The 97,596-nt window shown below is 61.6% G+C and carries 87 protein-coding genes and 3 pseudogenes; 45 read left to right on the forward strand and 45 right to left on the reverse strand.

Going from position 1 to position 97,596, the window contains the following annotated elements; genetic code table 11:
* The 3 genes and pseudogenes from sucA to xseA all read right to left on the reverse strand — a co-directional run.
* Nucleotides 1-320, reverse strand: a pseudogene (gene sucA, locus Q7V20_RS10640) (2-oxoglutarate dehydrogenase E1 component); the annotation flags it as partial.
* 302 nt (nucleotides 321-622) lie between these two features.
* Complete coding sequence (gene sodB / locus Q7V20_RS10645; RefSeq protein ID WP_304790390.1) at nucleotides 623-1,204, reverse strand: superoxide dismutase [Fe]; 582 nt, start codon at nucleotides 1,202-1,204, stop codon at nucleotides 623-625.
* A gap of 89 nt (nucleotides 1,205-1,293) precedes the next feature.
* Nucleotides 1,294-2,610, reverse strand: a complete 1,317-nt coding sequence (xseA, locus tag Q7V20_RS10650) for an exodeoxyribonuclease VII large subunit (protein ID WP_304790393.1) — start codon at nucleotides 2,608-2,610, stop codon at nucleotides 1,294-1,296.
* A 365-nt stretch (nucleotides 2,611-2,975) separates the two neighbouring features.
* Here xseA and Q7V20_RS10655 point away from each other — a divergent pair, with 365 nt between their 5' ends.
* The 12 genes from Q7V20_RS10655 to hemH all read left to right on the forward strand — a co-directional run bounded on the left by Q7V20_RS10655 (nucleotide 2,976) and on the right by hemH (nucleotide 18,202).
* Nucleotides 2,976-3,614: a MotA/TolQ/ExbB proton channel family protein gene (locus Q7V20_RS10655; RefSeq protein WP_304790396.1), complete on the forward strand. Its 639-nt coding sequence runs from the start codon at nucleotides 2,976-2,978 to the stop codon at nucleotides 3,612-3,614.
* Nucleotides 3,615-3,629: 15 nt separating this feature from the next.
* On the forward strand, nucleotides 3,630-4,064 hold the full coding sequence (locus Q7V20_RS10660) for a biopolymer transporter ExbD (RefSeq protein ID WP_304790626.1): 435 nt from the start codon (nucleotides 3,630-3,632) through the stop codon (nucleotides 4,062-4,064).
* Nucleotides 4,065-4,092: 28 nt separating this feature from the next.
* Nucleotides 4,093-5,157 (forward strand): tetraacyldisaccharide 4'-kinase, encoded by a 1,065-nt coding sequence (gene lpxK, locus Q7V20_RS10665; protein ID WP_304790399.1) that lies wholly within the window; start codon nucleotides 4,093-4,095, stop codon nucleotides 5,155-5,157.
* Nucleotides 5,158-5,182: 25 nt separating this feature from the next.
* Complete coding sequence (locus Q7V20_RS10670; RefSeq protein WP_304790402.1) at nucleotides 5,183-5,422, forward strand: Trm112 family protein; 240 nt, start codon at nucleotides 5,183-5,185, stop codon at nucleotides 5,420-5,422.
* Between the two features lies 1 nt (nucleotide 5,423).
* Nucleotides 5,424-6,185 (forward strand): 3-deoxy-manno-octulosonate cytidylyltransferase, encoded by a 762-nt coding sequence (gene kdsB / locus Q7V20_RS10675; protein ID WP_304790405.1) that lies wholly within the window; start codon nucleotides 5,424-5,426, stop codon nucleotides 6,183-6,185.
* A 93-nt stretch (nucleotides 6,186-6,278) separates the two neighbouring features.
* Nucleotides 6,279-6,935, forward strand: coding sequence for an adenylate kinase (adk, locus tag Q7V20_RS10680; RefSeq protein ID WP_304790408.1), 657 nt, complete (start codon nucleotides 6,279-6,281; stop codon nucleotides 6,933-6,935).
* A gap of 117 nt (nucleotides 6,936-7,052) precedes the next feature.
* Nucleotides 7,053-9,140 carry a DNA primase gene (gene dnaG / locus Q7V20_RS10685; protein WP_304790412.1) on the forward strand — a complete coding sequence of 696 codons (2,088 nt, stop codon included), beginning with the start codon at nucleotides 7,053-7,055 and terminating at the stop codon, nucleotides 9,138-9,140.
* Nucleotides 9,141-9,225: 85 nt separating this feature from the next.
* The gene (rpoD, locus tag Q7V20_RS10690) at nucleotides 9,226-11,481 is read left to right on the forward strand and encodes an RNA polymerase sigma factor RpoD (protein WP_304790415.1); all 2,256 of its coding nucleotides are present in this window, start codon (nucleotides 9,226-9,228) and stop codon (nucleotides 11,479-11,481) included.
* 96 nt (nucleotides 11,482-11,577) lie between these two features.
* Nucleotides 11,578-12,402 carry a lipase family protein gene (locus tag Q7V20_RS10695; RefSeq protein ID WP_304790418.1) on the forward strand — a complete coding sequence of 275 codons (825 nt, stop codon included), beginning with the start codon at nucleotides 11,578-11,580 and terminating at the stop codon, nucleotides 12,400-12,402.
* 62 nt (nucleotides 12,403-12,464) lie between these two features.
* Complete coding sequence (locus Q7V20_RS10700) at nucleotides 12,465-13,403, forward strand: adenylate/guanylate cyclase domain-containing protein (protein WP_256450048.1); 939 nt, start codon at nucleotides 12,465-12,467, stop codon at nucleotides 13,401-13,403.
* Nucleotides 13,404-13,469: 66 nt separating this feature from the next.
* Nucleotides 13,470-17,108 carry a PAS domain S-box protein gene (locus tag Q7V20_RS10705; RefSeq protein ID WP_304790424.1) on the forward strand — a complete coding sequence of 1,213 codons (3,639 nt, stop codon included), beginning with the start codon at nucleotides 13,470-13,472 and terminating at the stop codon, nucleotides 17,106-17,108.
* Nucleotides 17,105-18,202, forward strand: a complete 1,098-nt coding sequence (gene hemH / locus Q7V20_RS10710) for a ferrochelatase (RefSeq protein WP_304790426.1) — start codon at nucleotides 17,105-17,107, stop codon at nucleotides 18,200-18,202. Before Q7V20_RS10705 ends, hemH begins: the two co-directional genes overlap by 4 nt.
* Here hemH and Q7V20_RS10715 read toward each other — a convergent pair.
* Nucleotides 18,185-18,883: a methyltransferase gene (locus tag Q7V20_RS10715; RefSeq protein ID WP_304790429.1), complete on the reverse strand. Its 699-nt coding sequence runs from the start codon at nucleotides 18,881-18,883 to the stop codon at nucleotides 18,185-18,187. The genes hemH and Q7V20_RS10715 overlap by 18 nt on opposite strands.
* A gap of 127 nt (nucleotides 18,884-19,010) precedes the next feature.
* Complete coding sequence (locus tag Q7V20_RS10720; protein ID WP_304790432.1) at nucleotides 19,011-19,973, reverse strand: GlxA family transcriptional regulator; 963 nt, start codon at nucleotides 19,971-19,973, stop codon at nucleotides 19,011-19,013.
* A 92-nt stretch (nucleotides 19,974-20,065) separates the two neighbouring features.
* Here Q7V20_RS10720 and Q7V20_RS10725 point away from each other — a divergent pair, with 92 nt between their 5' ends.
* Together Q7V20_RS10725 and Q7V20_RS10730 are read left to right on the forward strand one after the other, a co-directional pair.
* Nucleotides 20,066-20,980 (forward strand): glutathione S-transferase family protein, encoded by a 915-nt coding sequence (locus tag Q7V20_RS10725; protein WP_304790435.1) that lies wholly within the window; start codon nucleotides 20,066-20,068, stop codon nucleotides 20,978-20,980.
* Entirely contained in the window at nucleotides 20,977-21,753 is a 777-nt protein-coding gene (locus Q7V20_RS10730) for a glutathione S-transferase family protein (protein ID WP_304790438.1), read from the forward strand. Before Q7V20_RS10725 ends, Q7V20_RS10730 begins: the two co-directional genes overlap by 4 nt.
* On the opposite strand, the gene Q7V20_RS10735 is transcribed toward Q7V20_RS10730, so the two are convergent.
* The 6 genes from Q7V20_RS10735 to Q7V20_RS10760 form a co-directional block, all read right to left on the reverse strand.
* On the reverse strand, nucleotides 21,720-24,281 hold the full coding sequence (locus Q7V20_RS10735; protein WP_304790441.1) for an EAL domain-containing protein: 2,562 nt from the start codon (nucleotides 24,279-24,281) through the stop codon (nucleotides 21,720-21,722). The two genes, Q7V20_RS10730 and Q7V20_RS10735, sit on opposite strands and share 34 nt — an antisense overlap.
* A 76-nt stretch (nucleotides 24,282-24,357) precedes the next feature.
* Nucleotides 24,358-25,824, reverse strand: a complete 1,467-nt coding sequence (gene rmuC, locus Q7V20_RS10740; RefSeq protein ID WP_304790444.1) for a DNA recombination protein RmuC — start codon at nucleotides 25,822-25,824, stop codon at nucleotides 24,358-24,360.
* A 101-nt stretch (nucleotides 25,825-25,925) separates the two neighbouring features.
* Entirely contained in the window at nucleotides 25,926-26,570 is a 645-nt protein-coding gene (locus Q7V20_RS10745) for a CoA transferase subunit B (RefSeq protein WP_304790447.1), read from the reverse strand.
* 2 nt (nucleotides 26,571-26,572) lie between these two features.
* A complete protein-coding gene (locus Q7V20_RS10750; protein WP_304790450.1) occupies nucleotides 26,573-27,280 on the reverse strand; it encodes a CoA transferase subunit A in 708 nt (235 codons plus the stop codon).
* 136 nt (nucleotides 27,281-27,416) lie between these two features.
* Complete coding sequence (locus tag Q7V20_RS10755; RefSeq protein WP_304790453.1) at nucleotides 27,417-27,884, reverse strand: thioesterase family protein; 468 nt, start codon at nucleotides 27,882-27,884, stop codon at nucleotides 27,417-27,419.
* Between the two features lie 31 nt (nucleotides 27,885-27,915).
* The gene (locus Q7V20_RS10760; RefSeq protein ID WP_304790456.1) at nucleotides 27,916-28,701 is read right to left on the reverse strand and encodes an SDR family oxidoreductase; all 786 of its coding nucleotides are present in this window, start codon (nucleotides 28,699-28,701) and stop codon (nucleotides 27,916-27,918) included.
* A 213-nt stretch (nucleotides 28,702-28,914) separates the two neighbouring features.
* On the opposite strand from Q7V20_RS10760, the gene Q7V20_RS10765 reads away from it, so the two are divergent.
* Nucleotides 28,915-30,603: an electron transfer flavoprotein-ubiquinone oxidoreductase gene (locus Q7V20_RS10765; RefSeq protein WP_304790459.1), complete on the forward strand. Its 1,689-nt coding sequence runs from the start codon at nucleotides 28,915-28,917 to the stop codon at nucleotides 30,601-30,603.
* A 24-nt stretch (nucleotides 30,604-30,627) separates the two neighbouring features.
* On the forward strand, nucleotides 30,628-31,752 hold the full coding sequence (locus Q7V20_RS10770; RefSeq protein WP_304790462.1) for a beta-ketoacyl-ACP synthase III: 1,125 nt from the start codon (nucleotides 30,628-30,630) through the stop codon (nucleotides 31,750-31,752).
* A gap of 28 nt (nucleotides 31,753-31,780) precedes the next feature.
* On the opposite strand, the gene tadA is transcribed toward Q7V20_RS10770, so the two are convergent.
* The 6 genes from tadA to paoA all read right to left on the reverse strand — a co-directional run bounded on the left by tadA (nucleotide 31,781) and on the right by paoA (nucleotide 37,131).
* The gene (tadA, locus tag Q7V20_RS10775) at nucleotides 31,781-32,359 is read right to left on the reverse strand and encodes a tRNA adenosine(34) deaminase TadA (protein ID WP_304790465.1); all 579 of its coding nucleotides are present in this window, start codon (nucleotides 32,357-32,359) and stop codon (nucleotides 31,781-31,783) included.
* Nucleotides 32,356-32,622, reverse strand: coding sequence for a hypothetical protein (locus Q7V20_RS10780; protein ID WP_304790467.1), 267 nt, complete (start codon nucleotides 32,620-32,622; stop codon nucleotides 32,356-32,358). Before Q7V20_RS10780 ends, tadA begins: the two co-directional genes overlap by 4 nt.
* 75 nt (nucleotides 32,623-32,697) lie before the next feature.
* The gene (locus Q7V20_RS10785) at nucleotides 32,698-33,297 is read right to left on the reverse strand and encodes a 2'-5' RNA ligase family protein (protein WP_304790470.1); all 600 of its coding nucleotides are present in this window, start codon (nucleotides 33,295-33,297) and stop codon (nucleotides 32,698-32,700) included.
* Nucleotides 33,298-33,320: 23 nt separating this feature from the next.
* A complete protein-coding gene (gene paoC, locus Q7V20_RS10790; RefSeq protein WP_304790473.1) occupies nucleotides 33,321-35,531 on the reverse strand; it encodes an aldehyde oxidoreductase molybdenum-binding subunit PaoC in 2,211 nt (736 codons plus the stop codon).
* A 2-nt stretch (nucleotides 35,532-35,533) separates the two neighbouring features.
* The gene (locus tag Q7V20_RS10795) at nucleotides 35,534-36,484 is read right to left on the reverse strand and encodes a xanthine dehydrogenase family protein subunit M (RefSeq protein WP_304790476.1); all 951 of its coding nucleotides are present in this window, start codon (nucleotides 36,482-36,484) and stop codon (nucleotides 35,534-35,536) included.
* On the reverse strand, nucleotides 36,481-37,131 hold the full coding sequence (gene paoA, locus Q7V20_RS10800) for an aldehyde dehydrogenase iron-sulfur subunit PaoA (protein WP_304790478.1): 651 nt from the start codon (nucleotides 37,129-37,131) through the stop codon (nucleotides 36,481-36,483). Before paoA ends, Q7V20_RS10795 begins: the two co-directional genes overlap by 4 nt.
* A gap of 134 nt (nucleotides 37,132-37,265) precedes the next feature.
* On the opposite strand from paoA, the gene Q7V20_RS10805 reads away from it, so the two are divergent.
* From Q7V20_RS10805 to Q7V20_RS10830, 6 genes are read left to right on the forward strand one after another with little or no spacing between them, the layout of a single operon-like run.
* Complete coding sequence (locus Q7V20_RS10805; protein WP_304790481.1) at nucleotides 37,266-38,135, forward strand: 1-acyl-sn-glycerol-3-phosphate acyltransferase; 870 nt, start codon at nucleotides 37,266-37,268, stop codon at nucleotides 38,133-38,135.
* A complete protein-coding gene (locus Q7V20_RS10810) occupies nucleotides 38,136-39,119 on the forward strand; it encodes a zinc-binding alcohol dehydrogenase (RefSeq protein ID WP_304790484.1) in 984 nt (327 codons plus the stop codon). It abuts the gene before it with no gap.
* An 8-nt stretch (nucleotides 39,120-39,127) separates the two neighbouring features.
* The gene (locus Q7V20_RS10815; protein ID WP_304790486.1) at nucleotides 39,128-39,913 is read left to right on the forward strand and encodes a RibD family protein; all 786 of its coding nucleotides are present in this window, start codon (nucleotides 39,128-39,130) and stop codon (nucleotides 39,911-39,913) included.
* A gap of 12 nt (nucleotides 39,914-39,925) precedes the next feature.
* Nucleotides 39,926-40,330: a 6-carboxytetrahydropterin synthase gene (locus Q7V20_RS10820; protein ID WP_304790488.1), complete on the forward strand. Its 405-nt coding sequence runs from the start codon at nucleotides 39,926-39,928 to the stop codon at nucleotides 40,328-40,330.
* On the forward strand, nucleotides 40,330-41,379 hold the full coding sequence (locus tag Q7V20_RS10825; protein WP_304790491.1) for a glycosyltransferase family 4 protein: 1,050 nt from the start codon (nucleotides 40,330-40,332) through the stop codon (nucleotides 41,377-41,379). Before Q7V20_RS10820 ends, Q7V20_RS10825 begins: the two co-directional genes overlap by 1 nt.
* On the forward strand, nucleotides 41,376-42,260 hold the full coding sequence (locus Q7V20_RS10830; protein WP_304790494.1) for a hypothetical protein: 885 nt from the start codon (nucleotides 41,376-41,378) through the stop codon (nucleotides 42,258-42,260). Before Q7V20_RS10825 ends, Q7V20_RS10830 begins: the two co-directional genes overlap by 4 nt.
* A gap of 257 nt (nucleotides 42,261-42,517) precedes the next feature.
* On the opposite strand, the gene Q7V20_RS10835 is transcribed toward Q7V20_RS10830, so the two are convergent.
* Nucleotides 42,518-43,315: a dioxygenase gene (locus Q7V20_RS10835; RefSeq protein ID WP_304790496.1), complete on the reverse strand. Its 798-nt coding sequence runs from the start codon at nucleotides 43,313-43,315 to the stop codon at nucleotides 42,518-42,520.
* A 244-nt stretch (nucleotides 43,316-43,559) separates the two neighbouring features.
* Here Q7V20_RS10835 and Q7V20_RS10840 point away from each other — a divergent pair, with 244 nt between their 5' ends.
* Together Q7V20_RS10840 and Q7V20_RS10845 are read left to right on the forward strand one after the other, a co-directional pair.
* The gene (locus Q7V20_RS10840; protein ID WP_304790499.1) at nucleotides 43,560-45,578 is read left to right on the forward strand and encodes an ATP-binding protein; all 2,019 of its coding nucleotides are present in this window, start codon (nucleotides 43,560-43,562) and stop codon (nucleotides 45,576-45,578) included.
* 119 nt (nucleotides 45,579-45,697) lie between these two features.
* On the forward strand, nucleotides 45,698-46,618 hold the full coding sequence (locus tag Q7V20_RS10845; RefSeq protein WP_304790501.1) for an alpha/beta fold hydrolase: 921 nt from the start codon (nucleotides 45,698-45,700) through the stop codon (nucleotides 46,616-46,618).
* 2 nt (nucleotides 46,619-46,620) lie between these two features.
* Here Q7V20_RS10845 and Q7V20_RS10850 read toward each other — a convergent pair whose 3' ends face one another.
* Genes Q7V20_RS10850 through Q7V20_RS10870 form a run of 5 tightly spaced genes read right to left on the reverse strand, consistent with a single transcriptional unit; the run spans nucleotide 46,621 to nucleotide 52,034 of the window.
* Complete coding sequence (locus Q7V20_RS10850) at nucleotides 46,621-47,748, reverse strand: SMP-30/gluconolactonase/LRE family protein (protein ID WP_304790504.1); 1,128 nt, start codon at nucleotides 47,746-47,748, stop codon at nucleotides 46,621-46,623.
* Nucleotides 47,749-47,775: 27 nt separating this feature from the next.
* Nucleotides 47,776-48,591: an SDR family oxidoreductase gene (locus tag Q7V20_RS10855; protein ID WP_304790506.1), complete on the reverse strand. Its 816-nt coding sequence runs from the start codon at nucleotides 48,589-48,591 to the stop codon at nucleotides 47,776-47,778.
* 1 nt (nucleotide 48,592) lies between these two features.
* On the reverse strand, nucleotides 48,593-49,483 hold the full coding sequence (locus tag Q7V20_RS10860; protein ID WP_304790508.1) for an SDR family oxidoreductase: 891 nt from the start codon (nucleotides 49,481-49,483) through the stop codon (nucleotides 48,593-48,595).
* A gap of 2 nt (nucleotides 49,484-49,485) precedes the next feature.
* Nucleotides 49,486-50,511, reverse strand: coding sequence for an alpha/beta hydrolase (locus Q7V20_RS10865; protein ID WP_304790511.1), 1,026 nt, complete (start codon nucleotides 50,509-50,511; stop codon nucleotides 49,486-49,488).
* Nucleotides 50,508-52,034 carry an NAD(P)/FAD-dependent oxidoreductase gene (locus tag Q7V20_RS10870; RefSeq protein ID WP_304790514.1) on the reverse strand — a complete coding sequence of 509 codons (1,527 nt, stop codon included), beginning with the start codon at nucleotides 52,032-52,034 and terminating at the stop codon, nucleotides 50,508-50,510. The genes Q7V20_RS10865 and Q7V20_RS10870 overlap by 4 nt, the downstream gene beginning before the upstream one ends.
* Nucleotides 52,035-52,119: 85 nt before the next feature.
* Between Q7V20_RS10870 and Q7V20_RS10875 the strand changes: the two genes are divergently transcribed.
* Nucleotides 52,120-52,722: a TetR/AcrR family transcriptional regulator gene (locus Q7V20_RS10875; protein ID WP_304790517.1), complete on the forward strand. Its 603-nt coding sequence runs from the start codon at nucleotides 52,120-52,122 to the stop codon at nucleotides 52,720-52,722.
* Between the two features lie 292 nt (nucleotides 52,723-53,014).
* Here Q7V20_RS10875 and Q7V20_RS10880 read toward each other — a convergent pair whose 3' ends face one another.
* Complete coding sequence (locus Q7V20_RS10880; protein WP_304790520.1) at nucleotides 53,015-53,479, reverse strand: helix-turn-helix domain-containing protein; 465 nt, start codon at nucleotides 53,477-53,479, stop codon at nucleotides 53,015-53,017.
* 200 nt (nucleotides 53,480-53,679) lie between these two features.
* Between Q7V20_RS10880 and Q7V20_RS10885 the strand changes: the two genes are divergently transcribed.
* Together Q7V20_RS10885 and Q7V20_RS10890 are read left to right on the forward strand one after the other, a co-directional pair.
* Nucleotides 53,680-55,269, forward strand: coding sequence for a DUF2306 domain-containing protein (locus Q7V20_RS10885; RefSeq protein WP_304790523.1), 1,590 nt, complete (start codon nucleotides 53,680-53,682; stop codon nucleotides 55,267-55,269).
* A 45-nt stretch (nucleotides 55,270-55,314) separates the two neighbouring features.
* Nucleotides 55,315-55,608, forward strand: a complete 294-nt coding sequence (locus Q7V20_RS10890; protein ID WP_304790525.1) for a hypothetical protein — start codon at nucleotides 55,315-55,317, stop codon at nucleotides 55,606-55,608.
* A gap of 42 nt (nucleotides 55,609-55,650) precedes the next feature.
* On the opposite strand, the gene Q7V20_RS10895 is transcribed toward Q7V20_RS10890, so the two are convergent.
* On the reverse strand, nucleotides 55,651-57,384 hold the full coding sequence (locus Q7V20_RS10895) for an acyl-CoA dehydrogenase C-terminal domain-containing protein (protein ID WP_304790528.1): 1,734 nt from the start codon (nucleotides 57,382-57,384) through the stop codon (nucleotides 55,651-55,653).
* 156 nt (nucleotides 57,385-57,540) lie between these two features.
* On the opposite strand from Q7V20_RS10895, the gene Q7V20_RS10900 reads away from it, so the two are divergent.
* A complete protein-coding gene (locus Q7V20_RS10900; RefSeq protein WP_304790531.1) occupies nucleotides 57,541-57,975 on the forward strand; it encodes a hypothetical protein in 435 nt (144 codons plus the stop codon).
* On the opposite strand, the gene Q7V20_RS10905 is transcribed toward Q7V20_RS10900, so the two are convergent.
* The 6 genes and pseudogenes from Q7V20_RS10905 to Q7V20_RS10925 all read right to left on the reverse strand — a co-directional run bounded on the left by Q7V20_RS10905 (nucleotide 57,945) and on the right by Q7V20_RS10925 (nucleotide 63,246).
* Nucleotides 57,945-58,589, reverse strand: a complete 645-nt coding sequence (locus Q7V20_RS10905) for a Crp/Fnr family transcriptional regulator (RefSeq protein WP_304790534.1) — start codon at nucleotides 58,587-58,589, stop codon at nucleotides 57,945-57,947. The genes Q7V20_RS10900 and Q7V20_RS10905 overlap by 31 nt on opposite strands.
* A 17-nt stretch (nucleotides 58,590-58,606) precedes the next feature.
* Complete coding sequence (locus tag Q7V20_RS10910) at nucleotides 58,607-58,912, reverse strand: molybdopterin dinucleotide binding domain-containing protein (protein ID WP_370652454.1); 306 nt, start codon at nucleotides 58,910-58,912, stop codon at nucleotides 58,607-58,609.
* 3 nt (nucleotides 58,913-58,915) lie between these two features.
* A pseudogene (locus Q7V20_RS24355) lies at nucleotides 58,916-59,071 on the reverse strand (hypothetical protein); the annotation flags it as partial.
* A 240-nt stretch (nucleotides 59,072-59,311) separates the two neighbouring features.
* Nucleotides 59,312-61,783, reverse strand: a complete 2,472-nt coding sequence (locus Q7V20_RS10915; RefSeq protein ID WP_304790540.1) for a CoA transferase — start codon at nucleotides 61,781-61,783, stop codon at nucleotides 59,312-59,314.
* 49 nt (nucleotides 61,784-61,832) lie between these two features.
* Complete coding sequence (locus Q7V20_RS10920; RefSeq protein ID WP_304790543.1) at nucleotides 61,833-62,636, reverse strand: acyl-CoA thioesterase II; 804 nt, start codon at nucleotides 62,634-62,636, stop codon at nucleotides 61,833-61,835.
* 37 nt (nucleotides 62,637-62,673) lie between these two features.
* Nucleotides 62,674-63,246 (reverse strand): TetR/AcrR family transcriptional regulator, encoded by a 573-nt coding sequence (locus tag Q7V20_RS10925; protein WP_304790545.1) that lies wholly within the window; start codon nucleotides 63,244-63,246, stop codon nucleotides 62,674-62,676.
* Nucleotides 63,247-63,361: 115 nt separating this feature from the next.
* Between Q7V20_RS10925 and fdxA the strand changes: the two genes are divergently transcribed.
* From fdxA to Q7V20_RS10965, 8 genes are all read left to right on the forward strand, one after another.
* Nucleotides 63,362-63,700 carry a ferredoxin FdxA gene (gene fdxA, locus Q7V20_RS10930; protein WP_304790548.1) on the forward strand — a complete coding sequence of 113 codons (339 nt, stop codon included), beginning with the start codon at nucleotides 63,362-63,364 and terminating at the stop codon, nucleotides 63,698-63,700.
* Entirely contained in the window at nucleotides 63,690-64,706 is a 1,017-nt protein-coding gene (gene moaA, locus Q7V20_RS10935; protein WP_304790551.1) for a GTP 3',8-cyclase MoaA, read from the forward strand. Before fdxA ends, moaA begins: the two co-directional genes overlap by 11 nt.
* Before the next feature lie 139 nt (nucleotides 64,707-64,845).
* Complete coding sequence (locus tag Q7V20_RS10940) at nucleotides 64,846-65,724, forward strand: metal-dependent hydrolase (protein ID WP_304790554.1); 879 nt, start codon at nucleotides 64,846-64,848, stop codon at nucleotides 65,722-65,724.
* 37 nt (nucleotides 65,725-65,761) lie between these two features.
* Nucleotides 65,762-66,832: an AraC family transcriptional regulator gene (locus tag Q7V20_RS10945; RefSeq protein WP_304790557.1), complete on the forward strand. Its 1,071-nt coding sequence runs from the start codon at nucleotides 65,762-65,764 to the stop codon at nucleotides 66,830-66,832.
* A gap of 74 nt (nucleotides 66,833-66,906) precedes the next feature.
* The gene (locus Q7V20_RS10950; RefSeq protein WP_304790559.1) at nucleotides 66,907-69,267 is read left to right on the forward strand and encodes a molybdopterin-dependent oxidoreductase; all 2,361 of its coding nucleotides are present in this window, start codon (nucleotides 66,907-66,909) and stop codon (nucleotides 69,265-69,267) included.
* Between the two features lie 558 nt (nucleotides 69,268-69,825).
* Complete coding sequence (locus tag Q7V20_RS10955; protein WP_304790561.1) at nucleotides 69,826-70,071, forward strand: type II toxin-antitoxin system ParD family antitoxin; 246 nt, start codon at nucleotides 69,826-69,828, stop codon at nucleotides 70,069-70,071.
* Between the two features lie 2 nt (nucleotides 70,072-70,073).
* The gene (locus tag Q7V20_RS10960; protein ID WP_304790564.1) at nucleotides 70,074-70,391 is read left to right on the forward strand and encodes a type II toxin-antitoxin system RelE/ParE family toxin; all 318 of its coding nucleotides are present in this window, start codon (nucleotides 70,074-70,076) and stop codon (nucleotides 70,389-70,391) included.
* A 182-nt stretch (nucleotides 70,392-70,573) separates the two neighbouring features.
* Nucleotides 70,574-70,813 (forward strand): hypothetical protein, encoded by a 240-nt coding sequence (locus tag Q7V20_RS10965; RefSeq protein ID WP_304790566.1) that lies wholly within the window; start codon nucleotides 70,574-70,576, stop codon nucleotides 70,811-70,813.
* A 1,073-nt stretch (nucleotides 70,814-71,886) separates the two neighbouring features.
* On the opposite strand, the gene Q7V20_RS10970 is transcribed toward Q7V20_RS10965, so the two are convergent.
* Entirely contained in the window at nucleotides 71,887-73,053 is a 1,167-nt protein-coding gene (locus tag Q7V20_RS10970; protein ID WP_304790569.1) for a mandelate racemase/muconate lactonizing enzyme family protein, read from the reverse strand.
* Nucleotides 73,054-73,172: 119 nt separating this feature from the next.
* The gene (locus Q7V20_RS10975; RefSeq protein WP_370652453.1) at nucleotides 73,173-74,087 is read right to left on the reverse strand and encodes a LysR family transcriptional regulator; all 915 of its coding nucleotides are present in this window, start codon (nucleotides 74,085-74,087) and stop codon (nucleotides 73,173-73,175) included.
* A gap of 252 nt (nucleotides 74,088-74,339) precedes the next feature.
* Between Q7V20_RS10975 and Q7V20_RS10980 the strand changes: the two genes are divergently transcribed.
* The 5 genes from Q7V20_RS10980 to Q7V20_RS11000 are packed head-to-tail and all read left to right on the forward strand — an operon-like array spanning nucleotide 74,340 to nucleotide 79,825.
* On the forward strand, nucleotides 74,340-75,506 hold the full coding sequence (locus Q7V20_RS10980; protein ID WP_304790571.1) for an acyl-CoA dehydrogenase family protein: 1,167 nt from the start codon (nucleotides 74,340-74,342) through the stop codon (nucleotides 75,504-75,506).
* Entirely contained in the window at nucleotides 75,503-77,026 is a 1,524-nt protein-coding gene (locus tag Q7V20_RS10985) for a CoA-acylating methylmalonate-semialdehyde dehydrogenase (RefSeq protein ID WP_304790574.1), read from the forward strand. Before Q7V20_RS10980 ends, Q7V20_RS10985 begins: the two co-directional genes overlap by 4 nt.
* Before the next feature lie 14 nt (nucleotides 77,027-77,040).
* Nucleotides 77,041-77,976 (forward strand): 3-hydroxyisobutyrate dehydrogenase, encoded by a 936-nt coding sequence (mmsB, locus tag Q7V20_RS10990; RefSeq protein ID WP_304790632.1) that lies wholly within the window; start codon nucleotides 77,041-77,043, stop codon nucleotides 77,974-77,976.
* A complete protein-coding gene (locus Q7V20_RS10995; protein ID WP_304790577.1) occupies nucleotides 77,973-78,737 on the forward strand; it encodes an enoyl-CoA hydratase in 765 nt (254 codons plus the stop codon). Before mmsB ends, Q7V20_RS10995 begins: the two co-directional genes overlap by 4 nt.
* Nucleotides 78,734-79,825 carry an enoyl-CoA hydratase/isomerase family protein gene (locus Q7V20_RS11000; protein ID WP_304790580.1) on the forward strand — a complete coding sequence of 364 codons (1,092 nt, stop codon included), beginning with the start codon at nucleotides 78,734-78,736 and terminating at the stop codon, nucleotides 79,823-79,825. Before Q7V20_RS10995 ends, Q7V20_RS11000 begins: the two co-directional genes overlap by 4 nt.
* On the opposite strand, the gene Q7V20_RS11005 is transcribed toward Q7V20_RS11000, so the two are convergent.
* From Q7V20_RS11005 to Q7V20_RS11025, 5 genes are read right to left on the reverse strand one after another with little or no spacing between them, the layout of a single operon-like run.
* A complete protein-coding gene (locus Q7V20_RS11005; RefSeq protein ID WP_304790583.1) occupies nucleotides 79,819-80,853 on the reverse strand; it encodes an AraC family transcriptional regulator in 1,035 nt (344 codons plus the stop codon). The two genes, Q7V20_RS11000 and Q7V20_RS11005, sit on opposite strands and share 7 nt — an antisense overlap.
* Before the next feature lie 10 nt (nucleotides 80,854-80,863).
* On the reverse strand, nucleotides 80,864-81,640 hold the full coding sequence (locus Q7V20_RS11010) for an SDR family NAD(P)-dependent oxidoreductase (protein ID WP_304790586.1): 777 nt from the start codon (nucleotides 81,638-81,640) through the stop codon (nucleotides 80,864-80,866).
* A gap of 25 nt (nucleotides 81,641-81,665) precedes the next feature.
* A complete protein-coding gene (locus Q7V20_RS11015) occupies nucleotides 81,666-82,874 on the reverse strand; it encodes an acetyl-CoA C-acyltransferase (protein WP_304790588.1) in 1,209 nt (402 codons plus the stop codon).
* Between the two features lie 7 nt (nucleotides 82,875-82,881).
* On the reverse strand, nucleotides 82,882-84,072 hold the full coding sequence (locus Q7V20_RS11020; RefSeq protein ID WP_304790591.1) for a thiolase family protein: 1,191 nt from the start codon (nucleotides 84,070-84,072) through the stop codon (nucleotides 82,882-82,884).
* The gene (locus Q7V20_RS11025; RefSeq protein ID WP_304790594.1) at nucleotides 84,069-85,202 is read right to left on the reverse strand and encodes an acyl-CoA dehydrogenase family protein; all 1,134 of its coding nucleotides are present in this window, start codon (nucleotides 85,200-85,202) and stop codon (nucleotides 84,069-84,071) included. Before Q7V20_RS11025 ends, Q7V20_RS11020 begins: the two co-directional genes overlap by 4 nt.
* Nucleotides 85,203-85,421: 219 nt before the next feature.
* Here Q7V20_RS11025 and Q7V20_RS11030 point away from each other — a divergent pair, with 219 nt between their 5' ends.
* A complete protein-coding gene (locus Q7V20_RS11030) occupies nucleotides 85,422-86,435 on the forward strand; it encodes an AraC family transcriptional regulator (protein WP_304790597.1) in 1,014 nt (337 codons plus the stop codon).
* Nucleotides 86,436-86,568: 133 nt separating this feature from the next.
* Here the strand turns inward: Q7V20_RS11030 and Q7V20_RS11035 are convergent, their stop codons facing one another.
* Nucleotides 86,569-87,240 (reverse strand): TetR/AcrR family transcriptional regulator, encoded by a 672-nt coding sequence (locus tag Q7V20_RS11035; RefSeq protein WP_304790599.1) that lies wholly within the window; start codon nucleotides 87,238-87,240, stop codon nucleotides 86,569-86,571.
* A 267-nt stretch (nucleotides 87,241-87,507) separates the two neighbouring features.
* Here Q7V20_RS11035 and Q7V20_RS11040 point away from each other — a divergent pair, with 267 nt between their 5' ends.
* Genes Q7V20_RS11040 through Q7V20_RS11050 form a run of 3 tightly spaced genes read left to right on the forward strand, consistent with a single transcriptional unit; the run spans nucleotide 87,508 to nucleotide 90,844 of the window.
* Complete coding sequence (locus Q7V20_RS11040) at nucleotides 87,508-88,215, forward strand: fumarylacetoacetate hydrolase family protein (protein ID WP_304790602.1); 708 nt, start codon at nucleotides 87,508-87,510, stop codon at nucleotides 88,213-88,215.
* Nucleotides 88,212-89,315, forward strand: coding sequence for an MBL fold metallo-hydrolase (locus Q7V20_RS11045; protein ID WP_304790605.1), 1,104 nt, complete (start codon nucleotides 88,212-88,214; stop codon nucleotides 89,313-89,315). The genes Q7V20_RS11040 and Q7V20_RS11045 overlap by 4 nt, the downstream gene beginning before the upstream one ends.
* Complete coding sequence (locus Q7V20_RS11050) at nucleotides 89,312-90,844, forward strand: amidohydrolase family protein (RefSeq protein WP_304790608.1); 1,533 nt, start codon at nucleotides 89,312-89,314, stop codon at nucleotides 90,842-90,844. The genes Q7V20_RS11045 and Q7V20_RS11050 overlap by 4 nt, the downstream gene beginning before the upstream one ends.
* A gap of 225 nt (nucleotides 90,845-91,069) precedes the next feature.
* On the opposite strand, the gene Q7V20_RS11060 is transcribed toward Q7V20_RS11050, so the two are convergent.
* The 6 genes and pseudogenes from Q7V20_RS11060 to Q7V20_RS11085 all read right to left on the reverse strand — a co-directional run.
* Nucleotides 91,070-92,629, reverse strand: a complete 1,560-nt coding sequence (locus tag Q7V20_RS11060; RefSeq protein WP_304790610.1) for a Fic family protein — start codon at nucleotides 92,627-92,629, stop codon at nucleotides 91,070-91,072.
* Between the two features lie 606 nt (nucleotides 92,630-93,235).
* Entirely contained in the window at nucleotides 93,236-95,182 is a 1,947-nt protein-coding gene (locus Q7V20_RS11065) for a DUF3732 domain-containing protein (RefSeq protein WP_304790613.1), read from the reverse strand.
* Nucleotides 95,179-95,667, reverse strand: coding sequence for a three component ABC system middle component (locus Q7V20_RS11070; RefSeq protein ID WP_125242223.1), 489 nt, complete (start codon nucleotides 95,665-95,667; stop codon nucleotides 95,179-95,181). The genes Q7V20_RS11065 and Q7V20_RS11070 overlap by 4 nt, the downstream gene beginning before the upstream one ends.
* Nucleotides 95,664-96,884 (reverse strand): ABC-three component system protein, encoded by a 1,221-nt coding sequence (locus Q7V20_RS11075; RefSeq protein ID WP_304790618.1) that lies wholly within the window; start codon nucleotides 96,882-96,884, stop codon nucleotides 95,664-95,666. Before Q7V20_RS11075 ends, Q7V20_RS11070 begins: the two co-directional genes overlap by 4 nt.
* 202 nt (nucleotides 96,885-97,086) lie before the next feature.
* The gene (locus Q7V20_RS11080) at nucleotides 97,087-97,353 is read right to left on the reverse strand and encodes a hypothetical protein (protein ID WP_304790621.1); all 267 of its coding nucleotides are present in this window, start codon (nucleotides 97,351-97,353) and stop codon (nucleotides 97,087-97,089) included.
* A pseudogene (locus Q7V20_RS11085) lies at nucleotides 97,350-97,596 on the reverse strand (plasmid segregation protein ParM domain-containing protein); the annotation flags it as partial. The gene Q7V20_RS11080 and the pseudogene Q7V20_RS11085, both read right to left, overlap by 4 nt.

Here is a 97,596-nt window from a genome sequence, read left to right on the forward strand (position 1 = left end):
CGGGAGCCGAGGAAACGATAGGCAGCAATCAACGATTGCACATGGACTTGCTTGCGGGCGACGGCCAGATCAGCACTGCTGGTCTTGACCATGAAGGCGTTGGCCTTGGCGCGCTGGGCAAACGATTCGACGACAGGCGCGTGGGCCACATCTCGGTGATCGGTGCCGTCCGTGGCGGGGACGTTGGACAAGGCGTCGAAGTACGACCGCCAGTTGTCGGGCACGGAGCCCGGGTTGTCGAGATAGGCCTCGTACAACTCTTCCACGTACGGGGCGTTTCCCCCGAACAGGTACGAGTTCGACCTGAACTGCTGCATCATTTCGCTGACCTCACTCCCAGGTTTGCTGGGTTATGGCTGGTTGAAAACCTTCCGCGACACGGCTTGACCGGTTGGCGGATTGCGACCCGCCTTGCTGACTTCTGAATCCAGAAAGGCGACGGGAAGGGCCTGATAAAAACCGAGGACGAATGTACCACTGCTCAAGCCGCTCAGCAGCGATTGGTACAAAAGCTTCAAATACCAAAGACGACAAAAGGGTATTGAAATCGTTTCATCAAAAACAGCTCAATAAAAAAGCCGGGCAATGCCCGGCTTGATGAGACTCACACCGCCGAAGCGATTCAAGCAAAGTTCTGCGCCGCGAAATCCCAGTTGACCAACGAGGTCAGGAAGGTTTCAACGAACTTGGGGCGCGCATTGCGGTAGTCGATGTAGTAAGCATGCTCCCACACGTCGATGGTCAGCAGGGCCTTGTCGGCGGTCGTCAGCGGGGTGCCGGCAGCGCCCGTGTTGACGATGTCGACCGTGCCATCAGCCTTCTTGACCAGCCAGGTCCAGCCCGAACCGAAGTTGCCCACGGCCGACTTGGTGAAAGCTTCTTTGAAAGCGGCGTAGCTGCCGAACTTGGCGTTGATGGCATCAGCCAGGGCGCCTGTGGGCTCGCCACCACCGGCGGGCTTCATGCAGCTCCAGAAGAAGGTGTGGTTCCAGATCTGGGCCGAGTTGTTGTAGACGCCGCCACTGGACTTCTTGACGATCTCTTCCAGCGACAGGTTCTCGAACTCGGTGCCGGGGATCAGGTTGTTCAGGTTGGTGACGTAAGCCTGGTGGTGCTTGCCGTAGTGGTACTCAAAAGTTTCCTTCGACAAATGAGGGGCCAATGCGTCTTGGGCGTAAGGCAGGGGGGGAAGCGTGTGAGCCATGGTGCTTGATCCTCTTCGAGTTGAAACGTGAACGATTTCCGGTGATTGTAGGCAAGTGCTCCGTGCAATCGCGCTGAGGCCTGCAAAACTCAGTCGGCAGCTGTGGCTTCTCCGCCAGCCGAAAGTTGCATGCCGATCGCGCGCTCGGACACCTCGACCTGCAAGCGCCCATCGGCCAGAACCACGTCCAAGGTGGATCCTATCGCGGCCTGCGACGCCTTGGTGACGGTGTGTCCCTGCGCATCGCTGAGCCAGGCGTAACCACGCTCCAGCACACGCTGGGGATCAAGGGCATGCAATCGGTTCTGCAGCGCATCGGCGCGCTGATGCGCCAGTGATTTTTGCTGAGCCACCGCCCGAACCAGGCGCGACTGCCAGATCGGCAAAGCCTGCGCGGCCAGCCCCACGCGACGCTGGCTGGCGCCGAGCATTCGGTGCTCCAGCAAGGCCAGGTCGTGCCGCTGACGGCTCAAGGCTTGGGCTGGACGAGCCAATCGCATCGCCGCCTGATCCAGGCGTTGCGACAGGTTGTCCACGCGCTGCCACACGCGCTGTCCCATGGCGCCAGCGATGGCGGCCAACTCACCCAAGGCCTGCACCTGCGCTTTCGCCACCAGCTCGGCGGCGGCCGTGGGGGTGGGCGCCCGCAAGTCGGCAGCAAAGTCAGACAGTGTCACATCGGTCTCGTGCCCCACGCCGCTGATGACGGGGATGGGACATTGCGCGATGGCCCGCACCACCCGCTCGTCGTTAAAAGCCCACAAATCTTCCAGGGAACCACCGCCTCGACACACGATGACGGTGTCGAAGAGGGTGCCGGCATGGTGGCTCAGCACCACCTGGGCCAAGGCCGAGACGATCTGCGCCGGGGCTTCAGCACCTTGCACGGAGCACGGGGCGACCACGATCTCGACATGGGGCGAGCGCCGCTGCAAGGTCGTCAGCACGTCTCGCAATGCCGCCGCTGCCAGGGAGGTGACCACCGCCACCCGGCGCGGAAAATGCCCGATGTCGCGCTTGCGGGCTGGGTCGAACAGGCCCTCGGCCTCCAGCTTGGCTTTCAGGCGCAGGAACTTTTCGTACAGCGCCCCGGCGCCAGCGCGCTGCATGCCCTCCACCACCATCTGCAGCTCGCCACGCGCTTCGTACACCGACAGGTTGCCGCGCACCTCCACCAGCATGCCCTCGCCGGGCGTGAAATCGACTTGCGACAAGGCCCGGCGGAAGATGGCGCAGCGCAAGCTGGCCCCACCGTTTTCATCTTTCAGCGTGAAGTAGCCGTGCCCGCTGGCCGCCCTGGTGAAGCCACTGATCTCGCCCCGCACCACACACTGGGCGAAGCGCGCGGCCAGGCTGTCGCTGATGGCATTGATGAGGGCCGACACGCCCCAGACGCGGGCCGTCATGGATAACCCCAGGAGGACGCGGCGGATTCAAACGCTTCAGGTGCGCCGCATCGCCAGCAGGCAAGGGCATCGGGAAGTCCACAACCGCGCAGATCAAGGCCGGGAAGGCCTAAACCACTGTCACAGAGCCTTAACAATGTCATAAGCTTATGATTCACAAAGACTTTTACCTGCTTAAAAATGTAGCAATCTGTAGAGGGCCGTGAATTTTCGCGGTTTGGCGGGCCGACAAGGTGGCTTACCCACAAAGTTATCCACAGCTTTGGTGGATGACTGCCTGGTCGGAAACGAGATGCAAGCGCTTGCCGGAAAGCGCAAATTTCAGCGCCATAATCTGCGGCTTAGCGTGACCTTTGGAGTCTTCGTTGCTGTCGATCTTACAAGCTGCTGGCTGGCCAATCTGGCCCCTCGTGCTGTGCTCTATCGTGGCCCTGGCCCTGATCATTGAACGGTTTTTGAGCCTGCGCGCCTCTCGTGTGGCACCCGCGCGGTTGGTCGATGAGGTCATGGCCGTGACGCGCGCCAGCCTGCCCACCGTGGACACGGTCAACAAACTGGCCGAAAACTCCTCGCTGGGGCTGGTGCTGGCCCAAGGGCTGCGCACGGCCATGGCCGAACCCCGCATCACCGACGCCAATTTGCGGGCCTCGTTCGAGACCGCTGGTCGCCAGGCCGTGCACGACATGGAGCGCAACCTCAGCGCCCTGGGCACCATCGCCAGTGCCGCCCCTTTGCTGGGATTGCTGGGCACCGTGGTGGGCATGATCGAGATCTTCGGGGTGTCAGGCGCGTCATCGGGCACGGCGGGCGCCAACCCCCTGGAGCTGGCGCATGGCATCTCGGTGGCCCTGTACAACACGGCTTTTGGCCTGATCGTGGCCATCCCTTCACTGGCGTTTTACCGACACTTCCGGGCCCGGGTCGATTCCTACACCCTGGATCTGGAACAAGCCGCCGAACGCATGGTGCCGCACATCCTGCGCCTGACCTCGGGCCGCCGCTGAGCACGCGCCATGGCGATGAACTTCCGCACGCGGCACCGCGAAGACCCCGAGATCAACCTCATCCCGTTCATTGACGTGCTGCTGGTGGTCCTGATCTTCGTGATGCTGACCACCACGTACGCCAAGTTCACCGAACTCAAGATCAACCTGCCCGTGGCCAACGCGCAGTCCACCAAGCCCAGGCCCAAGGAGTTGGTCGTGGTCGTCACCGCCGATGGCCGCTACTCGGTGGACAACCGCCAGGTGGAAGGTCGCAGCGTGGAGTTGCTGGCGGCCGCACTGACCGCCGGTACCGGCGCCAACCGGGACACGGTGATCGTGCTGACCGCCGATGCCTCGGCCACGCACCAAAGCGTGATCAACGTGATGGACGCCGCGCGCCGCGCTGGCTTGTCGCAGTTGACCTTCGCCACCCAAGGGCAAATGGGCGCGGCTGCGGCCCAGCCCTGATCCGCACTCACACGACCACATCCTGTTGATGGCTTCCATCACGCAGCGAGTCGTTCGCAGTTGGTCGTCGCGCGGCGCCTTGCCGGTCTTGCTGTGGCCGGTGTCTGCGCTGATGTGGCTGCTGGTCACCTTGCGAAGACAAGCCTATCGACTGGGCGTGATGAAGTCCGAATCCCCAGGCCTGCCGGTGCTCGTCGTGGGCAACCGGATCGTCGGTGGTGCGGGCAAAACCCCGGCCACGATCGCCATCGTCCAACACCTGCAGCGGCAAGGCTGGCATCCGGGCGTGCTGACGCGGGGCTACAAGCAGGCGGCAGACGCCCAACCCTTCACACTCATTGGCCAATCATCGGCCAACCAGTTGAGCGCAACGGATGTGGGTGACGAACCGCTGCTGATCTGGCGGCGCACCCAGGTGCCGGTGATGGTCGGGCGCGACCGCGTCGCTGGTGGCCAGGCCTTGCGTCAAGCCTGCCCTGAGCTCGACATCCTGGTCTGCGATGACGGCCTGCAGCATTTGCGCCTGGCCCGCCAGATCGAGGTGGTGGTGTTTGACGAACGTGGCGCAGGCAATGGCTGGCTGCTGCCCGCGGGCCCCTTGCGCGAGCCCATCGCCCCAATGGCCCCCGCCTCACTCGTGGCCCCGCCCATTGTTTTGTACAACGCTGAAAAACCCACCACCCCCTTGAAGGGCCACCTGGCGCAGCGCGCCATGGCACCCATGCAGCTGCTTAGCCAGTGGTGGTCAGGCCAGGCCGGCGATGCCAGCCAGCAGCCGCCCCGTGACGGCGCCTGGGCCGTGGCCGGCATTGCCCACCCACCCAAGTTCTTCGACCAACTGGCCGCCTTGGGCTTCAACACGCACCCCGTGGCCTGCGACGACCACGATCCCTATACCACCCTGCCCTGGCCTGATGGCATTGCCCATGTCATCGTGACCGAGAAAGACGCCGTCAAAATCAGGCCTGAACGGGTGCGCCAGGAGCGCCCAGCCACGCAAGTGTGGGTGGCCGCACTAGACTTCAGGCCTGAGCCCAGCTTCTGGCAAGCGATCGATTCGGCGCTGGCACGGCTGCCCCGCCATCACCTTTAACCGCTTTAACGGAAAACTCAACCCGATGGACACTCGACTCATCGAACTGCTGGTCTGCCCCCTGTGCAAAGGCCCGCTGCACCGCAAGCCACAAGGCCAAGCCTTGATCTGCGCGGCCGACCGCTTGGCCTACCCCATCCGCGACGGCATCCCCGTCATGCTGGAAAGCGAAGCGCAAACGGTGGAAGACAACGACGACCCCATCCCCAATGCCGCCTTGCTGACTGGCAAGCCCGGCGCTGCGCACGACGCTGGAGCCGCCTGACATGGGCTTTTCGGTGTTGATCCCGGCACGCCTGGCGTCCAGCCGCCTGCCCAACAAACCGCTGGCCGACATCGCGGGCCTGCCGATGATTGTCCGCGTGGCGCAACGTGCCGCCCAGAGCAGTGCCAGCCAGGTTGTGGTGGCCACGGATTCGCCCGAAGTGGCCGCAGCATGCGAGGCCCATGGCGTGCGCGTGGTGCTCACCCGGGCCGACCATCCCACTGGCAGCGACCGCCTGGCCGAAGCCTGCGTCCTGCTGGGGCTGGACGGCGACGATGCCGTCGTCAATGTGCAGGGTGATGAGCCTTTGATCGACCCGGCGCTGATCAACGCCTGCGCGGACCAGTTGGACCAGCGCCCCGATTGCGTGGTGAGCACCGCCGCCCACGCCATCGACGATGCCAGCCAATTTGGCAACCCCAATGTGGTCAAGGTGGTCACCGACGCCTTGGGACGGGCCCTGTATTTTTCGCGCGCGCCAATCCCCTGGTGGCGAGATGCGCCCACCCCCGGCCACCCCGCGAACGGCGTCGGCGCCCCATTGCGACACATCGGCATCTATGGTTACCGCGCCGGCTTTTTGCGCCGCTATCCGCAATTGCCACCCAGCCCGCTGGAGGCGGTCGAATCGCTGGAACAATTGCGCGTGCTTTGGCATGGCGAACGCATCGCAGTCCATGTCGCTCTGCAGCCCCCCGGTCCTGGGGTCGACACGCCGGAAGACCTGGCCCGTGTTCGCGCCCTCTTCGAGGGTAGAACTTGAGGGTTGAATGAACGCCGCGTGCTATCCTGCGCGGCTTGCAAGAGCTGTTTGGCGCCAGCCGTCAAACAGCGTCATCGGATACCGAGGAGAACCATGAGACTCATCCTGTTGGGTGCGCCTGGCGCCGGCAAAGGCACTCAGGCCACGTTCTTGTGCCAAAAGTACGGCATCCCGCAAATTTCGACGGGCGACATGTTGCGCGCCGCCGTCAAGGCGGGCACCGACATGGGCCTGGCCGCCAAGAAGGTCATGGATGCTGGCGGCCTGGTGGGTGATGACATCATCATCGGCTTGGTCAAGGAACGCATCGCCCAGCCAGATTGCGCCAAGGGTTTCCTGTTCGACGGCTTCCCGCGCACCATCCCGCAAGCCGACGCCATGAAGGCGGCCGCCGTGAACCTGGACATCGTCCTGGAAATCGACGTGCCCGACTCGTCCATCATCGACCGCATGAGCGGCCGCCGTGTGCACCCTGCGTCGGGCCGCACCTACCACGTCAAGTTCAACCCGCCCAAGGTCGAAGGCAAGGACGACGCCACCGGCGAAGACCTGATCCAGCGTGACGACGACAAGGAAGAAACCGTGCGCAAGCGCCTGGAGGTCTACCACCAGCAAACGCGTCCGCTGGTGGACTACTATTCACAGTGGGCCGCCACGGGTGACCAGTCGGCACCGCGCTACGCCAAGATCAGCGGCGTGGGCACGGTCGATGAAATCACCGCCCGCGCACTGCAAGCCCTGGGGGCCTGAGCCAGAACCCGTCACAGCCCTTACCGGCTTGGCCCACGGCCCCCTCGCTGTCACAGCGTCGGGGCCGTTGTGTTTTTCGATGCCTTTCTTGACCCTTGAGACCGAAGTTTTCAGCTTGTGATCCCACCGTCATTCATCCAAGACCTGCTGGCGCGCACCGACATCGTCGAGGTGGTGGGCCGCTATGTCACCTTGAAAAAGGCCGGGATCAACTTCAAGGGCTTGTGCCCTTTCCATGGCGAGAAATCGCCCAGCTTCATCGTCAGCCCCAGCCGCCAGACTTACCACTGCTTTGGCTGCGGCGTGCATGGCAATGCCGTCGGTTTCCTGATGGAGAACACTGGCCTGGGCTTTGTCGAAGCCGTGAAGGACCTGGCCCAGATCCAGGGCATGCCCGTGCCCGATGACGACAGCAAGCCCGAAGACCGTGAAAAGGCCAAGGCCCAGAAGGAAAAGCAGACCTCGCTGACCGACGTGATGGCCAAGGCCACCCAGCACTGGCGCCAGCAACTGAAAAGCACGCCCAGGGCCGTGGCCTACCTCAAGGCACGCGGCCTGACCGGCGAGATCGCCGCCCGCTTCGGCATGGGCTACGCGCCCGACAACTGGCGCGGCCTGGCCAGCGTCTACCCCAAGTACGACGACCCTTTGCTGGTCGAAGCCGGCCTGGTCATCACGCCCGATGACGGCGAAACGCGGGCCGATGGCGAGGCCAAACGCTATGACCGTTTTCGCGACCGGATCATGTTTCCGATCCGCAACCCACAAGGCGAGGTCATCGGCTTTGGCGGCCGCGTGCTGGACAAGGGCGAGCCCAAGTACCTGAACTCGCCCGAGACCCCAGTCTTCATCAAGGGCCGTGAGCTCTATGGCTTGTACGAGGGCCGCAGCGCCTTGCGCACCAAGGGCTACGCCCTGGTCACCGAGGGCTACATGGACGTGGTAGCCCTGGCGCAATGGGGCTTTGGCAACGCCGTGGCCACGCTGGGCACCGCCTGCTCAGCCGAGCACGTGCAAAAGCTGTTCCGCTTCACCGAACAAGTCGTGTTCAGCTTTGACGGCGATGGCGCCGGACGCCGCGCTGCTGGCCGTGCGCTGGAAGCTGCCCTGCCCTTTGCCAGCGACACCCGCCGCATCAGCTTCCTGTTCCTGCCCGCCGAGCACGACCCCGACTCCTACATCCGCGAGTTTGGCCCGGAGGCTTTTGAGGCCTGCGTGCAGCAGGCCGTGCCCTTGTCGCGCCAATTGCTGGAACACGCCAAGGGCGACTGCAACCTGGACACCGCCGAAGGCCGCGCCCGTTTGCTGGCCCAGGCCCTGCCCCTGATCGGCCAGTTGCCCGACGGCGCCCTGCGCGGACAGATCGCCGACGAACTGGCGGCCATGGCCCGCACCGCCCCCGAGGAAGTGCGCCGCCGCCTCACGACCCAGGCCGAGCCCAAATCAAAAGGCGCCCCAGGCGGCCAGCGCGCCCGCGGCGACGACCAGGGCCAGCCTTGGGACGACGGTGGCTACGCCTCGGTCTCTCATGGTGACGAAAGCAGCTATGGCAGTGGCCAGGACGAGCAATTTGGCGGTTACGGGAACCATGGCGATGGTGGGCAGCAGCCCCGACGCGGTGGCGGCAAGCGCGAGTGGAAAAAACCGTGGGATGGCAACAGCCGCTGGCAGCGCAAAGGCAGCCCGGTGTTCGACCGCCGCCCTTTGCCGCAGGCCGCCCGCCCGCTGGACCGCATCGTCTGGCTGATGGTTGCCCGCAGTGATTTCTGGGAGCAGGTGCCCGCCACCGCACACGACATCCTGTGCGAACAGCCTGCTGTGTATGGCCATTTCTTCCGTTGGTTGGACCGGCTGGTGCACGACCAGGGCGCCCTGGCCTCCCAGGAGTTGATCGACCGCATGCGCCACGCCACCCTTGGCGACGACGACACCCACCGTGAATCGGCCGAGTCCGACCCCGGTTTTTCGGCCCTGGCCGAACGCATCACCAATTTCCATGATGTTCTGACCGGTCAGGAGTCTCTGAACGACCTGCTGGGCCTGATCAAGCCCCTGGAGCTTCAGGCCCTGAACGATGAGTTGGAATTGCTCACCCAATCCGGTGAACTCTCCGACGCAGCGGAGGCTCGAAAAATGGAGTTGATCCGCCAATCCCTGGCGCTCAAGCTTGAAATCAGCCGAATGCGCCCCACTTCTGCGCCCTAGCCGCGTGACTATTTTTGACGCAACCCTCTCCATGAAGGATAATGGAGGGTTCGACAAGCCCCCAGCCCATCTTTCGAGGATCCGCATGACCGCGAAGAAGACCGCGAAAACAGAGACGACAGCAGAAACCGCGAAAGCTGCTCCTGCGTCGCAGGCCTTAGAGACGACCGACAAGAAGGTCGCCAAGACACGCGTGCCCAAAACCGAAGCAGCCGAGGGTGTCGCCGCGAGCGAGCCCAAGAAGCGCGGCCGCAAGCCCAAAGCCGCCGCTGAAGCCGCGCCCGCAGCCGCCAAGAAGGATCCCAAGAAGGCGGCCTTTGAAGAAGAAGACATCGGTGACATCGAAGCCGAACTCGAAGGTGAGCCTGAGGCCGTAGAAGCTGAAGTCGCTGACGGCGTCTCCGACGACAAGCCCAAGGCCAAGCCCTTGCGCATGAAGGTTTCGCGCGCCAAAGAGCGCGCATTGATGCGCGAATTCGGCATCGACGAAACCGCCTTGTCCGAAGAAGAAGTCGCCAAGCGCCGCCAGGAACTCAAGACCCTGATCAAGATGGGCAAGACCCGTGGTTTCCTGACCCATCAGGAAATCAACGACCACTTGCCCGAAAAGCTGATCGAGGCCGAAATCCTCGAGGCCATCATTTCCATGTTGAACGACATGGGCGTGGCGGTCTACGAGCAGGCGCCTGACGCCGCCACGCTGTTGCTGGCCAGCGCCACCACCAGCACCGCGACCGAAGAAGAAGCCGAGGAAGAAGCCGAAGCCGCTTTGTCCACGGTCGATTCCGAATTCGGCCGCACGACCGACCCCGTCCGCATGTACATGCGCGAAATGGGCACGGTCGAGCTGCTGACGCGCGAAGGCGAAATCGAAATCGCCAAGCGCATCGAAGGCGGTCTGCAAGCCATGATGCTGGCCATCTCGGCCTCGCCCACCACCATCGCCGAGATCCTGTCGTTGTCCGACAAGATCCGCAGCGGCGAGATGAAAATCTCCGAAGTGGTCGATGGTTTCGTGTCCGTGGGCGAAGCCGATGACTACGTCGCCGAAGAAGACTTTGACGAGTTCGACGAAGAAGACGACGACGATGGCAACGGCGGCTCCAAGGCCCTGACCAAGAAGCTCGAAGAGCTGAAGAACCAGGCCCTGGAACGCTTCGACACACTGCGCAGCAACTTCGAGAAGATGGCCAAGGCCTTCGAGAAGGATGGCTACAAGTCTTCGCCTTACAACAAGGCGCAAGACGGCATCAGCCAGGGCTTGATGACCATCCGCTTCACGGTCAAGACCATTGAGCGCCTGTGCGACGTGCTGCGCTCGCAGGTCGATGACGTGCGCCGCTACGAGCGCGAACTGCGCAAGATCGTGGTGGACAAGTGCGGCCTGCCGCAAGAGCACTTCATCAAGTCCTTCCCGCCCAACATCCTGAACCTGAAGTGGGCTGAAAAGGAAATCGCGACCGGCAAGCCTTACGCCGCGATCATGCAGCGCAACCTGCCTGCCATCCAGGAGTTGCAGCAAAAGCTGATCGACCTGCAAGGCAAAGCCGTGGTGCCGATTGATGATCTGAAAACGATCAACAAGCGCATGAACGAGGGCGAAAAGGCCTCGCGCGATGCCAAGAAGGAAATGATCGAGGCCAACCTGCGCCTGGTCATCTCGATCGCCAAGAAGTACACCAACCGTGGCTTGCAGTTCCTGGACCTGATCCAGGAAGGCAACATCGGCTTGATGAAGGCGGTGGACAAGTTCGAATACCGCCGTGGCTACAAGTTCTCGACCTACGCGACGTGGTGGATCCGTCAGGCCATCACGCGCTCGATCGCCGACCAGGCCCGCACCATCCGCATCCCGGTTCACATGATCGAAACGATCAACAAGATGAACCGCATCTCGCGCCAGCATTTGCAAGAGTTCGGTTTCGAGCCCGATGCGCCCACGCTGGCCGCCAAGATGGAAATGCCGGAGGACAAGGTCCGCAAGATCATGAAGATCGCCAAAGAGCCGATCTCCATGGAAACGCCGATCGGGGACGACGACGACAGCCACCTGGGCGACTTCATCGAGGACACCAACAACACGGCGCCCATCGAAGCGGCCATGCAGGCCGGTTTGCGCGACGTGGTCAAGGACATCCTCGACAGCCTGACACCGCGCGAAGCCAAGGTGCTGCGCATGCGTTTCGGCATCGAGATGAGCACGGACCACACGCTGGAAGAAGTCGGCAAGCAGTTCGACGTCACCCGCGAGCGCATCCGCCAGATCGAAGCCAAGGCCATCCGCAAGCTCAAACACCCGAGCCGTTCGGACAAGCTGCGCACTTACCTCGACAATCTCTGATCGGCTTTAGTTTCAAGCCAACCCAGTGACAGAATGCCCGGCACCGTCCGGGCATTTTTCATGGTGCCCCAGCATTCAAGAAAAAGACATCGACTGATGACCACCTGGCAAGATGTGCTGCGCCCCGGCGACGCCACCGATTTTTTCACCCGCGTGGCCTTGCCCACCTTCGATCCCACGACCAGCGCCTATGTCGAAGGCAACGCCCTGTGGCTGTTGGAGCTGAGCCGCCTGGTCTACCGCCACGACATCGAGGAAAGCAATCCGCCGCCGCAGCCAAGCCGGCGCAGTTTCCTGGACAAGGTCGGCCTGCAGCAGCGGCGTTTTTTCCTGTGTTCGGAAACGGACACCCAGGCCATGCTGGTGACCTCGGGCTCGCCGCCCAGGTTCGCGGTCTTGGCATTCCGAGGCACGGACACACCGCGCGACCGCCTCACCGACATCACCTTGGGCCTGCAGTTCTTGAGGCGCCGGCAACCCGGTCTGCACCGGGGTTTTCGGTGGGCGCTCGATTCCATCTGGCCGCAGGTCGAGGCCGAACTGGCCACCTTGAACTGCCCTGTTTTTTTCACCGGCCACAGCCTGGGTGGCGCCCTGGCCACCTTGGCCGCCGCCCGGCACGCGCCCTTGGCGGTCTACAACTTCGGGGCCCCCCGCGTGGGCAATTCGGCGTTCGCACGATCGCTGCGGCACCTGCCCATCCACCGTGTGGTGGATGACATCGACGTGGTGACCATGATCCCGCCTGCTTTCATGGGGTTCAGGCACGTGGGCCGGGAAATTCGGCTCAAGGCCCCTGGTCGCACCGGTGTACTCGTCAATCCGTTGGCTTGGCGCACCAACCCACCGGCCCTGCTGGCGGATCACGCGCCAGTCAACTACATTGATCGGATGCCGAGCGCAAGGCATGCCACCGAATAGGCCTCAAAAACCGTGTGATTTTTCACACCACTGCCTGAGCACCTGAGCCAACATACCGAGCTATGGGAACCACCAAGGAATGTGCCGTCATGTTCGCCGACCTGCGCGGCAGCACGGCCTTGTATTTGCGCCTTGGCAACAAGGAAGCGGCCACGGTGGTCACACACAGCCTGGCCATGCTCGGGCAGATCGTGGCCAAGGGTGGCGGGCGCGTGGTCAAGACCCTGGGCGATGGCCTGATGGCCGTGTTTGACGACGCCGAGCGCTCGGTTGAAGCCGCCGCCAGCGCCCAGGATTCGCTCGAACGCCTGGCCCCGCTGCCCAGAGACGGCCTGCCCAGCAAGGCCACCGCCCTGAAGATGAAAGTGGCCCTGGCCTGGGGCGAGATCGTGGAAGTGGACAGCGACTGCTTTGGCGATGCCGTCAACGTGGCCGCCCGCCTGATCGACCTGGCCGGTGACAACGAAACCCTGGCCACCGGCCCCCTGATCCGCGAATTGCCCTCCGACCAGCAGGAGCGCTTTCGCAGCATCGACCGCCTGCACCTGCGCGGCCGCAAAGAGCCCGTGCCCGTGCTGCGCATGGAAAGCCGCAAGTTTGGCGACACCGAATCGACCATGATGATGGGCGCCGAAAGCACCGACATGCCCGACGGCGTGCGCCTGACCTGGCTGGGCACCGAGCGTATTTTCTCGACCGCCAGCATGCCTTTGACCCTGGGCCGCAGCCCGCAGGCCTCCTTTTGCGTCAGCGACGCGCGTGTGTCGCGCTCGCACGTGCGCATCGAATCGCACAGCGGCCACATCTACCTGAGCGACCTCAGCTACAACGGCACGCACGTCAAGTTCGACCACGACGACCAGATCCTGACCCTGCGCCGCGGCACCTGCACCTTGCACGGCAGCGGTGTGATCTGCATGGGTTCGCCACCCACGGACGCCACCGCGACCCAAATTCATTTCGAAGTGTTGAGCTTTTCTGACACTTTGCCTCAGTGCTGACGCTTAGACACATCTGGGCACGCATGGGTTAGAGTGATTCGTTGCCGTCCCACCCATGACGACCGCATGACCCTCAATGCAGTTCCACCCGATGAGTCCGCGCGCCTAGCGCTGTTGAGCGCCAGCAAGTTGCTGGACTCCGAGGTCGACCCCGCGTTCGACGCTTTGGTGCGCCTGCTGGTCGCGCAGATGGACTGCCCGGTGGCCATGATCAACCTGATCGACAGCCACCGCCTCTGGGCCATGGCCCGCATCGGTATCGAGCAACGCCAATTCTCTCGGCTCGACGCCTTTTGCGCCGCCACCATCTGCCAAGCCGATGTGCTGGTCATCCCCGATGCACACGACGACCCGCGATTCAAGCACAACGCCTGGGTCACCGGCCCCCCTCACGCCCGCTTCTACGCGGGCGTGCCTTTATCGGTGCAAGGGCAGGCTTTGGGCACGGTCTGCGTCTTGGCCCAGGAACCACGACAACTGTCGGCCCAGCAACTTCAAAGCCTGCAAGACCTCGCCCTGGCCGCCAGTGCCCTGGTCGAGGCCAGGCTGAACACCCAACGCTTTCGCAAACTGGAGGCCCGGGTGCGCACCGCCAGCCTGGCGGGCAGCGACTGGTTGTGGGAGACCAACGACCAGGGCGTCATCCAGTGGGTTTCGGCCAGCCTGCTGCAGCACACCGGCTTGAACCCATCGACCGAGGTAGGCCTCAAGGCAAAGGACTTGTACACCCCGCGCGGCGACGACACCCGCGCCTCCTGGGACCGCTTCCTGGCCGCCCGGGCCCGCCGCGAACCCTTCAGCAACGTGATCGCCGACCGCATGACCCCACGCGGCCAGATCACCGTGAGCATCAGCGGCACACCGGTGTTCAACCACGCGGGCCGGTTCATGGGCTACCGGGGCGCCAGCAGCAACATCACCCGTCAGATCAATGAGGAGCAGCAAAGCCGCCAAGCTGACCTGCTGCTGCGGCAGGCCATCGAGTCCTTCAACGCGGGCGTGATGATTCGGGGGCCGGACGGGCGAATCCTGCTCAGCAACAGCAGTTGGCGTCGGCGCATGGGCGCGCAGGCCGTCGAAGGCACGCTGTGGGCAGACCTGCTTCGCAAGTGCATCGCCGAGGGCCTCTACCCAGACGCCATTGGCCGCGAAGACGCTTTCTTTGAATGGCGCATGGGCCTGGTCGACCAGGCCGAACCTCAAGAGATCCGCCTGAAAAACGGCTGGGTCTTGTCCAAAGAACAACGCCTGCCGGATGGCAGCATCGTGCACTTCTCGATCGGCATCAGCGAAACCAAGCGGCATGCGGCGGCCCTGGCCGTGCAGCAAAAAGCCTTGGAAGAATCGCAGGCGCGGCTGACCTCGGTGCTGCGCGCCCTGCCCGACCTCTGGTTTGTCATTGATGACCAAGGCCGCTATGAGGCGGCGCATGAAGAGCACGCCATGCTCGTCCGCCCTTTCAGCGAATTGAAGGGCAAGCCCTTTGGTGCCGCCGTGCCCCCTGAGCTGGCCGAACGCGAGGCCCTGGCCATCGCCCGGGCCCATGAAACCGGCTTGCCGCAGCGCCTGGACTACAGCCTGGAGATGGGCGGCGGCGTGAGGCACTTCGAGGCCCGGCTGACGCCCATGCCGGACAAACACACGCTCTTCCTGACCCGGGACATGACCGAACGCATGGTCGCGGCCGAAAAGCTTCGGGTCAGCGAAGAGCTGTACCGCTCGGTGGCCTCGTCCATCAGCGATGGCCTGATCGTGGTGCAACTGGATGGCCGCGTGGTGGCCATCAACCAGGCCGGTTGCCGGATCCTGGGGGTGCAAGCCCACGAACTGGTCAGCGTCAACACCAGTGAGGCCTTGGCCTACGAGTTGCTGACGGACGATCTGCTGCAAGCTTTGCCGCGTGAACAATGGCCGGTGATTGCCACCATCCTGACCGGGCAGCGCCAGGACGACCGCGTGCACCCCTTGCGTCGCCGTGATGGCGTGGTGGTCTGGGTCCAGATCAGCAGCCACCTGCTGCGCGTCAACACCCAGGCTCAACCTTTCGCCGTGGTGGCCACCTTCCGGGACATCACCCAGGAGCGCCAGGCCGCCCAGGCCTTGGCCCTGAGCGAAGAACGCTGGAAGTTCGCACTGGACGGTGCTGGCGACGGCGTGTGGGACTGGGACGCCAGCGCCGATCGCATCTTCTACTCCCAGCGCTGGAAGGCGATGCTGGGCCACGAAGACCACGAGATCAGCGACCTGGTCACCGAACTGACCGACCGCATCCACCCTGATGATCGGGCGCCCGTGGTGGCGGCACTGAACGCCTACCTGGAGCACGACCAAGGCCTGTTCCAAGCCGAGTTCCGCATGCGCCACAAGCTGGGCCACGACGTGTGGATCCTGTCGCGCGGCAAGATCGTCAGCCGCGATGCGCTGGGCCATGCGATTCGCGTGGTGGGCACGCATTCGGACATCACGCCCATCAAGCGGGCCGAACAGGTCTTGCGCGAAAAGCAATCGGCCGAAGCGGCCAGCGCGGCCAAGAGCGAGTTCCTGTCGCGCATGAGCCACGAGATCCGCACGCCCCTGAACGCCGTGAACGGCTTTGCGCAATTGCTGAAGCTGCAATTGGCCAACACCCCCACCGCATCGCAACACCTCAGCTTCGTGGACCAGATCCTGCACGGCAGCCAGCACTTGATGGCCCTGGTCAACGACGTGCTCGACTTGCAAAAGGTGGAGGCCGGCATCCTGACTCTGAAGGCCGAACGCCTGACCTTGCTGGGCGAAGTGCAGCAATGCGCTGCCATGCTGGGGCCGCTGGCCTCGCAACGCGGCATCACGCTGCAGGTCAATGTGGATCCGGCTTATCAGGTCGATGCCGACCGTCAGCGTCTGCGGCAAATACTGATGAACATCGGCTCAAACGCCATCAAGTACAACCAGGCTGGCGGTTCGGTCTGGTTCGACACCGAAGCCCGTGCAGACGGTGACATGGCCCTGGTCATCCGCGACACCGGGCCGGGCATGAGCCCGCAACAATTGGGCAAGCTGTTTCAGCCCTTCGAACGACTGGGTCGAGAAACCTCGTCCATTGAAGGTTCGGGACTAGGACTTATCATCACGCGTTCGCTGATCGAAGCCATGGGGGGTAGCATGGAAATTCGAAGTCAACCAGGCTCGGGTACACGGGTCAACATCGTCATGCCAGCAGTTGCAAATGGCGTCATGCCAGAAGCTGGCGACATACCAAACATACACATGGACAAATCCGATGGCGACCTCAGAGTTGCCACCCAAACCCGCGAAGCCCCCTGCGCGGAGCAAACGCCACTTCACGTGCTTTACGTTGAAGACAACCGCATCAACGCGATGTTGTTCGAAGAGGCCTTGCGCCCCTATCCGCAGTTGAGCCTGGAGATCGCCGAGGACGGCCAGATGGCTTTGTCCATGGCCCGCGACAAGGCGCCCGATGTGCTGGTGCTGGACGCCCACCTGCCCGGCATGTCCGGATTTGACGTGTTGCGCGCCTTGCGCACCTTGCCCTCGCTGGAAAACACGCCCGCCTTCATGTGCTCGGCCGACGCCATGCCCGACGACGTGGCCCGCGCCAAGGCGGCCGGTTTTGCGGGTTACTGGACCAAGCCCATCGACATCCAGCAGGTGACGTCAGTTTTGTGCAAGCTGGCCGACAGGGGTGACAATGCAGCCCCATGACCTTTGCCACTGAACCCCGTTTTCAACACGGGCAAGCCCCCAAGACTGGTGTGTTGCTGGTCAACCTGGGCACCCCTGAATCCCCCACGCCTGCGGCCTTGCGCCGCTACCTCGGCCAGTTCCTGAGCGACCCGCGCGTGGTGGAGATCCCGCGCGTGATCTGGTGGCTCATCCTGCACGGCATCGTGCTGCGCGTGCGCCCTGCCAAGTCGGCGGCCAAGTACGCCAGCATCTGGATGAAAGAAGGCTCGCCCTTACGCGTGTGGACTGAAAAGCAGACCACTTTGCTGGCAGGTTTTCTGGGCGAGCAAGGCCACCAGTTGATCGTCAAGCACGCCATGCGCTATGGCCAGCCCAGCATCGCCAGCCAGCTGGATGCCTTCAAGGCCGAAGGCGCCCACCGCATCCTGATCGTGCCGCTTTACCCGCAGTACTCGGGCGCGACCACGGCCAGCGTGATGGACGATGTCTTCAGTTGGGGCCAGAAGGTGCGCCACCTGCCCGAGCTTCGCACCATCGCGCGGTTTCATGATGACGCGGGCTACATCGACGCCTTGGCGGCCAGTGTGCGGGCCCACTGGGCCAGCCATGGCCGCGCCGACAAACTGGTGATGAGTTTTCACGGCATGCCCGAGCGCACCTTGCACCTGGGCGATCCCTACCACTGCGAATGCCTGAAGACCGGCCGCCTGCTGGCCGAGCAGCTGGGCTTGAAAGCCGACGAGTACGTGGTCACCTTCCAGAGCCGCTTTGGCAAAGCCAAGTGGCTGCAGCCCTACACCGAACCCACCTTGCGTGCTCTGGCCAAGGCCGGCACGCAACGCGTGGATGTGATCTGCCCTGGCTTCGTGGGCGATTGCATCGAGACGCTGGAAGAGATCGCCATGGAGGGCAAGGACGCCTTCCTGAGCAGCGGGGGCCAAGAGTTCAACTACATCCCGTGCCTGAACGATCGACTGGAATGGATACGGGCGCTGAGCAGCCTGGTGGAGAGGCACCTGCAAGGCTGGCCCACGCAGCGCGCCGAACAACCCTCAGCCGCCGTTCTGGCCGCCCAGCGCGAACTGGCCAAGGCCTCAGGCGCTCAGCAGTGAACGCTGCCGAGTGAAGTGCAGCATGCGGCCCCGGTAGGGCTCGCTGGCCGACAAGGTGCTGTCCAGGTTGGTCATGCGGTAGTCAAAGCCCAGGGCCTGCATGTGCTGGGTGAAGCGTGAGCGGTGGCCCCGGTTGGGATCAACGATGACGATCTCGACCACGTCAGCGGAATGCCGTTCGATGAAATCGGACAACTGCTGCGGATGGCTGCGCTCGTAGAGCACATCGCTGCCGATGATGAGGTCGAACTCGCCCAGGCCCGCGTTGGCGGTGGTCCATTGACCCGTGAGGTACTTCATCACCGGCAAGGCGTTGAGCAACAAATTGGCTTGCAAAAAGGTTTCGGCCAAAGGGTGGCAATCGCTGGCCGTGACATTGGCCAGGCGGCGGTGGGCCACCAGGCTCGCCAGGCCCAGGCCACAACCAATCTCAAGGATGCGCTTGCCCGCCAGGTCATCGCGTTGCTGCATGACCCCGGCCAAGCGCTGGGCCGAAGGCCACAGCATGCCAAACAAGGGCCAAGTAGCTGCTGAGATGCCTTGCGCCTGCGCCGCGCCGTCTGGGTCAAAAAACTGCTGGCGGTCCAGCAGGGACCGGATCTGCAGGTCATCGCCCCCCTCGATGGAGACGGACTGGAACTTGACCTGGTAACCCAGGTCGGGGATGTCGGCGGCAGTCATGCAAGGCTCCAGACGCGGCACAGTGGCCGCTGACGTCGGATACCCATCGTTCGGATCGAACAGGCACGACGCCGCTGAGGGGCAATGCAGGACGAGGCGTAAGAGAGGGAGAAAGGGAAGCTGGACTCTACACCCGGCGCTGGCGTTGCCGGTAGGCGGCTGGCGTCATGCCGGTGATCTTCTTGAACAGACGGCCAAATGCGACACGGTCCTGGTAGCCCACCTGGGCGGCAATGTCTTGCACCGGCAGCTTGTCGGCCTCCAGCAAGTCCTTGCCCCGCTCAATGCGCACGGCCTGCTGGTACTGGATGGGCGTCATGCCGGTGGCCGCCAGAAAACGGCGCTGCAAGGTCCGCACGCTGACATGGATCTGGCTGGCCAGGTCGTCCAAGGTCAGGCTTTGGGCATGCTGGTCGGTGATGTAGGCCTGCAGCCTGCGCACCTCGGCATCGGCGTGCTGGCGCCAGCCTTGCGGCGGGGCGTACAAGGTTTGTGGGCCACGCTGCACCTCGGTCACCAGCATCCTGGCCAACTCCTTTGCGGTGTCGCGCCCCGCCAGCAGCTGCACGACATACAGGCAGGCGTCCACCGCCGCCAGTGAGCCGCCCGAGCAGATGAAGTTGCCGTCGTGGGTGAGGTTTTCCGATGACTTCAGTTGCACATCCGGGAAGCGCTCATGGAAACCGTCGGCGAGCATCCAGTGGGTGGTGGCGCGGCGCTCGTTCAGGCGCCCGCTGGCGGCCAGCAGGTAGGCACCAGTGCACATGGTGGCCACCAGCACCTGGGGTGGCAAAGCTTGCAGGGCTTCGATCAACAAGGGGTTGTCGGCCACGGCCGCATCACCATGCGCCCACAGTGAAGGGATCACGATCAGGTCCATGCTGGCCATGGCCGTGAGGTCGCCGTCCATGGCCAGTTCGCCATCGGGATGCGGCACGGGCCGGCCATCCTGGCTGATGCGGGTCAAGGCAAATCGGTGCTGGCCGGGCACCTGGTTCGCCATGCGGAAGGTGTCGAGCACCAGGCCCACGCTGGCCAGGCTGTGGTGGCGGCACACGTAAACACCCACACGGTGAACTTGTTTCGTCACGTTGACCACATCAGCATCAAAGATGTCCAAAACGACAATTCTAAGGACACGGCCCAACGGCCACAATGCCCCCAAGCTGAGAAAGGCACCCCATGAGTGACATCGTTCTGCACCACTACAACGAATCCCCCTACGCCGAGAAAATCCGCGCCCTGCTGGGCTACAAGGGTTTGAGCTGGCGCTCGGTCATGGTGCCGCGCATCGCGCCCAAGCCGGACATGGTCGCGCTGACCGGCGGTTACCGCAAAGTGCCCGTGCTGCAGGTTGGCGCCGATGTGTTTTGCGACACCCGGCTGATCGCCTGGGAACTTGAACGCCTGGCGCCCTCGCCTGCGGCCAAGACCGATGCTGGCTGGAATGAGGTGGTCGAGCACTGGGTGGATCTGAACTTGTTCGGCAAGGCCGTGGCCTACACCTTTGGCAAGAATGTGGACTACCTGCCCGATGAGTTTCTGGCCGACCGTGCCGCCTTGCGTGGCGCGCCCTTGGACCGTGAAGCGCTCAAGCGCGCCGTGCCACTGGCCGAGCAGGAGCTGGCGATCAACGTGGCCTGGGTTGAAAGCGGCCTGGGCGCTCAGCCTTTCGTGAATGGCAGCGCGCCCGGCAGTGGCGACTTCACGCTCTATTCAACCCTGTGGTTCGCGCGCAATGGCCGCTTCGACTTCAGCCGCTTTCCCGCCACGGCCGCCTGGATGGAGCGCATGAAGGCCTTTGGCCATGGCGAACGCATTGACATGACGGCCGATGAGGCCCTGGCCTTGGCCGCCGCCCATGAGCCTGCGGCCCTGACCTACGACAGCGTGTCACCCGACGCATCCGGCTTGAGCCTGGGACAACGCGTCAGCGTCGCCCCTGAATTGCTGGGCCATGGCACCGCCGTGCAAGGCGAGTTGGTGGGCATCAACGCGCAGCGCCTGACATTGGCCTTGCACAGTGAACGTGCTGGCCAGGTCCACATCCATTTCCCCCGCTTGGGTTACCGCATCCGTGAAGTGAAACCATCATGAGCTGGACTTTGTACACCTTCGCCATGTCGCACTACAGCGAGAAGATCCGCTGGACGCTGGACCTGTCGCGCGTCGACTACCAGGAAGTGCGCATGACGCCGGTCTTCCACATCGGGCCAGCGCTGTTCATGGGCAAGCGCGGCAAGACCACCCTGCCCGTCCTGAAAACGCCCAACGCCACCATCCAGGACAGCAGCCGCATCCTGCTGTGGCTGGAAAAGAACCAGGCGCCGCTGGCCTTGATCCCCAAGGCATTGAGCCAGGACATCCACGCGGTTGAAAAGCACTTCGATGCCATCGGCAAAGACGTGGCGCGCTTTCTGTACGCTGCCAGCTTCGGCACGGGCGACGCGCACATCATCAAGTTGTGGACGGATGACGCCACGCCAGTCAAGGCGGCCTTTGTGCGCGCGGCCTACCCCTTCATTCGCTGGGCCTTCAGGCGCAAGCTGAACATCACGCCGAAGGGTGCCGACCGAGCCCAGAAGCGCATCACCGAGGTCATCGACTGGCTGGAAGGGCAACTCAGTGATGGCCGCACTTACCTGGTGGGCCAGAGTTTCACGGCGGCCGACATCACGGCGGCCTCACTGCTCGCGCCGATCGCCTGCCCCAGCCAGCACCCGGTGTATGGCGACCCGGCTTACCAACGCACGATGGTGGGCGCGACGGAACCCTGGCGCGATCGCCCGGCCTTGCAATGGGTGCGCCAGATGTACGAGCTGCACCGGGGTGTCATTCACACCGAGACCGCGTCGCGCAAGGCGGCCTGAGCGCTGTCTATCCGGGGCTGCTGGTCCTGCAGCCACTGGCGGGCCATGTGCGCCTCCAGTGGTCGGCTGAACACAAAGCCTTGGATCACATCACAGTCGTGCTGGGCCAGCCAGGTCACGCTGTCTTCCTGCTCGACGCCTTCGATGGTCACGGTCAGGCCCAAGCGGTGGCCCACGTCGATCATGGCCTTGAGCACTTCCTGCTTGCGCTCGGACACGCCCAGGTCGGTCACGAAGCTGCGGTCCACCTTCATCTCGTCCAGGGGCAGTTCTTGCAAGATGGCCAGTGATGAGTAGCCGGTGCCGAAGTCGTCCAGCGCGATCTGCACGCCATGGCGACGCAAGGCCGACAAGGTGCCCAAGGCCCGTTCGCGGTCGCTCAAGGCGGCCGACTCGGTCACCTCCAGGATCAGGCGTTCAGGCGGGCAGTTTTCTTCGCGCAGGATGTCCAGCACCTGCTCCACAAAGCGGGGCGTGGCCAGGTCAAAGGCTGAGATGTTGACCGACACACGCACCGTGGGATCGGGCAAGGTCAGCAGGAACCGCGCGGTCTCGCGGATCGCCCACATGGTCAGGCGATTGATGGCGCCCGTGGCCTCGGCCTCGGCGATGAAGGCACCTGGCGGGATCATGCCGCGGATGGGATGGCGCCAGCGCACCAGCGCCTCAAATGACTTGGTCTTGCGTGAAGGCAGGTCCACCTTGGGCTGGTAGTGCAACACCAGTTCGCCGCGTACGATGGCGCCCTCCAGGTCCAGCGTCAGGCCATACGACAACTGCTCGCGCTTCATGCGCTCGGCATCGAACATCACCACACGGTGGTGGGCAGTGCTCCATTGCAAGGCCACCCGGGCCTCGTCGATCATGTCGTGTGCCAGAGTCTGGTCGGAGGGCGTGCAAGACACGCCGACATGAGGATCCCAGGCGATGAACAGGCCATCCTCTTCGTAGCGGTGCGTCAGGAACGCCGTCAGCTCGACCATGACCGCCTTGGGCGGCTGGCCCATGGACGCGAAGGCCAGCGTGCCATCGTCCAGCGCGGCCACGTGCAATGAGGCTTCCACCGCCAGCAAGTCCAAGTCGTCCCGAGCTTTCAGCCAATGGGCAATGTTCTGGGCATAACCTTCCACCAATTTGGCCAGGCGCTCGCGCGGCAGGATGGACTCCAGGAACGAGAGGCGGTTGAGCCGGATCACCCACAAGGACAAGCCCACGGACGGTGAAGACAGCGCCGTGCGCCGAATGGCTTCGTCCAGCAAAGCCTGGTTGGGCAAGCCATAGCGCAGGTGGTGCGTGGCCACATGGCGCAGCTCCGACTCGAAGGCCAGGCGCTGCTCCAGCTCTCGCGTGTGCGCCTCCTGCGTGCGAAGGCTTTGCTGCCGCTCCACGCGCATGCGGTAAGCCAACGCCACGGCCAGGCTCATGGCCTTGACCACGCTGGCAAACAAGGCAGTCAGGCGTGCACTGGGGCCCAACCAACCCAGCACCCCAGCCAACACACCCATCAAGCCCAGCACCTGAGCACCCACGCCCACGGCCAGGATCCGCGGCAAGTGCCCGCCACGCCAGTGCCGCAAACACAAGGACATCAGCATCAACAGGTACACCAGCGGCACCACATTCACCGCCACGCCCATGGGCTGCCCCACCGGGATCGTCACAGCCAGGAGCATCAAGGTCGCCGACGTGGCGATCATCAGCCTGACCAGGATTTTTTCAAACCGTGCCAGCGGCAGGATGTGGGTGACGACCACCGTCCCGGCGATGCAGGCGCTCAAGGTCCACATGAAGGGCGGCAGGTTGAATTCAGGGTGCGTGGGCCACAAGAACTCGAAGGCATCGCCCTCGCCGGCCAAGGTGCCCATCACCACGGGGATCAACTCGATCACCAGCAAAATGGCCGCCGGGATGCGGTTGACCACCAGGCCCACGAAGCCGCACACGACCACCAGCAACACGGCGCCATAGCCCAGGAACTTGGTCAAGGCCACCTTGCGCTCGATGGCCCAGAAGTGGTCGGGCTGCCAGTATTCAAAGGCCACCAGGTTGGCGCCCTTGTTGCGGATGTAGCACTGCACGTCCAGGGTTTCGCCCGCCTGCCATTTCAAAGGCAGGATGAAACGGGGATGGAGCACGGGCCGTTCGGCGTAAGGGCGTTGGTCGCCCAGGCGGTAGGTGATGGGGGCGCTGTTGGGGGAGCTGACCACGCAGTCCAGCCAGTCGGTGAAAGGCTCGGCCACCGCCAGCCAACCCGACATGGCCTTGGATGAAGGGTTGGACAGCCTGGCCCAGGTCCACACGCCCTCACCTCGGAACCCCAAGGGGCGGATGCCCAAGGGTTGAGGCACCCAGGTTTCAGACGACGATGGCCGCTGCACAGCTTGCGTTTCAGACGCGGCTTGGGCTGGCCGCCAGATGGAGATGGGCACCTGCTCACCACGGCCAAGCAGCGCCGATACATTGGCGACGCCAGGACCTGGCTGCACAGCATGGGCCATGGCCACCATGCCGCACCACAGAAAAACCACCCAAAGAATCCGTGCCACCGAGCACCTTGTTGGTTGAAGGCAACCCTGGTTATCGGCGGCTTGGCGGTGAACTTGATCAGGGTAGTTCGGGAGTACCTTCGTCCGCGTCCAGCGGGTTCTCGATCGGCAGCAAGGCCTGGGCTTGCGCCTCGGGCATGGACTCGACGCTCTTGAGTGCGCGCCCCATCATGCGGGTGCGTGTTTCAACAGACGAAATCGTGTTGCCCGCCTCTTCCAGCTTCTTCTTGGTCCTGGCCAGCACATCGCCAAACTTGGCGAACTCGGTCTTGACCGCGCCCAGCACCTGCCAGACCTCGGATGAGCGTTGCTCCAGCGCCAAGGTGCGGAAACCCATCTGCAGGCTGTTGAGCGTGGCCAGCAAAGTGGTCGGGCCCGCCAGCATCACCCGGTGCTCACGCTGCAAGGCCTCGAACAGACCAGGGCGGCGCAATGCTTCGGCGTACAGCCCTTCGGTCGGCAGGAAGAGGATGGCGAAATCGGCCGTGTGCGGTGGTGCCAGGTACTTTTCGGCAATGGTGCGGGCCTCGACGCGCAGGCGTTGCTCGATGGCTTTGCCTGCGGCCTCGACCGCGGCCACATCGGCACGGTCCTGGGCATCCAGCAAGCGTTCATAGTCTTCACGCGGGAACTTGGCGTCCAGCGGCAACCAAAGGGGCGCGGAGCCCGGCGCGCCACGACCCGGCAGGCGGATCGCGAACTCGACCCGCGCGCCGCTGCCCGGCACGGTCTCGACGTTGACGGCGTATTGCTCGGGCGTGAAAACCTGCTCCAGCAAGCCGGCCAATTGCACCTCGCCAAAGATGCCACGCGTCTTGACGTTGTTGAGCACGCGGTTGAGCGAGCCCACGTCGCTGGCCAGGCGCTGCATTTCGCCCAGGCCACGGTGCACCAGCTCCAGCCGATCGGCCACCTGCTTGAAGCTTTCACCCAAGCGCGCTTCCAGGGTGGCATGCAGCTTTTCGTCCACCGTCTGGCGCATCTGCTCCAGCTTCTTTTCGTTGTCGGCCTGCAAGGCTTGCAGGCGCGTGTCCACCGTGGTTCGCACCTCGATCAGGCGGCGCTCGTTGGTGTCGGACAGCTGCCGCAATTGCTCGTTGAGCGTGTCGGAGAAGCGCTTGAAGGCGGAATCCTGTGTCTCGCGCGTGGCGTGCGCCTGCTCGGCCAAGGTGGTGGTGGTCTGGCGCAAAGTGTCGCTCAGCGACTGCTGCATCTGCGCCAGTTGCACGCGGAAGCTGTCCAGCTGCTCGTTCTGCGTGCGGATCACATCGCCCTGCTGCGCCAGCAAAATTTGCTGGAAATTGGCCAAGGTGGAGCCCAACTCCTGGCGCGTGCCAGCAGCGCTGCGCGACACTTCATCGCGCAGGTTGCGGTCGAGTTGATCGGTCTGGTTGCGCAGGTCCTGCTTGAGTTCGTCGGCCGCGCGTTTCAAGGGCTCGTCGTCACCCCGCCGCGTGGCCAGCCACAGCAACAACAGGGCGTTCAAGATGGCCAGGGCCAGCAAAATCCAGGAGATCCAGTTCATGGCGGCATTGTCTCAGACGTGCCCATGCGTCCATCCATGCGCCCATGACAAAGGCCGCCCGAAGGCGGCCCTTTAGTCCCCTTGGATCAAGCCCTTGAGGATCAGGCCGCCAGATGAGACAGGTGCACGTGCGCCCCCGTCTTGAGGCGCACTTCTTCCACCGTCACGCCGGGAGCCAACTCAACGCACCTGAAACCGTCCGGCTCCACATCCAGCACGCACAAGTCCGTGATGATGCGGTTCACCACGCCCAGGCCCGTCAACGGCAAAGTGCATTGTTGCAGCAGCTTGTGCTCACCACTCTTGGCGCAATGCTCCATCAGCACCACGACGCGGGCCACACCGGCCACCAGGTCCATGGCCCCGCCCATGCCCTTGACCATCTTGCCGGGAATCATCCAGTTGGCCAGGTCGCCCTTGTCCGACACCTGCATCGCGCCCAGGATCGACAGGTTGATCTTGCCGCCACGGATCATGGCGAAGCTGTCATGCGAGCCAAAGATCGACGAGCCGGGGATGGTCGTCACCGTCTGCTTGCCAGCATTGATCAGGTCGGCATCCACCTGGTCTTCGGTTGGGAAGGGGCCGATGCCCAGCATGCCGTTCTCGCTTTGCAGCCAGACGTCGATGTCGGGGCTCACATGGTTGGCCACCATGGTGGGCAGGCCGATGCCCAGATTGACATAGAAACCGTCTTGCAGTTCCTGGGCGGCGCGGGCCGCCATTTGATCGTGCGTCCAGGGCATGGTCAGACTCCTGCCTTTTCGGTGATGGTGCGTTTCTCGATGCGTTTCTCAGGATGCGCGTTCACCACGATGCGGTGCACGTAGATGCCGGGCAAGTGCACGCTGTCGGGGTCCAGCTCACCGATCTCCAGCAGCTCTTCCACCTCGACGATGGTGACCTTGCCGGCCATGGCCACCGCCGGGTTGAAGTTGCGCGCCGTGCGGCGGAAGATCAGGTTGCCGGACTTGTCCGCCTTGTAGGCCTTGACCAGGGACACCTCGGGCAACAAGGCCCGCTCCATGACGTAGGTCTCGCCATCGAACTCGCGCGTTTCCTTGCCTTCGGCCACCAGGGTGCCCACCCCCGTCTTGGTGAAGAAGGCCGGGATGCCCGCACCGCCCGCCCGCAGCTTTTCAGCCAGGGTGCCTTGGGGCGTGAACTCAAGTTGCAACTCACCGCTGAGGTACTGGCGCTCGAACTCTTTGTTCTCGCCCACGTAGCTGGAAATCATCTTGGTGATCTGGCGAGTGTTGAGCAGCTTGCCCAAACCGAATCCATCAACGCCCGCGTTGTTGGAAATCACCGTCAGATCCTTGACGCCAGAGGCTGCCAGGGCATCGATCAGCGCCTCGGGGATGCCGCAAAGGCCGAAGCCACCGACTGCCATCAACTGACCGTCTTTGACGATGCCCGCCAAAGCGCTGGCCGCATCGGGATAGACCTTGTTCATCCAATCACTCCTAGTGCATGGGTCACACCAGTGCAGGCCCGGCCAACCGGTTTCGCTGCACTGCAACATTGCCAGCGTACACCGGGTGACCCGCAAAAATCCAGAGAATTGGACGAAAAACCACCCCGCCGGCCACTTACCCCGGTAAAGCGGGCGGCACCTCGACACCAGGCAAAGCCGGTGCTGGCCCCACGATGGCGCGCAAGAACGGTGGCAACGGGATTGGCCGCCTTTCCGCCGAGCTGACCCAGACCAAGGTGGCGCCACCCGCCGCGCAGACCTCGCCAGGCTGATCAGCCCGCTCGATGGTCACGTAGGTGTCAAAGCTGGTGCGGCCCGGATTGGCCACGTACAGCTTGGCGATCACCTGCGCCGGAAACTCCAGCTCGCGGTAGAAGTTGCAGAAGGTGTTGGCGATCACCGGGCCCTCAACGCCACTGGTGACAGGGCCGCTCATGGAGGCAATCCACGACACCCGCACTTGTTCCATGTAGCGGAAGTAGACGGTGTTGTTGACGTGCCCCAGGGCGTCCATGTCACCCCAGTAAATGGGCAGGGTCACATCGTGGACCAGGATCTTGTGTTCAGGAATGTCGAGTCGCATGGTGCTTCAAATGGGGCCAAGGCCCCGCGTTTCAAGCCGCCGTCATGCCATCGTCGGCCGAGATGATCGCACCATTGATGAAATCGCTTTGCGGGGCGCACAAGGTCACCAGCAAGGCGTCCAGGTCCTTGGCCTGGCCCAGGCGCTTGCGCGGCAGCATGTTGACCAGCTTCTTGCCCGCTTCGCTGTTGAAGTGCCGCGAGTTCAGCTCGGTCTCGATGTAACCCGGGCAGATGGCGTTGGTGGTGATGCCGAAACGGCCCCACTCCGCCGCCATCACCTTGGTCATGTGGATCACGGCCGCCTTGCTCATGCAGTACACGCCGATCATGGGCATGGTGCGCAAGCCGCCCGCCGAAGCGATGTTGACGATGCGGCCACCGGTGAAGGTGCCAGGCGCCGAGCCTTGGGCGCGGGCCAGCATGCGCTTGGCCACCTCTTGCGCGGTGAAAAACGCGCCGCGCGTGTTGGTGTCGAAGACGAAGTCATAGCTTTCGGCCGTGACGTCTTGCAGGCGCTCGGTGGTGCTGACGCCGGAGTTGTTGATCAGGATGTCGATGGCACCGACTTCGGTCTCGGCATGCGCCACGGCGGCGCGGATGCTGTCGATGTCGGTCACGTCCATGCCGACCACATGGGCATCGCCGCCCGCGGCTTCGATCTCGGCGCGCAAGGTCTTGAGGCGCTCGATGCGGCGACCGGCCAGCACGACGGCGGCGCCCGCTTGCGCCAAAGTCAACGCGAATTGGGTGCCCAAGCCGCTGGAAGCGCCGGTGATCAGGGCCACGCGGCCAGCCAGGTCAATGTTGTAGCTCATGCTGTGGCAATTCCTCTGCAAATCTCTCAAGGGGTTTTTCTGGATTCAATGCGTTGAACCTTAGCACGCGACATCGCATTTGGCCTCGAAATGCAGATTTTCGAACGACCGTGCTTTTTTTTGGCAAAATATGAAACACAGCGCGTTTTAGAATCGCCGACTCAGTTCAGAACACCACAACAACATTTCATCCGTCCAGTAGAAGGAAGCACGATGACGCCCCAGGAAATCCTTGCCCAGTTTGGCCCACGCGAATCGATGGAATACGACGTGGTCGTCATCGGCGCCGGCCCAGGTGGTTTGGCCACAGCCATCCGCCTGAAACAACTGGCCGCCGCCGCTGGAAAAGAGGTGTCAGTCTGCGTGCTTGAAAAGGGCTCCGAGCCCGGCGCGCACATCCTGTCGGGCGCCGTGATGGACCCCCGCGCCATCACCGAACTCTTCCCCAACTGGAAAGAACTCGGCGCGCCTTTGAACCAGGCCGTCACCGCCGACGAAGTGCTGTTCATGACCAGCGAAACCGGCGTCTTCAAGACTCCGCAGGCGCTGATCCCCAACAACTTCCACAACGAAGGCAACTACGTCATCAGCCTGGGCAATGTGGTGCGCTGGCTGGGCCAACAGGCTGAAAGCCTGGGCGTGGAAATCTTCCCTGGCTTTGCCGCAGCTGAAGTGCTCTACAACGACGACGGCAGCGTCAAGGGCGTGGCCACGGGCAACCTGGGCATCAACAAGGCGGGCGAACCCACCGACAACTTCCAGCTGGGCATGGAACTGCTGGCCAAGTACACCATCTTCGCCGAAGGCGCGCGTGGCCACCTGGGCAAGCAACTGATCAGCAAGTTCAAGCTGGACGATGGCAAGGCACCGCCCAGCTTCGGCATCGGCATCAAGGAACTGTGGGAAATCGATCCAGCCAAGGCCCAACCCGGCCTGGTGGTGCACACCGCCGGTTGGCCCATGGATTCGCAAACCTTCGGTGGCGGCTTTTTGTACCACCTGGAAGACAACAAGGTCACCCTCGGCCTGGTGGTCGGCCTCGACTACAAGAACCCCTGGCTGAGCCCGTTCGAAGAAATGCAGCGCTGGAAAAAGCACCCCAGCATCCTCAAGCACATTGAAGGCGGCAAGCGCATCAGCTACGGCGCACGCGCCATCAACAACGGTGGCCTGCCCAGCCTGCCCAAGACCGTGTTCCCTGGTGGCGCCCTGATCGGTTGCGACGCGGGCTACATGAACGCTTCGCGCATCAAGGGCAGCCACGCCGCCATCAAGTCCGGCATGCTGTGCGCTGAAGCCGCTTTTGCGGCCGTCACCGCAGGCCGCCAGTACGACGAACTGCACGCCTACCCAGTCGCGTTCGAGAAGAGCTGGCTGCACGAAGAACTGAACGGCGCCAAAAACTTCAAAACCTGGTTCAAGAAGGGCCTGTACGTCGGCTCGATCATGACCGGCGTGGAGCACTGGGTGCTGCCCAAGCTGGGCATCAAGGTGCCCCCATGGACTTTGCCCAACCCCGCTGCCGACCACACCTTCCTCAAGCCCGCGGCTGAGTGCGCCAAGATCGACTACCCCAAGCCCGACGGCAAGATCACCTTTGACCGCCTGAGCTCGGTGTTCGTCTCCAACACCAACCACGAGGAGCACCAGCCTGCTCACCTGACGCTGAAGAACAATTCGGTGCCGGTGGACATCAATCTGGCCAAGTATGCCGGCCCCGAGTCGCGCTACTGCCCGGCCGGGGTGTACGAGTTCGTCAAGAACGAAGACAACACAGATCGACTGCAGATCAACGCGCAAAACTGCGTGCACTGCAAAACCTGCGACATCAAGGACCCCACCCAGAATATCGTCTGGGTCACGCCAGAAGGTGGCGGCGGCCCCAACTACGCAGGCATGTAAGCAAGACAGCAAGCAGGAATCACCATGGCCACCAAAGTAGTTATCAGCGGCACTGGAATCTTCCAGCCCCAGTTCACCATCACGAATGAAGAACTGGTGGAGTCATACAACACCTACGTCGATCGGCACAATGCCCAGCATGCCGCCGAGATCGCGGCCGGGCAGCGCGAGGCAATGGTTCACTCCAGCGCCGAGTTCATCGAAAAGGCCTCGGGCATCAAGAGCCGCTACGTGCTGGAAAAGCAGGGCATCCTGGATCCTTCGCGCATGTATCCCCGCTTCGAGGAACGTGCCGACGACCAACTTTCGCTGATGGCCGAAATTTCGGTGGACGCCGCCCGCAAGGCCATGGCGATCGCTGGCAAGGAAGGCAAGGACATCGACGCGGTGTTGTGCTCCACGGCCAACATGCAGCGCGCCTACCCCGCCATGGCCATCGAGATCCAGCAGGCCCTGGGTGCCGGTGGCTATGGTTTCGACATGAACGTGGCTTGCTCGTCTGCCACCTTCGGCATTGAGCAGGCGGTCAACGCCGTGCGCTCGGGCAGCGCCAATTGCGTGCTGGTCGTCAACCCCGAGATCACCTCGGCCCACCAAGAGTGGAAAGACCGCGACTGCCACTTCATCTTTGGTGATGTGTGCACGGCCGTGATCGTGGAGCGCGCCGACACGGCCACGTCCAGCGACCAATGGGAAGTCCTGGGCACCAAGCTGGCCACGCAGTTCTCCAACAACATCCGCAACAACTTCGGTTTCATGAATCGAAGTGAAGACAGCGATCCCAACGCCCGCGACAAGACCTTCCGCCAGGAAGGCCGCAAGGTGTTCAAGGAAGTGGTGCCGATGGCCGCTGCCCACATCGAGGCTCACTTGGCGACGCTGGGCCAGGTGCCGACGCAAGTGCGGCGCTTCTGGCTTCACCAGGCCAACAAAAGCATGAACGACTTCGTGATCCGCAAGCTGATCGGCGGAGAAGCGAACGAAGACATTGCCCCCTTGATCCTGGACGAGTACGCCAACACGGCCTCAGCCGGGTCCGTGATCGCTTTCCACGATCACCACGCCGACCTGGTGACAGGCGATGTGGGTGTCATCTGCTCGTTTGGCGCGGGCTATTCGGTGGGCAGCGTGGTGGTGCGCAAGCTCTGACATCAGAGTTGGCCTGGGGCGGCCGCGCTCAGTGGTCGTCGCCCACGTCGTCGCCCACGGGCAGTTCAATGACATGGCCGACAGGAATGGGCTCGTCGAGCGCCCTTGCCGCATCGCGTTCGGCCTTCAACTGTGCACGGCGTTCGGCAAAAAATTCCTTCAGCAATCTGGAGGCCGGCTCGGCCAGCAAACCTCCCACGATCTGAGTGTGGTGGTTCAACTGCCGATGGCTGAACAGGTCCAGCACCGAACCGGCCACGCCGGTCTTGGGATCGGGCGCGGCAAACACCACCCGTTTGAAGCGCGCGTGCATCAGGGCCATCGCGCACATGGCGCAGGGCTCCAGCGTGACGTACAACTCGCAATCGGGCAGGCGGTAGTTCTCCAGCAATTGCGCGGCATGGCGCAAGGCCACGATCTCCGCGTGCGCGGTCGGGTCGTGCGTGGTGATGGGGCGGTTGTAGCCGGTGGCAATGACCTGGCCCTCGCGCATGATCACGGCGCCCACGGGCACCTCCCCGGCCAGCCAGGCGTTGTGGGCCTGGTCCAGCGCGATGCGCATGGCGCTTTCGTCGGCGGGGGTGAACTCAGACTCTTCAGCGCTCACGGCTTGGGCTCGATTTGTTGATCGACATCGGCGGCGCGACCTTGCATCAACTTGTTGACGTCATCATGAACCTGCTTTTGCAGTTGCTGCCCTTGCTGAGGGGTGGTGACTTGAGGCGCCGCGCCACCCACGACATCGCTGGCGGGCGATGACGCCACCGAGGCCGCCTTGTGCACCCCCGTTGCTGCCAACTGACGCTTGGCCACCAGGCCCACGATGGCCAGCACGACCAGCAATCCCACCAATGAAAACAGGCCGCGCATCTATCTCATCCTTTTGGGGTGGATTCGCGTGGATTATCACCTGGAGGCAAGCGCGCTCTGAATCCACAAAACAGTTCAGCCTTTCAGCCTGTCAACCACCAAGGGCCAACGGCCTAAGATGGTGTACTGCCCTTGTCCGATCAGACTGTGCACCAGGACAAAGTCCTGCACCGGCCAAGTGATGGGCTCGATAGGCCGTTCGTCCACCCTGCGGTCTCCGTACAGCAAGGTGAGGTGCGGCGTGTAACTTGATTTTGACGTCTTGGACACACCTGCGCGCGCCAGGATCTGGTCAAGCTGGGATTGGAAAGCCGTCACCTCGGCAACCCCTTCACCTCCCAACAGCACCAAGGGCAACTTGCCCGGTTTGCCTGAAAAACTCGAAACCCGGTCAAAGGTCAGGACAAACGATGGGGACGACCAGGAGCCCACCGCATCCCGAAGCGCGCTCATGGTGCTGGTCGGTATACCCAGGTAGTCGCCGACATGGTGGAGGGTGACATGGAGCCGCTCGGGGCTGATCGGCTTGGCCTTCAACCCATGCTCGTCACGCAGTTGCTGCGTCAAGGTGGCCACCCGTTTCACAGCGGACAGGTCCGGCAGCAAAGCCAGAAACAGGCGATCCGTCGGCGCCGAAGGCGCGTCAAAACCTTCCAGCATGGCTTGATCTTGCATGTAACTTCCCTTCAACCACCGCATCAAGCCACTGGTGGCAAGCGGTCTAAAAACTTGTCGAGTGTGATGGGATAGTCTCGCACGCGGACACCTGTCGCGTTGTAGATGGCATTGGCCACGGCGGCACCGAGCCCGCAAATGCCCAGTTCGCCAACACCCTTGGCTTTCATGGGCGAGGAGATCGGGTCGGTCTCGTCCAGGAAGATCACGTCCTGATGGGGAATGTCGGCATGCACCGGCACCTCGTAGCCCACCAGATCGTGGTTGACGAAAAAGCCGTGGCGCTTGTCCACAGCGAGTTCCTCCATCAACGCAGCACCAACGCCCATGGTCATCGCACCGATCACCTGGCTGCGCGCACTTTTGGGGTTCAGTATCCTGCCTGCGGCGCAAACGGCCAGCATGCGCCGCACCCGGATCTCGCCAGTGACGGCATCAACGCCCACCTCCACGAAGTGCGCGCCAAAGGTCGATTGCTGGTACTTCTTGTCGAGGTCACCAAACTCAATGGCGTCTTCGACCACCAGTTCCGCCTCCCCCGCTGCCTGCGCCAGCGGGATCGCGCGGTCGCCGCTCTTGACCATGCCATCAGAAAACGCCACATCGGGCGACGTGATGCCGAGCTTGTTCGCCACGGCTTCGCGCAGCTTCATGCAAGCCGCATAGACGCCGGAGGTCGAGCTGTTGGCGCCCCACTGGCCACCAGAGCCGGCCGATACAGGGTCCGCCGAATCACCCAGTCGCACGGCCACCCTGTTCAATGGCACACCCATCACTTCAGCAGCGGTTTGGGCGATGACGGTGTAGGAGCCGGTGCCGATGTCCGTCATGTCGGTTTCCACCGTGATCAGGCCCTGCTTGTTCAGGCGAACGCGGGCACCCGATTTCATCACCATGTTGTTGCGGAAGGCCGCTGCCACGCCCATGCCCACGAGCCACCGACCATCTCGGACCTGGCCCGGTTGGGCCTTGCGCTGGGCCCAGCCGAAACGCTCCGCGCCTGTGCGCAGACACTCGACCAGGCGACGTTGCGAGAACGGGCGGCCAGGCTTTTCAGGATCGACCTGCGTGTCGTTCAGCACGCGAAACTCGATGGGGTCAAGGCCCAGCATTTCCGCCATCTCGTCCATCGCGATTTCTAGCGCCATCATGCCGGGCGCTTCGCCAGGAGCGCGCATGGCATTGCCCTCGGGCAGGTCGAGCACGGCCAGGCGGGTCGTCGTCAGGCGATTTGCGCCCGCGTACAGCAGACGGGTCTGGTTGACGGCAGTTTCGGCTTGGCCATTGGGCAAGTCGCCAGACCAACTCTCGTGGGCCATGGCGGTGATCTTGCCATCGCGCGTGGCACCGATGCGGATGCGCTGGATGGTGGCTGGACGGTGCGTGGTGTTGTTGGCCATCAAGGGCCTCTGCAGCGCCACCTTGACAGGCCGCTGCGCTGCCCGCGCACCCAAGGCGGCCAGAAGTGCATCGGCCCGCACGAACAGCTTGCCGCCAAAGCCGCCACCAATGAAGGGTGAGACCAGGCGGACGTTGGCCTTGGGCACGCCCAAGGTCTTGGCCAAGTCGCCCACGCTCCAGGCGATCATCTGGTTGGATGTCCAGACCGTGAGCTTGTCGCCTTTCCAGGCTGCGGTCGAAGCGTGCGGCTCCATCATGGCGTGGGACTGATCTGGCGTGGTGTAGGTTGCGTCGAACTGCACCGGCGCCCCCGCATGAGCGCCGACAAAGTCACCGACCTTGGATTCCGGCGGACCGGCAGAGGGCGTCGGCTTGGGTGGCCGTGCCGCCTCTTTTTCCTTGGCAAGGTCAAACTTGCCCGGCAAGCGCACGTAGTCGATCCGGATCAGTTGCGCTGCGGCGCGCGCCTGCTCAAAGGTGTCTGCCACCACCAGGGCCAACGCTTGGTGGTAGTGCTGGATTTCCGGTCCGCCCAGCAGCTTGGCGGTGTTGAAATCACCTTTGCCCAGCTTGCCAGCGTTGCGGGCGGTCACGATGGTGATCACGCCGGGTGCAGCACGGGCCGCGCTCAGGTCCATGGAAGCGATGCGTCCCTTTGCAATGCCAGCGCCCAGCACGCAGCCGTGAGCGGCCTGGGGCGCCACGTCGTGGCGCTCATAGGCGTAGGGCGCGCGTCCCGAGGTCTTCAGCGGTCCGTCGATGCGGTCCGTCGGCTTGCCGATGATTTTGAGTTGGTCGATCGGATTGGTCGTGGCAGGCGTGTCGAATTTCATGGTCAAGTCCTCGCTTGAAGCAAGGCGGCAGCGAGCGAGCGCTCCGCCAAGACCAGCTTGAATGCGTTGTCCTCGGTCGGCTGTGCCCCGGCCAGCAGTTGTGACATCACGGCCGGAGCACCTCGTGACATCGAGGTCTCTGCGGCTTCCACGCGCCATGGCTTGTGCGCCACGCCACCAAGCGCCACCCTGCCCGATCCATCGCGCTGCACGATCGCTGCCACGGACACCAGTGCAAACGCGTACGAGGCGCGATCACGCACTTTTCGATAAACGTGTGTGCCGCCCAGCGGCTTGGGCAACAAGACGGAAGTGATCAGTTCATCCCGCTCCAAAGTCGTTTCGATGTGAGGAGTGTCGCCCGGCAGGCGGTAGAAATCAGCGATGGGAATCACGCGCCTGGCACCGTCCGGCCGCACGGTCTCAATGGTCGCATCCAACACCCGCATGGCCACGGCCATGTCGCTTGGGTGGGTAGCAATGCAGGCCTTGCTGGCCCCGATCACCGCGTGCTGGCGCGTGACGCCACCGATGGCACTGCAGCCGCTGCCGGGCAATCGCTTGTTGCAGGGTTGGTCTGTGTCGTAGAAGTAAGCGCAACGCGTGCGCTGCAACAGGTTGCCCGCTGTGGTGGCCTTGTTGCGCAATTGGCCCGAGGCGCCGGACAACAAGGCCCGAGACAGCACGGCGTGGTCGCGCCGCACACGCTGGTCGGCGGCCAAATCGGTGTTGCGCACCAGGGCGCCAATGCGCAAACCGCCCTCGGGCGTGGCTTCGATCTTGTCCAGGGCCAGGCCGTTGACGTCCACCAGGTGCGTCGGCACCTCGATTTGCAGCTTCATCAGGTCCAGCAAGTTGGTGCCCCCCGCGATGAACTTGGCACCGGGGTGCCTGGACACGGCCAAGGCGGCTTCGGCGGGAGATTTCACCTTCTCGTACGTGAACGGTTTCATGCCTGGCCTCCAGCGACTTCGGTGATCGCATCGACGATGTTGGAATAAGCCCCGCAGCGACAGAGGTTGCCGCTCATGCGTTCGCGCAGCTCTTCAGCCGACAGGAGTGGCCTGGCGTTGAGGTCGGCGCTCACGTGGCTGGGAATGCCGCGCTTGATTTCCTCCAGCACGGCCACCGCCGAGCAGATCTGCCCTGGTGTGCAGTAACCGCATTGGTAGCCATCATGTTTGACGAAAGCGGCCTGCATGGGGTGCAATCGCCGAGGATTGCCCAGCCCTTCGATGGTGGTGACTTGGGCGCCGTCGTGCATGACGGCCAGCGTCAGGCATGAGTTGATGCGCTGGCCATCCAGGATCACGGTGCAGGCGCCGCATTGCCCGTGGTCGCAGCCCTTTTTGGTGCCAGTCAGGTGCAGGTGTTCACGCAGCGCGTCGAGCAAGGTTGTTCGCGTGTCGAGCGCCAGAGCATGGGTTTGGTCATTGATGGTCAGCGACACTTTTGCCAACGGCGTCGGTAAATTCGACACGCGCGCTGACGCTTCGGCTGCGCCGGCCGGCGGTGCCGCCACCGCAGCGGCAGAAGCCGCGCCCACGATGAGCAGGTCACGGCGAGAGATCGTCGCGTCCAGGTCTGAAGGGTCGTCCATGTCGGCTCCTGTGACTCATGCCAGTGATAAACCGACAAAATGGCAATTGACGTGCCGCAGCTGGCCTCGTCATCGGCCAGATGGGCTCCATGCGAATGCCCTAGACTGCGCAAACGTCCACCCCACACCGAGTGATGCCTGCCGCCTCATCGCCATTAATCGATACGCTCACCGAGATCAACATCGTTGATTTGCTGGATTCGATCGGCCTGTTGCGTTTTCAGGGCACACCTTTGCGTCGGCTGTTCAGGCCTGCGGCACGCCGCTTTGCCCGCACGGCAAATGAATTTGACAACCGCGTGGGCGACCACGGCCTGGCGCAAGGCAGTGCTTGGCTGATGAGCCAGATGACGGCTGGCGTGTGCACCACGGGCCTGGAGCACATCCCGGCTCAGGGCCCCGTGTTCATCCTGGCCAACCACCCGGGCATGACCGACACAGTGGCACTGTTTGCCAGCCTGGCATCGCGCCCTGACTTGCGGGTGATTGCGCTGGATCGCCCCTTCCTGCGCGCCTTGCCCCATGTCGCTCGGCAATTGATCTTCCTGCCCGAGGAAGAATCCGGGCGCATGGCCGTGGTCCGCGCTGGCGCCAAACACCTGAAGGAAGGCGGCGCCCTGCTGACATTCCCGGCCGGAGAGATCGAGCCCGACCCCGCCACCTTCGGCACGCAGCGGGCAGTGGACTCATTGCGGAGCTGGTCCAGCAGCTATGCCTTGTTCGCCCGCATGGCGCCCCAAACACAGTTTGTACCGACGCTGGTGAGCCACGTCATCTCGCCCGCGGCCCAGCGGCATCCGCTCACCCTGTTGCGGCGCACGGCACGCCAGAAAGAAAAGCTGGCAACAGCGCTGCAGGTGGCTTTGCCACGCTACCGTGACCTGGTCGCGAGGGTGACCTTCGGCGCACCACTGAGCGCCGATCAAGGCGATGCAAAAGCGCTTGGCCACTGCGTCACAGCACAGATGCGGCAACTCATCCTGGCCCATGGATCGGTGGCCTGAATGAGCGATACCCTTGCCCAGGCCTGTTGGCTGACCCAACCCGGCCACGCCGAGTTGCGCACAGAAATCTTGCCGCAGCCGGGGCCCGATCAAGTGCTGGTCAAAGCCCTGCACAGCGGCATCAGCCGAGGCACGGAAACCCTGGTGTTTCGCGGCGAGGTGCCTGCCAGCGAGTTTGAGCGCATGCGCGCGCCGTTTCAGGCTGGCGACTTTCCAGCGCCAGTGAAGTATGGCTACAACAGCGTTGGCCTGGTCGAGCAAGGCCCCGCTCATCTGCTGGGGCAAACGGTGTTCTGCCTCTACCCGCATCAGACCCATTACGTGGTGCCCGCCACCGCCGTGCACCTGCTGCCCCCGGACGTGCCGCCAGCGCGGGCCGTGCTGGCCGCCAATGTGGAAACGGCCGTCAATGCCCTGTGGGATGCGGCACCGCGTGTGGGCGACCGCATCGCCGTGGTGGGTGGTGGTACCGTCGGCCTGCTGGTGGCCTGGCTGGCGGCGCGCTTGCCCGGCTGCCAGGTTCAATTGGTGGACACGCAAGAGGCCAGGCGTGCTGTCGCTGAGCGCCTTCATGTCGACTTCGCTTTGCCCGATGCTGCACGCGGCGAGGCCGACCTGGTGATCCATGCCAGCGGCCAATCCGAAGGCCTGGCCACGGCCCTGAACCTGGCCGCCTTCGAGGCCACCGTGCTGGAGCTGAGCTGGTATGGCGAACGCCCCGTGACCGTGCCGCTGGGCGGTGCCTTTCACGCGCGCAGGCTCATCCTCAAAAGCTCGCAAGTGGGCCAGGTGGCCACCGCGCAGCGCGCTCGGTGGAGCCACCGGCGGCGCTTCGAGCTGGCCTTGTCATTCCTGAATCACCCAGCGCTGGACGCATTGATCACCGACGCCTCGCCGTTTGCCGCCTTGCCTGAAGTGCTCGCACGATTGGCAGCCTCCAGGCTTGACACCACCTTGTGTCACCGCATCGACTATCCGCAGTGAGGCGCCAGATGAGCACCACGCCCCTCCCTCACGAAGACGAAGCCGAATGGCTGGACTTGCTGCGGGGACAAGACCCGTGCGCGATGGGTGGCGGCTCGCACATCCACACACTTTACGGCCCGCTCTTCGCCACGAAGCAGCAGCAGGGCACTTTCGTGGTCGGCCACCTGGCGCAGAGCCTGGACGGGCGCATCGCCACCACTTGCGGCGCCTCTCGCTGGCTCAGCGGCCAGGAAGACCTGATCCACACCCACCGCATGCGTGCCATCGCAGACGCTGTCATCGTGGGCGCCAACACGGTCCTTCACGACAACCCGCAACTCACGGTGCGGCTTTGCGCGGGCAACCATCCGGTGCGGGTGATCATTGATCCGGAGCATCGGCTCGATGGCAGCCAACGCGTCTTCATCGATGACGGCGTGCCCACCCTCCTCCTCGTCGCCGCAGACCGCGAAGGGGCTGAGCGCCAGTGGGGGCATGCCGAAATCATCCCCCTGCCGCGCGGCCAGCACGGCCTCGACCCCTTCGCGATCCGCCGGACACTGGCGCTGCGCGGGCTGTCGTGGCTGTTCGTGGAAGGCGGCGGCATCACGGTATCCCGCTTCCTCGCTGCAGGTGCCCTCGACCGCCTGCAGATCACCGTCGCACCGGTCATCCTGGGCTCGGGCCGTCCCAGCGTGGTGCTGCCAGAGATCCACGATCTGGCACACAGCCTGCGACCGCTCACCCGCCGATTCCTGCTGGGTCAGGACACCATGATCGAGTGCGACTTCAATCCTGGCACCAACCACTGAGAACTCATCAACATGTACAGCCTTGCCGTCTCGGATCATTTCATGATCGCCCACAGTTTCCGTGGCGAAGTTTTTGGCCCGGCCCAGCAACTCCACGGCGCGACCTACAACGTCGAAATCGATTTTCGCCGCCCGACGCTCGACCAGCATGGCCTGGTGTGCGACATCGGCCTGGCCTTGCAGCTGCTGCGTGAAGTGCTGGCGGAGTTCAATTACAAGAACCTCGATGAACTGCCTCAATTCCAAGGCCGCAACACCACCACTGAACTGCTCGCCGGTGAGATCTTTGCCCGTGTGAAAGCCCGTGTGGCCGAAGGTGACGTGGGGCCCGGCACGGCTGGCGAGCTGGCATCACTGCGGGTGGTCTTGCGTGAATCGCCTGTCGCCTGGGCCAGCTTCGAGGGTGCGCTTCGCTGATGGCATTGGCTTTTCTGGTGCCCGGGCAACTTGATCAGCTCACGGGCGGCTACCTTTATGACCGCCACATCGTTGAAGGCCTGCGCGCGCGTGGCCAAGCGGTCACTGTCGTGGAGCTGCCCGGGCAGTATCCGCAAGCCGATGCGCCCACCCGCGCGTCCGCCGCCGCCGCGCTCGCCCAACTGCCAGACCAAAGCATGGTCATCATCGATGGCCTGGCGCTGCCCGGCCTTGCCGACTGCCTGCAAGCACAGGCCAGCCGCTTGCACCTGGTGGGCATGATCCACCATCCACTGTCCCTGGAAACAGGGTTGGATGCGGACAGTGCATGCCACTACGCACAGCTCGAAGCCGAACTGTGGCCACACCTGCAAGGCGCCATCTGCCCCAGCGAGAACACTGCCCGCGCGCTTCTGGCCGCAGGCCTGGCAGCGGATCGCGTGGCCGTGGTCAGCCCGGGAACACACCGCCCAGCGAGCATCCACCGAGCCACGAGCCATGCCCCATTGCAACTGCTGGCCGTCGGCACCATCACGCCGCGCAAAGGCCACCTGCTGTTGGTCGACGCCCTGGCCCATCTACCTGAGCTCGATTGGCGACTGAGCTGCATCGGCAGCTTGACGAGAGACCCCGCCGCCACGACCGCGCTGCAAGAACGCATCACAGCCCATGGCCTGGGTGACCGCATTGCCCTGCTTGGCGAACAAACCCCCGAGCAGCTGGCCCAGGCCTACCGGCAAGCCGACCTCTTCGCACTGCCTTCCTACCATGAGGGCTACGGCATGGTCTTCGCCGAAGCGCTCGCCCACGGGCTGCCCATTCTGGCAACCACCGCCGTGGCCCTGACGGACACCATACCGGCTGACGCTTTGCTGCTCGTGTCACCGGGCGATTTGCCAGCCCTGCGCGATGCACTTGAGCGGGCCCTGTGCGATGGCGACCTGCGTGCACGCCTGAGGGCCGCGGCACTGCGAGCTGCCAGCACGCTGCCCGACTGGGACCGCACTGTGCAGGACTGGATGGCGGCCCTGGAGAAGGTGACCCGATGACCGGATTTTCAGCTGACTGGTTGCGCCAGCGCGAACCCTTCGACCTGGCCGCGCGCAGTCAAACGCTCGCCCTCCAGTTTCGGGCCGCGCTGGTACAACGTGCTCCCGATGCGAACTTGCGCGTCATCGACCTGGCCTGCGGATCTGGCGCGAACTTCCGGGCGTTGGCCCCCCTTTTGCAAGCCGACCAGGAGTGGCTCATGCTCGACCACGATCCTTTGCTGCTGGCAGCCCAGCGAGCCGAGATTGCCCGGTGGGCGGCCCGGCAAGGGTGGGCATGTCAGGATCACGCTGGCACGCTCTCGATCCATGTCGGCCCGACCCGCTGGCTTGTTCGTGGCCAACAACTGGACTTGGCCCGCGACCTCGAAGCCCTTGATCTGGCTTCATGCGACGGCCTCGTCACCACCGCGTTTCTGGATCTGGTGTCCACCAGCTGGCTGGACAGGCTGAGCACGCTGCTGACGCGGACCCGCCGCCCCTTGCTGGCGACCTTGAGCGTGGACGGCCGACGCACCTGGTCTCCAGACCGACCGACCGACCAGCTGGTCGCTGATGCCTTCTTGTCCCATCAGGGCAGTGACAAGGGCTTCGGACCATCACTGGGGATTGGGGCCGCCGACTATCTGGCCGACAGTCTTGCCATGGCGAGCTACCAAGTCAGCACCCAGGCCAGCGATTGGGCCATTGGCCCGGAGCACCGCGAGATGCTGGTAACCATGGCGCAGGAAGCGGCAGCCGTGGCCATTGAAGCGAACCCGGCCAACGCACCCGCCGTGTCCGACTGGCTGGCCCAACGTTTGGCCAGTGCGCAGCAAGGCTTGCTGTCGTTGGAGGTTGGGCACCTGGATTTATTGGCCGTGCCACCGACCGAAAACTGAGCCCGATACTTGGAGGTCAGCGAAATGTTCGAACCTTGCGAGGATCTGAGCCGCCATGCCCTGATGCTCTCTTTGAAGAGCGGCATCGCAACGGCAATGCGAGCGGGGCGGGAGGCCTCGGTGATGCCTTGTATGGAGAACCACTGCCAGCCTCAACCCAGGTCGCTTGGATGGGGCCGATCGAACGATGACGATCCACGCGTCAGGGATCGCGGACGCCAACTGCTGGCCCAGCGGTACCAAGCCATTCGGGTAGTTCATGTCGTCAGGCTTGCACCGTTGTGAAAAACAAAGCCATCCATGGACAGCACACCATGGGTGATGCCGCCTTCGATGACTGTGGCAGCCCATGGCTCGGCCGCTGCGCCTGCGGCCACCAGGAGCGGCAGGAAGTGTTCGGATGTCGGGTGGGCGCGGCGTGCATGGGGGGCGTCGATCAGGGTGCGGCGCAGCCGTTCAGCATCGCCGCGAATGACCGCGTCGCTGACCCATGCCGAGAACTCACGCACGTAGGCTGCGTCATCCAGTGAGCGGTGCATGAACTCGGACAGGTTGTGCGTCAGGCTCCCCGAGCCAACAATCAGCACGCCTTCATCCGCCAAAGGCGCGAGTGCCTGACCGAAGGCCCAAGCGCCATCGGCATCCAGCCGAGCTGGCAGCGACACCTGAAAGACGGGCACGTCGGCCGCCGGATACATGTAGCGCATCGGCACCCAGGCGCCATGGTCCAGTCCGCGCACATCATCGGCACGCGGTGACCACCCGGCCTGGCGGAGCACCTGGACCGTTCTGTTTGCCAACCCAGGGTGTCCGGGGGCTGCGTAATGGATCTGGTGCAAGGCGGGCCCAAAGCCGCCGAAATCGTGGATGGTTTCAGGGCGCGCGGCCAGGCTGACGGTGGGGGCCATCGTCATCCAGTGCGGCGACACCAGCAGCACTGCTTGTGGGCGTGGCAGCTCCTGACCAAGCGCAGCCAAACGGGGACCAGCCATTTCCGGTTCCAGCGCGAACGTGGGGGCGCCATGCGAAAGGAATACGGTGGGCAGTCGAGCCATGGTGATTCTCCTGGCGCCCTGCGGCAGGGCGATGGCGCAGCAACCTCGCTGCAATGACTGCACTCTAATGGTGGCAGACAAAGAGATAAACATCGCGAATCCAGATAGACCGATCCGGCAATCGGAACAATCTCTGGAGGTCCGACAAGGCATGCATCCCATGACCTCCGAAAACAGAAACGCTGAATTGGTGCAGAGTCCACGGATCAATCCGGGTTGGCGGTCGTTACCGTCGTGACGATCAATGGCGCTTGCCTCACACTGGCAAAAGCGGGCGGACAAGACACGCGCCCCAGCCATTTCTCGCTACCCGATGGAAGACTTTCGCCCCCACAACGCCGCAGGCTCCCCTGCCCCGATCGATACGACAATCGCCGACGCCCTCCAAGAACGCATCACCCATGCGCGCGTCCGGATGCTCTACGGCCACATGCCTGTCACCGCCTGGACGCTGGGTGGTTTCATCATCGTGATCGGTGGATTGATCCACTTCACTCAGCCTGCACCGCTGACCCTGCCAACCTTGGCCTGGCTGACGCTGGCGCTGGTGCTGGCAGTCACCCGAGCCTTGCACGCGCAGTCGTATTTCCGTTCGGCCAACCGTCAGGCACCGTTCTGGCGGCGCAGCTACTACTGGCTGAGCTTGGTGTTCAGTGTGTGCTGGGGTGCGCTGCCCTGGGCACTTCCCATCAGCCACGATCAGCAACTGGCGACTGCCATCATCGGCGTGATGATCGGCATGGCAGCCACGGGCGCCGCGCAGATCAGCAGCGACCGCGCCAATGTGCGTGCGTGGACGGTGCCCATTCTGGCGTCCTCCGCCATCTACTGCGCGAACACCGGCGGACCGCTGGGATGGTTCGGCTTCATCAGCATCATGGGTTTCCTGGTGATCCTGTGGCTGGAGGCGGACCGCGCACACCGCCGCATCAGCGAGATGCTGCGTCTGCGCTTCGAAAGCGAGGAGCTGGCGCATGCCCGCGCCCAGGCCCTGCACGAAGCCGAATCACTCAGCGCCGCCAAGGGCCGATTCCTGGCCACCATGAGCCACGAGATGCGCACGCCGCTGCACGGCATCCTTGGCCTGTCGCGCATGCTGCGGGCCCGACTGCGCCAGCCCGAGGACCTGTCCCAGATCGGCCTGCTGCACAACGCTGGCGAGCACCTGCTCGGCGTCATCAACGATGTGCTGGACTTCTCTCGGCTCAAGGACCATGGGCTGCGCCTGAACGCCAGGCCTGTGCTGCTCAATGAGCTGGCGAGGCATGTGTGCGAGCTGTCCCAGGTCACGGCGCGCGACAAGTGCTTGGTGGTGATGCTGCGCTCCGAACTGCCTGACCACCTGTGGCTACAGGCTGACCCGGACCGCTTGCGCCAGGTGCTCACCAACCTGGTGGGCAACGCCGTCAAGTTCACTGCGCAGGGGCATGTCGTCGTTCGACTCGGACTGGACGGCGGCGACACCGCAGGGCCTGACGAAGGCGCTTGCCACGTCGTATTCGAGGTGCAGGACACGGGCAGAGGCATTCCCGAAGCGCACATCGAGAGGATATTCGACGCCTTTCACCAGGTCGAGGCCCACGACGACTACCAGGTTGGCGGCACGGGGCTTGGCTTGAGCATCTCCCAGCAAATTTGCATGGCCATGGGCGGCAAGCTGCGCTGCGAAAGCCGTGTGGGCATTGGCACGACGTTCTCGTTCAACTTGGCTTTGCCCCGAACGCATCGCCCATCGGATGAGGTGGCCAGTGCCGGCCTGCCGCATGACCTATTCAATGACGATGACGGTGCCCCGCGACTGGCCGGGCGAGTGCTGGTGGTCGAGGACAACCTCGTCAACGCGCTGGTCGCAAAGGCCACGCTCGAAAGCCTGGGGCTGGAGGTCGTGGTGGCGGAAAATGGACTGCGTGCGCTCGAATGGCTGGCGGCGCATGAGGCAGATCTGGTGTTGATGGATTTCCACATGCCGGAGATGGGCGGCATCGAAGCCACGCGTCGAATCCGCGAAATGGAGGTGCGCCAGGGCTGGTCGGCCATGCCGATCGTGGCCATGAGTGCTGGCGACCAGATTGATGACCATCGGCATTGCCTGGAGGTCGGCATGAACGACTACGTCAGCAAACCCTTCGTGCCGCGAGACATGAACCGCGTTCTGCGGAGCCATTTGCAAAACCTGGGGCCGCGGCGCGGCCTCGCGGCTGTGCAAGCACCCTGCGGCGCAAGCCATCCGGCTACGGCTGAGCCGCATCCGATGCAGGCATAAGTCCGTGTTGTGGCCCGATTCGGCAGCAATACATGGTACAAACATGTACCAATCACGACGCCACATGACTTTGAGATGCGCAAGTTCAACAACGAGCATGCTTGGCCCCAAGCAGTTCCATGAAGATTCAACAAACGCGCACATCCATCACTGTGGACGACGCCAGCCTGTGCCTGCACCGGTTCAAGCGACCTGATGGTCACGGGCCAGCGGTGTTGATGCTCCACGGCATGATGTCCAACGGGCGGGTCTTCTACAGCCGCTCAGGCAAGGGCCTGGCGCCGTGGCTGGCCGAGCGTGGCTACGATGTTTTTGTGGCGGACTTGCGTGGCAAAGGCGGCAGCATGCCCCTCATCGACCGGAATGCGCGGCACGGTCAGAGCGAAATGATTGGCGTCGACCTGCCGGCCTTGCACGCCGCCGTGCGGCACCAGGCGCAGGCCAGCCAGGTGCACTGGGTGTCTCATTCCTGGGGCGGCGTGGTGATGAACAGCTGCCTGCTGCGGCATCCCGCCCTCATTGCCCAGGTGGCCAGTGTGGTGCACTTCGCCGCCAAGCGCAGCGTCAGGGTTCGCAACCTGCAGCGGAGGATAGAAATCGACCTGATGTGGAATCGGGTCCTGAAGCGGGTAACGCGTTGGATGGGCTATTTGCCGGCCAGGCAACTGCGCATCGGTTCAGACAACGAGACCCGCAAAACGCGGCGCCAGATTCAGGCGTGGGTCGAGGCTGACCGCTGGGTGGACGATGACGACGGCTTTGACTACGGCCGCGCTGCGCAGCAAGTCAAGCTGCCGCCCACCCTTTATTTGGCTGCCATCGACGATCCGTGTCGCGGGCATCCCGAGGACGTGAAGCGCTTTCGTGCTGAGTCCGGCCCGCACTTCTCCCGGGTCCACGTCCTGTCAAAGCGGGGCGGCGCGATGCATGACTATGACCACGTCAGCATCGTGACCCACCCGGACGCCGGCAGTGACCAATTCAAGCTGGCTGAAGCATGGATGCAAGGCCGCCACGATGCCGTGTCAGAGACTGGCTGAAATCACTGGGGCAGCTCACCCGCTGCCACCTTGAGCATGCCGAACGCCGTTGCCACCAGGCTGTGGACATACAAGGTGCCTTCCACTTCCGTGATGCCGGTCACTTCCGGGTAGCGCCCGCTGGGGTCCTGCAGGTCTGCGAGGATATGGCCCTGCTCGTTGAAGGCCAGTGCGTGACCATAGGGCTTGGGCACCGGCAACAAAAAATGGGGCAGGCGGAATGAAGCGGCACGCAAGAAGGGCCAGGGTGCGAGCGCATCGGCCAGCACACTGCGGGCTTTGGGCAGACCCACCCAGTAGCGGCCCGATTCGCCTTTGGTCAGGTTGTCGGGAAAGGCGGGCAGGTTGTCCAGAATCACGCGGGCCGTGTTGCCCGGCAAACGGATGTCGAGCTGCCTGGCTGACATGGGGATGCGCCAGATGCGATAGCGTCCGGTCTCCGCCACCAACAGCGATTGGCCATCCTCGGCCAGCACGATGCCGTTGGCGAACACCAGCCCGGTAGCAATCACCTCGGTGGTGTGCGTGGCCGGGTCGTGCACCAGTACCCGCCCGTTGCCACGCTGCTCCAGGATCTCGGCCAGGCTCACTGCCATCGGGTCACCCCAGGGGCCGGGTTGAAAGCGGTGGCTGGCCTCGGTGAAATAGATGCGTCCATCCGGTGCGACGGCCACGGCGTCGGCGAAGACGATGGCATCGGTGTCCGACACCCGATCGGTGATCAGGCTGACTTGGCCCTTGGGCGTCACGCGAAGCAGGCCCTTGTAGGCATCGGCGGCGATGAGGTTGCCGTCGCGGTCGAAGTCGAAGCCCAACACGCGACCACCAGTGTCGGCCACGAGTTCAAGGTGGCTGCCATCGCGCTGCAGGCGCACGATGTGGCCATTGTCCAGCGCGGTGTACATCAAACCGTCGGGGCCTTGGGCCACATGTTCGGGACCGCCCCCCGAGGTCAGTGGCAACAGGCGCAAGTCGGCCAAGCGCTCATTGCGTGTGTAGGGGCCACTGTAGCCCGGCGAAGGCTGAGGCTGCCAGGCCACCGGATGGACACCGGTCGGCCAGAAAAGCAGGTAGCCCGCCAGGGCAACGATGGCCAGTGCGGCAGATGTCAGGAGCGGCTTTGTCATCATGTCATCGCAGGAGTGAAGTCGGTGTGATCAAGTGGTGGCAACGCGTCGAACGATGCGTGTGACCAGGCTGGGGGCCAGGCGTTGAAGGCGCACCAACCAGCCTTCTTTGCCCGCGATCAGCAACCTGGGCTGGCGTTGAACGAGTCCGTCGACAATCGCCTGGGCCACGCGCTGCGGCGGCATGGCCTTGGACTGCCCTGGGTCCTGCTTGCCATGGGTGCCACCCTGCGCCGTGAGGGCATGCACCGAGATGTCCGTGTTCACGAAACCGGGGTAGGCCAGCATCACGTGCAGGCCTTGGTCCATGGTTTCGGTGCGCAGGGCTTCGAAAAAGCCGTGCATGGCATGCTTGGCGGCGATGTAGGCCGAGCGATGCGGCGTGGCGATCAGGCCCAGCACGCTGGCCACCGCCACAATGCTGCCGCGCCCGCGGCGGATCATGTCCGGCGCGACGAGCTTGGTCAGCTGCAGCGGCCCAAAGTAGTTCACCGCCATGATCTTTCGATCGACATCCAGGCTCGTTTCAAGGGCCATGGAGCGGTGCGTGATGCCCGCGTTGTGCACCAGTACATCCACCTGCCATCCGCTTGACTTGATGCGGGCGTAGGCCTGCGCAACGTCTTCGCTGGAGGTGAGGTCGAAGGTCTCAAGGCGGTATTGGCCGTTGACGTTCAGGCGCTGGCACATGGCCAGCGTCTTGTCCAAACCGGGGCGCTCGGACTCGGGTGCGGACAGAATGAGTTGAGCGCCTTGCGCCGCAAACGTTTTGGCCAACTCGGCCCCGATGCCGCGAGAGGCCCCGGTGATCCAGACGACCTGGTTCTCAAATGAGCTGTGGGCCATGTCAGTCCTCTTTGTGCTTGGCCGTCAAGGCGTGGCCCATGCTGCTGGCGCCAAAAGAGCGGCCCATCGCCACAACTTCTGCTTCGACCTTCGGTACCGCGACACGGGCCTTGCGTTTGACGAAGAACTCCCACACGGGGCTCATGAACAACTGGCGTATCGCGCCGACGGGGGCCAGCGCGGCAGGCACATAGGTTTTTCGTTGTCGCCGGTTCACGGCGTTGACCATGGAGCGGGAGCAATCCTCCACCGAAGTGACCACATTGAAGGGCCAGGGCAGTTGCTTGAGAGCATCGTTGAACGAGGCCAGTTCGCGTCGCTGGTCACGCACCAAGTCGGTGTCGATCCACGCGGGGTAGACCACCCCGACGTCCACACCTTTGTGGGCCACTTCCAGGCGCAGGGCGTTGGCGAAATGGTCCACCCCGCTCTTGGAGGCGGCATAGGCCGAAGTGCCAGGCATGGACTTGAGTGCTGCAGCCGACGAGACCAACAAAAAATAGCCTTGGCTGCTGGTGATGGCGGGCAAGGTGGCGCTCACCGTTCGGATGACGCCGATCAGATTGACCTCCACCGTCTTGACCAGGGCTTCGACAGGACTGACGGCCACCGTGCCATTGCTGGCAATGCCAGCGTTGGCGATCACCACATCGAACCCGCCCAGGTGGGCCAGGGCCGCCGTCACGGCACGCTGCACCGAGCCCTGATCGGTCACGTCGCATTCGGCCCAGCAGTGGCGGGGGCCCAGTTCCTTCGCGAGTGCGGCCAGCCGATCAGGCTCCAGGCCCACCAGGGCCAAGGTGGCGCCCTGCGCGGCGAGTTGTCGTGCAGTTTCTGCACCGATGCCTCGGGCTGCTCCCGTGATCAGCACGCGCTGTCCTTGTGGCTTCATGGTCAATTCCTTGGTGATTTCAATGCCAGCGCGCGCCATTGGCGGGCGATTTGCGCCACCGCTGTACGCGATTCCCGGTGGACGCTGGCCAAGTTGATGAAGGCATGGCCCAGGCGAGGAAAATGAAGGTGCTGAACGGGGGTATCTGCACGCCGGAGGTGGTGCACATAGGCCTGCCCTTCATCCTTCAGCATGTCGTAGCCAGCGGTGACGACCAGCGCCGACGCCATCTCAAGCGGCACGCTGGCCAGCAGCGGGGACACCCGCGGGTCCGTGGCGAGCGCCCGGACGTCCCCCAGGTAAGCTCCGTAGAACGTTTCTCTTTCAGCGCGGTCAAGGAAATAGCCAGCCCCGAACTGTGCGTGCGATGGCCGAGTCTGCGACAAGTCGGTTCCGGGGTAGATCAGCAGTTGCGCGACGACATGCTGCCCCTCCTGAGCGAGGCGCGCCGCCGCGACCGCGGCCAGGTTGGCGCCTGCGCTGTCTCCGCCCAATGCCAGGCCTGTCACCCCGAAGGCATCAAGCTGCTTGAGCGCCCAACGTGCGCTGGCCACTGCGTCGTCAACTGCGGCGGGAAACGGCGCCTCTGGTGCAAGTCGGTAGGCCACTGATAGCAAAGGCATGCCGCTGCCCTCACACAACAGTCGGCAAGCATCATCGTGGGTGTCCAGATCGCCCATGATGAACCCCCCGCCGTGGAAGAACACGGTCAGCGGCGCCAGGCTGGCAGGCGAACTGGGGTGATACAGCCGGGCGGCCAGCGATCCCTGATCGGTGGGGATGGACAGGTCTTGCGTGGAGCCAACGGCAAAGCCCGCTTGAAAGGCGACCATGTCTGCGCGAAAACGTTGGCGAGAAGCCATGGCCGAACCGTCTCGACGCCCCAAGCGTCGAAGGCAGCGCAGCACCTGAAGGAAGGGCGAGAGTTGATCGACCGCATGGGTATCCGGGCTGGCCGGGTGAGCGCCAGCATCCAGCATGCCGTCCAGGCCACGAAGGAAACGCCCTTTGACGCGGGACGCACTCACGGGGAGACCTTGGTGGTGCTGGATGCTGGTCTCACTGGCGCAATGCGCCGCCACGCGTAATCCGTCTCAGTTACTTTGCTCGCCGCCCGCGCATAGCTGAACGTGAACCCCGGCCAGGTGCTGGAGTTGCGGCCAGTGTCGTCCAGATACCAACTTTCGCAGCCGCCAGCCACCCACACGGTGCCACGCATCATTTTCTCGATCCGGGTCAGGAAGCGCTGCTGCGCCGATGCCGTGGGCTCCACCGCGTCGTAACCATTGGACCGCGCCAGTTTGATCACGCCCGCGATGTGCCGGGCCTGCGCTTCCAGCATGTACACCACGGAGGTGTGCCCCAAACCAATGTTGGGGCCGTGCAGCAGATACAGGTTGGGAAAGCCGTGCACCGTGGTGCCCATGTAGGCCTGTGGACTGCCCTGCCAGGCCGATGCCAGCGTGCGCCCCTTTCCATCATGGATCAGGTGGGCAAAGGGCAAATCCTTGGTCTTGAAGCCGGTGCCGTAAATGATCGTGTCCACCGGTCTGAAAGCACCGTCCTGCCCGACGACGCCATCCGGCAGGACCTGTTTCACGCCGTCAGTGATGACTTCGACGTTGGCTTGCGCCAGCGCTGGGTAATAGGTGTTCGAGATCAGAATCCGCTTGCACCCCAAGGTGTAGTCAGGTGTCAGCTTCTTGCGCAAGGCGGGGTCTCGCACCGCCGCATGCATGTGCCTGAGTGCCTTGGCTTGGGTACGCGCCATGAGCCGCGGGTGCAAGAAGCCCAGGGCCAAGGCTTCGCGATGGACATAGACCCGAGCACGCGCCAGTTGTTGCAGCCAAGGCAGCTTGCGAAACAGGCTCCGGGCGGTTGTTGAAATCGGCCCGTCATGGCGAGGCAAAACCCACGGTGGCGTGCGCTGGAACACGTGCATGTGCGCCACTTCCGGCTGGATGGCCGGAATGAACTGCAACGCAGACGCGCCAGTGCCCATGACCGCGATGCGCCTGCCTTTCGGGTTGAAACTTTTGGGCCAGTTGGCCGAATGGAAGACGTCACCCTTGAACGCGTCCAGGCCAGGAAGTTTCGGCATCAAAGGATCGCTCAGTGAGCCGAAAGCGCCCACCAGGTGCTGGGCGCGCACCTCACCTTGGCTGGTCTGAATGCACCAAGTGGCGCTGGACTCTTCCCATGCGGCTTGCTGGACGTCGTGGTTCAGTCGCACGTGAGGCATCAGCCCCAGCTCCTGCACGCAGCGCTTCAGATAGCTCAGGATTTCGCCTTGAGGCGAAAAAGCCCGACTCCAGTCCGGATTGGGCGCGAAGGAGAACGAATACAGATGGGACTGCACATCGCAGGCGCACCCTGGGTAGCTGTTGTCGCGCCACACGCCACCCACGTCACTTGCACGCTCAAGGATGAGGAAGTCATGGAAACCTGCCTGCTTCAGGTAATGGGCTGCGGCCAATCCGCCGAAGCCTGAGCCGACGATGGCGACCTGAGTGGAAACACGACCGGTTGATGTGGGGCAAATGTTTTGCATAGCCATGAAGCGACGACAGAGGAAAGTGGTACAAAAGTGTACCGCAATAATCCAAAGATCGCTAAGGCGCTTTCACCGCTCACTCATGGCCTTGACGAAAGATGGCATTTCTCCGCGCAGTCGCCTGATCGCTGGCATGGCCAAGGTGTTGGAGCAACGCTCACTGTCCGAGCTCTACGCCGACGATGTGGTGAAAGAGGCTGGGGTATCCAAGCGGACCTTCTACCAGCACTTTGCCAACAAGGAAGACTGCTTCCTGGCGCTGTACCGCGAGAACAGTGCACGGGTGCTTGGCGTCCTCAAGGAGGCCTCCGGTACCGCCGGTCTCACTGCGCTGGAGCGCATCCAACTGGGGGCCAAGGCTTACCTGTCGTTCATGCAGGGACAGTCTGCGCTGATGAAGCGGCTGTACATCGACATCTTGTACCTGGGTACGGAAGGCATGAAGGCCAAGCGAGAGGTGCTGCAACAGTTCGCGGATGTGCTGCTGGCCGCGTATGACGCGGAACGCGCGCTGCAGCCATCGCTACCGCCCCTGGATCCCGAGTTGGTCCTGGCGATTGTGGCTGGCATCAACGAATTGATCCTGTTCAAGATCGAAGATGGGCAAGCCGACCGTTTGAGCGATCTGGAAAACGTCAGTCAGCGGCTGATCCTGGGCCAACTTCTCTTGAGCCAAACTGGCTGAAACTGGTCAAGGGCGGGTAAGGCCATCCTCGATACCGGGAAAATAAGTGCGCTTCGCGATGGCGGTCTGTGCAGATGCCGCCCCCCCGCTCAAAATGCGCGTCGTTTCCCTGGGACGATGGTCGTCGGATTGAGCACGATAGACGCGCTGAGAGTCTCCAATCACTCCCACTCGATCATTTCCGGCGCCTTGAGAGCCGCATGAACACTGGGTTTCCGACGTACCAAGATTTCTTTCTACCGCCATTTTTACCGACGCCGGAAGCTGCGCCCTCACCAAGTAAACGCGACCTTCAATCCGGCTCCGCGGTCAGTCGCACATTGGCTTTTCCCGGGCCGATCTCAGGCCTCGCCTCTCTCGGGCTCAGCACCTCGCCACACTCAGAGCAACTCAACTGTGCGGTGAAGTAGTGTTCGCACTTGACGTGCTTGTAAAGCATCGGCGCGCCCATGCCCTTGTCCAAATACTTGTCCCCCCAATTGACCATCGCCATGATCACCGGGTAAAGATCCAGGCCCTTGGCAGTCAGGCAGTACTCAAAGCGAGTCGGGCCTGCTTGATAAGCCGTCTTCTTGAGCACGCCCTCATCTACCAGCTTTTTCAGCCGCTCCGACAGCCGCTGCCTGGAGATGCCTAAGTCTTTCTGGAAGTCCTCGAACTTGCGGATACGCAAAAATGCGTCCCTCAGTATCAGCATCGTCCAGCGATCACCAATGACCGACAGCGTCCTGGCAATGGAGCAGTTCTCGTCCTGCATCTGATCCTAGCGCATGAGCCAGACCTCCTTCTTGGCTGTCAGCCCCTCGTTCCGAGGCTCCCGACCTTCATTCAAGCTTCGGTTGGCCCTCGCCTTGAACATGGCGTTGGCAACCTTGGCCTTTGGAGCATGATCTTGGCGCCTCAGGTGAATTGCATCCTTTTAGGATTCGGCATCTCTATCCGAGGGCATAGACTTCCATGACTGCGACTGCTTACATCCCCACGTCTTCCACGAGTAGTTTGCGCAAATGGCTTCTGAAGGCGCTGGCAGCACTGGGGGCTGCGGCCACGTTGCTTTACGGCTTGGCGGCCATCGACGCAGCTGTGGTCAACTACCGCTCTACCTACGATCCGACGATTGCTGAACAACGGCTGAGCATGCAGCGGGCTGCAGAAGCCGGACAAGACCTGGGGTCCCCGGGCGACATCGCCTCGCATTCAAATGTATTGGTGGCGATGATGGCCAGCGTCGGTACACCCTTGCACGCCTTTGGCAAGCAGGGGCTCAGTGAATCGTGGATTCACTACACCACCATGCCGCGGGCCAATATCGTTGCTATAGCGATGCACTCGATGTTGGCCGGTACGGCGATGCTGTTTGGCGCACTCCAGTTCTGGCCCGCCTTTCGGCGCAACTACCCGCGTTGGCACCGAGGCTTTGGCCTGGCCTACATGGTGCTCGTGCAGACAGCCATGATTGCGGCAGCCATCTATCTGTTGCGCACACCCGTGCATTTGATCTATGACCAACTCACCTTCTATGTCGGGCTGTGGGTCCTCGATGTTGGGGTGACCGTCACGCTCTGGCTGTCCATCCATGCATTGGTCCGCAAGCGCATTGCTCAGCACCAGGCATGGATGGCCCTGAATTTCGGCATGCTGCTCACCGCGCCCATACAGCGATATGGCTGGATTGCATTTGCGGCAGTAGCCCCTGAGGGGATGCGCCAGTTGGAGGCCAACTACGCGGTCAGCGGCATGTTGATACCTTTGTCTTTCATGATCGGCTATGGCCTGTACACATTGAACCGGCTCCTGCAGGCTGATCAGCCCAAAGCACTGCTCACACGCGTTCACGCTTCGTTCCAGCCGCATGCACGTCTGGGGCGAGTGGTGGCCATGGTCATGCAGCTTGTTCTTGCGGCGTCCATGGTCACCACGGTGCAGCATTTCGTTTTCGATCTGGGACTCACGTCGGCAAGCAATTCCAATGCATTGATTCCGCATTCAGTATTGCAGCTGGATCAGCAAATCATGGCTTCGGCTCCAGTGACCCGCTGGCTCTTTGTCTTGGGCACCTTGACCGGGCTGCTGAGCGCCATGGTGTGGTTATGGGGAACGACCTTCCGCTCAAATGGCGACATCACGAGTCGGGACACCGCCTGGGCAGGTTGGGCTCTGTCGCTTGGGACCGCCATGGTTGGACTTGCACTTTGGCAATGGGGTTTGCAGTGGGGCATGCCCAGCTTCACGGCCCAACATGGTGGCGCGCTCCATCTGTTTGGCGGCACCATGGCCTTGATTTTCGCCACCTTGCTGGCCACCGCCTTGGCAAGAGGGCAGGAGAACTGGGCCAAGGAGTGGTCGTGGTTCGCGATCGCCTGTTTGGTGGCCACGCCGAGCTTCTTCTTGCTTCTGCCGATCATGGGCAACGTGGGCATGCCAGAACACTACGTGACAGCAGGCCACGCCTATCGACTGGCCGCCTATGGTCAATGGACGAGCTTGGTGACCGCGTTCGTGGTGTCGGTTTACAGCCCGGCCACGCACGCCAAACTTGCCCGCTAACCCCGGCCAAACGCCTGTGACTGAACACGAGCCTTGAGGCTGGAGTTGACCCGGTTCCGTGGACTTAAAAAACCAGGGCGCCGCCACCACCAGTGCCAGCGTGAATGTGACGGTGAACGCACCGAGCGCCACCCCGCGCCCTCGGGCGCGGTGAAGTGTGCCAGCCAGAACGGCGCCTGCGCGCTGCCAGCGGGCAAGACGGCCACGGTGTGGTTCGGGGCCTGGTCCTCGTACAAAGTACGCACCGGCCTGTCGGGCAAGGTGGCATGCAACACCGGCACGTTCGGGGGCGACCCGATCTGGTACCTCAGCAAGGCCTGCTATTACGTCAGCAACTGAGCGGGCGACCAGCGTTGTCCAGAGCGCTCAAGCGTGCTGGGCTTAGCCGCCCATCGACAAGACCTCCCGGCCAGAACTCATCGCCGCCTGGTGGGCGTGTGCCCTTGGCAGGATTCTGGCGAAATAAAAGGCGGCTGCGTTTTGCTTCGAGGCCAAGAAGATGGGGTCAAAGTCTTGCCCTGCTTCGGATACAGCGTGCGCCGTGCGCAGCCAGAAATAGGCCAGGCAGACATAACCGGAGTACATCAGGAAGTCGTAGGCTGCGGCGCCCACCTCTTCGCGGTTGTCCATGGCCTTGACGCCGATTTGCTGAACGAGCTCAGGCCACGCTGTCACCCAGGGCAGCAGCTGTTGAGCCCAGGCCTTCACCTGCGCGGTGGCCGCAGTATCTTGGTCGATGATCTCGCACAAGTGCCGGATGTCCTGGGTGAATGCCAGCAGTGTTTGGCCTTGATCGCCCAGCACCTTGCGTCCAAGCAAGTCCAGCGCCTGGATGCCAGTGGTGCCTTCGTACAGGGTGGCGATCCGGCCATCGCGGTAACTTTGCTCCACGCCGTTGTCCCTGATGTAGCCATGACCGCCATGCACCTGGATGGCCAGGCTGGCCGATTCCAAGCCTGTTTCGGTCAAGAAGGCTTTGGCAATCGGTGTCAGCATCCCCAGCATTTTCTCTGCCGATTTGCCTTGCTCTCCTCCAGCATTGACTGTGTCCAACAGGAGGGCGCAATGGTGGCACAGGGCCCGGCCGCCCTCTGCAAAGACCTGCTGGGTCAGCAGCATGCGACGCACGTCGGCGTGGCAGACCAGCGCATCCGCCTGGCCTTCTGATTGGTTCGCGCGGTCCAAAGCTTTGCCCTGTGTACGCGATGTGGCGTAATCAAAGCTTTGCTGAAAGGCACGTTCGCTCAAGCCCACCCCCTGCAGGGCCGCAACCAGGCGCATCTCGTTCATCATGGTGAACATGGCCTTCAGGCCCTCGTGGGGCTTGCCCAGCAACTGGCCCCGCGCCTGCTCGAAACTCAAGGTGCACGTGGGGTTGGCATGGATGCCCATCTTGTTTTCGATGCCCAGGCAATGCACGGCATTCGCAGCGCCGGAATGCGGCAGCCACTTGGGCACCACGAAGAGCGACAGGCCTTTGCTGCCTTCGGGCGCGCCTTTGATCCGAGCCAGGACCAGATGAACGATGTTGGCGCTGCCATCGTGCTCACCCCCCGAGATGAAGATCTTGTTGCCGCTTATCGCGTAGTCGCCGTCCTCCACCTGCACAGCGGTGGTTTTGATGAGCCCCAGGTCGGAGCCGCAATGGGCCTCAGTCATGCACATCGTGCCTGTCCACTCTCCGGATGCCATCCTGGGCAAGTAGGTCTCTTTCAGGGCGTCAGAACCAATGGCCAGAATGGTTTTGCAAGCTGACGTGGTGAGTGCAGCGAACATGCTCAAGGCAGGATTGGCGGCGCTGAGCACTTCGCCTGCGAAAGAGGCCAGTGTGGCAGACAGGGCCTGGCCACCCCAAGCTTCGGGCAGCGTCATGCCCAGCCAGCCGCCATCCAGGTAGCGCCGTAGCGCTGCCTTGACGCCTGGCGGCAAGCTGACCTGACCTTGCTGAAAGCTGCAGCCAACGGCATCGCCCGTGGCGTTCAATGGGGCCCATTGCTCCTGGGCAAAGGTGGCCAACTCGGAAAGCACCTGCACGTCGGCATCAGCCTGTGTAGGCGGATGCTGCAACAGCAGGAGTCGCATGTCGGCGAGCGGTGCACGGTAGGGATGGGCCATGGCTGATGTCCGGTGTTGCATGAGGGCTGAATTGTTCCGTGTGGCCGCCAAGGACGCCTTAACAATGGATAAGGAAGGTGTTTCGCGCCACCGATAGCATGGCCACGCCAGGTTGCTCGGTGTCACGGCAACCTCCCTCAGTCTCAAGGATTGCAAATGCTCGCTTCGACCCATCCCCACCTGCTTCGGCCGCTCGACCTTGGCTTCACAACGCTGAAGAACCGCGTGTTGATGGGCTCCATGCACACTGGCCTGGATGAGGCCGAAGACGGCATCGAGCGCATGGCCGCATTCTTTGGCGAGCGCGCGAAGGGTGGCGTAGGGCTGATCGTCACCGGCGGCTTTGCGCCCAACGCCGAAGGAGCGGTCCACGCAGCCACGCAGCTGATCGAAACCCATGAACAGGCGCTCAAACATCGCGTCATCACCGATGCCGTGCACAAGGAGGGCGCCAAGATCTGCATGCAAATCCTGCACACGGGCCGCTACGCTTACAACCCGAATTCAGTGATTGGTGGTGCAGACGTGGCCGTTCAGCTCGACGCAAAACGCGCCATCGATCAGGCCACCCGCTTGGCGCTGGTCATCTGAGCCTCATGCAAGCCCGTGGCCACCCGCTTGCGCAGCCGCGACAAGCTTACCGGCGTCATCCCAAGGAAGGATGCGATCTGGCAGAGCGGGACGCGATCCAGCAGATGGGGATACTTGGTGAGGAACCATCGATAGCGCGCCTCTCCATTGCTCATCAGACGCTTGGCATCCCGCTTGGCGTTGCGCACGAACAGGTCCTGCAAGAAAGCAATCTCGAAGTTCAGGACGTCCGGCTTGTCCATGGCATAGCGATGAAAACGAGGATAGTTGCTCACCCACAATGTGGAGGGCGACATGGCCTGCACATGAAATGGGCAGGGCCTGTCGCCTTCGCCCAGCATGCTGACAAGAGGGCCAAGCAACATACCTGGCTCGTAGAAGCCTTCTGTGATCTCCCGCCCTTGTTGGTCGATCAGGTAGACCCGCAGCAATCCTGCTGAGATGAGAAAGAAGTCGCTGCACCGATCCCCTGCGCGAACCCAGTGCGCTCCTTCTTTCAATGTCTCGCGCGAGAACAGCTGCAGAAACTGCGGCCAGTCGGCAAAGCACGCATGGAAGCGTTCCTCCAGGGTCTGGCGAAAGAGGTCCGCTTCTTTTGACGACGCGTGAGGCATACAGGGCTCCCCTTGATTCAAGCAGCCTGTTCTGGCTGAATGCGTTCCAGTTGCGGCGGCACGTACTTGTGCCATGGCGTGCCGACCAGGAAGTCACGGCGCGCGCGGTCGGTCAGCTCGTTGGGCGGCACGCCCATCCTGACGATTCGGCCCGTGGCGTCCCGGCAATCCAGCCCCTGCCCATTAGGCAAGGAGATGTGGCCCGGTTGCATGATGGCTGTGACTTCGACCTGCGCCTGCAGCGATGCACGCCGCGTTCGCACGCGAACGGTATCGCCATTCCTCACGTTCAGCACCTGCGCGTCTTGTGGGCTGACGCGCAAGCTGAGGTAACCCCGCGAGACGGGGTGCGCGTCGTCACCAGGGATCTTGATGATACGACGGCCGTCTTCACCGCCGGCCTGCACCTCCAGTCCGCAATTGACCGAGCAGAGGATGCACGCCGTCTTTATCCATTCAGGAGAGGATGTAGCCATGGTCATGTGCCTTGGTGTGTGTCAAGTCAATAGCAAGGGCATTCATTCAATCGCCGGTCATGTTCACGAAGCGCATCACCTGAAGAGGTATCAACGCATCGGCCGAATGGGCTACAAGCCCGTGTCGGGGTGATTGGAGGTGCCATGGCGGTCCAACTTGCCCCTCAAAGTCATCCTTTGATAAGAGAGTTGGACATGACTTACACCACGCAGCAACTGACACATCCATGTGAACTCGTTCGGGAATCAATCAGGGATATAAGTACGCAGTGCGGGCCAGCATTCGGCTGAAATGCCTTTAGCCAAAAAGTCATCGATTTGTTCTGGAAGATAGCCTGCCTGCGTCAGGATGTCCACGCTGTGTTGCCCTGGCGCAGGCGCGTGGGCAATGCGCCTCTGTTGGGCATACGCGAAGCGCATCCACGTGGCATCTGGGGCGAAATAAGACTCGCCCGCTGGATGACGGACCCGGACGATGCAGCCCGATACCTGGGTCGGATCAATGAGCGAGCCGCGACTCTCCGCCTCGACAGCACTGCTGCGCAGATGGCGCGCCGACAGCACGGCCTGCGCCACAAGCCCGCGTCCGCGCGCCCAAGCAACAGCGGCCTCCACGTCTCGTTTGCTCATTTCGCGCGTCAGCCATGCCCGAGCCTGCTCAGGAGTGGTCGGCACATCAGGAGGCGCGCCGGCTGGACCAGCGTCAACGTGCACCCAGCCACCACGTGCACGGTACAGGCGATCGAAGACCTCACCCCCCAGTGCTGCCAATCCCGTGGGCGTTGCTTGCTCAGGATTGCAGACCTGCGGCAGTTGTACCCAGCCCGCCGTGCGCACCAAGGATGTCCGCGCGACAAGACAGTGATCGCCTTGGCTGCGTGCGACCAATCCCAGCACCGCACCGAACGCCGCAGAGTACCCAGTGAAATAGTCGATGCAGGACGCAATGCCGTGCACCGCCGGAGCCTGCTCGCTGCCGAAGCGCTGCATGACGCCCGTCAGGGCCTGGATGACCGGATCGTAGGCGGGGCGGCCTTCCCAGCCGCCAGCTTGGGTGCCGCCATAAGCAGTCACGGCTGAGACCACCGTGCTCTCGTTGATCGCATGCACTTGCTCGGGGGCCACACCCAGGCGCCGAGCCTGATCAGGGAGCTTGTTGTAGAGCAGGACATCGGTCTCGGGCAGCAGGCTATGGATCGCTTCACGCCCTGACGGCTGGTGGAGGTCGAGCGCCAAGCTGCGCTTGCCCTGGTTGACTTCCATGCCCAGCAAGAGCGTCATCCTCGGCCCCATCCGGGGCGTGACGGCACACACGTGGATGACCTCAGCACCCAGTTCTGCCAGTGTCCGGCCCGCCGCAGGGCCCGCGATGACATTGGCCAGGTCAAGGACACGCACACCCGCCAGGGGCGCTTGGCGCGCGCCATTTTTGTCGCCTGACTGGGCCACGGCCGAGAACGCTTTGGCCGTGGCCCAGCCTTGGGTCGACACCTTGCTCAGATCGTTGGCCAAAACCGCCTGAGTCGAGCAACGCATGCCTTCGACATCGACCTGAGGCGCTGGCTGAATCATGGTCTTACCAGCCGCGGTGGTGCGTTTGACCAGAATCCCGCTGTCGTGCATCACAGGCATCGACAACCAGTCCGGGAGGCTGCGCTGGCGGACCGCTGGTATGCCAGCGAGCGCCAGTCGTTCACCCCAATCATCGGCCGTGGCGGTGGCGAAGCGACGTTTCAGCAAGGTCCTGAGCGCCCTCCACTTGGCTGAGGTGCCGCGGTAGGCGGTGATGTTGTTGCGCGTCGGCGGCACGTCCAGCACGTGACCGAAGACGAAGCCAAGACGTTCGACTTCCTCGTGCATGCCCATCACGGCCACCAGCTTGGCGATGTGGTTGGCGTTGTCGATGGCACAGATGAAGAGTTGCTGACCGTCGCCGCACACATAGTTGCGGAACAGGGGAGGCATCATCCTCGCCACCAGGTCATGCGTCTTGGCCACCATGCCAGCCGGCAACCGGCGAAGGGAAACCCGATCAAGCCACCGGCGTGAGACTGGTGGCGCGTTGTAGCGCGCCGGCTGATCGGCAATCTGGAAAATCACCCCTGCCGCCGCCGACATCGCGGCGTCCATCAGCGGCACTTCGATCCGGTCGCCGTGTCCATGAGATTGGCGCGCATAAAGCGCCGCCAGCGCGGAAATCGCGCCCCAAAGCCCGGCGTAAACGGAAGGCAGCGCCAATGGCGTGTAGATGGGAGGAAGATCAACCGCAGCGCCCCCGATGGCCAAATCGGTGTACAAACCGCTGGCCGCATTGACCGAGCCGTCCCACACCGGCAGAGGTGCACGCGGATCGTGTCGGCTGTAACCCGGCATCGAGACATAGATGACGCCGGGATTCACGGCCGCAATGGCTTCGTAGCCCAGGCCCAGACGCGCCATGACACCCGGCCGGAAGTTCTCCAGGATCACATCGCACTCAGAAGCAAGCGCGAATATTCGTTGCCGCTCAGCCATGTCTTTGAGATCAGCATCGACACTGCGTTTGCCACGAGCAAGAGCGGCCTCGGTGTTGCTGTCCCACATTTTGGCGCGTGGATTCCTGACCTGAATCACCTCCGCGCCTTGGTCGGCAAGAAAGACGCCGGCCAGCGGGCCCGCAATGTAGTGGCCAAAATCCAGGACACGCAGCCCCGCCAACGGACCTTTCTTGATGGTCATGCACATCCTTTGATTTCACTGGCGGTGCAGAGCTTGTCGGTGAAAGAATTCAATCTCGGAAATAGACGATCTGGTGCGTGCTGGCCAGCAGTTGCCCCCCGTCACCCCAGACTTCAGCGCTCTGGTCATAGTACCCATTGCGGTAGTTCACCGCTCGAGCACACCCCAAGACATGACGGTCACCCTGCGCGGTCAGCATGGCAGCATCTGCGTGAAAGTACGTCGTGAGCGAGACGGTGCCAATGGGGGCCAGCACCCGACGCCGGATGAAGATGCGAGGGAAAAAGCAGTCGCAGATGGCCGCCAGCGAGGCAAAGTCAAGTGGCCGGGGCGGCTCGTCGCGCACCCACAGCTGGCTGTTCGAATTCGATTGTTCTTGCCCATCAAAGCGCATCTCGCCATTCACAAAGCGCATGTCGTAGCAATGCACCCAAGGCAGACTGACCTCAACGGGTGTACAGATCAGATCCAAAGCTGAGGGCAGGTCTGAAGGCATCAACACCTCGGGGGCGGACCAGGTCTCGCGTCGCACGGCGAACACGGCGGTGGCCGTGGCGGCCACGATGCCACCCTGCGTGAGTTGCAAGATCCAGTGCTGCGTCGAACGGTTGGTGCGCACTGGATTGGCCACGATCTCGAAGGAGCCGTCCACCAGCGGGCTGGCAAAGTTCACCGTCAAAGAAATGGGCGCCCCCAGCACGTCGGGATGCTGCAACGCAGCCTTCAGCAGAACGGCACTGGTCGTCCCACCAAAGGGGCCGACCATGTTTGCGTAGGACGGGCTCGTGGCACCCACAAAGCGGCCCGCCTCCAGGCTCTCAAGCTCAATCGCGGTATCCAAAGCATGCTGCATTCATCTCTCCAATCGGGTGGTTGCTATCGCCGATCCCTCAGTCACTTCGAGCTCTCGACCGGAGCAAAGCATCCACCTGCGCCCGATTCGCCCGGAGGATCTCGCGGCGCGTTGCGTCAGACTTGACCGAGCGAGCCAAGATGACCGCGCCGACGCATTGAGCGATGACCGCCCAGGCAGCGTTTTCGTCCTTGAGCTCGTCATTCCACACGGAATGCATGTCCTTGAGTCCGTCTTCGATGATGGATTTCACCTCGACAGGAATGCGTGCCAGCTCGGAGCCCAAGGCTGGCAGCACACAGCCAGCTTCAGGATGCTCGGCATGCGGAACACTCAAGTAGGCCTTGGTGCGTTGGTTCAAGGTTGAGCCACCGTCGGCCGGCTGTGGTTTGAGCATTGACAGGCTGTACTGCATTTCTTCCCGGATGACCTCTTCCAACAGAGCCTGCTTGGAGGGGAAATGGCTGTAGAACGCCCCGGGCGTCAAGCCGATGGCGGACATCAAGGCCTCGACCCCTGTGGAGTCGAAACCACCCTTCTTGACCAGTGCGCGACTGCTGTCCAGCAGCTTGCGGCGGGTGTCTTCCTTGTGGCTTTTCGAGTAGCGCATATGGCTCCTTGACAGAGGGTTCATCGTAACATAACATTCATTTACTAAACGATCATTTACTAAACGAGAGCATCCATGTGTCTGCCTTGCAGCCCATTGAACCGAGGAAACATCCATGACCTTTGTAGTGACCGATGCGTGCATTCAATGCAAATACACCGATTGCGTTGACGTCTGCCCCGTGGACTGCTTCATGGAGGGGCCCAACTTCCTGGTCATTGACCCCAGTGGCTGCATTGATTGCGCAGTGTGTGTTCCTGAATGCCCGGTAGAAGCCATCTATGCCGAAGAGGACCTTCCACCAGAGCAAGAACACTTTCTGAGGCTCAATGCGGAGATTGCTGCCGCAGGCAAGTGGCCTGTCATCAATGAGCGAAAGGATCCTTTGCCCGAGCATGCTCAGTTCAAGGACCTCAAGGGCAAGCTCCATTTGCTTGATGGCCATGGGACTTGAACCAGGGCTTGCTGCGCGAGCCGAGACCGACCAGCTGAAGGATGGTTTCAACCGCGTCATTGACTATCTGCGTGTGTCTGTGACCGATCGCTGTGACATGCGCTGCGCCTATTGCATGCCCAAGGCATTCAAAGGATTTCAGGAGCCGGCCAACTGGCTCAGTCATCAAGAAACAGGCCGCCTCGTGAACTTGTTCGTCGGTCTGGGCATCAGCAAGGTGCGGCTCACAGGAGGGGAGCCTTTGCTGCGTCGGAACCTGCCTGATCTGGTCCGCAACCTGTCTTCTTTGCCCGGCTTGACAGACCTGTCACTCTCGACCAATGGCGCCCATCTTGTCGCGCACGCCCCTGCTCTGAAGGCCGCCGGTCTGCACCGCCTGAACGTGAGCCTGGACACCTTGAAGCCGGCGAAATTCCACGAGATCACCCATCGGGATTGCCTGGAGGATGTGCTGGCGGGAATCCAGCTCGTGCTTGCGCTGGGCTTCAGTCCCATCAAGATCAACATGGTGGTGCAAGCCGGTGTCAATGACGATGAAGTCGATGACATGCTGCAGTTCGCGGTGGAGCATGGCTTGGTATTGCGTCTGATCGAAACCATGCCGATCGGACACGCAGGCCTGGGAAAAACCGCCGTCGATTTGACGGCGCTGACCCGTAGGCTTGTCGAAAAGCACCGGCTCATACCGTACATCGAGCCAGCTAGAACAGGCCCTGCGCAAAATTGGCGCGTACCCAACAGTTCCGCCATGCTGGGTGTGATTACACCCATGTCTCAACATTTCTGCGCAGCGTGCAACAGGCTGAGGCTGGGTGTGGACGGAACGCTTTATCCATGCCTTGGCCATAACGACGCAACGCCCCTGGGTCGGATGATGAGGCGCGGTGCGTCGGACGCTGAATTGATAGAGGCGATCCTGTCGGCCGTGGCGCACAAGCCCGAACGGCACGAGTTTCACGAAAGACCGGAACGGGTTGTGCGGTTCATGTCGGCCACGGGCGGCTGATGGGACGGCACAGGCATGGCACCCCATCGCGGATCGCCGCGGCCTTCTCATTCGATTGGCACATGCAGCATGAAGTTGGCGGCACGAATCAATCGAAAGCCGTTGTAATCAAATCGTTGAAGCAAAAGGACATCACATCATGACCACGGAAATTGCAAGCGTCGAGATCAAGCCCCGCGAGCGGCTGGACTTCAAGCTGGACACTGGATTGCCGCGCTTCTGGAATGGCGGTGATCCGTACAAGACACGCTTTTTCGATGCGATGTCCTTGACGTTTCCCATCGGAGAGCGCTATTTCATCAGCACGGTCCGGGCCTACCGCGATGACATCAAGGATCCGAAGCTGGCCGCGGAAGTGAAGGACTTCATTCGCCAGGAGGCGCAGCACGGCATGGTGCACGCCCAGTTCAATGACATGCTGGCCGAGCAAGGCATGGCGGTTCGCTGGACAGAACGCTTTCTTGAACGCAAGTTCAAATGGCAGAGCAGTCGTTGGTCCAAGGCTTTCAACCTGTCTTACACGGCCGCCGCAGAACACCTGACGGCCATGATGGGCACCACCTTCGTCCAGCGTCCCGAGATGTTCAAGAACGCTGATCCGCGAATGGTCGCCATCTACGCCTGGCATTCGATCGAAGAGATCGAGCACAAGGCCGTGGCCTTCGATGTGCTGACGAAGGTCGCCAAGGCGAACTATTTCACACGCATCGCAGGCCTGATCTATTTCAGCATCGAGTATCCCATTGGCAACTGGTGGAGTGTGAATCAGATGCTGAAGGCCGATGGCTTTGGTGCATGGGCCCGCACCAAGATGCTGCTGAAGGGGGCCTGGTGGCTGTACAAGCCGGGCGGTGTATTCATGCCGGTCCTGGGCTATTACCTGTCGTACTTCAAGCCCGGATTCCATCCCTGGCAACACAAGGAGATGCCCGGCTACGAATCCTGGGTGCATACCTACGAAAAGACGGGCGACCCCATCAAGGCCTCCGAAGTGTTCCAGGGTCCCTTGACCACGTGATGCAGGGCTTCCCCCATACCGTAGAGGTGGTCAAGTCGTGTCCGAGCGCATTCTTAGAAATCTGACGTTCCCCGTGCAGTACCTGGAAATCGGCGAGTCCTTGGCCCGAGAGGGTGGACACGATCTTCAAGCACTGTACCGGTACTGCGGTATTGACCTGCCAACGCCCTTCATGCCGTGGCAGACCATCAACGGCAAGCAAATGCAGCTGGCGTTGGCGTACTTCCTGAAAATGTGCCCCCCGGGTCGGCCTCCGCTGGTCACGTTCATGGAGCATTTTCCGTTGACGACCCACGGACCGATCGGCATGTTGGCCATCACTTCCGCCACCTTGGGAGAAGCCCTGCAGGGCGCGCTGACCTACGCGCCCTTGGTCATGCCCGCTTTCAGCATGCGACGCCAAGACCTGGGTGGCGAGGTGCACACGATCGTGGAACAGCAATGCGATTTCGGGGTCATCAATGACTTCTTCACTGAAACGGTGGTGACAGCGCCTTTGAAGATCATGCCGTTCCTGACCGAGAAGATCACCGGCGCCTCGGTGCACCTCATGCATGGTCCCACGGGCGACCCAGCCGATTACGAAGCGGCCTTCGGGTTGAAGTTTTTCTTCAATGCGCGTCAGAACAAATTCGTCTTTCCCACGAAGGCCCTGGCCATTCCGCTCATCGCGCGCAGCCGGGCGTCGCATTTGCTGATGAAGGCCACGTTGGAGCAACAGTACGTGGCCGCTCATGGCCTGAAACCCTTGACGCAAGAAGTCAGGCGAATGCTGCATGCTGCCCTTGTCCAGAAGCAGGTGCTGGACGCCGACGGGTTGGCGCGAGCCTTGGCCATGTCACCACGCACCTTGAGCCGACGCATCAAAGCTGAGGGCTCGACGCTGCCACAGTTGCGCAGCGAGGTGGGCGTCGAATATGCCGAGATGCTGCTCCTGCAAACGGAAAAACCGATTGCTCAGATCGCACAGTCCGTCGGATTCGCCGATGCCGCCGCATTCACACGCGCTTTCAAGCGCACGACGGGACAGACCCCATCGCTTTGGCGACTGAGCCGCAAGGCCACCGAGATCCGCACGGCCCCGGCCTTGCTGACCCAGGTCGAATGAACAGCGATGTCCAAGCATGGAATGCCATGCATGGCTCGCTGAAACCCTTTTGAGATGCTGCAAAGGCCAACCCTATGTCCGAGACGAGAACCATCATCAACGGTCCAGCCAGCGTGCCAGCCAACGCGAAGGACGTGCCGACGGTCTGTGTATTCTGTACCCACAATTGCAGCTTGACGGTCGATGTCAAAGACAATGTGATCACAGCCATCAGGGGTGATGAACGCAACCCCAACACTGGTGGCTACATGTGCAACAAGGCGCAGGCCATTCCCAATTACGTCAGGCACGTGCAGCGGCTGGAGCATCCGCTCAAGCGCATGCCCGATGGGCAATACCAGAGAATTTCCTGGGACCAGGCCATCGGTGAAATTTCGGCGAAGCTCAACGCCATCCGCAAGAAGCACGCGCCACGCGCCATCGCCATGTTCGGCCTGGGCGGCCAGGGCAATCACATGGATGCTTTCGGCGCCTTGCCGTTCATGTTCAGCATCAACTCTCCCGTGTTCTTCAATGCGCTGGGCCAAGAGAAGACGCAGCACGCCCTGGTGTGGCGTCACATGTACCGCGCAGGGCCGGACATCTATCTACCTGCGGATGAGGCAAAGTCTGACTACGTGCTGGTGATGGGCACGAACCCGCTCATCAGCAACCGGGGCCTGAAGCCGGTCGATGAGTACAAGAAGCTGACCTCTGATGCTGGCCGAAAGCTCGTGGTGATCGACCCGAGAATATCGGAAACGGCCAAAAGGGCAGACCGCCACATCCGCGTGAAGCCGGGAGGCGACGCGTACCTGCTGATGGGGTTCGTGGCCACCATCCTTCAAGAGGGACTGCAGAACAAGGCCTTCATTGAAAGCCGCGTCAACGGCTTCGAGGATTTGGCCGAAGGTTTCAAGGGTGTGGATCCCCAGAAGATGGCAGAGTATGCCGGCGTGAGTCAAGAGGACCTTGTCCTCACCGCTCGGGAGTTCGCTGCCGCCCCATCGGCGTGCATCGCCTGGGACCTGGGCGTGGAACACACCGTCAACTCGACCTTGAACTCCTACCTCATCAATGTGATGTTGTTGATCACGGGCAATGCGGGTCGAGAGAAGGGCAATCTGTTTGTCCAACAATTTGGACCAAGAGGCCGCTATCTGGAGACGCAGGCCAAGGCCCTGGTATCCGGCATCGAGGCGATTCCCTTCATCCTGCCCATAGGCATGTTTTCGCCCAACCTGGTGGCCGAAGAAATCCAGAACAAGCACCCAGACCGCATCCGTGCGTTGATCGTGGATTCCACGAATCCATTGGTGAGCTACGCCGACACCAAGGCCTTGAAGGCCGCGTTCGAAGAACTCGAGCTGATGGTGGTGATCGAAGTCGCCATGACTGAAACGGCGCGAGTGGCTGACTATGTGTTGCCCGCACCCGTGGGGTATGAGAAGTGGGAATATGCGACGTTCCCCCACATGCACTTCACACCGCAACTGCGTCCGCCTGTTGTGAAAGGGCCGGACGAAGCCTTGCCTGAGCAAGAAATTTATTACCGCCTCACGCGTGCCATGGGCTTGGTTCCCAAAGCTCCGCGCATATTGCACATGCTTGCCAAGAAGGCAAGGTCACCTTTGGGCGCGCCTTTGTACTTGGGGACGCTGGCTGCGTTGGCCGCTGTGCGAGGTGGCGGCCTCTATCCAATCCTCGGTCGCATCATGACGTGGTTGTACGAAACCTTGGGTCAGACCTTGCCTTCGCCCGCGTTGGCGCCTTTGTGGCTCATCTGCCAAGGCTATGCGTTGACGCACCGCAAAGCACTCAATAAGGCGATTCCGGAAGCCCGCACGCACAAGAACCCATTTGCCGTCGGCGAGCTTGTTTTTGAAAAGTTGCTGGCACACCCCGAAGGATTCTTGGCTGGGGAGCTACCGCTTGAAGACAATTTCAAAGTGGGCTGCCGTCACCGGGATCGAAAGGCCCGGATCTACCATGCAGAATGGATGGCAGACATCAAGAAGCTTGCGCTGACCTCTCCTTCGCAACGAGACCCGTCCTATCCTTTCGTTCTCAACGGGGGGCTTCGCACCGGTTGGACCGCCAACACCATTGTCAGAGACCCGGCATGGCGCAAAGGAAAGGGCCCGCATTGCGCTGTGTGGATGCATCCCAGCGATGCAGCCTCGCTGGGGGTTGGTGACGGCGACATGGTGCGATTGGAAACCAGGCGGGGCTTTTTGGAGGGTCCCGCGAAATTCGATGTCAATACGGCCATCGGGCATCTTCAAATTCCAAACGGGTTCGGTCTGGAGTATCCAGACCCGGTCACAGGCAAGCTTAAATCCGTTGGCATGCTCGTCAATTCGATCGTGGATATCCGAGACCGCGATCCATACACAGGAATTCCGCATACCAAATACATTCAATGTCGTGTTATTGCCGCCGATGTGTCGGTGTAATGGTAGCGGTGCAAGAGGGCTGACCTACCGCGGGGTGGATGCCTGGGCTGGATTGCCGAATGGGTCGACCTCTTCTTGTTGCCGCACGCGCCTTGATTTGGTAACGCTGGCGCTGAATCGGCACGCACCGCGCAACCTGGAAGAGTTGGGGGAGGACGGGGCAAGATTGGTCGCAGATCGAAATCTTCCTGATTGCATCCAGGGATACCTTCGTTGTAAAGGTCGTGGAAGGCTTGCACCAGCATTTCGTGAATGCCACCGTTCAGGCATTGTGAATCGCCCCGGATTTAGTGGACGCGGCTTGACTTAAGTCAGTCCACCACCGCTGCGCAACCAAAGGTGGCTTCATCATGGCTAGCTCCATCTGATCGGCTTGTGAAACGCCGGACAGGGAACCAAGTATCAGAGCCACCATGTCCACGGTATCGCTTCAATACCGTTCGGCTGACGGGAATCCCGACCAGATCGCGGGTTTAGCCCTCGCCGCGAACTCTCGAACATCATGTGCTCCACCACCCCATATTGACAACTATTGATAGTGGCGCGATGATTAGAGCCATGAGCAAGAACACCATGAGTTTCGCCCTGCCCGATGCCTTGCGCGCCTACATTGACCAGCGTGTCCAGTCGGGCCAGTACGGCAACACCAGCGAGTACCTTCGGGAACTGGTCCGTCGTGACCAGGACGAACAAGCCAGGAAGCGCCTGCGCGACTTGATCGAAGAAGGCTTGAACTCTGGCGTCGGCCGCACCTTCACACCTGAGGTGGCCATGGAACTGAGGCAACGGGCCCTGGGCAATTGACGTTGAAGCCCGCCAAACTGCGCCCGCAGGCGGAACAGGATCTTGTCGATACCGCGCGCTACTACGTACAAGTCGGCGGTCACGCGCTCGGCGCAAAGATGTTCGATGCGGGACTGGCCGCTCTTGAAACCATCCAGCATGAATCGAGCATCGGCTCACCACGGATTGGCCAGTTGTGCGACATTCCTGGCCTTCGCTCCTGGCGTGTTTCCGGCTTTCCTGCTCAGTGGCTCTACTTCGAGACTGATAGTCATCTGGATGTCGTTCGTTTGCTCGGTGATCGCCAGGACATCGCGGCCATCCTCACTGATGAAAATTAGACGCTGATCATGGTCACACAAGCAAAAGCACCGACCACCGCGTGGGCGTTTCGCACCCGTTTCCGCCGTTCAGCTTTCGGCTGGGCGGGATCCAAACTCGCGATCAGCCAAATCGATGAAGCCTTGGCAGAAATCCATGCCCCGTCGCTCGCCACGATCAAACAGATGCTGCTGAAGGTGCCGTGCTGTTGCTGGAAAAGATCTCACCGGCACTGTGCCAGGTCGACAGTTCATCGGAAGCACTGGGCAACGCCACCTACTCGGATGTGGAGACGCTGGTGCCGTTCATCGCCGACGCCCAGGTTGACGATGCTGTGCGTGTCAATTGGCTGGGGAGACTATTCGCCGACATACAAGACGACGATCCGCCATACATCGAGTCGCTGGGAGAGCACTGGGGTGAGCTGTGCGTCTCCCATTGAAATCGCGTCGCGGTGGGCTGACACCCTTGTGCCCTTGCTAAAGCCAACAAGCATTCGCCACCGAAGCTACTCTGGCCGCTTTGCATTGGATATCAATGGGGCATGGCCATGACCTGACAGCCATGGATGCACGTGAGGCCTATCGGTTTGCCCTGGACGCGACAAGAACGCCGACCACAACCAGCCGACCGAGAGCCGGGTCAGGCAAATGTTGTCTGAGGACCGCCCGATGACGCCATGTCGGAGGCAAGCGCTGGGCATGGCGGCCATGGCGCCTTGATTGTTCTGCCCGCGATGGACTGCGTTCGCTGATCGCAAAAGCCCCACCAAAAAGCAAAGATTCAGGCGAGACACACAGATTCTCCAGACCTATCCTTGCGTCACATGCTCAGCCTGAAGTTGCCTCGCGGTATCACACCCATTGCCTCTGATCGCACCCGCCTGATACCGACCGCGATACAGTGAAAGTCATTGGGCTTGCATGACACGACAAGGAAAAAAATCGACGCTAACTGACTGATTTGTCGAAATATTTCAACCCTTTGGGACGACATGAGACGTCATGAGACTTGCTGGGCCTACTCCCACTCGATCATTTCCGGCGCCTTGAGAGCCGCATGAACACTGGGTTCTTGATGTTTCAAGATTTCTTTCTACCGTCACTGAAAGGTGGTGATTGCAACGATGGTTGCCGGCTAGCCGACAGCCATAACGCACCACTTAGTGTCCAGGGCGAGCCAGAAAATGTGCGTTGATCGAATCCACGGGTTGATGAGTGCAAGCACGTCGGGGCTCGATAACCTCGCGGTTGAAAGGCTACCTTGAGTGGGGCTCGTCTACAAGAAGGCGCGGCAGTGGTTAGCTGGCACAGCATCGGCACAGATAAGCAGCGTGCGCCCAGCCTGCCTGCCAGACCGATGATGCTCCTGCGGGTTCAGTCGTCCACCGGCGTAAATCGCATGACCACCGTTTTGAACTCAGTGGTCGGAGCCCAACCTTATGAGGATCAAGCAGGCCCGCGCCAGCGACTCCTTGTTCGTTTGAGCGCGGACCGGCGCCTTCGGAATGCTTGATCAAACCGACAGAGCCTTCATCTCAGCGAACAGATCGGCCTTGCCTTCAAAGCCGATCCCGTCCAGATCGGGCATGCTGACAAAGCCGTTTTCGACCTTGACGCCGTCCGGAAACCCTCCGAAGGGCTGGAAAAGGTCCGGGTAGCTCTCGTTGCCACCCAAGCCCAGTCCAGCGGCGATGTTCAAGGACATCTGGTGCCCCCCGTGTGGTATGCAGCGGCTGGCCGACCAGCCATGCTCCTTGAGCATGTCCAGGATGCGCAGGTACTCGACCAGACCATAGCTCAGTGCGCAATCAAACTGCAGCCAGTCACGGTCAGGGCGCATGCCTCCGTAGCGGATCAGGTTGCGGGCGTCCTGCATCGAGAACAAATCTTCACCGGTTGCCATGGGGTTCTTGTAGAACTGGCGCAGCGTGGCCTGAAGCTCGAAGTCCAGGGGGTCTCCTGGCTCTTCGTACCAGAACAGGTCGTACTGGGACAGGGCCTTGGCGTAGGCGATGGCCGTCTCCAGGTCAAAGCGACCGTTCGCATCTACGCACAGCTTCTGACCATCTTGCAGCACACTCAGGATGGAGTCGATGCGACGCAAGTCTTCATCAAGCGACGCACCACCGATCTTCTTCTTGACCACGGTGTAGCCACGGTCAATGTAGCTTCGCATCTCATCCTTGAGCTTGTTGTGGTCTTGCCCCGGATAGTAGTAACCGCCTGCTGCGTAGACAAAGATCTTGCGGTTGGGACTGCCGTTGCCGTACCGATCGGCCAACAACTGGAACAAGGGTTTGCCTTCAATCTTGGCCACAGCATCCCACACGGCCATGTCGATGGTGCCGATGGCGACCGAGCGCTCACCATGGCCACCCGGCTTCTCGTTGGTGAACATGGTGTTCCAGATCTTGTGTGGATCCAGGTTCGTGCCACGATCGTTCAACAGCGATTCAGGTCCCGCCTCCATGATGCGAGGGATGAAGCGCTCGCGCATGAGCTTGCCTTGACCGTAGCGGCCATTGGAGTTGAAGCCATAGCCCACCACCGGCTTGCCGTCGCGGATCACATCGGTGCTGACCGCCACCAGGCTCAGAGTCATCTTGCTGAAGTCAATGTAGGCGTTGCGGATGGGGGAACTGATCGGGATGGTCTTTTCCCGGATTTCGACGATCTTCATGATCTGTGCCTCTTGGGGTTGGGGAACACAGGGCAAATGATCGTCAATGGCCGCTCACATGGCCAATGCCCATTTTCTCTGCTTTGATGCTTTCAAAGCACCAGCGCCTGTCGAACTGGTCAGGACGTGGCCTTGGACACGGCCACCCAAAATGCTTCCGCGGCCTGCCCCAGAGAGAAACGGTCTCGATAAAGGCGAATATCCATGTCGACTCGCCAGTCCGGCGGAGCGGCTTCGACCAATCGCCCGGAGCGCAAGTCCTCATCGATCAAGGATTGCGGCAGCCATGCCATGCCCCGCCCATCCAGGGTCATCGTGCGCAACACAGAAGCCAGGTGAGCCTGAAAGGCGCTCTGAACCTGACAACGCTCCAGGGCCAGCCCTCGCACATCCCTGAGGATTCGACCCATACCCGAATCCATGCTGTAGTTGAGCACCTGCACCGGTGCGTCGGCATTGGGCGCCAGCAACTCGTGCTGTGGTCGGCCATCGGCCGCAGGCACAGACACCGGAATCAGCGTGTCTTCGCCTATGCAGATGAAGGGGTACTCCTGCGCCTGAAGTTCGCTGCCTGACTGCGGGTGCGAATGACTAAGCACAAATTGCACCTGACTTTGCAGCATCAGCGCCTCGCATCGTACAAACACGTCGGACACCAGGTTGACCGGGCCCAAGCTGATGTGCGACTCCAGGCCACGCAGCCAGTTGGGCATGAAGGTGAACGACAGCGCATGTGTGGCAGCGAAGCGAAGCGTCGTGCTGTTCGCTTCTGCCACGGCTTTGGCTTCGCCAGGCAGACGCGCCACCCGCCCCAATTGGTCGCGGGCCGCGTTGCGGAACCACTCACCTGCCGCAGTCAAACGCGCTGGCTGGCTGCTGCGGTCAAACAGGTCGGTGCCCAGCCATTCTTCCAGCGCCCGAATGCGCCTGCTGAATGCAGGCTGTGTCATGTGCCTCTCTTGTGCAGCACGAGAAAAATTGCCGCAGGCCGCGAGCGCCAAGAAATCATCAAGCCATGACAGGTTCAGTGACATTGAGGTGCCTCTTTCAGGACGATGTTCAAGCCATTGGGCGGAGGAACGCACCAATCACGAAAATGCCAGCCGACAACCCGTCAGATTGTAAAGCGGGACGGCAAGCTGCCCCTCACAACACAAGAGGGCCGGCTCCGCAGTTGGCGTGCCAGGATTGATCGAAATGCTCAGTCGGCACGTCAAAAATGGTCATCGACAAAGCCGGTTCGTGTTCATAGGATTGCGCGCAGTCCATCAACTGCAGCATGACCCATGAGCCCATCTGATACCGTCCTCACTGAGGACCAACGCACCATACGAGACGCGGCACGATCGTTCGTCCGCAAAGCGCTGGCACCTCATGCAAGTGAATGGGACCAAGCTGGTGCGCTGCCCGACATGGCCGTGCAGCAGATGGGTGAGTTGGGTTTGCTCGGACTGCAAGTGCCCACTGAATGGGGCGGCAGCAAGACGGACGATCTCGCATATGCCCTGTGCATCGAAGAGGTGGCTGCAGGCTGCGCATCATCCTCAACGTTGATGAGCGTGCACAACTCGGTGGGGTGTGTCCCCATTCTCAAGTTCGGCACCGAGCATCAAAAGCGCGAATGGCTGCCGAGGATGGCCACGGGCGAGGTCATCGGGGCGTTCTGCCTGACAGAGCCCCAAGCGGGTTCACAGGCCGATGCGATCAAGACGCGCGCAGTCCGGGATGGCGACGCCTGGGCGCTGAACGGCGCCAAACAGTTCGTGACGAACGGCGCGCGTGCAGGCGTGGCGATCGTGTTCGCCGTGACAGCCCCGTCTGCAGGCAAGAAGGGCATCTCGGCCTTCCTGGTGCCGACCGACACACCAGGCTTTGAGGTGGGCCGACCCGAGAAAAAGATGGGCATCCGGGCATCAGACACCTGCCCCATCTCTCTGGTCGACTGCCGCATTCCCACTGAGAACCTGCTTGGCCAGGAGGGCGAAGGTCTGAAGATCGCCTTGTCCAACCTGGAAGGGGGCCGCATTGGCATCGCCGCTCAGGCTGTTGGCATTGCGCGCGCCAGCTTGGAGGCCGCCACTCGATACGCCAATGAGCGGATTCAGTTTGGCCAGGCGATCGCACAGCACCAAGCTGTCGGTCACACATTGGCAGACATGCAGACCAGGCTGAGCGCCGCACGCTTGCTCGTTCATCACGCCGCGCGCTTGCGCTCAGCGGGCGTGCCGTGCATTTCAGAGGCCTCCCAAGCCAAGCTGTTCGCCTCAGAGGCGGCGGAGTGGATCTGCTCGAAGGCCATCCAGATCCATGGAGGCTACGGCTACCTGCAGGACTACGCCGTCGAACGCCACTACCGCGACGCGCGCATCACCCAGATTTACGAAGGGACCAGCGAGATACAAAAACTCGTCATCTCCCGCCAACTGTTGATCGACACACAGGACCACTCATGAACATCACCGCTTCGCTTTACACCGATGACCGAACCATCCGCCTGCTCATCAACGGTGAACTCGTCGCTTCACGCGCAAGTGAACGTCGTCCGATCGTCAACCCAGCCACCCAGGAAGTGCTGGCATACACCCCCTTCGCCACAGCAGATGAGATCAATGCCGCAGTGGCTTCCGCCAAAGCGGCCTTCGGCACGTGGCGGAACACTCCGATAGCCACGCGTATGCGGGTGATGCTGAGACTGCAGGCGCTGCTTCGCGAAAATTTGCCACGGATCGCTCGGGTGCTCACAGAGGAGCAAGGCAAGACTTTGGCCGACGCCGAAGGGGACATCATCCGAGGATTGGAAGTGGTCGAGCACGCCTGCTCGGTGGGAACGCTGCAACTGGGTGAGTTCGCCGAGAACGTGGCCGGCGGCGTAGATACCTACTCCTTGCGCCAGCCTATCGGCGTGTGCGCAGGCATCACGCCCTTCAACTTTCCCGCCATGATTCCGCTGTGGATGTTCCCCATGGCGATAGCATGCGGCAATACCTTTGTGCTCAAGCCCTCGGAGCAGGACCCCATGAGCACCATGGAGATCGTGCGACTGGCCCTGGAAGCTGGCGTGCCACCGGGCGTACTGAACGTGGTGCATGGCGGCAAAGAGGTCGTAGATGCCCTGTGCACCCACCCGGATGTGGTGGCCTTGTCGTTCGTCGGATCCACGGCAGTCGGCACGCATGTGTACGACCTGGCTGGTCGGCACGGCAAGCGGGTGCAGAGCATGATGGGCGCGAAAAACCATGCGGTGGTCATGCCCGACGCCAACAAGGAGCACACGCTCAATGCCTTGGCGGGCGCGGCTTTCGGTGCGGCGGGTCAGCGCTGCATGGCCGCTTCGGTGGCAGTCTTTGTGGGTGAGTCAAGCCAGTGGTTGCCGGAATTGGCGCAACGTGCGAAGGCACTGAAGGTCAATGCAGGGGGCGAGCCAAGTACAGACATTGGGCCAGTCATCTCGGTGAACGCGAAAGCCCGCATCGAAGCACTGATCGCCAGCGGCGTGAGTGAAGGCGCCCAACTGCTTCTGGACGGACGGCAAGTGAAGGTACCAGGCTACGAGTCTGGCAATTTCGTGGGTCCCACCGTGTTCGGTGGTGTCAAGACCACCATGCGCATCTATACAGAAGAAATCTTCGGCCCCGTGCTGGTCTGCCTGGAGGTCACAACCCTGGCCGATGCCATTGCGCTGGTCAACGCCAACCCCTATGGCAACGGGGTCGCGCTGTTCACCCAGAGCGGCGCGGTCGCCAGGCGTTTCCAGAATGAAATCGACGTTGGGCAGGTAGGCATCAACGTGCCCATTCCTGTGCCCGTGCCGATGTTCAGTTTCACGGGCTCACGCGGATCCAAACTCGGCGACTTGGGGCCATACGGCAAGCAGGTCGTGCAGTTCTACACGCAGACGAAGACCGTCACCGCGCGGTGGTTTGACGACGATGCTGTCTCCACAGGCGTGAACACCACCATCAGCCTGAAATGAACAAGGAACAAGCCATGGAGATCGCGTTCATCGGATTGGGCAACATGGGCGCCCCCATGGCCCTCAACCTTCTCAAGGCAGGTCATGCGCTGGCGGTGCACGACCTCAACGGGCAGGCCGTAGAGCGACTGGTGACCGAGGGCGCCCGCCCCTGCCAGTCACCGGCCGAAGCAGTGGGCAACGCCGATCTGGTGTTGACCATGCTGCCCGCGCCGCAACATGTGGACAAGGTGCTCACCGGAGATCAAGGCGTACTCGGCGCCATCCGACGCGGCGTGCCGATCGTGGACTGCAGCACAATCGATCCAGCCTCCGTCAGGCGGTTAGCCGAACTGGCCCTGGCCCAAGGCAACGATCTTGCCGATGCCCCGGTCTCAGGCGGCACCGCTGGCGCTGCAGCTGGCACGCTGACCTTCATGGTCGGGGCACCTGCAGGCTTGTTCGCTCGCATCGAGCCCATCCTCCAAGGCATGGGTCGGCGCATCGTTCACTGCGGTGACGTGGGCAACGGCCAGGTCGCGAAGATTTGCAACAACCTGGTCCTGGGCATTTCGATGATTGCGGTGTCCGAGGCGATGGCACTGGGCGTCAAGGAAGGCATCGATGCCAAGGTGCTGGCCGACATCATCAATGCATCATCTGGCCGCTGCTGGAGTTCGGAGGTCTACAACCCCTATCCCGGCATCGTCGAGACCGCGCCAGCCTCACATGGCTACCAAGGTGGTTTCGGCGTGGACCTCATGCTCAAAGACCTGGGCCTGGCGACCGAAGCGGCCCGTCAAGGCAAACAGCCGTTGCCCATGGGCGCGCTGGCGCAACAGCTGTACCAAGTGTGGAGCCAGCGCGGCGCTGGCCACCTGGATTTTTCCTCCATCATCCAGCTGCTGAGCAATCCGAACGTGGACAAGCCTCGTTCAATCACACCTCTCAACACCACACACACACCATGATCGAGCTTGAACTTCAAGGCAATACCGCCCTCGTGACCCTGAGCCGCCCTCCGGCGAACGCCTTCAGCCTGGAAGGCTTGCGTCAGCTGCGGCAAACCATCCATGACTTGAATGCCAACGCCGCTGTGCGCGCCTTGGTCATCACCGGCAGTGGCCCCAAGTTTTTCAGCGCGGGCGCAGACCTCAACACTTTTGCAGACGGCGACCGCGCCAAGGCGCTGGACATGATCCAGGCCTTCGGGGCCGCCTTCGAAGCGCTGGCCAATTCGCGGCTGGTCACCGTGGCGGCCATCAATGGCTATGCCATGGGTGGGGGGCTGGAATGCGCGCTGGCCACTGATATACGAGTCGCCGAACAGCACGCCCAGCTCGCTTTGCCTGAGGCCAGCGTCGGGCTGCTGCCTGGCGGAACCGGCACACAGACGCTGCCTTGGCTCGTCGGCGAAGCCTGGGCCAAACGCATGATCTTGCTGGGCGAGCGCGTGGACGCCGCCACAGCCCTGCGCATTGGCCTGGTCGAAGAAGTGGTGGACAGCGGCAAGGCACTGGAGCGGGCCCTGGCACTGGCCGAGCGTGTCGGCAGCCAAAGCCCAGACAGCGTGCTGGCATGCAAGGACCTGATACACGCGGCCCGCAATGGTGTGCCGCGTGCAGCAGCCCTGGCTCAAGAGCGAGAGCGATTCATGGGCCTGTTCAACCACCCCAATCAGCTTGAAGGGGTCAACGCTTTCCTCCAAAAGCGCAAGGCGACATGGCAATGAGCGAAGACCAAGGCGCCGTTCACTGCGACCTCATCAACGAGGTTGCGCTGATCACGCTGGATCGGCCGCGAGCGCTCAATGCGCTGTCGCATGCCATGGTGCTGCGCTTGCAAGCATTGCTGGACGAGGTCGATGGCAACCCGAGCGTGCGCGCCGTGGTGATGCGAGGGGCTGGGCCCAAAGCATTCTGCGCGGGCGGTGATGTCATCGCGCTGGTCCATAGCGTGCGCGATGCAACCGCTTTGCACCAGACCTTCTTCATCGACGAGTACAAGCTGGACTTGAGGATCCACACCTTCCGCAAGCCTGTCGTGGCCTTCATGCACGGCATCGTGATGGGAGGCGGCATGGGCTTGGCACAAGGTGCCGCACTGAGGCTGGTGACAGACCATGTGCGCATGGCCATGCCCGAAACACGCATTGGTCTGATACCGGATGTGGGTGCCTCGTTCTTCTTCTCGAAGATGCCTGCGCCTGTGGCCGCCTACCTGGCGCTGACCGGCGCGAACATCAACGCCGCAGATGCCATCTTCTGCAATCTGGCGGATGCGCGCAGCCGAGTCAACAATCCCGAGGAGCTGCCTTCTTTGCTGAGCGACATCGCGTGGCCAGCGCAGAACGACGTCGACACGATTGAGTTGCTGCGCAAGGCACTGGCCGCCGAGACCAGCGCGACGCACATCGAAGGCTCTCGGCTGGCCGAGCTTTGCCCGTTGATCTACCAGCACTTTGATCTGGCCAGCCCCATCCAGGCGATCGTGGCCGCGCTGGCCGAGAGCCCCAACGAATGGGCCAGGGCCACAGCACAGACCTTGCGCAGTCACTCACCACTGATGATGGCCTTGACCCTGGCGGCTTTGCGTCGAGGCAGGCACCTCAGCCTGCCTGCGTGCTTCAGCATGGAATATGACCTGGTCCAACATGCCATGTCGTGCGGGGAGTTCGCCGAGGGTGTTCGCGCGCACCTCGTAGACAAGGACCACACGCCGTCCTGGACCGTTCCAAGCATGGAGGCCCTGACCGACAGCGTGGTTGCCAGCGTCCTGGCCGCAGCCGTTGACCAGCCCATCAAGCCGTGGCTTCACTGAATGCCCCGAGGGTTTGGCAGCACGCCTCTACGGTAGTCGGATGGCCGCATGCCGGTCCATTTCACAAAGGCCCGATGGAAGGCCGAAGCCTCCGTAAAGCCCAGGGCCTGAGCCAGCTGTTCAATGGACAAGGCCTCGTCCCGCAAAGAGCTGATGGCCATGTCGCGGCGCAGCTCGTTCTTGATCGCTTGGAAGGTCGTGCCCTCGGCGTCCAGCCGACGGCGGAAGGTGGACGAGGCAAGCCCGAGGTGCGAAGCCATGGTCTGAAGGCATGGCCAATCAGGCGGCGAGACAGCGCGCAGCCTTGCGCGTACGTGCGCCGCCAAGCTATCGGTGTTGCGGTACTTGACAAGGAAGACGTCGGGCGCACGCCGCAAGAATGGCCTCAAGGTGTCGCGGGTCTGGACCACGGGCTGAGACAACATCGAGGAGGGCATGACCAGGGCCCCTTCTGCCTCGCCAAAGCGGATGTGTTCGCAGAACATCACGCGGTACTCGGCCTCGAAGTCCGGCGCACGCCCGGCCAGTTGGCATTGGAGTATGGGGATGCGCCGAGCGATCAACCAACACGCCAAGCCGTAGGCCACCATGAAGTAAGTGGCATGCGCAAAAGGACTTGACCGCGAACGGGCATCTCGCAGGCGCAGCGTGGCGGTATCGCCTGTCACCTCCAGCGTGACGCGCATGCCATCGAGGACCACTGACGTGTAGCGGCACAGATACCGAAGCGCCGCGCGCAGGTCTGCACATCCCAAAAGGCCTTGACAGAGCAAGGCGTAGGCACCTGGTCTGGCCGGGTGCGCATCCAGCGCAAAGAACTCGTCTTGAAGGTCGCGCGCCAGTGTGCGCCACAGCACACCAAACTGCTCTGGCGACACGCGGGCCAGCGGTTCATCCAGAAACCTGGCTGGAATGGCTGCGCGCCGAAGCACGGCGTCTTTGGACGCCCCCGTCCCCGCCACGGCCTCCAAGGCCTCGCGAACGAAGTGGATGGAGATGGTCCGTGGCTCGACCGACCTGCGTGACATCTTGTTGATGTCAGCGAGGCGTCATGCGCAGCGCGCCATCCAGTCGGATGACCTCACCATTCAAGTACTCATTGCCCACCATGGCCTGAACCAATGACGCGTACTCTGCGGGGCGACCCAGCCGTGCTGGATGCGGCACGGTGGCGCTCAGCGAGTCCTGAACCTCTTGCGGCAAACCCATCAGCATCGGCGTTTCGAAGATACCCGGCGCAATGGTCAACACGCGGATGCGTTCCCGGGCCAGGTCTCGCGCAGCAGGCAAGGTCATGGCGACCACGCCCCCTTTGGATGCGGCGTAGGCGGTCTGCCCAACCTGGCCATCAAATGCAGCCACCGAAGCCGTGTTGATGACGACACCCTGGGATGCTGTGGCATCACTGACGTCACCAGGTGCCTGGCTGGCAATCATCGCTGGCACCGCCAGACGCATCATGTTGAACGTGCCAATCAGGTTCACCTGGATGACTTTGGAGAACGTGTCCAGGCGGTGTGGCCCATTCTTGCCGTGGAGCTTCTCGGCCGGGCCGATGCCCGCCGCATTGACCAGCACGTCCAGCCGACCGAAACGGTCCACCGCAGTCTGGACGGCTGCTTTGCCGCTCTCCTCATGCGAGACATCGGTGCGCACCCACGTCATGTGGTCGTGCGGGGGCAGCACATCGGGCCGAGGCTCGGTCAGATCGGCCACCACGACACGGGCACCTGCCGCCAAGGCCATGCGCACGGTGGCCGCACCCAGGCCTGAACTGCCGCCGGTGATGAGAAATACGCTGCTAGAAATGTCCATGTCTTGCTCCTCGGTATGGGTCTGTTCAAATCATCTCGATGGCCACGGCCGTGGCTTCACCGCCGCCAATGCACAAGGTGGCGACACCGCGTCGCAAACCACGGTGTTTCAATGCGCCTAGCAAGGTCACAAGCAGCCGAGCGCCCGTCGCCCCAATGGGGTGACCCAGTGCACAAGCCCCACCATTCACGTTGACCTGCTCATGCGGTAATGCCAACTCATGCATGGCAGCCATCGCCACCACGGCGAAGGCCTCGTTGATTTCCCACAGGTCGACATCGGTGGTTTGCCACCCCACCTGCGTCAGCAGCTTGCGCACGGCGCCGGCCGGTGCGGTGGTGAACAGGCGCGGCTCTTGCGCAAAACTGGCGTGCCCCAGCACGCGGGCCAAAGGCGTCAGGCCCAAGGACGAAGCCGTGGAAGCGCGCATCAGCAGCAGCGCAGCGGCCCCGTCTGAGATCGAACTGGCATTGGCCGCCGTCACCGTGCCGTCGGGCTTGAAAGCAGGCTTGAGCGTGGGGATCTTGTCGAGTTGCGCCTTCAGGGGCTGCTCGTCCTGGTCAAACACCGTTTCGCGCCCACGCACCACCTCTCGCACAGGCGTGATCTCCCAAGCAAAGGCGCCCTGCTGGATGGCAGCTTGCGCGCGGGTGGTCGAGGCCACAGCGTATTGGTCTTGCGCCTCGCGGGTGAACCCGAACTGCGACGCGCATTCTTCTGCGAACTGGCCCATCAGCTGGCCCCGTGTCTCAGGTGCATAGGCATCTTCCAGACCATCCAGGAACATGTGGTCCATGACCCGCCCGTGCCCCAGACGCAGACCGGCGCGCGCCTTGGGCAGGAGGTATGGCGCATTGCTCATCGACTCCATCCCGCCTGCCAACACGACCTTCGCGCTGCCAGCCACGATCGCATCGTGCGCCACCATGACGGCCTTCATGCCAGAGCCGCAAACCTTGCTCACCGTGGTGCATGGCGCGGCCATGGGCAGCCCTGCGGTCAGTGCGGCCTGACGCGCAGGCGCTTGACCAAGCCCCGCGGGCAGCACGCAACCCATGTAGACCTCGTCCACCTGGTCTGGCGCAAGCTTGGCACGTTCGATGACGGCGCGAAGCGCCATGGCGCCAAGGGCTGGTGCAGTGAGTTGCGACAAGCCGCCCTGAAAGCCCCCCAGCGGCGTGCGAGCGGCCGAAACAATCACAACCGGATCTTGAAGATGCATGTGTGAAGCCATGGTGTGATCAATTCAAACGCTGAACAATGGTGGCAGTGGCCATGCCATGGCCGATGCACATGACCTGAAGACCGAAGGTGCCGTCCGTGGCTTTCAAGCCCGACAGCATCTTCGCCATCAAACCCGCACCCGTGCCGCCCAATGGGTGACCGTGCGCGATGGCACCGCCCCAAGGGTTGAGCTTGTCCATGTCAGGCTCAAACTCGCGGGCCCAGGCCAGCGCTACCGTCGCGAATGCTTCGTTGAGCTCGATCCAATCGATGTCAGCGAGACTGAGCCCTGCCTTTTGCAAAACCAAATGTGTTGCAGGCATTACCCCAGTTAACTGCATCACGGGATCGGAGCCCACCACGACACGGGCCAGGATGCGGGCTTGGGGCTTCAACCCGAGGCGCTGCGCGGCTGCGCGGCTTGCCAGCACCACGGCGGCACTGCCGTCCGACATCTGACTGGCGTTCGCCGCGGTGACAACGCCGCTGCTCGCATCGCGAAACACCGGAGCCATCGCCACCATTTTCTCGTGGTCGAGCGTGGCGCGCACCCCCTCGTCGTGGTCCAACACGATGGCGGCACCGGCCTTGTCAACGCCAGGCACGGGCACGATCTCCTGATGCAGATGGGCTGTTCGGGCGGCATGGGCGCGTCGGTGGCTTTCCTTGGCAAACGCATCGCAATCGGCACGGCTGATGCCCCAGTGGTCACCAATGCGCTCCGCACTTTCCACTTGATGAGGGATGTCGTAACGCGCGGTCAACTGGGGATGCAGCTGATCAAAGCCTTTGAAGTCGCCCCGCCCCAACGTGAGGTCGAGGAACATCGGCACACGGCTCATGCTTTCGACCCCGCAACCGATGGCGAAGTCAACATCACCTGCGGCAATGGCCTGAGCGGCCGCATGCACGGCGTATTGGCTGGAGCCACACATGCGGTTGAGCGTGACAGCCGGAACCTCGAATGGCAACCCCGCCAGCAAAACCGCTTGCCTCGCGATGTTGGCGCCCTGCTCACCGGCCTGGCTCACGCAACCGGCCACGACATCGCCAACATGATCGGCGGGCACGCCCGAACGGCTCAAGGCCGCCATGATGGCCTTGGCAAGCAACTCGTCCGGACGCACCTCTCTCAAAGCGCCTTGGCGACGGCCAAAGGGTGTGCGAACGGCCGAGAGGATGAGCGGCTCAAGCGGGCTGCCGTTCATCGCGTCAACTCCCTGAGGATGATGTTGCGCTGGATCTCGCTGGTGCCCTCGTAGATCTGCAGCACCTTGGCATCGCGGAAGAGCTTTTCCACGGGGTATTCCGTGCTGTAGCCCATGCCTCCGAAGACCTGGATGGCTTCCGAAGCCGCCCACATGGCCGCATCACAAGCAAAGGCCTTGGCCATGGCGCACTCGCTGGTGTTCGGCCGACCCTGGTCAGCGAGCCAGGCCGATTGGTATGTCAGCAGGCGCGCGGCTTCCAGCTTCATGCGCATCTCTGCCAGCTTGTGACCCACAGCCTGGTGCTCCAGGATGGCCTTGCCCATCGAGCGCCGCTCCTTCGCATAAGCCAGTGACTCATCCAGGCTGCGCTGGATCACGCCCAAGGCGAACGCTGCCGCCATGGGCCGCGAACGATCGAAGGTCCGCATCGCAATGGAGAAGCCCTCGCCTTCCTGCCCCAGGCGGCTGGATTCAGGCACGAAAACCTGCTCGAAGAACACCTCGCACACAGGCGCGGCCCGCTGCCCCAGCTTGCCCAAAGGCTCACCCACTGACAGGCCAGGCGCGTTGCGCTCCACGACGAAAGCCGTGATCCCCTTGTGGCCTGCAGACACATCGGTCTTGGCAAACACCACCATGAGGCTGGCCAACGAAGCGTTGGAGATCCAGATCTTGCTGCCCGACAACAAATAGCCACCGTCTACGCGCTTGGCAACGGTTCGCAGCGCTGCGACGTCCGATCCCGCTGATGGCTCGGTCAAGGCAAAGCTGGCGAACTCGCCTGCCGTAAGACGCGAGAAATAGGTCTTTTGCTGCTCGGCATTGCCTGCGACCAGAATGGGCTCGGCAGCCAAGGCACTGATGCTCAATGCCGCACCAATGCCCAGGCAGCCACGGCACAGCTGCTCTGTGACCAACGCGACCTCCAGTGCGCCCAAACCAGCACCACCAAATTCAGTGGGCAGCTCCAAGTTCAGCAGACCAAGTTCGAGCGCTTTGCGATGGACCTCCAATGGAAAGTGCTGGTCTTGATCGGCTTTGGCTGCCACGGGAATGATCTCGCGGTCCACAAATTCACGAGCCAAGTCCTGGATCATTCGTTGTTCGTCGTTCAGCAGGAAATCCACGCTGTCTCCTTCGGTAGCAGATTCATTAACATTTCTAGCCACATGCACACACCCATCGGCTCGGCCGCCGATACTGGCGCCAGCGAGCAAGATCCCATCCGCGCAGGGGCTTTACGTCTTAAAGCGCCAGAATTCTAGGAAGATGGCACCACAAATCGCTTGCCAGATCCGCCCATTTATTTGCAAAATCCGCCAAGCCGCTTCGCCTCACCGCGTCAGATGAATCACCCTTTGACCACCGTCCCCATCGACTTTGTGCGGCAACTGCTGGACAGACCCAACCTTGACGAGCACACACAACGGGCCTGCCTCACGCACGCGGGGATTCCGTTCGACCTGCTTGCATCGCCGCAAGCGCGCGCAACCACCGAACAATTTGCAGCGCTGTACAGATTGGTCGCTGTACGCACGCAGGACGAGAGCCCGGGCATGTTCTCCAGACCGCTGAAGCCCGGTACCCTGAAGTTCCTGGCGCTGAGCGTGGTGCAGGCTCGCACCTTGATGATTGCCCTTTACCGGCTCACTCAGTTCTTCCGATTGGTGCTGGACGACTTGCATTTCGACCTGCGGTCAAGCGAGAACCGGGTCAGCATCGTATTGATGCCACAAACTAGCGTCGTGAGCGAACAGCGCTTCACCCAAGAGGTCATGCTCAAGCTCGTTCATGGGATCGCCTCATGGCTGGCAGGCCAGAAGATCCCATTGGCTGGCATTGACCTGGCATTCAGCCCGCCTACTTACGCGACAGACTACGTCTACCTCTACCCTGGCCCGGCTCAATTCAACAAAGACCTCAGCGCGATTCACTTTGACCGGCACTGGTTGGAGGGGCCTGTCCGTCAGCATGCAGGAACCATCCGCTCATTCTTGTCGCGGGCGCCAGCAGACTGGATGTTCGTGTCGTTTGCAGAGCGTCTGGTCAGTCACCGCGTTCGGCAGCACCTGGATGTTCGACTCGTAAGCACCATCCACATTGACGATGTGGCAAAAGCATTGCTGATGTCTTCGCGGACCTTGACACGTCGACTGGATGAAGAAGGCACCAGCTTTCAAGTAATCAAAGATGAACTGCGTCGCGATGTGGCCATCCAGTTGCTGGCACAAAGCACCCTGCCACCACAAGAGATTGGCGCAAGAGTCGGCTTTGAAGACCCGACAACCTTTTACCGCGCCTTCAAACGTTGGACAGGCTGCTCACCAGGCGTCTACCGACAAGTCCGCGTCAAAAATTAAACATCCCTCAGGCTCAATTGACATCCTCACTTCCATTCAATTGGTACGGCTGTGAGGGGGCAGGTCAGAGTCCTTCTTTGATCAACTGCATCGACTTTGCTCACGTATCGGCGAGACATGGCACTGGGCATGATCACTGTCGCCCAAGCTGCAGGATGCCACCCACCACGAAGCAGACCATGTCCTTGTAGTGATTGGAAAAGTCGGAAGATTGTTCGAGGCCACCCGACAGAACGTCGATACGACCAGTGTCTGCAAAAATTGCCATGGCTGACGAGACCATCAGTTGGTAGGCATTCAATTTCTGTCGGCGAGTCAAATGAGGCAGGATCTTTCCAATTCTGTCGATGAATATCTCCCCGATTGGATTGAACTCATCAGCGATCAAAAGAAGCACATGCGACCTTGTATTGGTCAGTTGAGCCAGCAGCCGCAGGTAATTCCTCCACTCCGCGCCCTGGAGGCTTCGCTCAAGCAACGGTGAGGCAAACGCCTCCACCAGCGATTGAAGCTCCGCCGCCTTGCCCCGAGACCTCGGTAGGCTGGCCAGCAATGCAAGTCGATCAGCATTGATCAAGCGAGCACGTCTGGCAATGACCTCTTGGAACAAGGCCTCCTTGCTTCCAAAATGATCATTGATGTTGGCCAGCCGCGTACCTGCCTTGCTGGTGATCTCTCGCATAGGGGCGCCATGGAAGCCATGATCCGCAAACAAAGCCTCAGCGGCGTCCAAAAGGCGCTCGCGGACACTCATCCCTGGCGCAACTCGCTTAGCCCCACCTTCCATTTTTTCGATCGACTGCATCTGCGTCACACTCCGCGCAACCAATTGGAACACTTGTTCCGGATGTGGTAGTCTATCCGGAACAGATGTTCCAGATTGGGTGAAAAAATGAAGTTCCGTCGCATACGTACAGCTGACTCAGAGCAACTGAGCCCCCAGGCTCTCTTGGGTGCAAACTGGGAAGATCTGGCTGTGCCCCCCGACTTCTGCCTGCCGGCATTGGACATCCATCGATCACCAGCGACTGGCCTCGCACTGCCCTTTCAGCCCAGGTCATTCCGGGACTTCATGCTGTATGAGCAACATGTGATCGATGCCTCTCGTGGCCTGGCCCGCCGCTTCCTGCCAACTGCTTATCGGGCAGCAAGACTGGTCGAAGGAATCACGGGAAGGACGTTCCCCGCTTTCAAACCCCGCCCTCTTTGGTACAAGCAGCCCATCTATTACTTTGGGAATCACTTGAATTTTGTACCGAGCGGCACGCCCATTCGAAGTCCATCGTATAGCCACGCATTGGACTACGAACTCGAGCTCGGTTTCGTGCTCAGCAAGCCGCTCTTCAACGCCACCGTAGACGAGGCGCTCAATGCCATTGGCGCATTCGTCGTGCTCAATGACCTGAGCGCAAGAGACGTACGGCGTGCAGAGATGGCCAGCGGCTTTGGCCCGCAGAAGTCGAAGCACTTCTTGAGTTCCATGTCAGAACTGGCTGTGACGGCAGACGAGTTGTTGGAAGACGCCGCCGACCTCAAAGCCAGTATTTTGATCAACGGCAAAGAGATCTGTTCGACGACAACCGCCGGCATGCGCTACTCCATTGGCGAGGTGCTTTCACACGCATCAAAAGATGAACAGCTCTACCCCGGCGAACTGTTTGGCACTGGCACATTGCCAGGCGGATCCGGAATGGAGAACGGCCACTGGCTTGAGCCCGGCGACCTCCTGCAACTTCGCATCGACCGCATCGGTGAAATTCAGCACCAGGTGCTGGCATGAAGGGCGCAAAACTGATCTCCGCGACAGGTAGACAGTTAACCCGCATGGGCGCCCGCCCCCTTTTTGATGAGGGCTTATATGAACTAGGACGAGACTCCTACGCATGGCTGGTTCCAAACGGCAGCTGGGGTGAAACCAATATCGGTCTCGTCAGATGCGGTGACCAAACCGTACTCATCGACACCTGCTGGGACTTGCCCCATACACGTGAGATGCTCGGCCATGCGGATCAGTTCTTGAGAGACGCTCCGGTTCACGCCATCATCAACACCCATGCCGATGGCGACCACTGTTGGGGCAATCAGCTTTTCGCGGGGCGCCCCATTTACTCCACACGAGCGTGCGCCGATCAGATTCATCATCACAAGCCCATTCAATTGACTGCGCTTCAGTGGAGCAGCAAAATTTTCAGCGGTATTCCCACCAATGGTGTTGATGCACTAGGCCGCTACATGGGGGCCATGTTGAAGCCGTACAGATTTTCAGGCATCAAGGTTTTGGGCGCCAGCCAGACGTTTTCTGGAGAGATGCCCCTGGAGATTGGCAATGTGAAATTCCACTTGCTTGAGTTGGGCCCAGGACACACCGACGGCGACTGCATCGTCCACATCCCGGAGCGGCGGATTTTGTTCGCTGGCGACCTTCTATTTGTCGGCGTGACGCCTGTTGCCTGGGCAGGCCCTGTATCGAACATCATCAAGGCATTGAAGCGCATTCAGGCCTTCGATGTGGATGTCATCGTTCCTGGGCATGGGCCGCTTGCCACGCAGGAAGATGTTCAGCAACAGATCGACTATTGGGAGTGGCTGCAGTCGGAACTTGCGCCCTTGGCGGCCAAAGGCGTCAACGTCGATGAGGCAGCCCAGCTTTGCCTTTCCTCCATGGGCTTTCGCAACGCTCCTTTTGCCAAGTGGGCTGATACAGAGAGACTGTTCACATCGGCTTGCACCCTGTACCGTGAATGGGGAATAGAGACCGCAAAGTACCGTGGCCCGCTTGGCCAACTGGATCACTTCAGACGTCAGGCATTGCTCGGCTCAGTCACCGTCGGCCCGGAATCCGCAACAGATACCTTTGAGTCCCCAAGGAAACGCCCATGATCAAGCAAGCATTTTTGATCCGTGGAGGGCACCTCCTGACAATGGACAGTCAGCTGGGAGAAATGCCCAAGGCAGATATCCTGATCAGAGATGGCCGCATCACAGAAATTGCGCCCAGCATTGTTGCCGACGATGCCCGGAGCATCGATGGCTCAGACTGCATCGTTCTGCCAGGCTTTGTCGACGCCCATAGACACATGTGGCAAACACAGATGCGGGCAAGGATGGGCAATGGGACGCTGCTGGACTACAGCGCGGAAATCAGATCGGTTTTCAGTGCATGTTATGACCCCGATGACGTCTACATTGGCATCTTGATGGGCTATTTGGATGCGCTCAATGCCGGATGCACCACCTTGATTGATCACTGCCACATCATGAACAGCCTTGAACACGCTGAGCAGGCGGTTCAAGCCTTCAAGGACTCCAGGGCGCGCGGGGTCTTCTGCTATGGTTTTTTCCAGAACCCGGAGATGCACAAACCCGATGATCTTCAGCGACTGCTCTCCACACCAACTCGCATGGTTCAAGAGGCCCGCACCATTAGAACCAAGCACTTCACGGAATCTGGCCGAATCCGATTCGGCACTGCATTGACAGAGCTGGAGTGGTTCCCGATTGAATATACGTTGCGCGAACTCCAGCTCGCTCGAGAGCTTGGATCGCACAAGGTCAGCATTCACGCGGGCTTGGGGTCGTCAAGTCAGTACACCCGATTTGTCGAGAGGCTTGCGAAGGCCAACGCGCTGGCACCGGATCTGCACTTCGTTCATGGTTGGGGGCTCAACGACAAAGAGTTGCGTCTTCTCAGCGACGCAGGCAGTTCGTTGGCGGCAACGCCCGAAACAGAACTCCAAATGGCCATGGGCTTTCCTGTGATAGGGCGCTTCCGTCGTGCTGGTGGACGAGCATCACTGGGCATCGACATCGTATCGAACAACAGCTCTGACATGTTCACGCAGATGAGACTGGCCCTGCAAGTTGTCCGCGGCCTTGAAAACGAGGCCTGTGCCAAGAGAAGGCTCTTTCCGGACGCCCTGAGCTGGACGACAGAAGACATCTTGCGTGCTGCAACGATCGATGGCGCGCGCGCCTTGAACCTGGACGGTGAGGTCGGTAGTCTGTCCGTTGGAAAACGGGCGGATATCCAGATGATTCGCAAGAGTGACATCAACATGGTGCCCGTTGTGAACGCGGTCAATGCCGTGGTTCTTTCTGCCAATGTCAGCAACATTGACACGGTCATGGTGGACGGTGAGATCGTCAAGTCGGGCGGGCGCTTGGTCCGAAATGACCTTGCCGTGTTGACGGAAATGCTGAAGGCATCTAGCGCGCGGATCCACGAACGTGCGCAGTCATTTGACATTCCGACCATTCGCAGCGCATTGCAAACGGTCTTTCCAATCTCCCACAAGGAATCAATGGAACAACGATTCGCGTCAGCAATCTTCAATGGTCCATCCAAGCGCTTGCACGACTGGCTGATGAAGATTGCGGTAAAGAAAGCAAATGGCCATCGTGCCCGCTGATTGTTGACCCACAGTTCGTGGAGCGTGCGTTGCGTGTGTACACGCCGCACTGGATGTGATCAGATCGCGCACCCGGCGGTCCAGCGTACGAAAATTTTGCTCTACCTTGCGAAAGTCAGCCAGCAGTTCCCTGGCCACCAGCGCGGCGGACTCGGCCACGAGCAAGCGTCAGGCAGGGTGCTGGCGGCGCAAGGCTTCAAGCGTGTCGATGTCGAGTTGCATCGCTCAAGGCGTCTCATCATCCTCGAACACGGCCTTCACGGCCGCCACGATCTGCTCGTGCCTGGCGTACAAAGCGCCGTCTTCAGAGAACACCTGAGGTAGAGCCTTGCGCAGCTTGTTGCTAACCTGCCAGTGCCCTTCTCTTAAAGATCGGATGATGCGGTCCGCGTCCTGATCGGGCATCTCCACCAGGTTCTTGATCGCCGCTCGGGCATTGTCGTACTGGCGCAGCACCAGGGCCTCCGCAGCCATCTCGTGCTCCACCGTCTGGCGCAGCACGCCGCTCAGATACCTGGCGTGCTCGGTCAGATCAAGGTATCGCCATGCGTGTTGGGCGTCATCAGAGTGCAGGAACTCGAAGTTCGTTTCAACCCCGTCAGGGCAGGTGCGCACGGTGCTGAAGCGATAGCCGTCGGCATAGCGCTGCATGAAAGGGCGAGAGAAAACTTCCAGGGTTTGGTCGTATTCCGCGCGGCCCTTGGCCGACCCGGCGATGGTGGCTGACACCGGGATGATGATGTTGGCTGGCACCACCTTGTCCGCGGCCAGCAGGTGGTTCACCAAGAAGCGATGGATACGTCCATTGCCATCGACGAGCGGGTGCAGGTAGACGAAGGCGAATGACAGCGCGGCCGCTCTGACCACGGTATTGGCGCCGTGGGTGCGCGCCTCAAAGCTGCGCAAGGCGTCGAGCATCTCATCAACCAGATCTTCCGATGGCCCAACATAGTGGACAATGTTCGTGGTGAAGGTGCTTTCTCCAACGAACACGGGCGAACGCCGTATGCCGACGCGCAACGCCGCCTCACCCAGCACGGCCCGCTGCAGCGTCAGCAGGTGCTCGGGTGACATGGGATCGTTCAGGCGACCACTGTAAGCACTGATGGCCCCGGCGAAGCGATTCACCCGTTCCTGCTTGTCTGCTTCATGCTCAATGGCAAAGCTGGCGCGGGATTCTTTGAAGGTCAGCCAGGCCGCGCTGCGCAAGAGCAACTCGGGGCCATAGGTATCGTCGAGTGCCTGTACGCCTGCGGCCACATCGTAGATCCAATCGCGCTGGTCCACAGGGCCGAGGAAAACCATCGGACAGAAGTGGCGCGGCCCTGGCAGATTGTTGTTCACGCGCCAGCGCCGCGCGCGCTCGGGCCTTTGACTCACCAGATACAGACCGGCATCGATCGCGTCGATGTAACCCACATTGGGGGCCGTGTCTGGGACGTCCAGCACCCGACCCGTGAACCATTCATAGAAGAAGGCCGCACGCCGCGCGTAGCTGCCTGTAGGCTCGGCCCTCACCCAGGACGCCACAGCCTCCGGGTCGATCTCGTGAAACAATCGAGAGAAGAACTCGAAGTTCAGCCGCTCGTACTTCAAGCCAAACTCGAAGTGCCCTCGGAAATCATCGGTGGGTTGATACTGGACGGGCCAGGTTCTGATTTCTTGCCCATCAAGCGTCTCGCGCTGGCGCACCGGGCCCAGGCGGCTGCGGGTGAACAGCGCCTGCACCAGCCGGATGCCATGTTGCTCGGCAAGCCGATGAAAGCCCAAAAGGGTGTCTGACATAGGCTGATTTTAGCTATAGGATCTTCTATTTCGCTATAAAAAGAAGAAAAAATGACAAAATCCTATAATTAAGCCTACTGGATCCGCTCATACACACTGACGCTGCGCCAGTTCTACGATGCCTGGCGACGATGATGGGTGATTCGCCACCGCCAAGTCGCTCAAGCGCTCTCCCGATACGGCAACACCGCTCCCGGTATCGCGAACAGCTGCCCTGCTCACCTTGGCTTGATACCGATCAAGATACCGGGAAAATCAGCTGGCTTGCCTTGTTCGGCCAACAGGCTGATGCCGAAACCCCACTCCATTACGCGTCATTTTCCTGGGACGACGGCCATCGGATTCAGCACAATAAACGTATTGAGAGCTCCCCTCACTCCCACTCGATCATTTCCGGCACCTTGAGAGCCGCATGAACACTAGGTTTTTGGAGTTCCAAGATTTCTTTCTACCGTCATTTTTACCGACGCTAAAAGGCGGTGATTGCAACGATGGTTGCCGGTCAAACGACAGCCATAACGCAATGTGAAGTGTACACGGCGAGCCTGTTTTGCAGGGCGGCAAAGGGGTGGAGCAATGCTCCGTAGCCCTCTTCCTACTGCCACCTTAGGCATCTGGCCAGTTCTCTGGCACCAACGCTGGCGGCTTGGACCATGGTTGCTCGACCAAGGCATCTTGAAACCACTTATCGCGGAGGTTCGCGTGCTCGGTAACGATGAGTTGAAAGCCTGGAACATCCTCTTGAGTGAACTTCAACAACAATTCGAACAGTCGGCGTACCGCCACCAAGTCAGCATCGGCCTCTGTCTTTTGAACTGACCCGTCAGCCTCTTGATAGACCTTTTCCGATGGAAAGTAGACCTGAGTAGGTTGATCAATCAGCAGGAAACGTGGAATTGGCCGATTGTTCTTCGCTGCGAAAAGATGCAGGGCAAGCAAGGCTGACAAGTGGTACGCCAAATGGTTCTCACCGCCGCCTGTTCGACTCATAGGAACGGGCCGATCTGGGCGGTCAAAGACGATGGTTAAGTGGCTAAGGTCTAGCCGTGCAGGGAACGTGCTGAACTCCGCCTCAAAGGTGCGGATGAACTGCGACACCTGCGTCGAGATGTTGTTGAGAATGGAAATCAGCCGCTCGTTGCTGTCGTCTGCACCGATCTTCTTTTCCAACTCTTCGACCTTAAACTTGAGCCTCTTGTGGTCAGCCTCACGCAAAGCAAGCTCCGCATTGGGGACCAAGCCTTCCAAGAACAAGCTAATCCGGCCCACAACGCGCGCAGCCGCGTGGTTTCGCGCACCCATTTGGGCCATGATCTCACTTGCTGCAATCGCGGCGGAGAGTTCGGCTTCCTTGTTCTTTATTGAGCCAACGATCTCTTGTACTTTGACATCGAGCTCGGCCAAGTAAGCATCCAGTTTGGGCCGCTGCTCAACCACGATGCTCATTTCTGCATCCAGCGACGCCAACTCATTGAGCAACAACTTGGCAACAGGAGTCTCCAAACCCAAGTTTGGCTCGCAGAACGGCCACTGCCACTCTCCAGTTTTTGGATTTTTTGGGAACGCCTTGATCGATGCCAATCGATCTTTTTGCTCGGCCGCTTCATGCTCAAATCCAACGGCCTTCCTGGCGAAATGACGGGCCGAATCGATTCGAGATTGAACATCTCTGCGATCCTGACGCAGCTTGCTGAGGTCATCTTCGAGCCGTGAAATCCTGCTGCCGTCGTCCTCAGGGATAGCAGACGGTTTCCAAAGCAATGCGGCGCGCAAAGCATCCGTCATCCCGTCAGCGCTGGCTTGCTGATGGATCGCATCAAGGATACCAACGGCCTTCGCTTCAGAGAAGAGGCTGATGCCCTTTTGCTGCGCGGTGTCAATGGCATCTCGCGCTTGTTCAAGGAGCTTCGAGTTGATTTTCAACTCTCGCTGAGCCGCGCGTAGTCTTGCTTCAAGCTCGTATCGATCGCCGGACGAAACTCCAAGCAGAATCGGCAACGTATCTTTGATTGCTTGAGGCTGGAAACTTTCGTTCTGTCGATAGAAGAGCTGGTCTTTGTTGGCGACCAAGCCTTGCTTTTGAAATAGATAGTAGTACGTGTGCTTGACGTTAGCGTCAAAGCTCACTCTGCTGTTGTCGATTGCGACTTCGGTCCGATTCTCTGGTATGCCTAGCAGACGAGACAACAACACGACGACGGCATCGTCATCCGTGTTCACAACCAAATCTTTGAAGTCTGGCGGCGCTAGCTGTGCACCTCTCCGCTGCATTACAAGACCGCAACTCGTACCGCCATCGGTAGGTGTCGGCTTGGCAATCAACACTTGTTCTTGGGGAAACTGATAGATCACGCCGAACCATGACACCTTATCGCGGATGATCCCTTCCGGAACATTGAATGTCGAGCGCCCCATGCAGTACTCGATGATCTCCGAGAGCGCCGATTTACCAGTAGATGATCTACCGGTTATGACATTGAGCCCATCTACTTTGAATTGGAGATCTCGACGTTGGCCATCATGGCTGTAAACGTGTATGGATTTAATTTTCATGGCCGAACACCAAAGGTCGTATACACAGTCACACGGTCCGCGATGCGTGCAAATTCTTTACCGACAAAGCGAGCCACACGTTGGCATGAGACAGACTCGGCTGTACCAGTGACAGACTTTCGCATCTTTTCAGGCACGGTCTTCAACCTACCATCAGGCGACACCGTAAAACAACCCCGTTCCGCCAACAGGCCGAATGCCTCCAGTGAAAACGGCATCAAATCACTTGCCCGGGCGGCGAATCCGACCAGTAACTGAGGATTATTTTCAACCGTCTTTAAAAGATAGCTGCGCGAGTTATCAGCGAGAACAAGGCGAGAGTCCTTGTGCAAACAAAGTGGTAATACCAGCAGTGCAAGAGAATATGGCATCCCATCAGGATTCTCCTCTTCGTACCCCAGCAACGCCTTGAACAACACCAGCCCACAAAAAGCGGGATTAAAAAGGTTGCGTACCTCGAAGGGTCGGTGATCCCATCGCTTCATTCGGTAGCCCCCACCACAGCCCCTATTCGACTAAGGAAGCGCGGATGCCAATAAACACGAGGCAATGGACGCGAATTGGCCAAGATATGAAATCCTCCACGCACGACATACGGCTCAGTGACGCCTTCCCTGATCCGAAGTGCACTGATATTGCCGCTTTCCATGTCAGCCCATCGGTATAGTGCCTTTCCTGCGGCCAGAAGGACGTCATCAGCGCTTTCGTCATGAAGGTCCTCAAATACGACATCCTTGTAGCGCCCCCACTCGTCGACAAGGCGATCTTCATAGGACTCCAATTCACCTGCAACTAACAGGTTCTCACGAGCCCATGAAGAACGCTGTTCAAATGCTCTGTAGTAGTCCAAGATCGCATTGCGGATCCTGTTTGAGGCTATACCTATTTCCCTCAATTGAACGACAAAGAGCCGTGGATCGTTGTCCGCATCAATCTCACCGGCGGGTGTTTTCCCTCTAAATGTGATTGGCAGGTTGTCTGATTTGTACTCGTCAGCAAACGCAGAAAGCTTGTCCGACACCTCGTAACCAAAAATTGGTTCCGTCCGCTGTCCGGTTAGTAGTTTCACCGCAAGGTCATTCCACCAGCCTTCAAGTCGTTCGAATACGGCATCTCTGAACTCTCGCCGAACGCTACGCATGCGTTCATCTTTGATGATCGTCGGCACATCGGCGATTCGGGGCGATCCATCAAAAATTGTGATGCGCGAAAGAAAGTCTTCCTGCTCTTCAGGATTGAGGTCGTGGAACTCTTTCGCAATTCCATTGATGAGCTTTGACCCAGACTTAGACAGCGCGTCTGCTGCAAGTTGCGACAGCGCTTCTTGCTCGTCGTCCGCAACATGACCATCCAAAACGTGGCGAAGAAACGATGTATCAGAAACTGTTCCAGTCGTGAAGAGGAAAAACTGAAGGCTGGCATCGCTACGCCCGTCACGGTTGTAACGTGCCAACCAGATGCGGACGGACTTCCAGAAGTCTGTAGACAGATCCGTAAGTCGATCCCCTACCGCCTTGTGCTTGAGGGAGGCGAGTGTCTTGACGCCATCCTTATCCACGAAATCAAGATCGTCGTCTTTCTCGATCAAGACAGAGGTGCTCTCAGGCAACTGTAGAAGCTTAAGCAGTGCGAATCGCGGCTGGTAAATGTATCCAAGCCCTTGCTCGCCCGCCGAGTACTGATCATTGGATGCCCCAGACATGCTCACGCTCCTGCATTGAACGCGTAAGACAGCCATGCGGCGGTGTTCTCGCCCGAAGCGGACACAATGCTGGTCAATGGCCCAAGGTCAGATACCGTCATTTCCACATCCCCTGAATTGCTTGGTCGCACGTTGAACGCGCGACCGGCTATTTTTCGCAATGGTAACAAACGATTTCAGGGGCGTGACGGGAGCAAACCACTCATTCGCCGGTCGGTGGGCCAAACAGATCGTTGGTGATCATTGAGCCACCTGTCTCGGCCACCAGTTCCGGATGACTTGAACCTCCGGGCACCAAGTGCCCGCATTGGGCGAGCAAGCCATCATAAGCAAGCACCCGCAGTCGATTGATCCTCTTGGTGCCCTTGGGGAACTGGATCAGATCGTCGTACAGCCTGGGGTGATCGGCACGCGCCAGTTCAAACACCAGCCGGATCGGTTCGCCACTGGCCTTGGCGTTGGCATTCATGGCTTGCTCCCAGATGGCGTCGCACCTTGATCGGCCCGTGGCGCGGCCATCACCGTCCGCGCATAGTTCTGCCCTGCCAGTTGAAAGCCCCGCACATTGGCAAACATGGGTTCCTTGACCTCATGGATCTTGTGATTCGGAAACGCCGCCTTCACCGCCTTCTTGAACAGGAAGGCACCGCCGCCGACCAGGATGATGTTCTGCAAGCTATGTGGCGATTCGATGTACTGCTTCATCGCCGAC

Origin of the sequence: Aquabacterium sp. (genome assembly GCF_030652515.1) — a bacterium.
Lineage (GTDB): Bacteria > Pseudomonadota > Gammaproteobacteria > Burkholderiales > Burkholderiaceae_C > Aquabacterium.

Coding starts and splice junctions, on each gene's coding strand:
- Q7V20_RS10660 (WP_304790626.1), top strand. CDS start 3,630: ATGAACTTCCGCACGCGGCACCGCGAAGACCCCGAGATCAACCTCATC.
- Q7V20_RS11020 (WP_304790591.1), bottom strand. CDS start 84,072: ATGAACGGCAGCCCGCTTGAGCCGCTCATCCTCTCGGCCGTTCGCACA.
- Q7V20_RS11015 (WP_304790588.1), bottom strand. CDS start 82,874: ATGGCTTCACACATGCATCTTCAAGATCCGGTTGTGATTGTTTCGGCC.
- Q7V20_RS10765 (WP_304790459.1), top strand. CDS start 28,915: ATGACGCCCCAGGAAATCCTTGCCCAGTTTGGCCCACGCGAATCGATG.
- Q7V20_RS10955 (WP_304790561.1), top strand. CDS start 69,826: ATGAGCAAGAACACCATGAGTTTCGCCCTGCCCGATGCCTTGCGCGCC.
- Q7V20_RS10980 (WP_304790571.1), top strand. CDS start 74,340: ATGAGCCCATCTGATACCGTCCTCACTGAGGACCAACGCACCATACGA.
- Q7V20_RS10670 (WP_304790402.1), top strand. CDS start 5,183: ATGGACACTCGACTCATCGAACTGCTGGTCTGCCCCCTGTGCAAAGGC.
- hemH (WP_304790426.1), top strand. CDS start 17,105: ATGACCTTTGCCACTGAACCCCGTTTTCAACACGGGCAAGCCCCCAAG.
- paoA (WP_304790478.1), bottom strand. CDS start 37,131: ATGGACGACCCTTCAGACCTGGACGCGACGATCTCTCGCCGTGACCTG.
- Q7V20_RS10780 (WP_304790467.1), bottom strand. CDS start 32,622: ATGCGCGGCCTGTTTTCATTGGTGGGATTGCTGGTCGTGCTGGCCATC.
- Q7V20_RS10875 (WP_304790517.1), top strand. CDS start 52,120: ATGGCCTTGACGAAAGATGGCATTTCTCCGCGCAGTCGCCTGATCGCT.
- Q7V20_RS10725 (WP_304790435.1), top strand. CDS start 20,066: ATGAGTGACATCGTTCTGCACCACTACAACGAATCCCCCTACGCCGAG.
- sodB (WP_304790390.1), bottom strand. CDS start 1,204: ATGGCTCACACGCTTCCCCCCCTGCCTTACGCCCAAGACGCATTGGCC.
- Q7V20_RS10920 (WP_304790543.1), bottom strand. CDS start 62,636: ATGCAGCATGCTTTGGATACCGCGATTGAGCTTGAGAGCCTGGAGGCG.
- Q7V20_RS10895 (WP_304790528.1), bottom strand. CDS start 57,384: ATGGCCCATCCCTACCGTGCACCGCTCGCCGACATGCGACTCCTGCTG.
- rpoD (WP_304790415.1), top strand. CDS start 9,226: ATGACCGCGAAGAAGACCGCGAAAACAGAGACGACAGCAGAAACCGCG.
- Q7V20_RS11000 (WP_304790580.1), top strand. CDS start 78,734: ATGAGCGAAGACCAAGGCGCCGTTCACTGCGACCTCATCAACGAGGTT.
- Q7V20_RS10925 (WP_304790545.1), bottom strand. CDS start 63,246: ATGCGCTACTCGAAAAGCCACAAGGAAGACACCCGCCGCAAGCTGCTG.
- Q7V20_RS10985 (WP_304790574.1), top strand. CDS start 75,503: ATGAACATCACCGCTTCGCTTTACACCGATGACCGAACCATCCGCCTG.
- Q7V20_RS11040 (WP_304790602.1), top strand. CDS start 87,508: ATGCTGTATGAGCAACATGTGATCGATGCCTCTCGTGGCCTGGCCCGC.
- Q7V20_RS11075 (WP_304790618.1), bottom strand. CDS start 96,884: ATGTCTGGGGCATCCAATGATCAGTACTCGGCGGGCGAGCAAGGGCTT.
- rmuC (WP_304790444.1), bottom strand. CDS start 25,824: ATGAACTGGATCTCCTGGATTTTGCTGGCCCTGGCCATCTTGAACGCC.
- Q7V20_RS11065 (WP_304790613.1), bottom strand. CDS start 95,182: ATGAAAATTAAATCCATACACGTTTACAGCCATGATGGCCAACGTCGA.
- Q7V20_RS10810 (WP_304790484.1), top strand. CDS start 38,136: ATGAGCGATACCCTTGCCCAGGCCTGTTGGCTGACCCAACCCGGCCAC.
- Q7V20_RS11060 (WP_304790610.1), bottom strand. CDS start 92,629: ATGTCAGACACCCTTTTGGGCTTTCATCGGCTTGCCGAGCAACATGGC.
- Q7V20_RS10795 (WP_304790476.1), bottom strand. CDS start 36,484: ATGAAACCGTTCACGTACGAGAAGGTGAAATCTCCCGCCGAAGCCGCC.
- Q7V20_RS10830 (WP_304790494.1), top strand. CDS start 41,376: ATGACCGGATTTTCAGCTGACTGGTTGCGCCAGCGCGAACCCTTCGAC.
- Q7V20_RS10855 (WP_304790506.1), bottom strand. CDS start 48,591: ATGGCCCACAGCTCATTTGAGAACCAGGTCGTCTGGATCACCGGGGCC.
- Q7V20_RS10820 (WP_304790488.1), top strand. CDS start 39,926: ATGTACAGCCTTGCCGTCTCGGATCATTTCATGATCGCCCACAGTTTC.
- Q7V20_RS10840 (WP_304790499.1), top strand. CDS start 43,560: ATGGCGCTTGCCTCACACTGGCAAAAGCGGGCGGACAAGACACGCGCC.
- Q7V20_RS11070 (WP_125242223.1), bottom strand. CDS start 95,667: ATGAAGCGATGGGATCACCGACCCTTCGAGGTACGCAACCTTTTTAAT.
- Q7V20_RS10970 (WP_304790569.1), bottom strand. CDS start 73,053: ATGAAGATCGTCGAAATCCGGGAAAAGACCATCCCGATCAGTTCCCCC.
- Q7V20_RS10805 (WP_304790481.1), top strand. CDS start 37,266: ATGCCTGCCGCCTCATCGCCATTAATCGATACGCTCACCGAGATCAAC.
- moaA (WP_304790551.1), top strand. CDS start 63,690: ATGGGACTTGAACCAGGGCTTGCTGCGCGAGCCGAGACCGACCAGCTG.
- Q7V20_RS10940 (WP_304790554.1), top strand. CDS start 64,846: ATGACCACGGAAATTGCAAGCGTCGAGATCAAGCCCCGCGAGCGGCTG.
- Q7V20_RS10915 (WP_304790540.1), bottom strand. CDS start 61,783: ATGACCATCAAGAAAGGTCCGTTGGCGGGGCTGCGTGTCCTGGATTTT.
- Q7V20_RS10760 (WP_304790456.1), bottom strand. CDS start 28,701: ATGAGCTACAACATTGACCTGGCTGGCCGCGTGGCCCTGATCACCGGC.
- Q7V20_RS11005 (WP_304790583.1), bottom strand. CDS start 80,853: ATGTCACGCAGGTCGGTCGAGCCACGGACCATCTCCATCCACTTCGTT.
- Q7V20_RS10900 (WP_304790531.1), top strand. CDS start 57,541: ATGCTCGCTTCGACCCATCCCCACCTGCTTCGGCCGCTCGACCTTGGC.
- Q7V20_RS10715 (WP_304790429.1), bottom strand. CDS start 18,883: ATGACTGCCGCCGACATCCCCGACCTGGGTTACCAGGTCAAGTTCCAG.
- Q7V20_RS10880 (WP_304790520.1), bottom strand. CDS start 53,479: ATGCAGGACGAGAACTGCTCCATTGCCAGGACGCTGTCGGTCATTGGT.
- Q7V20_RS10730 (WP_304790438.1), top strand. CDS start 20,977: ATGAGCTGGACTTTGTACACCTTCGCCATGTCGCACTACAGCGAGAAG.
- mmsB (WP_304790632.1), top strand. CDS start 77,041: ATGGAGATCGCGTTCATCGGATTGGGCAACATGGGCGCCCCCATGGCC.
- Q7V20_RS10825 (WP_304790491.1), top strand. CDS start 40,330: ATGGCATTGGCTTTTCTGGTGCCCGGGCAACTTGATCAGCTCACGGGC.
- Q7V20_RS11035 (WP_304790599.1), bottom strand. CDS start 87,240: ATGCAGTCGATCGAAAAAATGGAAGGTGGGGCTAAGCGAGTTGCGCCA.
- Q7V20_RS10700 (WP_256450048.1), top strand. CDS start 12,465: ATGGGAACCACCAAGGAATGTGCCGTCATGTTCGCCGACCTGCGCGGC.
- Q7V20_RS10750 (WP_304790450.1), bottom strand. CDS start 27,280: ATGAACAAGGTCTATCCCGATGCGGCCAGCGCTTTGGCGGGCATCGTC.
- Q7V20_RS10815 (WP_304790486.1), top strand. CDS start 39,128: ATGAGCACCACGCCCCTCCCTCACGAAGACGAAGCCGAATGGCTGGAC.
- Q7V20_RS11050 (WP_304790608.1), top strand. CDS start 89,312: ATGATCAAGCAAGCATTTTTGATCCGTGGAGGGCACCTCCTGACAATG.
- Q7V20_RS10845 (WP_304790501.1), top strand. CDS start 45,698: ATGAAGATTCAACAAACGCGCACATCCATCACTGTGGACGACGCCAGC.
- xseA (WP_304790393.1), bottom strand. CDS start 2,610: ATGACGGCCCGCGTCTGGGGCGTGTCGGCCCTCATCAATGCCATCAGC.
- adk (WP_304790408.1), top strand. CDS start 6,279: ATGAGACTCATCCTGTTGGGTGCGCCTGGCGCCGGCAAAGGCACTCAG.
- Q7V20_RS10770 (WP_304790462.1), top strand. CDS start 30,628: ATGGCCACCAAAGTAGTTATCAGCGGCACTGGAATCTTCCAGCCCCAG.
- Q7V20_RS10950 (WP_304790559.1), top strand. CDS start 66,907: ATGTCCGAGACGAGAACCATCATCAACGGTCCAGCCAGCGTGCCAGCC.
- Q7V20_RS10870 (WP_304790514.1), bottom strand. CDS start 52,034: ATGCAAAACATTTGCCCCACATCAACCGGTCGTGTTTCCACTCAGGTC.
- Q7V20_RS10850 (WP_304790504.1), bottom strand. CDS start 47,748: ATGATGACAAAGCCGCTCCTGACATCTGCCGCACTGGCCATCGTTGCC.
- Q7V20_RS10905 (WP_304790534.1), bottom strand. CDS start 58,589: ATGCCTCACGCGTCGTCAAAAGAAGCGGACCTCTTTCGCCAGACCCTG.
- lpxK (WP_304790399.1), top strand. CDS start 4,093: ATGGCTTCCATCACGCAGCGAGTCGTTCGCAGTTGGTCGTCGCGCGGC.
- kdsB (WP_304790405.1), top strand. CDS start 5,424: ATGGGCTTTTCGGTGTTGATCCCGGCACGCCTGGCGTCCAGCCGCCTG.
- Q7V20_RS11080 (WP_304790621.1), bottom strand. CDS start 97,353: ATGAATGCCAACGCCAAGGCCAGTGGCGAACCGATCCGGCTGGTGTTT.
- Q7V20_RS10860 (WP_304790508.1), bottom strand. CDS start 49,483: ATGAAGCCACAAGGACAGCGCGTGCTGATCACGGGAGCAGCCCGAGGC.
- Q7V20_RS10755 (WP_304790453.1), bottom strand. CDS start 27,884: ATGCGACTCGACATTCCTGAACACAAGATCCTGGTCCACGATGTGACC.
- Q7V20_RS10705 (WP_304790424.1), top strand. CDS start 13,470: ATGACCCTCAATGCAGTTCCACCCGATGAGTCCGCGCGCCTAGCGCTG.
- Q7V20_RS10975 (WP_370652453.1), bottom strand. CDS start 74,087: ATGTCACTGAACCTGTCATGGCTTGATGATTTCTTGGCGCTCGCGGCC.
- Q7V20_RS10745 (WP_304790447.1), bottom strand. CDS start 26,570: ATGCCCTGGACGCACGATCAAATGGCGGCCCGCGCCGCCCAGGAACTG.
- Q7V20_RS10995 (WP_304790577.1), top strand. CDS start 77,973: ATGATCGAGCTTGAACTTCAAGGCAATACCGCCCTCGTGACCCTGAGC.
- Q7V20_RS11045 (WP_304790605.1), top strand. CDS start 88,212: ATGAAGGGCGCAAAACTGATCTCCGCGACAGGTAGACAGTTAACCCGC.
- Q7V20_RS10695 (WP_304790418.1), top strand. CDS start 11,578: ATGACCACCTGGCAAGATGTGCTGCGCCCCGGCGACGCCACCGATTTT.
- Q7V20_RS10885 (WP_304790523.1), top strand. CDS start 53,680: ATGACTGCGACTGCTTACATCCCCACGTCTTCCACGAGTAGTTTGCGC.
- Q7V20_RS11010 (WP_304790586.1), bottom strand. CDS start 81,640: ATGGACATTTCTAGCAGCGTATTTCTCATCACCGGCGGCAGTTCAGGC.
- Q7V20_RS10835 (WP_304790496.1), bottom strand. CDS start 43,315: ATGGCTCGACTGCCCACCGTATTCCTTTCGCATGGCGCCCCCACGTTC.
- paoC (WP_304790473.1), bottom strand. CDS start 35,531: ATGAAATTCGACACGCCTGCCACGACCAATCCGATCGACCAACTCAAA.
- fdxA (WP_304790548.1), top strand. CDS start 63,362: ATGACCTTTGTAGTGACCGATGCGTGCATTCAATGCAAATACACCGAT.
- Q7V20_RS10785 (WP_304790470.1), bottom strand. CDS start 33,297: ATGCAAGATCAAGCCATGCTGGAAGGTTTTGACGCGCCTTCGGCGCCG.
- Q7V20_RS11030 (WP_304790597.1), top strand. CDS start 85,422: ATGAATCACCCTTTGACCACCGTCCCCATCGACTTTGTGCGGCAACTG.